The following is a 112348-nucleotide window of genomic DNA, read 5'->3' on the forward strand; positions in this document are numbered from 1 at the left end:
GCTCGAAGGCGAATGACAGCACCCCAGCGCAGAGATCAGTTGATCGGAGTGGGGCGCCAGGCATTCGCTGAGCGCGGGTTCGATGGCATTTCCATGGAGGAGATCGCGGCGCGCGCCGGGGTGTCCAAGCCTGTGGTGTACGAGCATTTCGGCAGCAAGGAAGGCCTGTACCAGGAAGTTGTGCGGCTGGAGATGGCCCGGCTGGAGCGCACGATTACGTCGAACATTCAGGCCGGCCCGTGGCGCGACCGCATTGAGCGCGGCGTGCTGGCGTTACTCACGTACGTGGAGGAGGAGACGGACGGGTTTGTCATCCTCGCGCACGGGCAGCTGCCAGGGGAGGGGCGGACGTATTCGACGATTCTCAACCGCGTCACCGCCGAGGTGAGTTACCTGCTGGGAGAGGCGTTTAAGCACCGCGGGCTCGACGAGTCGATGGCGGGCCTGTACGGTCAGGCGCTTGTCGGCACCGTCTCCAATTCTGCGCTGTGGTGGCTGGACGAGCGCACGCCGGACAAGCACACTGTGGCGGCGCACATTTCCAACTTGTGCTGGAACGGGTTGCGGGGGATGGAAGCGCAGCCGCGCGTGTACGGAAGCGGCCAGGCGAGCGACGAGACAAGCGACGAAACCGCAGAGAAGGATGCGTAAGACACATGACTGAAACCACCCCGCCCGTGTTGGGCGGTTTGCTCACGGCGGCGCTGACGGACCCGAAGTTGAAGGGGTTGGTCACGCACGTGGGCGAGGATTCGTTGCACGTCACTGGCATCGACCAGGTGCGCTCCTGGGCGGCCGGTGCGATTGCGCGCGAGACGCCGGTGCTTTTGGTCACGGCTACCGGCCACGAGGCGGAGGATCTTGCGGCGGAGCTGAAGGCCATTTTGGGCGAGGAGAAGGTCGCGCAGTTCCCGGCGTATGAGACGCTGCCGCACGAGCGTCTTTCGCCGGCGCCGGACATTGTGGGGCGCCGCTCGAAGGTGCTGTGGGAGATGCCGCGCGTGATCGTCGCGGCGGCGCGTGCGGTGTGCCAGCCGGTGCTGCCACCTGCCCAGCCGATCAGCATCGCGGTGGACCAGGAGCACGACTTTGAGGACCTGACCGCGAAGCTGGTGCACTTCGCGTACAACCATGTGGACATGGTGGCGCAGCGCGGCGAGTTCGCCACCCGCGGCGGCATCATCGATGTCTTCCCGACTACCGCGCAAAACCCGGTACGCATCGAGTTCTGGGGCGACGAGGTCACCGACATCCGCTCGTTCGCAGTCGCGGACCAGCGCACCATCGAAGAGGTGCGGTCGGTCGATCTGCACCCTGCGAGGCAATTGCTTATCGACGATACCGTGGCCGCCAAGGCCGACGACCTCGCGCGAAAGTTCCCCTCGAACCCGACGCTGTCGTCGCTGCTGGCCCGCATCTCGGAGAAGCAGCCGGCGGACGGCATGGAAGCGCTCATCCCGGCGCTGACGGACAAGCAGTACTCGGTGCTGCCGGAGCTCATGCCCGCCGGCTCCGTGGTGATGGTGACCAACCCGGAGAAGGTGCGCACCCGCATCGCTGATTTGGAGGCGACGGACCGCGAGTTCCTCAAGGCCGGCTGGGAGGCAGCCGCCATGGGTGCCGAGGGGCCTGTGGTGGTGGAGGGCCTGGACGTGTCCGCCTCGTCGTACCGCTCCTACGAGTCGCTGGAGGTTTCCGCGTCCAAGGCCGGCAACGCCTGGTGGACGTTCGCCCCGCCCGGCATGTTCGCCGCCGACGACGCGGAGACGCTGCCGCTGGAGTTCGAGGCCGCGCCTGCGCCGAAGGGCGACCCGAAGGCGATCGAGCAGCTCTACGCCACGCTGAAGCTCTACATCGGCCAAAACCACGGCAAGGTCGCGTTCGTGGCACCGGCTAAGGGCACGATCGACCGCATGGCGGAGCGCCTGCGCGAGCACGGCATCTCCGCCCGCGTGGCCACGCCCGGCCTGGAGCCCGTCGAGGGCGCGGTGACCCTGTACCAGGCCCTGTCGCACGCGGGCCTGGTCTTCGGCGGGCCGAACCTGGTCGTGGTCACCGAAACTGACGTCACCGGCAACCGCGTGGGTGATATCGCAGGTGCTAAACGACGGGCCCCGCGCCGCCGCAACCGCGTCGACCCGCTTGCCCTGCAGCCTGGCGACTTCGTGGTGCACGACACCCACGGCATCGGCAAGTTCGTGAAGATGGCGGAGCGCACCGTCAAAGCCGGCGACGAGGACTCCCGCCGCGAGTACATCGTGCTGGAGTACCAGCCCGCCAAGCGCGGCCAGCCCGGCGACCAGCTTTGGGTGCCAATGGAGTCTCTGGACCTGCTGAGTAAGTACACCGGGGGCGAGAAGCCGTCGCTAAGCAAAATGGGCGGCTCAGACTGGAAGTCGACGAAGCGCAAGGCGCGCGCCGCGGTCCGCGAGATCGCAGGCGAGCTGGTGGAGCTCTACGCCAAGCGCCAGGCCGCGCCGGGCCATGCGTTCGCGCCGGACACCCCGTGGCAGCACGAGATGGAAGACGCCTTCCCGTTCGTGGAGACCGAAGACCAGCTCACCGCCATCGACGCGGTGAAGTCAGACATGGAAAAGCCCACGCCGATGGACCGCGTCATCGTGGGCGACGTGGGCTTCGGCAAAACCGAGGTCGCCGTGCGCGCCGCGTTCAAGGCGGTTCAGGACGGCAAACAGGTCGCGGTACTCGTGCCCACGACGCTTCTGGCTCAGCAGCACTTCTCCACGTTCAACCAGCGCATGGACAGCTTCGGGGTGACCGTGCGCGAACTGTCGCGTTTTACCACCGCCGCAGAGTCGAAGGAGATTATCTCCGGGCTTGCGGATGGCTCGGTGGACATCGTCATCGGCACCCACCGCCTGCTGCAGACGGGCGTGCAGTGGAAGAACCTCGGCCTGATCATCGTGGACGAGGAGCAGCGCTTCGGCGTCGAGCACAAGGAGCACATCAAGGCGTTGAAATCGCATGTGGACGTGCTGACCATGACCGCGACGCCGATCCCGCGCACCCTGGAGATGTCGCTGACCGGCATCCGCGAGATGACCTCCATCACCACCGCGCCGGAGGACCGCCACCCCGTGCTGACCTATGTCGGCCCGCAGGAAGACAAGCAGGTCGCCGCCGCGATCCGCCGCGAGCTGCTCCGCGACGGCCAGGTCTTCTACATCCACAACAAAGTCTCCGACATTGAAAAGACCGCCCGCCAGCTTCGCGAGCTGGTCCCGGAGGCGCGCATCGTCGTCGCCCACGGCCAGATGAGCGAGCAAGTGCTCGAGCAGACCGTGCAGGGGTTTTGGAACCGTGAGTACGACATCATGGTCTGCACCACCATCGTGGAAACCGGCCTGGACATCGCCAACGCCAACACCCTGATCGTGGAAAACGCCCAGAACATGGGCTTAAGCCAGCTACACCAGTTGCGCGGGCGCGTGGGGCGCTCCCGCGAGCGCGCCTACGCGTATTTTTTGTACCCGAAGGACAAAACGCTCACGGAGACCTCCTACGACCGACTGGCCACCATCGCCCAGAACAACGACTTAGGCTCCGGTATCGCCGTGGCGCAAAAGGACCTGGAGATCCGCGGCGCCGGCAACGTGTTGGGCGCCGAGCAGTCCGGCCACATCGCCGGGGTGGGCTTCGACATGTATGTGCGCCTGGTTAGCGAGGCCGTGGAGACCTTCAAGGGGCTCATGAGCGGCGAGCCTGTCGACGCCACCGACAAGGGCCCCAAGGAAATCCGCGTGGATCTGCCCGTGGACGCGCACATCCCGGAGACTTACATTAACTCCGAGCGGCTGCGCCTGGAGGTCTACCGCAAGCTCGCCGAGGCGCGCGACGACGACGCCCTGACCGCCGCCGCCGACGACATGATCGACCGTTTCGGTGCCCTGCCGAGCGAGGTCGAGCACCTCATGGCGGTGGCGCGGCTGCGCAACCAAGCCCGCGAGGTGGGTGTTTCCGACATCCTCACCCAGGGCAGCCGCATCAAGCTGCACCCGGTGGAGCTGCCGGACTCCAAGCAGGTGCGCCTGAAGCGCCTTTACCCGGGCGCGAACTTCCGCGCCGCGGCGAAGGCGCTGCAGGTGCCGATGCCGCGCGAAGGTGGCGCGAAGCGCGCCCTGAACGCGCCGAACCTGCGCGATACGGAGCTGTTGCAGTGGGTGGCCGACTTCATGACGGAGATGCTCGACGCGCCGCAGATTTCCGTCGCGGGGGCCACCAAAGCTGAGGAGAAGCCGAAAAAGAAGGTGTTCTCCGTCAGCGAGTAGGCGGTTCGGGCTCCTGGGTGGTCTGTGGGGAGCGCGACTCCTGGGCGGTGCTCGGTTCCGCGGCCCCACGCCTCCCGCGCGCAGGATCCAGCTAGTAGGACCCAGCTAATTGCGATTTTTTGGCGAATAGCTGGGTCCTACTAGCTGGATTCGCGAAAGGGGAGAGGAGGCCGACGCTGCCCCCGCGTCCTAGAAGAACTGGGGCAGGATGAGCAGCATCCCGATGCTCCAGGTCAGGTGCACGGCGACCGGGGAGTAGAGCCGGCCAGTTTTCGCCGCTTCGAAGTAGGCCACCGCCCCAAGCACGCCGGCGGCGAACACCAGCAGCGGCACGCCCATCACGCACGTGACCAGGCAGTAGACCAGCGTGGACCACACGCCGGCCTGCACCACCGACTGGCCCATGCCCCGCAGCTGATGCGGTACAACGTCGCGGAACACCAGCTCCTCGCCGAGGCCGTTGACCACCAGCACCAGCAGCGTCAGGGCGTATCCGCCCTTGTCGGGCGTGTCCAGCAGCTCCGCCGCGGGGCCAGCGAGGAAGGGGATGTGCTGTACCACCAGGGCGCCGAGGACGAACACGAGCGCCAGAGCGGCACCGATGAGGGCGCCCCGGAGGACGTCGATAAGCTTTTTGGGCCCCATAAACGCCTGGCGGTTGCCCCAGAGCCACCACGCGGCCGCGTACACCACGGCGGTAAAGGCGGTGGCCCAGTAGAAGCCCGCGGTGCCGTCGCCGGCGCGGCGCGCGAGAAAGAGTCCGAGTGCGCCGAGGGCGCACGGAGCTAAGAAGAGCCATTGCCTGGTCAAGCGGGATCTCCGTCCAAATACATTCGCCGGTCCGGGAGTAAGATTACGGCATGGTTGCACAACGAACTGGTCTGGTCACCGGGGCGACGGGCTACGTCGGCGGGCCGGACCCGGTCGGCAGTTACTTCACGGAGAAGGTGATCATCTCGGTGTCGAGAGCCGATTGAACCCGGGGCATCGGTATCGCGGTTGTCGTCTTTGATGTCACGACCAACATAGTGGGCCCGAGGCGGTTTATTCCGAAGCTGGAGTTTTAGATTCGGCGGGGCTAGCACCTGCTGTTTCTGTTCTGAAGGTTGTTCTGGGCAAAGGCCACCCGACCAGCTCCGCTCGGTGAAAATGAGCTGGCCGATTGCGGTTTGCGCACGCCGGGGAAGTACGATGTTTCCCCGTCGCCCCTATAGCCCAATTGGCAGAGGCAGCGGACTTAAAATCCGCCCAGTGTCGGTTCGAGCCCGACTGGGGGCACCACGATTATTTCGCTGCGCCGAGCGCCGCCTTGATCAGCGGGATCTGCAGCGGCAGGCGTCCGATGGAAATGATCTGCTTCTGCCACGGCTCGTTGCGCCACTGCCACGCCATGTTGAAGTTGGCGGGCCACACCGCGGCGAGCAGCGCAGCGGCGAACTTCCCGCCGGCAGCCCGCGTTTTCGGGTTTGACAGCAGGGCAGCGGCGGCGAGCTCGGCCACGCCGGAGACGTAGGTGTAGGTGCGTGCGGAGCCGGGAAGGGCGTCGGGCACGATGCCGTCGAAAGGCTCAGTCTTTGCAAAGTGGAGCACGCCCGCGCCAGCGAATAGGGGAATGAGGAACTTCTGAAACTTGGTCACCTTGCCGAGAGTACGTCTCACACCGCCTGAGCCACCTGGTCGGCGACGAAGGCGGACCCGGCGCGGGAGGGGTGCAGGGCCATGTTGTAGCCGGCCGTGGTGGTGTCGATGAGCCCGGCCACCCAGCGGTCGGCGTCGCGGGCGCACGTGCTGTGGTCAGTGGAAAGCGTGTGGATGTCGATGAACGTCGCACCCACCTGGGCGGCGAGCGCGCGCTGGTAGGACTGGGTGCGTTGCTCCCATTGCCGCACCCGGGGTGCGGGGACGCCGAGTGGGGCGTTCGGCACCACGTTGATCAGGCAGATCCGCCCGGTTCCACCGGTGACCGAGAGCATCCCCGGGATGAGGATCTTGGCCCGGGGTGCGGCAGCGCGCACCTTGGCCACGGCCTCGTGCATGCTGCGGAAGTAGTTGTCGCGCACCGCGTCAGCGTTGTACGGCGCGCCGGGAGATTCGACCAGCGGGCGCCAATGATCGTTGAACCCGACCGCCAGCGTCACCGCCCGAGTGTTGGCGTTGAGGTCGCCCGCGCGAACCGCCAGGTCGACGTGGCCGGGCAGGCTGGCCGATTGGTGGCCGGTGCACGACCAGTCCGCCACGGTAAGACCGGTGCGGGCTTGTAGCTGGCGCGGCCAGTTGTCCGGTCCTTGCAGGCAGCCTGCCTGGCTGGGGTAGGAGGAGACCAGCCTTTCCGACGACCCGGAGGACAGCTGCGAGCTTCCCGCGAGGTTGAGCGCGGAGTTGCGGTACTGGTCCGGGTTCGAGGTAAATGAATCGCCGAAAACGACCACGTTGCCGGTGGGCTGAGCCGTGACAGGCGCGGCTGTGCTGGCGACAATGGCCGCGCATGCGGCAATGCCAGCGGCGACTTTGCGGAACAGAACTTTCATTCAGACGACCCTACCGGTTGCCTTTGATGTCGCTGTACGCCGCGAGCGCGGTCTTTCGGGATTCCTTGACGTCGACCATCAGCTCCGGATAGCCAGGCAGCAGCGCCTCCGGCGCCCACCGCGAAACGTACGCGCCGGCGGGGTCGAACTTCTCCTGCTGCGTTAGCGGGTTGAAGACGCGGAAGTACGGCGCGGCATCGTCGCCGGAGCCGGACACCCACTGCCAGTTGAACGGGTTGGAGGCGGCGTCGGCGTCGACGAGCGTGTCCCAGAACCACTCCTCCCCGTGGCGCCAGTGAATGCCCAGATTCTTGGTCAGCCAGGAGCCCGCGACCATGCGTACGCGATTATGCATGGTGCCGGTTTCCCACAGCTCGCGCATGCCGGCATCCACCAGCGGCACGCCTGTTTCACCCCGCTGCCACCGCGCTAGCTGGTCCAGGTGCTGCGCGGCGTCAAGATCCGGTTCCATGGCAGGATCCGCAAACGCCTGCGCGTGCTCCCACGGTGCGACGTTGCCGCTCCACGCCCACTCGAAGCCGTCGAACTGGCTGCGTACATTGCGCACCGCCAGATCCGGCAGGTGGTACAAGCGGTGCCAGGCAAACTCGCGCCACACCAGCTGGCGCGAAAACGCCCACGCGTGACTCGCGGCGGCCGGGTGCGCCTCCGCAAACGCTGCCGTTTCCGCCCAGACGTAACCGGGGGAGAGCTCTCCGAAGCGCAGGTGTGCGCTCAGCCCCGAGGTCGCGCCGGCGGCCAGGTCGTTGTTGTCGTAGCCGCGCCCATCTACCAGCCCGTCCAAAAATTCGTGGAAGCGAGAAAGAGCCGCGTCCTCGCCAGGGGTGTTGTGCGCGGCCAAGCCAGCGGCCCATGCCGGCGCCTCCGGAACCTCCAGCCGCGTGCCGCCGGGTAGTACCGGCACCGCCACCGGCTGCGGCGGGTGCGCGACCAGGTGCTGCTGCACGGCCTTATAAAACGGCGTGAACACCCGGTACGGGGTGCCGGCGCCGGTATTGATCTCCCACGGCTCCGCGAGCACAAACCCCGGGAACGTGCGCGCGTCCACCGCGCGCTTGACCTCCGCGTCCAAGTCAATCGCATCGTAGCGGCGGTTCCACACCACTTTCGCGCCGAGCTCTTCGGCCAGGCGCGGGACGATCTCGCGGGGGTCACCCTGCTCGCAGATGATGGGGAGCTTCGTGCTTAACGACGCAACACTGCGCTCGCGCCACCACGCGGCGGCGCGGCCTAAGGGGCGGGTGCCGCCGGAGGTGTCGTCGATAAGCACACCCGCAACCTCCCCGCGCGATACGGCCCACGAAAGCGCGGGGTTGTCCGTGACGTGCAGATCGTCGCGGAACCAAACAAGAGTGGTGGGCACGTGCGCCTCCGTTCAGTAGAGTCAAGGCCATGACTGATCGTATGAATGTGGAATCCTTCAACCTCGACCACACCAAGGTAGCCGCCCCGTTCATCCGGCTCGCGGACCGCAAGGAGCTGCCCGCAGGCGACACGTTGGTGAAGTGGGACATCCGCTTCAAGCAGCCCAACGTCGAGCACCTGGAGATGCCGGCGGTGCACTCGCTGGAGCACATGTTCGCCGAGCACGCCCGCAACCACGCGGACAACGTCATCGACTTCGGCCCGATGGGCTGCCAGACCGGCTTCTACCTCATGCTTTCCGGCGACGTTGCCGAGGCCGAGGTTGCTGAGCTGGTGGAAAAGACGCTGACGGACATCACCAAGGCCGACGAGGTCCCGGCCGCCAACGAGAAGCAATGCGGCTGGGGTGCAAGCCACGACCTGGAGGCGGCCAAGCGCGAGGCCCAGGCGTTTTTGGACAAGCGCGACGAGTGGGGCAGCGTCTTTAAGTAGTCGGGTCCACTACGCGGAATACCAGTGGCGCGGTGCGCAGGCGGTAGATGCCCGGCACCGCGTCGAATATTGCGAGCAGCTCGTGGGCGAACTCCGCGGTGGCGGGGACGACAACATGGTCGCTCGCACACTCGGTTGTCGGCGACTGCGGATTGAGCAGCAGCCACGTTTCGCTGTTGAGCAGCGCGAATGACCTTCCGTGCAGCAGACGGTGGCGCGCGGCGCGGAGCAACGCGCGCGCAGCCGCCGGATCCAGGTCCACGCGCCCCTCGGCATCGACCTCGAGGTAGCGGGCGTGCATCGCGCCTATCGACGCCCCTTCGGACCCCACCGCCTCATCCAACAATGCCCGATCCTGCGGGTCGGCGCTGATTGGGGCGCGGTCCGTAGAAGTAAGGCCAAGCGGCACGCGGTCGCCGACAAAGGCCGCGAATTTCAGCGGGTCCCAGGACAGCATCTGTTCCACGTCGTCGCCGTTTATGCCGACCGCGTACGTGAAGCGGATCAGGCCGGTCGGCCCGTCTACCACACCGAGGACCGGGTCGGTGACAAACACGAAGCCGGACAAGGTGCCGCGCGGGTTGTCCAGCACGAGGTAGTGGCCAGGCTCGATGTCGTCGCGGGCGGCGCGGGCGAGCAGGCGTGCCGGCCACTCGTCGGGAAGCGCAGGCGTGCCGCGCACGCGCAACGTCAGTTCCGTTTGGGTGCCCGCGACAGGCTGGGAAGACTCCACGCGGGACTTGCCATATGTGCAGTACAACACGTGGGGGACCGGCTCGGGCAGCACGTACGCGTGGACCTCTAGGCGGCGGTAGGAAAACACGTACGCGTCCTCGCCACCGGTGGTCTGCGCGATGTGGCCGCGCACCACCTCACCGCCGGTTTTCGGGCCGCGGCGGGCGTTGTCGAGCACTCCCATGCAGCCCACCATATCGCCGCCGGAGACAGGCAGGTGCTCAGCTGGCATCACACTGGCGGGAACCTTTTAGGTACGTGTGGCGTTATACCCGGTGAACTCTTGGACAAACTCATTGGAAAGGAATGTGGGACGTGAGAAGCACTAACCCTGTTCTGCGCAACATTCCGGGGGCGGATGCGGACAACGGCTACCAGGCCGGCCAGACCGCGACGCTTCCGGCGAACGCGCCCGAAATTGATCAGCAACGCCCGATGACGGTCGACGACGTGGTGACCAAGACGGGCATCACGCTCGCCGTGATCATTGCGTTCGCCGCAGTGAACTTCGGCATCTTCCTCACCGGCAACATCCGCCTTGGCATGATCCTGACCTTCGTCGGCGCCATCGGCGGCTTCATCACCACCCTGGTCAACGCGTTCCGCCGCGAATTCGGCTCAAAGACGCTGACGCTGATCTACGCCGCGTTTGAGGGCTTGTTCCTCGGCGGCTTCTCCCTGACCGTCTCCGGCTGGTTCAACGTCGGCGGCGCCGATGCCAGCCAGCTCATCTTCCAGGCCATTTTAGGCACGATCGGCGTGTTTATCGGCATGCTCGTCGTCTACCGTCGCGGCGCTATCCGCGTCACTCCGCGTTTCCACCGCATCGTCACCGGCATGATCTTCGGCGTGGCCATCATGGCGGTGGGCAACCTCCTGCTGGCAATCTTCGCTGGCATCTCCCCGCTTCGCGACGGCGGCACGCTGTCCATCATCTTCGGCGTGGTCTGCGTCGTGCTGGCCGCCCTGTCCTTCCTGCAGGACTTCGACCTGGCCGACAAGCTGGTCCGCACCGGTGCACCGGAGCGCGCCTCCTGGGGCGTTGCGCTTGGTCTGGCTGTGACCCTGGTGTGGCTCTACACCGAGATCCTGCGCCTGCTGTCCTACTTCAACGACCGCTAGGCCGCTAGGCCCACAGAAACGCAAAGCGCCTCGCCTCCGGATCATCTCCGGGGCGAGGCGCTTTGTCGTGCGCGCGGCTTAGTAGTTGTTGTCCGGCACCACGGACTGGCCGTTGACGGACACGGTGGTAAACACTGGCTTGCCGTCAATGATCTCCGGGTTTCCCAACACAACCTTCACGTCTTCTTCGCGGTTGTCCGGGGAGACAACGACGCGGGTGCCGGTACCCTCGGCGAGATCCTCGCCCCACTGCTCCCAGACGATGTTCTCGAGGAAGTCGTCCTGGTTCTCGCAGTCCACGATGAGGCGGTCCGGTTGCACCAGGTCGGTGGCGCCGCAGTTATTGAACACCGGGGCGGCAGCGACGGCGGCCTCTGCAGTCTCCTGCTCCTGCACGGCGTTTGCCTCGGTGACGTTGGTCGCCGTCGCGGTGCTGGTGGCGGTGGTCGCGGTGCCGGCGCCCTTCAGGGAGTTCGGGTCCTGGGTGGTGGCGGTGTCGACCTTCTCGGAGGAGGGGTTCTCGTGCGGCGGGGTGCAGCCTGCCAGAGCGATGGCGGCCAGGGCGGCGACGCCGGCTACAGCTTTGCGGGAAGAGGTGGCAATCACAGGAATGGTCCTTCTGTTTTTGAAAAGAGAAAAGTATTGGCTACTTCGCGCGGGGCGTGGATGCCTTGACTGAATCATACGGCTCGGCGGAGACGATGGTGACGGAAATCTCGCGGCCGTTCGGGGCGGTGTATTTGCGGGTTTCGCCCTCGGAAGCGCCGACGACGGCGGCGCCGAGCGGGGACTGCTCCGAGTAGGTCTCAAGGTCCGCGTTGTCCGTGGAGGCTGCGCGGGTGCCGATGAGGAAGGTCTCGCGGTCGTCCTCGTCGCCGTCGTAGTAGACGTGCACGACGGAACCGACGTGGGCGACACCCTCGACGATGCCGGTGCGCTCGGTGGTGGAGTTGGACAGGATTTCGGAGATCTGCTTGATGCGCGCCTCCTCCTGGTCCTGCTGCTCGCGGGCTGCGTCGTAGCCGGCGTTCTCCTTGAGGTCGCCCTCTTCGCGGCGCTCGTTGATCTCGGCCGCGATGGCGGGGCGGTTGTCAATGAGCTGCTGCAGTTCGGCCTCGAGCTTGGCCTTCATTTCAGGAGTGATGTACTGCTGCTGGGATTCAGCCATAGGGGTCTAAACCTTCCCTGATACGTGAAATCGGCCCGCCGCTCGCGGGCCAATGTGTGCAGATATACAGCCGGAAGATTACCACACGCGGATGTGGCGGTTTCCGCTAGCGTGCTGCGTAGAAGCTGCTCTCCGGGTCCATGTAGAAGGGGAGATTTTCGGAGCATCCGTAGATGCGCCCCGACACCAACGGCTCGCGCACCGGCAGGTCCACGGCGATGCGGGAGTGCTCGTCGCCGCCAGCTGGCAGGACCACCTCGCGGCGGCCCACCTCGGCGTGGGAGTAGTCCACCGCCGTGACGATGCAGTACGCGGGCGTGTCAGGGTTTTTGCGGTCCACGTCGATCCAGAGCCGGCCCGTGTTGTCGTCGATATGCTCCTGCGAAATAAATTCGGCGCGGACCGGTTGGTTGAAGCGCTCCATGATCGTGCGGGCGCCCACGAAAAGCAGTGCGATCATGAGCAGCGCGGAGACAATCGCCACCACTTTGCCGCCGATTGAGCCGCCGGAGCCGCGGTTGCGACCGTAGCGTTCGGCTGGGCGGGGAGAGGTGGCGGTGCTCACGGAAACGGCTCCTTGCAGGTGGTAAGGACTTTAGCGTTGATGGTACTAAGATGACGCGGAGGTACAGAACTGACCCCTACGAAAGTTGGATTGATCGAGTGACCGGGTTTCGTCTCATGGCAATTCACGCCCACCCAGACGACGAGTCCTCAAAGGGTGCGGCCACCATGGCCAAGTACGCCGCGGAAGGCAACCGCGTCAAGGTCGTCACGTGCACTGACGGCAGGCGCGGCGACATCCTCAATCCGGCTATGGACCGCCCCGGCGTGCTAGACAACATCCTCGACGTGCGCCGCGAGGAGATGGCGCGCGCCGCGGCGGCGCTTGGTGTCGAGCACGTCTGGCTGGGCTACGAGGACTCCGGTCTGCCGGAGGGCGACCCGCTGCCGTCGCTGCCGGAAGGCTCGTTCGCGGTGCAGGACCCGGAAGAAGTGGCAGCGGAGATTGTGAAGCAGATCCGCGAATTCCGCCCGCACGTGATCATCACGTACGACGAAAACGGCGGCTACCCGCACCCGGACCACCTGATGGTGCACGCGATTTCCATGATCGCCTGGGAGCGCGCAGGCGACCCGGATTTCGCCCCCGGCGCCGGCGAGCCGTGGACGCCGCTGAAGCTGTACTACTCGCACGGCTTCATCCTGCAGCGCATGAAGCTTCTGCAAGAGCGGCTTATCCAGCGCGGCGAGAAGAGCCCGTACGAGCTGATGATCAAACGCTGGGAGGAAAACGAAGGCGACGTCTTCGACCGCGTGACCACCCAGGTGGAGTGCGCCGACTACTTCCCGCAACGTGCCGAAGCGCTGACGGCCCACGCCACGCAGATCGATCCCGCCGGCGCTTTTTTGGCCAGCCCGGTGAAGGACCAGCAGGACGTCTGGCCCACCGAGGAGTTTGAGCTGGCCGCGACCAGGGTAAAGACCACCCTGCCGGAAACGGATCTGTTTGCCGGCATCGAGGAGGAAAACTAAATGTCTACGTTCACCATCTCTGCCGCCAGCGCCGCGAACTTCGTGCTGGCCCAGAACCCGGGCGAGACCCCGGTCGGCCCGGACTTCGGCAAAGCGTCGCCGATTGGGTTGCTGCTGCTGGTGGTCCTGGCCATTGTCGTGCTGTTCATCGGCTGGTCGTTTCACCGCCGCTTTTCCCGTTTCAAGCGCCGCCAGGCGTTCGCGGAAGCCCGCGGGATTGATCCGTTCGATGAGAAAGCCATCGACGAGGCCATGGAGAAGGCTGGTCTGAAGGACCAGCGGAAGAAAAACGCTTTCTAGCTGTCTAGAATCTATCCTGTGTCTGTCCTTTCGAAGCTGCAATACCCGCTGTACCCGCTGTATGAGGCGCGCCTGAAGCGCGAGCTGCGCGGCAAAAAGCGCCCGAAGCACATTGCCGTGATGGCCGACGGCAACCGGCGTTGGGCGCGCGAGGCGGGCTTCGAGGACATTTCCCACGGCCACCGCGTCGGCGGCGCGAAAATCGGCGAGCTTGTGCGCTGGTCCGCGGAGATGGACGTGGACGTGCTCACCATCTACCTGCTGTCCACGGAGAATCTGCAGCGCACCACCGAAGAGGTGGAGCTGTTGTTCGACATCATTTCCGGTGTCATCGAGGATCTCGCCACGGAGGACTACACCTGCCGCGTGCGGTTGGTTGGGCATTTGGATTTGTTGCCGGAGGACGTCGCTAAGCGGATGCGCGAGGGCGCGGCCGCAACCGATACGAAGCATGGACTCACCGTGAATATCGCGGTCGGCTATGGCGGGCGCCAGGAGATCGTGGACGCGGTGCAATCGCTTATCGACGACAAAGCGCACGCCGGAGTGCCAGCCACGGAGATGGCTGCCGAGATCACCGTGGAATCGATCGGGGAGCACCTCTACACCTCTGGTCAGCCGGACCCGGACCTGGTTATCCGCACCTCCGGTGAGCAGCGCCTGTCCGGGTTTTTGCTGTGGCAGGCCGCGTACTCGGAGATCTGGTTCACCGACATCTATTGGCCGGCGTTCCGCAAAATCGATTTCCTGCGCGCGCTGCGCGATTACTCGCAGCGCTCCCGCCGCTTTGGCAAGTAGCTACATTTTGCGCATGCGCACGCGTTGGACGGTGTGGTCGTAATCCTTGCGCAACACCAGCGAGGCGCGCACGCGGGTGGGCAGGATGTTTTCCACCAGGTTGGGCAGGTTGATGGTCTGCCACAGCTCGCGGGCGGCGTAGGCGGCCTCGGCGTCGTCCATGCCGGCGAAGCCCTCGAAGTGGTTTCCGGGCTGCTGGAACGAGGTATCGCGGAGTTTGAGGAAGCGCTCGATGTACCAACGCTCGATGTCTTCGGTCTTCGCGTCGACGTAAATGGAGAAATCGAACAGGTCCGAAATCATCAGCGTTGGCCCGGTCTGCAGCACGTTTAACCCTTCGAGGATGAGGATGTCGGGCTGTCGGACTTCCACGAACTCGTCGGGGAGGATGTCGTAGGCCTCGTGCGAGTAGACCGGTGCCTTGACCACTGGCTGGCCGGACTTGACCTCGGTGACAAACCGCATGAGGTTTCTGCGGTTGTAGGACTCCGGGAAGCCTTTGCGTTTCATGATCCCGCGCTCTTCCAGCACCGCCTTGGGGTGGAGGAAGCCGTCGGTGGTGACCAGGTCCACCCGCGGGTGCGAGTCCCAGCGCTGCAACAGCACTTGCAGCACACGCGCGGTGGTGGACTTGCCCACGGCCACCGAGCCGGCCAGGCCGATGATGAACGGCACGTGCCCCGGGTCGCCGCCGATGAATGTCTCGGTGGCGTTGGTGAGCTTTTGCCGGGCGCGCACCTGCAGGTGAATCAGGCGCGACAGCGGCAGGTAGATGTCCTCGACCTCCTGCAGGTCGAGGTTTTCGCCGATGCCGGAGAGCTTCTTTAGCTCCTCCTCGGTGAGCACCTGAGGCATTTTGGCGCGGCGCTTGCGCCAGTCCTCGCGGTGGAAGTCGAGGTACGGCGACGAATCGGCTCGAGACATAGCCACCATTGTTGCACCCGCGCAAAAGGGGAATAAATCAGCCTTCTGGGCGTGCCGATTTTCCTATACTTCGAGGAGTCGTAATCAACGCGAAAAGAAAGGACCCGGTCGACGTGTCTGAAGACCTCCGTTACCAGGATCTGGCCACCTACGATCCCGAGGTGCACGCCGCAATTGTGGACGAACTGGCGCGCCAGCGCGACACCTTGGAGATGATCGCCTCCGAGAATTTCGTGCCCCGCTCTGTGCTGCAGGCGCAGGGCTCGGTGCTGACCAACAAGTACGCCGAGGGCTACCCGGGCCGCCGCTACTACGGAGGCTGCGAGCACGTGGACGTGATCGAGGACTTGGCGCGCGACCGCGCCAAGGAGGTCTTCGGCGCCCAGTACGCGAACGTGCAGCCGCACTCGGGTGCGCAGGCCAACGCCGCGGTGCTCATGGCGTTGGCGGAGCCGGGCGACACCATCTTGGGCCTGGACCTGGCGCACGGCGGCCACCTCACCCACGGCATGAAGATCAACTTCTCCGGCCGTCTCTACAACGTGGAGGCGTACCAGGTGGAGGAGGACACCCACCAGATCGACATGGCCAAGCTGCGCGAGCAGGCCCGCGAGGTCAAGCCGAAGGTGATCATCGCTGGCTGGTCCGCGTACCCGCGCCACGAGGACTTCGCGGAGTTCCGTTCCATCGCCGACGAGGTCGGCGCCTACCTGTGGGTGGACATGGCCCACTTCGCCGGCTTAGTCGCCGCCGGCCTGCACCCGAGCCCGGTCCCGCACGCGCACGTGGTGTCCTCAACGGTGCACAAGACCTTGGGCGGCCCGCGCTCCGGTTTCATCCTCACCAACGACCTGGAGCTGCACAAGAAGCTCAACTCCGCGGTTTTCCCGGGCCAGCAGGGCGGCCCGCTGATGCACGTCGTGGCTGCGAAGGCGACGGCGTTCAAGATCGCCGGCACCGAGGAATTCAAGGACCGCCAGCAGCGCACCCTCGACGGCGCGAAGGTGCTGGCGGAGCGTCTGCTTGCCGACGACGCACGCGAGGCCGGCGTCTCCGTCGTCTCCGGCGGCACCGAGGTGCACCTCGTGCTGGTGGATCTGCGCAACTCGCCGATGGACGGGCAGCAGGCTGAGGACCTGCTGCACTCGGTGGGCATCACCGTCAACCGCAACGCGGTGCCGTTCGACCCGCGCCCGCCGAAGGTGACCTCCGGCCTGCGCATCGGCACTTCCGCGCTGGCCACCCGCGGCTTCGGCGAGGAGGATTTCCGCGAGGTCGCCGAGATCATCGCGGAGACGTTGATGAAGGCTGAGAATGCCGACGTTGATGCGCTGCGCGGCCGCGTTGAAGCCCTGGCGCGCAAGTACCCGCTCTACCCGGCCCTCGAGGATTGGAAGATGCTCTAGTCCTCCTCGGCTTCTCCGGCGTCGGCGCTTGCGCCGTCGCCGCCGTCGACTGCGTGCCCGCGCTGCTCCGCAAGAGTGGCGCGGGCTTTTTGCAGCCACTCGGGCTGGTCGCCGAGCAGCGCGCGGATTTCCTCGGTGGTCATCGCCTGGTCCACGCCGGCGTTTTTCAGCGCGGTCACGGAAATGCCCAGCTTGCGGGCCACCTCGGGGCGCGGGTGCGGGCCGGAAAGCCGCAGCTCCTGCAGCCACTGCGGCGGGTTGTCCTGCAGTTCGCGCAGTTCGGCGTGGGTCACGGCGCCGTCCTGAAACTCCTGCGGGGTGGCGGGGAGGTAGATGCCCAGCTTCTTTGCGGCGGTCACCGGCTTCATGGCGGTGCCGGAGGGGGTCTGTTCAGTCATGGCCAAAACGGTAGCATTGGCAGCCATGCTCACCATTGCCTTCGTCACCGGCAGTGAGCCGGGGAAGTGGTTCCGCCGATACGAGGAACTCACAAGAAGTCGCCTTGAGACGGTGCCGTCGGATGATCCGTTCGTGCTCGTCGGCAAGCAAGCAACTGCGGCGCTCGTGCGGCTTCCGGACGAGCGCGTCACCGACGAGCACCACGTGGTGCGCCTCTACGAAGAGGCAGCCGGCGTCGCGGTGCCGAAGGATTCCGTCTACGCGGAGGTGGGGGAGGTCACCCGCGCGGATGTGGCGGAGGAGATCGTGAACTTTGATGGGCAATCGCCTATCGACGACCTCCGGTCCGCCCTCCAAGTCGTCGCCGCGAACGTCGGCGTGGCCTTCGCACCCCTGCCGCTGTTGAAGAACCTCGCGCGCAAACAGATCAAAGCGTTACCGCTTGTGGGGGAGGAGCCGGCGACCCAGATCGCGCTTGTGTGGCGCAAAGTGGACGATTCGGACGCTGTGCAGGACTTTGTCGGCGTGACAAAGGGGAGGACGGTGCGTTCCTCGCGCGGAAAAGCGCACCCCCGATCGGGTGCAAAGAGGGCTCGACGTTAACGCAAAGTTCATAATGGACGATGCACTAATTTCAAGAATGAAAGGTAATGATTATGTTTTCCCGTAAGATTGTCGCTTCCGCAGCTGCACTGACCATTGGCGCAACCGGCCTGGTTGCTTGCTCCAACGATGGCGAGGGCGAGCCGACCTCCACCGAGGTCGTCTCCGAGACCGCTACCGAGACCGAGGTCGCCACTGAGACCGCTGGCGAGGGCGACGCCGACAAGTCCGGCGAGGCTACCGACGGCGCCGCAGCTGGCGATGCTGAGGCTACCGAGGAGATCACCACCGCTGACGGCGCAACCGCAATGGTGCCGGCTGGCGTGAAGTCCGCTATGGATCAGTACGCGCAGCCGGAGTGGGGCGAGCCGATGGCGGTTGAGGAGACCGACGGCGGCTGGATCGTCACCTACGACAACGAGCACTACATCACCTGGAACGAGAACACCGGCGGCGCACCGACCTGGGGCCAGATCGCTAACGAGTGGATCACCGACGTCCGTCTGGACCAGAAGATGGGCTTCCCGGTCGCACCGGAGACCGAGAACGCTGATCAGTCCGGCTGGACCCAGGAGTTCGAGAACGGCACCATCGAGTGGACCCGCGGCGGCACCGAGGATGCGTTCACCGCAATCGTCACCGAGAAGTAAAACGGCGCGTAACCTCGCCTGATTTCGAGCGCCACCTGGCTGCGGCCGGGTGGCGCTTTTGTGTTGTCTCGCCGACGTTTGCGCGCCGTGGTGCGGATCTGGACAATGGGTCGCATGCAAAAATCGGACTTTGCCATCCGGCCCATCCGACCGGAAGACTATCCGCAGGTACGAGCCATCTACGAGATGGGACTACAGACAGGCAACGCTTCTTGGGAAACCAAGGGGCAGAACTGGGAGCAATTTTCCCGCAAGAAGATCATGGAGACCGTCTTCGTGGCGGTCGATGCGGACGACGACAACAAAGTCCTCGGCTGGGTAGGGGCCGCAAAAGCCTCCACCCGCAGCGTGTTCCACGGCGTGGTTGAGGACTCGATCTACACCCACCCGGACGCACGCGGCCGCGGCGTCGCCGGCGCGTTGCTCGACCACCTGATCCAGACGTGCATCAGCTTGCACAAGTGGTCCATCCACTCCTGGATCTTCCCCGAAAATGAAGGATCCGCGGGCCTGCATAAGTCCCGCGGATTTGAAAAGGTGGGCACGTTCCACAACATGGCGCAGATGGCCTACGGCGAGCGCCAAGGCGAGTGGCGCGACTGCGACATCTGGGAGCTGATTCTGCCGATGTCGCGCGACTCCTAGCTCAGGTCTTCCTTGAGCGCCTCCTCGCGCACCGGCAGGAGGAGGACGAAGGCGATAACCGTCAGCGGGACCATGAGTAGGAACACAGGCGTCAGGCCGTCGTTGTAGCTGCTCAGCACCGCTTCCCGGAGGGGATCCGGAAGCTGGGCGACAGTGCCGGGGGTGAGGCTGTTCGCCGCGCCGTCCTGAAACTTCGCGGCGTACGCCTCGCCCTCCGGGCCCAGTTTCGCCAGCGCCTCCGGCAAGCGCTGCTCCAAGTTGTCACGCATGTTGTGGATGAACAGTGAGCCCGAAAGCGACGCGCCAATGGACGAGCCGATCTGGCGGAAGAAGTTGTTCGTCGACGTCGCTGTGCCGACGTGCTTGAGCGGGAACGAGTTCTGCACGATGAGCACCAGCACCTGCATGACCAGGCCCAGGCCAAAGCCGAAGATGAACATGTAGATGCCCAGCCTGGTCAGCGACGTGGTGACATCCAGGCGCGAGAACAGGAACAGCCCCAGCGTGGTGATGAGCATGCCAACCAGCGGGTAGATCTTGTATCGGCCGGTCTTGGAGATGATGAAACCGACCGTCATGCCGGTGACGAGCATGCCGATGACCATCGGCAGCATCATCAGGCCCGCCTCGGTGGGGGTGAGCTGGTGGACCATCTGCAGGTAGGTGGGCAGGTACGCCAGACCGCTGGTCATGGCCAGGCCCAGCACGGTGCCTGCCAGGGTGGTCAGGACCATGTTGCGGTTTTCGAACAGGTCCATCGGGATCAGCGGGTTGGCCGCGCGCAGCTCCACGAACACGAACGCCACGGTAGCAACCAGCGCGATAAGCGAAGTGGCGATGATGGTGGGGGAGGTCCACTCGTATTGGGTGCCGCCCCACGTGGTGGTGAGGATCAGCGAGGCGGTGGCCACCACCATTAGCGTGGTCCCGAGGTAGTCGTAGTGCATGCCCTTAGCAGTGCCGCGGCGCAGGCGCAGCACTGCGGCGCACACGCTCATCGCGAGCAGACCGAGCGGAATGTTCATCCACAGCGCCCAGCGCCAGCCGGGCCCGTCGGTGAACCAGCCGCCCAGCACCGGGCCGAGCACCGAGGACACGCCGAAGACGGCACCCATGACACCCATGTACTTGCCGCGCTCACGGGCAGGGACGACCTCGGCGATGATGGACTGTGAGTTCACCATCATCCCGCCCGCGCCCAGGCCCTGCACGGCGCGGCCGATGATCAAAAGCTCCATGGTGTGGGCGAACCCGCCGATGGTGGAGCCGGCCACGAACAGGCCGATGCCGGTGATGTAGAGCCACTTGCGGCCCAGGATGTCGCCAAGCTTGCCGTTGACCGGCATTGCGATGGTCATGGTGACCAGAAACGCCGAGATGACCCAGCTCATGTGGTCCACGCCGCCGAGCTCGCCCACGATGGTGGGCAGGGCGGTGGCGAAAATCATCTGGCCCAGCGAGCTCATCAGCATGGTCAGCAGCAGGGCCGAGAACACCAGTCCCACGTTCGGCGCGGTGGCCTGGGGCGGTTGTTTGTCCGCGCGGGTTTCTACCATTTCATCTCCTTTGCGTAAACGGCGAGATCGTGTGCGTTTGCCAGCAGTTGTTTGACGGGGTCAGCGCCCTCCGGAGGGTGCCACAGGTAGCGGCTCACCGCGCCCTGGAAGAGGATCACGATGAACTGCGTCTCGTCCTCCAACGTCCCGGGGAACTTGCGGTCCTCGGGGAAGCGCTCGAAGTGGGCGTAGACGGCGCGGCCGACCTCGGTGAGGAAGCCTCGTTTGCGCGCGGCCTCGGCGTGCATCAGCCCCGGGTTGTTTTCCAGTAACTCGTGGCGGCATTTCGCGGCCGGTCCGTCGAAGCGTCCTGGCTCCACCTTGATGGAGCGGATGACAAGTTCGAGCACATTCTCGCTCGGTGTCGTCTGGATTGCGGCGAGCGCATCCTCGCTGAACGTGAAAGGGAACGAACCTAGGATCGCCTCGTCCTTGGAGTCGACGTAGTTGAAAAACGTGCGCCTGGAAATGTCTGCGGCGCGGCAGATGTCGTCGACGGTGACGTTGTCGTAGCCCTGCGCGCGGACAAGCTTCGCGGCCTGGTCGCGGATGCGTTGCAGCGTCTCGCGCCGCTTCTGCTCCCGGATTCCTTCATTTTGCACGGGGTGCAATATTACACCCGGTGCAATTTAAGGCAAACCGGCCGATAATTCGCCTTCTACCAGGGCAATGTCGTCTTCCAGGTACGTCAGTTTCACAACGCCGGGCGTGCGCTTTTCGACGTCCCAACGGCCCTGTCCGTCATTACATCCCTTCGTCAACGGGATGGATTCGCCGCCCCCGCCGATCAGCGCGGTGCAGCCGGTCAGGGGATAGGTCACCGAGGCGGTGCCGCCGCCGAAGGTCGCCACCGCGGGCCAAGCTTTAACCTTCGCGTCGTCCTCCAAACTGTTCAGTGTGCCGGTAAACGTGCCCGATATGGTCTCGGTGGCGGCCGGAGGATCGTCGATAGGCTGCGGCTGCGCAGTCACCGTGACGGTTTCCGGCACCTCATTGACGGGCGCGGGTTTCGGGTTGGCGTACCAGTAGGCCGCCGCGAGCGCGACGCCGATGATGGCGACGATGAGCGCGAGCACCCCGCCGACGACCCACGGCTTGTTTGGCCCGCCCGCGGTGCGCAGCTCGGAGAAAGAATCAGGCATGGAAAAGCCCCCAGCAGGTTGGTTGATGTGCTGGGGGCTGATTCTAGCTAGGTGTGAGTTGTGGCCTAGTTTCGGTCAGTGTTGGCCATGGACAGCACGTCGAGGCGCTTGTCCAGCTCCTCCTCGGTGAGCTTCTCGCCGTCCACGAAGCCGAGGTCGATGGTGGCCTGGCGGATGGTGATGCCCTCCTTGACCGCGTGCTTGGCAATCTTCGCAGCGTTTTCGTAGCCGATCGCGGAGTTCAGCGGGGTCACGATCGACGGGGAAGACTCGGCCAGGGTGCGCATGCGCTCCTCGTTCGGCTCGATGCCGTCGACAAGCTTGGTGGCGAACTGGCGGGCCGTGTTGGCCAGCAGGCGGGAGGACTCGAGCACGTTACGCGCCATCATCGGGATGAACACGTTGAGCTCGAACTGGCCCTGGGTGCCGCCGAACGCGACAGCCGCGTCGTTGCCGATGACCTGCGCGGAGACCTGCGTTGCGGTCTCGCACAGCACCGGGTTGACCTTGCCCGGCATGATGGAGGAGCCCGGCTGCAGGTCCGGCAGGTGGATCTCCGCGAAGCCGGCCAGCGGGCCGGAACCCATCAGGCGGATGTCGTTGGCGATCTTGTACAGGGATACAGCCACGGTGCGCATCGCGCCGGAGAACTCCACCAGGCCGTCGCGGTTCGCCTGCGCCTCGAAGTGGTTCTTCGCCTCGGACAGCTGCTCGATGCCGGTGAGCTTGTTCAGCTCCTCGGTGACCTTGCCGCCGAACTCTGCCGGGGTGTTGATGCCGGTGCCCACGGCGGTGCCGCCGATGGCGAGCTCGCCCAGGCGCTCCAGGGTGGCCTCGACGCGCTGGACGCCCAGCTCGATCTGGCGGGCGTAGCCGGAGAACTCCTGGCCCAGGGTCACCGGGGTGGCATCCATGAGGTGGGTGCGGCCGGACTTGACCACCTCGTGCCACTGATTGGCCTTCTTCTCCAGGGACTCCTGCAGCACCTTCAGCGCCGGGATGAGGTCGCTGGCCGCCGCCTCGGTCGCGGCGACGTGGGTGGCGGTGGGGAAGGTGTCGTTGGAGGACTGGCCCATGTTCACGTGGTCGTTCGGGTGGACCTCAACGCCGTTTGCCTTCGCGATGGAGGCGATGACCTCGTTGGTGTTCATGTTCGACGAGGTGCCGGAGCCGGTCTGGAACACATCGATGGGGAACTGGTCGTCGTGCTTGCCGTCCGCGATCTCCTTCGCCGCGGCGATAATCGCGTCCGCCTTCTCGGCGTCCAGGTTGCCCAAGTCCTTGTTTACCTGCGCACACGCGGCCTTGAGCAGGCCGAGCGCGCGGATCTGCTGGGACTCCAGGCCGCGGCCGGAGATGGGGAAGTTCTCCACGGCGCGCTGGGTCTGGGCGCGCCAGAGCGCGTCCTTCGGCACCTTGACCTCGCCCATCGTGTCATGTTCGATGCGGTATTCCTGATCAGCCATGATTGTCCTTTACTTCTGTCGCGTGCACGCTGCGCACGGTAAAGTGCGCGCGTGCCTTTCCACTGCACGATTATGCACCAACCGGACATAGCGAGGAGATGAAATGCCCGAACCGCAGGCCATGAAGACCCCCACTTTGAGGGACGCGTTGGTGGGGCTCGCGTGCGTGATCGTTGTGGATGCCTTGCTGATAGGCCAAGCCTTTCTCATGCTGCGTTTGGAAGCCGGCAAGTCCACGTTGCTTGCGGCGTTTCCGGTTATGAGCCTTGTGGCGCTCGGTGTGCCTACGGTTGCGCTGCTGCGCTACCTGAAACGACGCAAAATTTCGCTCGGTTTCAACCGGCTCGGCGCGAAAGGATGGCACCTGCTCTGGGAATTCCCGGTCGCGGTGCTGTTCGCCGGGACAGCGGCGTCGTTGATCGGCCCGCTCGTCGGGTTCGAACCGACGGAGAAATCCACGCTGAACGACGGCACGAGCCTTGGCATCATGCTCACGCTGGCCACATACCTGTTAATTGGGCCATTCCTGGAAGAAATCGTTTTCCGGCGCCTGCTGATGGGATATCTCGACACCGTGGCCCCGGCGCTTGTCAGCGTGGTGGTGAGCTCGGTGATTTTCGGCATCGCACACATCGCTCCAGCAGCGATGATCTACACCGGATTTATGGGGATTGCCCTCGCCCTAACGACTCGTTGGCACAAGTCGCTCTGGGCGGGGTTCCTCGTTCACTTTTGCAACAACCTGCTCGTGCAGATCGCGGTGCTCAGCGGGGCCTAGTTCTCCGGCTCGGTGTAGTCCACCACGGAGTAGTCCTGCAGCTTGGCCAGCTGGTGCTGGGACTCCACGAAGCGCACGGTGCCGGACTTCGAGCGCATCACCAGCGAACGGGTGGTCGCACCCGACTTGCGGTAGGTCACGCCCTGCAGCATGTCGCCGTTGGTGACGCCGGTGGCGGCGAAGTAGCAGTTGTCGGAAGTGACCAGGTCGTCGATGCCCAGCACGCGATCCAGGTCGTGGCCGGCGGCGAGGACCTTTTCGCGCTCCTCGTCGTCCTGCGGAGCGAGCATGCCCTGGATCTCGCCGCCCAGGCACTTCAGGGCGCAGGCCGTGACGACGCCCTCCGGCGTGCCGCCGATACCCATCGCGATGTCGATGCCGTTGTCGGGCTGCGCCGCGGCGATGGCACCCGCGACGTCGCCGTCCATGATGAAGCGGACTTTGGCACCGGCGGTGCGGATGTCGTCGACAAGCTGCTTGTGGCGCGGGCGATCAAGCACAACCACCGTGATGTCGGCGGGGCGCACGCCCTTCGCCTCCGCGACAGCCTGGATGTTCTCGGCCGACGACTTCGTGATGTCGACCGCGCCGACCGCCTCCGGGCCCACAGCAATCTTGTTCATGTAGAAGGCGTCTTGAGGGTTGAACATGGAGCCGCGGTCGGCGGCCGCAATGACGGAGATCGCGTTCGGGCGGCCCTCAGCCATCAGGCGGGTGCCATCCACCGGGTCCACGGCGATGTCCACGGCGGCGCCGCGGCCGGTGCCCACCTGTTCGCCGTTGAACAGCATCGGGGCCTCGTCCTTCTCGCCCTCGCCGATGACGATCACGCCGTCCATCTCCACGGAGTTGATCATCTTGCGCATCGCGTTCACGGCCGCGCCGTCGCCCTCGTTCTTCTGGCCGCGGCCCACCCAGCGGCCGGAGGCGAGTGCGGCGGCCTCGGTGACGCGCACCAGCTCCATCGCGAGGTTACGGTCAGGGAAAAGTTCGGACTGTTCGGTCATGGGCAGGCCTTCCTAAGCATGAATCACAAAAAGACCCCTCTATTGTGGCACTACCATCCGCGTTAGTGCCCGTTCTTCCCACCTTTAAGGGGGACGCGGGGGCGCATGCCATACTGATCGGCGTGGCTAGCAACAAAAAACCCCGCATCTTCCAGGACGGACGAGACATCGCAATCAACTCCGTGCTCATTGTCGTGCTGATGGTCGTCGCCGTCGGCGCGACCGGGCTGTGCTCGTTTAACCCCGGCACGCCTGAGCAGGGGCCGGTCCAGGAGGTCGACGCGAAGACCTTCCTCGATTTGGAGGCGCGCGGCGTGGACTTCCCTGTGCGCTACCCGGAGATGCCGGAAGGTTGGGTCACCAACTCCGCGCGCCGCACCATGCTGGGCGGCCAGCCGGCGCCGACGGTCGGCTGGGTCACCCCGGACCGCGGCTTCATCCAGCTCACCCAGACCGGTGCCGACGCGAAGGAAGCGGCTGCGGGCGCGGACGCGAAGCCGCGCACCTTAGACCGCACCGAGGACGTCGACGGCCGCAGCGTGGAGGTCTACACCTCCGACGAGAAGGACGTGCGCGACCTGTGGGTCCTCGACGCCAGCGACGCCCGCCTGGTGCTCACCGGCGCCGGGGAGGCCCGTGAGTTCGAGGAGCTGATCTCGACCGCGCTGGCTACTGCTCCGATTGAGCATCCGGCGAGCTAGCGTTACCGCCCTGGCGGGAGCCGATGGCCTCCTCGACGCGCTGGGAGGCGCCGTCGAGGAGCACCTCGCACCGCTTCGCCAGCGCCTCGCCGCGCTCCCAGTACTTCAGCGACTCGTCCAGGCTCATTTGGCCTAACTCGAGGATCTTCACGGTCTCAATGAGCTCGTCGCGGGCCTGCTCGTAGCTCAAGGTGGCGGGATCCGGCAGCGCGTTGTCGTTGGCCTGGCCGGTGCCGAAAGAGTTCTCAGTCATGCTTTGTGTTCCTAATCTGCTTGCGTGGTGGACATGGAGGCGGCGGTAATGGAGCCGTCGCCGACGCGGATGCGCAGCTGCGATCCGGGCGGGGATTGGTCGATGGAGGTGACAACTTCGGCGTCTGAGCCGTCGCGCGGCAGCACCTGCACCACGGCGTAGCCGCGGGCAAGCGTTGCCGAGGGGCCCAAGGCGGAGACCTGGGCGCGCAGCCCGCGCACGTGCTGCGTTTCGCGCTGCAGCAGGTGGCTCACGTCGCGGCGGATCAGAGCGGTGGCGCGCTCGATCTCCTCGCGGCGGCGGTTGATGGCCATCATCGGGTCAGCGAGCGCGGGGCGCGTGCGCACCGAGGCCAGCCCGTCGCGCTCGCGTTGGACCCATCCGCGCAAGGCGGCGGCCATTCGGGCCCGCGCTTCGTCGATAAGCAATCGCTCCTGCGCCACGTCGGGGACCGCGCGCTTCGCCGCATCGGTCGGGGTGGCTGCGCGCACGTCCGCGACGTTGTCCAGCACCGGGTTGTCCGGCTCGTGGCCGATCGCGGAGATCACAGGAGTGCCAAGCTTAGCGACGGCACGCTGCAGCGCCTCCTCCGAAAAGGGCAGCAGATCCTCTACAGACCCGCCGCCGCGGGCGACGATGATCACGTCCACCTCGGGGTCCGCATCGAGCTTCTCGAGCGCCTCGATCACCGCAGGCACGGTGGTCGGGCCCTGGACCGGGGTGTTGATGGTTTCGAAGCGCACCTGCGGCCACCGGCCCTGCGCCACGGAGTGCACGTCGCGCTCGGCCGCGGAGCCGCGGCCGGTGATCAAACCGACCTTCCTGGGCAGGTAGGGCAGCGGCTTCTTGCGCGCGGGGTCGAACAAGCCCTCGGAAGCGAGCTGCTTGCGCAGCGCCTCGATGCGCGCCAGCAGCTCGCCCGCGCCGACGTGCCTGATCTCCGTGACGCGCATAGAGAAGGAGCCGCGGCCCGTATAAAAGGACGGTTTCCCCAGCACGACGACGCGGTCGCCGTCGTTGAGCGGCACCTGCATGCCCGTGAGCAGCGAAGTCTCCGCGGTGAGCTGGACGCTGGCCTGCTCCTGGGTGTCGCGCAGCGTGAGGTAGGAATACCGCCACGTTGGCTTTGTATTGACCTGGGTGAGCTGGCCCTCGATCCACAGCCAGCCGAGGCGTTCAATCCAACCCCTCACCGACGTGTTGAGCTTGGACACCGACCACGGCGATTCCGGCGAGCTCTTCGAATCTGCCACCGCATGCTCCTTTCCATTAGACGGATGCCACGTTACCCGGCGAGCCGACACCGCCCGCCTATTGTTTTTGACGCTGATTAGTTAGGGTTGGTTCCATGACAGATCAGGGTAAAAAAGTCCTCCTCGCATCCCCCCGCGGCTACTGCGCTGGTGTCGACCGCGCAGTGGAGACCGTAGAAAAGGCCCTGGAGAAGTACGGCGCACCCGTCTACGTGCGCAAAGAGATCGTGCACAACAAATACGTCGTGGAAACGCTGCAGGAGCGCGGCGTGATCTTCGTCGACGAGACCGACGAGGTGCCCGAAGGCGCCCACCTGGTGTTCTCCGCCCACGGCGTCTCGCCCGCGGTGCGCGACTCCGCCAAGAACCGTAACCTGCTCACCCTCGACGCTTCCTGCCCGCTGGTGACCAAGGTGCACAACGAGGCCAAGCGCTTCGCCCGAGACGGCTACCACATCCTGCTTGTCGGCCACGAGGGCCACGAGGAGGTCGAGGGCACCGCCGGTGAGGCCCCGGAGATCACGCATCTTGTCGACGGAGTGGACGGCGTGGACCGGCTGCCCGACTTCCCGGAAGACCAGAAGCTGGTGTGGCTGTCCCAGACCACGCTGTCGGTAGACGAGACCATGCTCATTGTGGACAAGCTGTACGAGCGCTACCCGAACCTGGAAAACCCGCCGAGCGACGACATCTGCTACGCCACCCAGAACCGCCAGGCCGCGGTCAAGGAGATCGCCCCGCGCTGCGAGCTGGTTATCGTGGTCGGCTCCCAGAATTCCTCGAACTCCCGCCGCCTAGTCGAGGTGGCGCTGGAGGCAGGCGCGAAGGAGTCGCACCTGGTGGACTACGCCTCTCAGGTCAAAGACGAGTGGTTCGACGGCGTTTCCACCGTCGGCGTGACCTCGGGCGCGTCCGTGCCGGAGATCCTGGTCAAGGAGCTGGTGGAGGAGCTCGCCCGCCGCGGCTACGCGGACGCGGAGGAAGTGACTACCACCGTGGAGACCATCACGTTCTCCCTGCCGCGCGATCTGCGCCTGCCGCGCCGCGAAACCCCGGCGGTAGCCCAGGGCTAGAGCGTTACCCCTTGTAGAGGTCCTCGCCGAGCCGGTCCGCGATCGAGGTGGAGCCGGACCGCGGGGACCTTTTCTGTGTGCGCTCGGCCCGCTGAGTGCGTTCAGTGCGCTTCACGCTGCGTTCCGTATCCGCGCGGCGCAAAAGCTCGTCCACTGACACGGCCTTGGCGCGCTCGCGCGCGCGGCGGCCTTCAGAATTCGTGCGGCGGTTGCTGCGGTTGATCCGGGTGCGCTCAGCGGTCTCGCGGCGCACCAGCTGTTCGTTGTGGCGCTTGATCAAGCGGATGCGCGCGAACGCAATAATGATGGAGCCCAGCGTGACAGCGAACAGCACCGGGAATAATTCGGTGACCGGGTAGAACACCAGGAGCAGCGCGGCCTTGCCCGAGGAGCCTCCTGCTGCGATCTGGTCGCGCGACATCACCCAGCCGGCGAGGACCACCGCGGTAACGAACAAGATCGGTGCGCTTGCCACGTTGAGGAACAGGCCGCGCGGATTGACCAGGGTGGACACCACAATCACCGCGACGGCGTAGAGGGCCAGAAACGGCCAGCCGATCACGCCGGTGGACAGCGAAAGCAGCGCGCCAGTAAACAGCGCGGCGAAAACGATGCCAATGCCGGACCCCGTGGGCAACCCGTGAAACGTTGCGGACGGGGAGGTTGAGTTCCGGTGAGAGACATGCGACACGCCAGACGAGTCTACTCCCCGGTGTTCTCGGCGGCGTGCCGGGCACGCGAAGAGACCGGTTTCAGTGCCGGGGCCTCGCCGCGCCGCGACGGCACCTGCGCCTCTTCGAGCTTGCGGGCGGTGACCATCACGCGCGAATCCATCGACGCCAGCGTGGCGTTGTACGCCTCCACCGCCTTGTCCAGCGAAGCGCCGACCCGGTTGTAGTGCTCCGCCATGGTGGCGAGGCGCTGGTGCAGCTGGCCGCCCAGGCGCTGGATCTCCTTCGCTGCGTGGTTCAGCGATTCCTGCCGCCACCCCAGCGCCACAGTGCGCAGCAGCGCGAACAGGGTGGTGGGGGTGGCGATGACCACGTCTCGGGCAAAGGCGTAATCCAGAAGCTCGGGGTCGATGGAAAGCGCGGCGTCCAGAAACGGGTCCGCCGGCACGAACAGCACTACAAACTCCGGGGTGGGCTGGAACGCCTCAATGTAGGACTTCGCCGACAAGGTGTCCACGTGCGCGCGCACCAGGTGGGCGTGGCGGCGCATGAACGCCTGGCGCTCCTCCGGGTCCTCGGTGCCGAGCGCATCCAAATACGCCTGGAAGGGCACCTTCGCGTCGACGACGATGTTTCGGCCCTGTGTGAGGCGGATGATCATGTCGGGGCGGACACGTGAGCCGTCGATAAGCATGTGCTCCTGGGTGTCAAAGTCGACGTGCTCGAGCATGCCGCCGAGCTCAACCACCCGCTCGAGCTGGATTTCGCCCCAGCGGCCGCGGGTTTGCGGGGAGCGCAGGGCGGTGATGAGCTGGTCGGTGCGGTCGCCCAAGCGTGCGGACGTGCGCCCGATCGCCTGGACCTGGCCCGCCAGCGAGGACGCGGAGACGGCCTGCTGCTTGTCCATCTCTTCGAGCTGCTCGCGCATGTCTTTCAGCGCGCGGGCGACTGGGCGCAGGTCCTGCGGCGGCTGTTGCGGGGTGGAGCGGCGCATCCAGGCGGCGCCGGTGAACACGCCGGCGATGAAGCCCGCGAGCAGGCCGGTGGCGAGGAGCAAAAGCACGGTGGCGGTCGACATAGCTGGCAGTCAACCACACCCGCCCGACACGCTAACGCTCGGGTTCGCTCATATGTTCGCCTGGGGTGTCCTTGCTGCTGTCGCCGGACTGCCACCCGCGCAACCGTTCAAGGCCACTGTCGCGCAGTTTGCGCAGGCTGGAGGTGCCGAAGCGCTCGGTGCGCTCGTCTGTTTCCTCGTCCGCCACGGGCGCGTTGACCCATTCGCGCTCGCCGCGCCACTCCTGGCGTTTGTGTACGGACTCTTTCTCCACGATCTCCGCGATGACGCGGCCCTCGTCGGTGGCGAACTCGATGTCGTGCGCTCCCAGCTCGCCGGCGTTGATGCGCAGCACCTCCAGCAGGTAGCGGTACGCCACCGCGACCATCGCCGCAGCCGGCACCGCGAAGAAACCGCCGACAAGGCCGAACAGTGCGCCGCCGACGGTCACGGAGACCAGCACGATCACCGGGTGCAGGTTCATCGCGCGCGACTGCAGCATGGGGGAGAGCACGTTGCCCTCCAGCTGCTGGGTGGCCAGCACGATCGCCAGTACGATCAACGCCTTGGTGAACCCGAGTGTGACCAGCGCGATCAGCACCGCCAACGCGCCTGCCACCACGGCGCCGACGATCGGGATGAAGCCGGCCACAAACGTGATCAGCGCGAGCGTGAACGCCATTGGCACGCCCACGATCGCGATGCCGGTGCCGATGATGATCGCGTCCACCAGGGAGCACACCGCCTGCGCGCGGATGAAGCCGGACAGGGTGTTCCAGGCGCGGGTGAGCAGCTCCGTCAGGTACAGGCCGGTGCGGCCGCCGGTGGCGGAGCGCAGCCACGGCAGGAAGCGGTGGCCGTCCTTGAGGAAGAAGAAGGTGAGCACGAACAGCACCATCAGCGTCACCGACAGCCCGGCCGCGGTGTTGATGCCGGAGAACACCCCGCCGGCGATCGCGCCCGCCTGGTTCTGGATCCACCGCTGGATCTCGTTGACGCCCTCGTTGAGGTTTTCCGGGTCCATGTTCAGCGGCGGGCCCTGCGCCCACAGCTGCAGGCGCTGAATGCCCTCGAACGCCTGGATATACAACAGGCGCGATTGCCCCACCAGGTCGGGGGCGATGAGCATGCCGATAAACGCCAGCACCCCGAAGAACAACAGCATCGTCAGCAGGGCTGCGAGGCTGGAGGGGACCCTGTGGCGTCGTAAGGCAGCTGCGATGGGGGCGAGCACGGTGCACACGATGAGCGCGAGCACGACCGGCAAAAAGCCTGCCCAAAACGCGCCGATGAGCTGGCCCACCGCGTACAAAAACACGGCGATGACCAGGATGCGCAGCGTGAACTTCGCCGCGGAAGCGATCCAGTCGTTGAACACAACGTTGCGGTCCACGCGGTCGTCGCGCACGGGGGTCTGGATCGGTTCACTCACGCGCACTATTGTGCACCATTGCATTTTGCTTTGCGACGGCCCACCTCACGGCCCCCTCCGAACCTCGCGCAAGCCTCCGCTAGGATGTTGCGACGTGAGCCTTACTCTTGGAATTGTCGGTCTGCCCAACGTTGGCAAGTCCACCCTGTTTAACGCCCTGACGCGCAACGAGGTGCTTGCCGCGAACTACCCGTTCGCCACCATCGAGCCCAACGTGGGCCTGGTGGAGCTGCCGGATCCGCGCCTGGACCGCCTGGCGGAAATCTTCGACTCGGAGCGCGTGCTGCCCGCCACGGTGTCCTTCGTAGACATCGCCGGCATTGTCAAGGGCGCCTCCGAAGGCGAAGGTATGGGCAACGCGTTTCTGGCCAACATCCGCGAGGCGGACGCGATCTGCCAGGTCGTGCGCGCGTTTTCCAACGACAACGTCATCCACGTCGACGGCAAAGTCGACCCGTCCTCGGACATCGAGGTCATCAACACCGAGCTGATCCTCGCCGACCTGCAGACCATTGAAAAGGCCCTGCCGCGCCTGGAAAAGGACGGCCGCAAGGACAAGGACATCGCCGCCCAGGCCGAGGAGGCCAAGAAGGCCCAGGCCGTGCTCGAAGACGGCCGCACGCTCTTCGCCGCCTCCAAGGGCGGGGAAGTGGACCTTGCGCTGCTGCACCACCTGCACCTGATGACGGCGAAGCCGTTCCTCTACGTGTTCAACTCCGACGAGGACGTCCTCACCGACGACGCGCGCAAGCAGGAGCTACGCGACCTGGTCGCCCCCGCCGAGGCGGTGTTCCTGGATGCCCAGACTGAGACGGAGCTTTTGGAGCTTGACGACGAAGACGCCGCCGAGCTCCTCGCCGCCGTCGGCCAGGACGAACCGGGCCTGCAGACCCTGGCGAAGGCCGGCTTCGACACCCTCGGCCTGCAGACCTACCTCACCGCAGGCCCGAAGGAGGCCCGCGCCTGGACGATCCGCAAGGGCGACACCGCCCCGAAGGCCGCCGGCGTGATCCACTCCGACTTTGAAAAGGGCTTCATCAAGGCCGAGATCGTCGGTTTCGACGACCTGGACGCGGCCGGCTCCATGGCCGAGGCCCGCGCCGCCGGCAAGGTCCGCCAGGAAGGCAAGGACTACGTCATGGTCGATGGCGACGTCGTGGAGTTTCGTTTCAATGTAACCTAAATGCGCTATGAATAGCGTATGACTACACGTGCTGCTATTTACCTCCGTATCTCGCTAGATGCTGCCATGGACGGCCTCGCCATCGACCGGCAGCGTCAGGACTGCGAAGCCCTCGCCGAGCAACGCGGCTGGGACGTCGTGCATACCTACGTCGATCAATCGATCTCTGCATCAAAGAAGGACGTGGACCGTCCCGACTACGACGCGATGGTGGCGTCCTTTGAGCGCGGCGAGATCGACGCGATCATTTGCTGGGACCTCGACCGCCTCACACGACAGCCCGCGCAGCTCGAAGAGTGGATCGACAGGGCGGAAGAGCAGGGGCTGAAACTCGTCACCGCGAACGGTGATGCTGACCTTGCCACCGACGGCGGCAGAATGTACGCGCGTATCAAAGCAGCCGTGGCGCGCGGCGAGATCGAACGCAAAAGCATGCGCCAATCCCGTGCGCAACAGCAGCGCGCCGAGCAGGGCCGCTGGTACTCCGGCGGTGTGCGCCCGATCGGCTACACCTCCACCGGCGAGATCATCCCATCCGAAGCCGCCGCCGTGCTCGGTATGTTCCGCGCTGTCGAGAGGGGCAACTCCATGCGCGACATTGCGCGCGCCTTATCTGGGGTCGATCAACCGGGCTTGCCGGACATTCCGACCACGCCGCGCCATATGCACACCGTGATCACAGAGCGCAACGCACGCCGTCGCGCTGCTGGCCAGGAAGAAAAGTCGGTTCCCGACGCGCAGCCGTGGGCTTACACGTCGTTGCACTCGATCCTGCGCAACCCCGTGTATGCCGGTTACTCCACCTATAAGAAGGCCAAGCGCAAAGGCGTGAAGAACAAATACCGCCGTGTCACGCATATCGTCCGCGACCCCGATACCGGCGAGCCGGTGAAAGGGCAGTGGGAGCCGATCGTCACACCCGATTTGTGGTGGCGTGTGCAAAACGTGCTCGATGATCCCGACCGGCTGACAAACAAGGAGCGCCGGAACACTCGCCGCCATCTCGGTTCGGGTCTGTATGTCTGCGACGAGTGTGGCAACCCCGTGCACACGCATGCCGACCGCTACCGCTGCGCGGCCTGTGGCTTAGTGCGCACTCACAGCGTCGATGATTTTGTGCTCGCCGTGATCCGCGCCCGCCTTGGCCGTGACGACCTAGCAGACCTGTTGCCAACTGCGGATGACGACGAGGTCGACGCCATCGACGACGAACTCGCTGAGCTTCGCGCAAAGCTCGCCCGCGTCCAGGCTGACTACGACGAGGAGCTTATCGAGGCCCGTGACCTCAAGCGCGCGCGAAACCGTTATGAGCCGCAGATCGAGAAACTCGAAACGCGCCGTGCCCGCCTTGCTGGCGCATCGGCGCTGCTCGACACAACCGGCTACGCCTCGCCCGTGGACGCCTTCGACAACGCAGAGCTTGCCGTGCAGCGTCGAGTCATCAACACCCTGTGCCAGGTGCGCCTGCGCCGTGGCGTGCGCGGCACCAAGACCTTCAACCCTGAATCGGTGCAGATCGTGTGGAACTAGGTTGCAGTGTGTGACACGTCAACAATCGCGCGCATGTGCTGCGCCTTAGGGGCGGCCTAAGCAAGCGCACGACACCGTGCGCTTGCGGCGTGCGAAACTAGGCAGGAGTTTCGCGCAGCTGACGTTGGCGAGGATGACGTCAGAAGAGAGCAAGGACGAAAGGGCGTGTTGCGGGCAACCCCACTCCGTACGGGGTGAATCCAAGACATAGCGGACCAAGGACAACCAACGCCCTCCCGAGCCTAAGGCCTGTGAAAAGTACCAATATAATTAGAAAACTGGTTCTATTCCCATTTGTATTCACTTAGGATAGTCTCCCTTTTGAGGCAATCCCGCCTCATTTCCTCTCTCAAAGGAGACTGTTATGACCCCCAAAAAGCGCACTCGGCAGTTTGCAGCGCTGCTGATTGCCGCTGCTCTGAGCGTTTCCGTATCTAACTCAGCCGTTGCTTCCGCAGAAGAATTCCAAGACCACGGCGCCAAGGGAGGCTTTGCTTCCGGTGTGATGGCCGAGCTACTCGGCGAGGCAGCACCAGCCATCACAACCTACTGGGCATCTGTCGGCCGGAAAGTTCGCTACCCTGCAGGTGGCGGTACCTGGGAGTACGGATTCTGGGACGCTAAGGCGCGTTCTTATTTCACCGTGAATCGGTGCCATACTTCGACTGTGACCGTCAACGACAGAACGCAACGAAGCATCAACACCCGCGGCGGCCAGAAGTCGATCGCCGAGCTTTGGGCAACGAATTTGCCGGGCACTAAGGACAGCTACTACTACGACTTCTGCTAGAACTCATGCGCATTCGACCCCTAGTACTTGGGCTTTTGAGCCTACTTCTTGCTGCAGTCATCGCGACTACTGGGTGGCTGCTGACAGCCCTGGTTGACTCCACCAAGCCCTTGTCCTTAGGGGTCGAATCAACCTTTAGTCTTGACTACGTCGAGCCTAAGACTTCACTCGCGGAGGAACTTGAGTCAGACTACGCACCGACGGTAATCCGTAACTCACTGGTTTCATTGGCCGAGCAGAACGGCTACTTCATCTACCGGCTGACTGGCACCGATGACGCAAGCGGGACTTCCCACGAGGTTTTCATCCCGCTGGAGCAAAATTATCCAGCACCGGAACGCATTCCCCGGCTCAACCGGCCGGATGCCTTGAGCCAAGCGGCCAGTGAGCTTGGGTCGCTGGATTACCACGGTGACTACGTCTTGGTTCCCAAAGCAACGGGTGGCAATGCGAACCACTTCTACGAATCGGCCAGGAATGACGGGCTCAGGCTAAGCGAAAAGACGCAGTTCCTTCACCTCATCCAATCGGTCGTATTCCGCCTGCCCGCGTTGGTGGCGATCCTGTTTCTATTTGTCGTTTCCCTTTTTGCCCTGGTATTTGTTCTTCGGGTTTCCGGTCTTAGATTGGCAGCGCTGCGCACAATAAATGGCGGGCACCGCAGTCAAAAAGGCAATTGGCGGCAATGGACCTTTGTCATCCTCCCGCACCTAGTTCTCATTGGCCTTGCGAGTACATTCCTCGCCCGCCAAGGGAGCTATTCTTTTGCCCTCCTGTTCCTCAGGTTCTACGCCGCCGGGATAGGCTTGGCCCTGGCTACCACCGGTTTGGCCGTAGCCGTCACCGCCCCATTGTTGCGCCGCGCAGTAGCGCTGCTGGGGCAGCGTGCCCCCGCAGAGAAGGCGGCGGGAAAAGCGCTGAAAGTAATTTCGGTCTTTACCTGCGTGACCTTTGTAGCAGCGGGTCTTAGCTCGGCGGCTGCGCTCCGCTCCTACCAGCAGGAATCCGAGGCCCAACAGACCTGGAAATCTCTCGCGGAGTTTGGAGCCTTGCATTTTTCAGCCAACTTCGACGGCCCTGCTGGCCGCGTGGAAGAAGGCGAGCTCTTGCCGCCCAGTGTGCAGCAGAACTTCCGCGACTTCGCGCTCAGCTGGGAACGGGAGCACGGGGCTGTCCTCAGCCATACTTTGCCGAAAGAAGCTACCGGTGTGCCGGACTCCTGCCCCGTGGCACTTGCCAACCGCCAATGGCACGATCTGCAGGATTATCAGTTCCGTCCCGGAGACGACAACCACTCGGTCGACTATTCCGCAGCCCAAGAGCATTTCGCAGCTTCCGTGGATCTGTGGGCTCAGGAATCCGGCGACCTGCTCCTTAAATCTGCGCAAATTGGTCCGGTCAGTGCCGATCATGCGGTCGGATTCATTAGTGGAACAATGTCGGGGGAACTGGTTCCCGGCGATTGTTTTTACGTGCTTGAAACGGACGATCTATCCGGCTTCGACGCAGACTTCCTAAGCTCCACAGCTTCGAGTAAAAATTTGCTCTTCGCGGATTTCTCGGAACTGGGTCCAGAACTTACCGCTGCCGGCCTCGAAGGCTACGTCTACCCGGTACGCGCCGCCGATCGCGGTCTGGCCGAACTAGTAGCCAGCACGGCGCTGTTCTGGCTGAGTATCCTGAGCGCCCTCGGAGCTTTGCTCGCCACGCTTGCGGCCTTGATAGTCCAGACGCGCATCCAGCTCCGAGTTCACCGTCGCCTCCTGGTACTCCTCCACAGCGCTGGGCAATCACCGGACAAAACGATGTGGCGACTATTCAAAAGCCAACTGGTCAGCCTGACAGTTGTCGTCATATTGTCCGTCCTGGCTCCGCTACTGCTTCCCAACCCGTTCCTCTACACCTTCACCGCGCTAAGCTGCCTTGTCTTAATCGTCTACCTCGGTTTTGTCCGTCTCAGTATTTCTCAGCACATGTCCGCCTCCCCTAGGAGTCACAATGTCATTGGCTAGCCCCAGTCAGTCCCCCACTCTGCCGCCGGAGATTTCCACCTCTCATCTCTGTCTCGCCGCGGAGTCGACTTTTTCTGTGGGGCGCAGCACGCGGATGGTGAAGAAGTCCCTCGTGGAAAATGCAACGTTTTCCCTACCCGGGCCAGGCTTTGTCGCCATCTGTGGAGCCAGCGGTTCCGGAAAGACTTTGCTGCTCAACACCTTGGCCGGGCTCCTGCCGCCGGCGGACGGCCTCCTCCGGATAGACGGTGAGAATGCCTCCGCGTGGAGGATGAAGCGGAGGCGGAGGTTCTGGCGAGAACGCGCAGCGATAATCCACCAAGACCACGGAATCATTCCCGAACTAAGCTGCGAAGATAACCTCACCCTCGGGCTATCCAGGAAGCAATACTCCAAAGAAGAATTGCTGCACTCCCTCGGCGAAGTCGGTCTTGATGTCCCCTTCGACGGGCCGGCAGCTATTCTCAGCGGAGGCGAGCAGCAGCGGCTGGCGATCGCCCGAGCCCTGCTCCGCGGCGCGGCTTATGTGTTCGCTGACGAGCCGACCGCCTCCCTCGACCCCACTAACCGCGACCAAGTTATCGCGCTCCTGCGGCGAGCTGCGGACGGGGGCGCACTCGTTCTGGCCGCCACGCACGATGCCGCAGTTATTGCTGCTGCTGACAGCACCTTGCGCATCAATGATCGCCAGGTCACAGTCTCCGGCTCTGCGCGGGATTAAATCGCGATGCCCGCGGCCTTGGCCACCTTCCGGTACCCGGCCGCATGGTCCGCGACGCTGGCGTGGGCGTTGAGTCCGCTGGGGTTGTCGAGCACGGGCCTGACCCCCGGAAAGTAGACACGTCGGGGGTTAGCTATGCTGCTTGGGTCAGCGTAGCTGATGTGAGTGCTTCGAAGTCATTGGGGGCTAGAACGTTGCACCAGGAGTGCCGTCTGCGGGTGTTGTAGCGCATGCACCACCGGAAGACTTCTTGGCGACTGATGTCGAAGTGGTCGAATTTCGTGCGCGGTGAACCCGCCCGCCAGGAGGTGCTTGAAGTCGCCCTCGACTGGATCGCTCAGCGTGACGGCGTGAGTATCGACAACTACATGGCTAAGCACCGCGATGACGACGACTGCAATGAACTGCAGACGTACTTCACCACCGTCATCGACTGGGCCGCAAGCGTGTTCAAGATGACGGACAGTTCCATGCGTGGAATCGCATGGAACAAGCTCTATGAGCAGTACGGCGACAAGGGCTACGACGCAACAGAGATGACCGCCGAAGCACGCGAGTTGCTTTCCGACTCGCAGGTTCAGTCGAAGAAGGGTATCTACGAGTACCTTCTCGGCGGCAAGAAAGAGACGCGGCTGCTTAGCGTGCGTGTCTTCACTGAGGCCGTCAAAAAGCGCGTGTACAAGCGCCAGACAGACGCCGCCGAGAAGAACGGTGTCTCGAACTGCTCGTATTGCGCCCTCGGTCACGAGGGGGGCAAGGCGAAGATCTGGCCGCTCAAGGATATGGACGCCGATCACGTCGCCGCCTGGTCGAAGGGCGGCAAGACCGAGGAAAGCAACTGCGAGCTGCTCTGCAAGTCCCACAACCGTGCCAAAGGTAACGCATAGGAGCAGGTGACTAACCATGCTCATCGGTTACGCCCGCGTTTCCACCTCGAAGCAGGGGCAGTCACTCGACACCCAGCGCGACGCCCTGATCGACGCTGGTTGCGACCCTCAGCACATCTACTCAGACACCATCTCCGGCACGAAATGGCAACGGCCTGGCCTCGATGACGCGCTGGCGTACATGCGCCCCGACGACACGCTCGTTGTCACACGCTTGGACAGGCTCGGCCGCAGCCTCGCGGACACCGTGAACACCATCGCTGACCTCGCCGAGCGCGACATCAACGTCAAGGTGTTGGAGCCAGCGCTGGACACGTCGAAGCCCACCGACAAGGTGGTCATCAACGTCATGGCAAGTCTTGCCGAGTGGGAGCGTGACCTGCTTGTCCAGCGCACCCGTGAAGGCGTGGCGCACGCCCGCGCACAGGGCAGGGTCGCCGGCCCGAAGCCGAAGCTCAGCGCTGAGCAGGCCCAGATCGCTAAGGAGCTTATCGAGGGCGGCAAGTCCCTCAGCGCAGTAGGCAGGACATTCAACGTCTCGCGGCCGACGATCTATCGCGCTCTCAAGCGCATCGAAGCCGACGCTTAATCACAGGCTGCGTCGCTAGCGCCCGCACCCGGCAAGCGAAGCATCGGGCTGCGCTAGCGACGCTCGGCGCAGATAGGCACTGCACTGCTGGGATACGCCTGCGACCGGCAGAGCCGGGCCGAATACGGGATTGACCACGTACACCCCGTATTCGTGCAAAGGAGCACTGCAATGTCCACTCATTCCCACACGCTTGCATCCCACGGCGAGATCCTCGCGAACCTCCCCGGCATCCTCGGGTTCTACCCGAACAACTCGCTGATCCTCGCGTTCTTCGTCGACGACGAGGGCGTCGACACCGTTCGCCTCGGCCCGGTCGCACGGTTCGACCTGGACGAGGCCGTGGAGAAGCTCACCGAGAGCCGCGAGCGGTTCGCAGCGTGGGTCCACCACCTCGAACTCGACGCTGTTATCGCGTACATGATCAGCGATGACATTGCGCAACCGATCTTCGACGAAACCGCCACGTATCTCACCAGCGGGGCAGTGCACCTACCGCCGCTGCTCGGGGTGGTGCAGGTGCCCGAGATCGTCACCGGGGCTGCCTGGTGGTCTGTGTACCAGCATCCGCTCATCGACGAGCCGCGCCACGGCGTTGTCGGCGAGGTCGCCGCATCGGCGGCGCTTAAGCAGATGCTAGAGCACACCGGCGAGCTGCCGGAGCCGAGCAAAGACGACATCGAGGCACGGTTGAACAGCACCGATCACGGCATCGACGCTGCCGAGCACGCGGACATCATCGAAGACGCGCTGGCGTATATCCCGCCGATGTTCTCCGACATGCTGCAGCGTGAATACGAGCAGGCGGCGGCAGGGATCACCCAGCCGAGCACTCGCGCTGTTCGATCTGCGCTGAAATGCTTCACCACGCCGCGCTTGCGGGATACGCTGCTTGCCGCGCTGCTCGATGAACCGCAGGCGGGCCTTGCGTTCATAGAGAAGGTTATGCGCGCTGTCCCGACCAGCTGGCCGGGGATGCGTGCGCAGCTCACCGCCACCGTTGCCGTGCTCGCCCACGCCACAGGCCAGCCGGGGCTAGCTGGCGTGGCTGCGCAGCGAGCCACCGAGATCGGGCCAGACGAGAACTTCCCGTCGTTGGTCGCGAAGCTGACCGACATCGGCCAAGGCGAGCGGATGGTCGAGCTTGTCCGCGAAGGCGCCGAGAAGACCCGCACGATCTTGTTTGCGGCCGAGTAGCACCACACACCCCGTTGCAGCGATGCAACGGGGTTTCTTTTTCTCGCGGGGCCGTGGCCTGCAGAGATGCACACCTAGCGGGGCGGGGGAGAACCCCCTAGACAGCAGAGCTGTCTCCAACAGACGGATTGACCATCAATCCGAACAAGGAGGCACGTGATGCGCGACATCACCCACACCGACCTGGAACTGCTCTACCAGCTCGCCGACGGCGTCGACGGCGAGGACGCCGATCCGGGCGCAGCGCAAGAACTGCGCGACCTAGAGGCGGCAGGCACACCGCTGCCTTGGGCAGTGCTGTAACGACAGCGCAACCACCCCGCAGCAGCAAAGCAGCTGCTTCAACACCCAAATTGCACGGCAATTCACACCCACTCACGTAAGGAGAACCATCGTGTCCAACCCCTTCAACAACGGCACCATCGTCGGCAACGCAGCTCGCGCACCGAAGCTGTTCGAGCACGCAAACGGCGGTGCGACGGTGAAGCTCAGCGTCTATGCGCGCAACACCTTCAAGAACAAGACCACCGGCAAGGTGGAAAGCGAGATCGTGGAGCTGACCGGCTACGTCCAGGATGCCGCGAACCCTGGCGTGTTCGGCTGCATCGGCTCCGGCGACCGCGTCGCGGTGAGCTACTCGCTGAAAACCGACGTCTACACCGACAAGGACGGTGTGAAGCACTACCCGCTGGTCGCACGCATCGACACGGTGCAGCTGATCGATTCCAAGAAGGAGTCCGCTGCTCGCGCTGCCCGTCGTGGAGGCGAGGCGGCGACCGCCGCCCTGGCTGGCGCTGAGGGCGAAGAAGTACCGTTCTAACGACGACACCCCGCAGGGAAACCTGCGGGGTTATTTTTTTTCAACTATTTCACGGTGTTGATCCAGCTCTTTCACGGCCTTACCCAACTGAACACAAACATTCATGCTTAGATGAGTACGTCATTGCTTCTCACTATCTTCTCTGAAAGGAAGATGTATCGTGCCTGATGCTCGCGAACTCACTCGGATGCTGAAAGACTTCCAGGAACTCATCCCAGCCGTAGTAGGCGCCATCGTCGCCCTTGCAACCGCGATCGGCCTTCTCGTCCCAAGCCTCGAAGGCGGCTCCAGCAACATCGGCGGTGCCGATAACGGCGGCACGACTAACTCGCAGGGTGGTTACTCGAAGCCGGGTGCTGCAGGGGTGAAGTACCTGACGGACAATCCCACTAGCTTCCACGATAGGAAGATTAAGTCGGGGATGGGGGTGACCGTGAACGGCAAGGAATACGAGAAGTCAATACTCTCCACTGACGGTGAAGGCGGCGGTCGAGTCACTTTCAAGAAGTATCACGTGGCAGACACCGCGAGAACTCTGAATCTCAAGGCGGCTTGGGTTGATACGATCCCGAACTCAGGTGGAACCGGCAAGGTTACGGTCGAGCGAGACGGGCAACTCCTTGGCACGTTTACTGTCCCGGCCGGTCAGGTCGTTGAGCGTACTCTCGATGTCCGAGGCGGAGGCCGCGTTACCGTCTACCTCACGGCTCACGACCCCAAGGACGACCAGAAGCGAGTTCCTTCAAGCGGTCTTGCAGTCCTCACCCCGGTTGTGAAGTAACGACTGACAACAACAGACCAGTTCAGGTCGCACAAGCAAAGCGCTGGGAGCAACACCCAGCGCTTTCTCTATGTCTATGCCAGGTCAAAGTCGTCGTACGGACGTCGCGGGGGGAGTAGCGGTGGTGCAGCTCTAGGTGCGCTGACATTTCACGGTGCATTTCACGCGCCAATGTGCTGCACATCATCCGTGCTGTTTCGTTGTGCGGTTCAGTGGCACATTGACTGCCTCTTCTGCTGCACAATTCACTGCGCTGCGTAATGTCTGCGACATTTCATTAACACGTTGATTGCACTGTGTATTGGGCAGCCATTTCATCGACACGTTTACTGCGCAATCAAATGCCCTGTCACTTTAATGACATGTGAATTGGGCAGTGAAGTGGTTTGTCATCCTATTGACACCTTTACTGCGCAACAGGATGACAACGACATTCTGCAGGTCTGTGTGCTGGCATGTTTGCTGTGCAGCACATGCGCCGTCGTACACACCGACGCGCTGCGCACTATCTCCGCCACTTAACAGGCCAATCCGCTGCACACTGTAGTGACACTTGGCCCTGCTTAGCCGAGATTTCTTGGATTTTCGCTGAATCTCAGCGGTTTTCGTACCGCCGATGACCGACGACGCCGACGGCACCCTGTTAGGCCCGCAGAAGGCCATACAGGGCAGGGGAGAGCAGCGCTACAACTCCATACCGCCATCACGATCACGCTGCTGTTGCTCCCGCTGGTGGCGGCGCTTCTCGATGCGCTCGCGTGCACGCTGCTGCGCCCCGCCCTTCTTGCCTGAGGTCTGCGACTGCCTGAACAGCGTGTAACGCTCAAGCAACTCTGGGCTGCGATGCAGTTCTTGCACCAGGAACTTCTTATCCAAGTGCTCCAACTGTTGTCCTGACTTCACCGCTTCTTCGATGATGATGGCGGCTTCATCTTCGGCGTCCGTGTGCGCGTTGCGGCGGATCTGATCAGCCTCATCGCGGGCATCCTTGCGCGTTACTGCAGCGTCGCGTGTGGCCTCGTCGCGGATGCTCGTGGCCTCATCTCGTGCTTCGCTGCGGATTGTTTCGGCGTCGCGCTCAGCCTGCTTACGGGCCTCGTCGGCTTCACGTGTGATCGACTCCGCTTCGCTGCGAGCTGCGGCTGTAATCTCGCCCGCCTTGGCCCGTGCAGTCTCTTCGGCTCGTTCGAGCAGCTCGTCTGCTTGCGCTTCGGCAAGGCCCATGGTCTGTTCGGCGTCCTGCTCGGCTTTCTCGCGTGATTCACGAAGTGCGCGCTCAGCAACAGCGCGGGCCTGTTCTTCGGCGTGCTGCAGCACACTTTGCGCTTTCTCGTTGGCTTCTTGGGCCTGCTTGAGTTCTTTTGCTGCCTGCTCGCGATCACACTCGATCGCGTTCATGTCGCGCTGTACCGAACGGTGCTTGAGTTCCACTTCGTTCTCTCGGTTCGCGAGATCACGCTCCCGATTTTGCTGCTCGGTGTAGCGGTCGAGGTTCAGCGACTCGTCGTGTCGTTCAGAGACTTCCAGCTCGACCGGATAACCCAACGAGTGCATGTGTTCACGAAGCCCTCGCTGTGCATCGATGAACTTCTGTTGGCCCGATATCTGCTTGCCCTTCTTCGGGCCGTCTTTGTACCGCACGGAGGTGTCAGTGTTGTACGCGATGCCGGGGCGGCAACGTAGCGTACCGGGCTTGTCCGGGTGACGGGAGAGGGTGTCGGCCTGGAACTGGATGTGTGGCGTTGATTCGTCAAAGTTCATGTCCCCGCCGGCGACTGCGTCGATACCGCCGGGAATGAAGTTCTCGGCGAGCCAACGCATTGACTCTTCGGGGTACTTCTTTGCTTCTTCGTAGTCGCGGGCGACATAGCGCGGACGTTTCACTTCGCGCCCGTCCACCTCACTGGTGTAGTAGTCGGGGATCTCCTTGCACATCGACTTCGGCAGATCCACGACGAACAGCGACGTCTCGAAACTGTTCTTCTGCACGCGCACTCCGTCCATCCGAAGCGTGTGAAGCCGCCACAGGGCCGTACAGGCGTGGCCTCAGGGCAGCCTTATCGAGTCGCGGCGCTACACATTTGCATCAACAGCTGCCGCTGGATCTGCTGCGAGCGGGCGCTCGCGAAACACACGTCGCTGGCGGTGCTCATCACATGCGCTGTCGCGCATATGGCCGCCGCGAGCGTGATGCGTCTGCACCGATACTGTGCTTGTGGCACGGGCCGATATGAAGTGTGTTACTCAGCCCGTGTCGTTGGCCCCGCAGCAGCATCAACACCGCCTGGCGGCGGATGGCTCGCTGCGGGATTTGGAACACCCTGCAATGACCGCCTGACGGCGGTATCGCTGTGCAGGGTGTGGCTGTGCGCACCACGTAGGCGATGTCGGTCTTGCCGTGCGGTTAGACACCTTGCGCTCGCAGGCTCGCTGCAGGTGTCTCGATGACGCGGGAACACGCCGCAAGCGGCGTTTCCACCCGTCATCGGCCCTTACTTTAAGACCGACATACAACGGCTGACGCCGCATGTGGTGCGCACAGCGTGGCGACCTGCAGATTTTGCGTAGGCACCATGTGCGCTTCGCGCATCAACGGGCCGTTTCGGGTAAGGGTCGAAGACCACGTTACAACCCGAAACACGCAGGTCGCAGCCCCCTTCTGTGTCAAAACCCCTATATGTTTGTCGTTATAGGGGTAGAAGGGGGAAAAGGGCATAAGGGGGTGCGACGCCTCCGCTGCGCTCCGGCGCTCGGCATAGCCGAGGCACTGCACCGGGTATTACTGCTCGCAGGCGCTCGCATAACCCGGTGCCCGGCGCTGGCGCGCCGCCCCTTATAGCCCCAGACTCAGACCTCGCTCGCTCGGTCTGGCTGGGTCTACCTTTCCCTCCGCTGCGCTCCGGTCAAGGTGCCCAATAGTGCAGCTGGCGCTGCACCTTGTGTGATGACCCATGCTCTGCATTACGACACTGCCGACAATCCGATATATCTCGTTGATATACATTCGGATATACCAGCATCGATGTGTCGTGTTTGGGTCATCACGAAACGCTCCATCACGGCAAGCCTGCCGAGATGGATATTGGCGTATCTCACGGCGCGTCCATGATGCGGCGTCCGCCGCATATTACTTGCCGTCGCGGTTGCATCTTCAGCAGCACAGCTGCTGAAATCTGCTCTGTCCACGCTGCTGTCTTTGCTGCACCCACGGCCCCGTCTTCGGCATATTTCAAGTCCACACAAGACTATGCCGGCCAGAACCGCGCATAACAGCAGCGCGACATACCGCCAGCCATGTGGCGGATGATCCAGGCGACGGGGCAGACGTGTATATGCCCCGTCGCCGATACCGGCGCAAGCATCGTGACAGTGTCACGTGTAGCGGTGCCGCAGCCACCCGCACACACGCGAAAACCCCGCCCTTGCGAGCGGGGTGTGTGGCGACATCAAACGTGACGGCTGTACGTCGTCACGCCGCGTGGCCGTACACACATGAGGTGATTGCGTGTACGGCTAAAGGGTTAGTCGGGTACAACTTCTAGATGCCGCTTCGGCTTACTGCCCTCGGTGCTCTCAGGCGTGTCGCCGTCACCGTTCTCAGGTGTATCGCTGTCCCCTTCGGTGCTGGCGGACTTGTCACCGTCCCCTTCGGTGCTGGCGGACTTGTCACCGTCGAGATTTACCTCGAACTCTTCGGCATACTTGCGCAACTGCGCAAGGCGCTCCTTTGTCGCTTTGTGTGCACGGCGCGCCTCGTTCACGGTATCTTTTGCTTGCTGCTCATCGCGCAGCGCTGCTGCGTAATCGTCTCTGAAAGACATGGTTTGTTCTCCTTGGTTGAATGAACTGTTTATTTGGACTCGGGGCACGACGGTGGAGCGCGCGTGTGTAGTAGCACGGCCATCACCCATCAGCCCTCGCACTCAGTTCAAGACCCAGCCTGACTAGCTGAGCTAAGCGGCGGGATCTCGTCGTAGGCGGGTTTGTCCGCATTAGTGCTTCACACCGCCCAGCACCGTGACGAGCTGCTGGCGCTGCTCATCTGTCAGTTGGGGCGCTGCATTCACGACGGCATCGACGAAGCCGTCGAATAGCTGCGGGGCAGGGCGGCGTGCGGCCGCGAGGTAGGCGTCGAGATCGTCTTGGCGAATCCGATAGGCGGTGCCGAAACGGTGGAATGAAAGACGGCCCTCTTTAATAGCTTTTCGCAACGTGGACTCGGAGCCGACGCCGAGATCGGCGAGTTCCTGCAGCGTGTAAAAGCGTGGCGCGACGGCGGTAGTCGTGTCCTTTTCGGACATAGAAAAACGCTCCTGGGCAGATTGATCTGTCCCGGAGCGGGGTGCTTTACCGGCTTGCTATTCAGGCGGCTTGGAGTGCCGTGCTCAACTCGCTAGAACGGTGGTCTGCCGTCCCATCGCTTTACGGGAGCGCTTACTCCCTACCTGACCGCTTTTGTGGTTGGCAATGCCGTTGCCGACCGGTCTATCTCGTCGGAGGAACCGCGCCTATCACGGTCGAGAGGCTGTCTCTTTATGAATTATCCTCGGGGTTATCCCCCGTATGCGGCTGGCTAAACCAAAAACGAATTAAAACGCCACATACGGTCTGGGGGCCATCGTACGGAACTTATGCGTCGCGCACAATAGCCTGCGACCTAATCTTTACGAATCGAACCGAGCACGTTTCTACACGCCACGTGGCACGGCTGGGGTGTTGTGGTGGGGCAGCTGTTGTGTGGCGGCATGGTGACACGCAAGGGGCGCGCCTTTTTGTGACCTGTGACACGTCTATAGTGTGCTCGTTTCGTAGTTTTGACCTCGTTTCGTAATTTGCCGATCAAAATACGAAAAAATTACGAAACGCTCTACCTGCGGTTTCGTAGAACTACGAAAATCGGAAAACCAAATTACGAAACACGCGATAACGCTGTGACCTGCACAGACACGTCACATTTCGGGGATGTTTCGTAATTTTGCGGCATTTCGACCCAAACCTTTTAAGGGAGAGACACAGACACACATTACGGGCACATGTCTACGACATAGACCGTCCTCATTGAGGGCACGCTGCAGGGGTTGTAGCTATGTGACACGGCCGGGATGCTGCGTCACGGTGACACGCAAGGGGCGCGCCTTTTTGTGACCTGTGACACGTCTGTAGCGCGCTCGTTTCGTAGTTTTGACCTCGTTTCGTAATTTGCCGATCAAAATACGAAAAAATTACGAAACGCTCTACCTGCGGTTTCGTGATTTCCGCAAACGAAAAGAACAAAACTACGAAACACGCGATAACGCTGTGACCTGCATAGACACGTCACATTTCGGCGGTGTTTCGTAATTTTGCGGTATTTCGACCCAAACCTTTTAAGAGAGAGACACAGACACGCATTGCAGGCACATGTCTACGACACAGAGCGTCCTCGTTGAGGGCACGCTGCAGGGGTTGCAGCTATGTGACACGGCCGGGATACTGCCACGCTGCAACACGTCCGTGGCGCGCCGTTGTGTGACACGCAACACAGGTGTTGTGTGTTCGTTTCGTAGTTTTGACCTCGTTTCGTAATTTGCCGATCAAAATACGAAAAAATTACGAAACGCTCTACCTGCGGTTTCGTGATTTCCGCAAACGAAAAGAACAAAACTACGAAACACGCGATAACGCTGTGACCTGCATAGACACGTCACATTTCGGCGGTGTTTCGTAATTTTGCGGTATTTCGACCCAAACCTTTTAAGAGAGAGACACAGACACGCATTGCAGGCACATGTCTACGACACAGAGCGTCCTCGTTGAGGGCACGCTGCAGGGGTTGCAGCTATGTGACACGGGACACAATCGCAATCAAGGTGTCTCTTCTTATTTAGATTTTCTTCAAAAAGTGGAAAAATTACGAAACGAAAACCATTTACGCTGCTCAACGTATGTTTTTGTGTTTCGTAGTTTTGTTCTTTTCGTTTACGAGATTACGAAATGACCCGCAAATACCTACCGTGACCTGCGGTGATGTGTTTCGTATTTTTCTGCGTAATTTCACGTCGCCCGAAGCAGACACCCTGCCGTGTGCTTGCTGCAGGGCTGCGGCCGTCCCTCCATGTGGAGCGTCAGTGTCGATGCTGTAACTTAAACGTACATACATTTGTGGCGCTCTCGTTACGTGTCTGTGCATTGCCGAGCTCTTTACTGTTGTGTGTGGGCGCGCAGCCGTAGTGTCCGTGCCACTCCGAGTAGGGCGCGTCGTACCCCAAACCCATGTTCAATTAAATTCCAATCCAGAGAGGTCTTGCACTGTTGCGGTGCGGTTGTCTTCTTTCTCACCGTATTGGACCCTGCGAAATTAATTGGATACGATAGGCCCATGTCGATTTCAGGTTCCGTTTTCATGCGGCCGCTCACCAGCCGCTAAGGCGGTTTTCTCCCTCCCGCAGGTTAGAAACCGCTCCGGTCCTTTAGCCGGGCGGCCATTTGCCATGCCCGGCTCCGTTTCAACTCCACGGAGCACACCTGATGTCTACATACGGATACGGCCGTCACGAACATGGCCAAAATTTTCTCACAGACCACAAGATCATCAACTCCATCGTCGATCTTGTAAAACAAACCTCCGGCCCCATCATTGAGATCGGGCCAGGAAGCGGTGCCCTCACTCACCCGATATCCCACTTGGGGAGGGCAATAACGGCAGTTGAGGTAGACGCAAAACTAGCTGCCAAACTCACAAAAAAGACCGCCTCGGCGTCGGTCGAAGTGGTCCATGATGATTTCCTCAACTTCCCGTTACCCGCCACTCCCTGCGTCATTGTGGGAAACATTCCCTTTCACCTCACCACTGCCATTCTTCGAAAGTTGTTGCATGCGCCGGCATGGACTGCCGCTGTACTCCTCATGCAGTGGGAAGTCGCTCGCCGCCGGGCCGGGGTAGGTGCAAGCACGATGATGACAGCTCAGTGGTCCCCATGGTTCACGTTTCACCTTGGTTCCCGAGTACCAAGGTCTGCTTTCCGGCCACAGCCAAACGTTGACGGGGGGATCTTAGTGATCCGCCGGGTGGGTGACCCGAAGATCCCGATAGAGCAACGCAAAGCCTTTCAGGCGATGGTGCACACCGTTTTCACCGCCCGGGGACGCGGGATAGGGGAAATTCTCCGAAGGGCAGGGTTGTTTTCATCACGTTCAGAGACACAATCATGGTTGCGCTCGCGAGGAATCGACCCCGCAACCCTACCTCCCAGATTGCACACCAGCGACTGGATCGATCTCTTCCAGGTGACTGGTTCCTCTTCACCGCGCCATCGGCCCATTTCACAATCGGGAAGTAGTCAACGCCCTCCTCAACGGAAAAATCGAGGCCGGCGGCGGTAATCCCCCCACCACCAAAACCGAAATCCACCAGTAGTAGTGAACGACCCATGTTCGTCTACCGTGAGCCGCGTTATGGCAGTGACGTGTTCTCGTCGGGCACAGTCATAGTTCCCGGCGTTGCCAGCGACAGGGTTCTACACCCAGCAGCGGGACCGATCAAAATCACCCGCACGGGGAACGACCCTGCTGGTGGTTTCGATTTTGATGAAAGCGAGGAGACATAGCCCCTCGCCAACTCCCCGTAGCTGGCGAACAGTAGCTCCTGGCGCTGGCGCTCGTTGGTGAGTTTGCGTGCCACATCGAAAGCCTTATCGACTTCCCGGTCCAAGTTGTTGTGAGCCTTGAGCAGAATTGGGTCCATCGATAACGGGTTGTAGTGCTCCGCGAGTGACCGCTGGGGGTGCCGCTCGCGTGCCCGCAGCACCAACTGTCCAGCGTCGATGATTCGCTGCTGCGCCTTCTCATCTAGTTCACACAGAGCTGGTCCGCAGTTGTAGCTCCCGATGTACTCCGAAAAACGGAAAAAATAAATAGTGGGGATACATGGAGTTGTCAGTGGGTGAATGCGCCACCTCGACTTGGAGGTTGTTGTGGCTGGTCGTTGGACTCCGAAAGATGTGAAGGCTACTTCTGTGGCGCGGCTTGTTGCAGGCGATGATGTCGGCGAGATTGCACGTGAGGCCGGTGTGGCAGAGGCCACGGTTTATGAATGGGTCAAGCAAGCAGGCGCACTCCCACCGAAGAAGGCGTTGGCACGTGCACGTGACCAACTCATCGACGAGGCGGTGGCGCTGGTGGCTTCAGGTATGTCGGTACCGGATGCGGCTGCGACGTTAGGCATGTCACCAGGGGCGTTGTACCAGCGGTTGGCGAAAGTCGGTGTGCTGACCGAACTGCAGCAAAAGCCCCGCATCACCCCGCAGCAGAAAGCTGACGCGGTCGCACGGGTGCTGGCTGGTGAGCCGGTTGACAAGGTCGCGGCGGCGTTCGACCGGTCTGCGAATTCGGTGTATCGCTGGGTGCAGCAAGCACGCCAGGAGAAGGCGGGCGGAAACCGTGATGCGTCACAGCGCGCGGACACGCCGGAGGCTTGCACGGTAAAACCACCTGCACACAGCAAAGTTGATTCCGTGCCAGCACCAATGAAAACGCAAGCAGGCCACGCGCCTGTCGACTATGCCGAGGACCGTGTGAAAGTCGGCCGCGGGGTCCGACTGTCGTATGAAGACCGCCTGACGATCCAACATGGGTGCAGCCAGGGAATGTCAGCCAGGCAGATCGCAACGCTGCTGGGGCGCCACCACAGCGTGATCAGCCGGGAAATCGCCCGCAACGGGTGGGAAGTTCCCGGCGAAGACGGTGAGGCCACGGTGTACTACAACGCCCGGCAAGCCGGCCTGGGCGCCAAGGCGCGTGCGCACCGGCCGAAGGTGCGCAAGCTTGACGACAACCCGGCACTTCGTGCTGTGGTGGTGACGTGTCTTGCCCGCCGGTGGTCGCCCGGGCGCATCAGTGTGTGGCTTCAGCATGCTTTCGCCGATGATGAAAGCATGCGTATTTCCCACGAAGCGATCTACAGCGCCTTGTACATCCAGGGCAAAGGCAGCTTGCGCGCCGAGCTTGAAGCGGTGATGAAGACCCAAGATGTGCTCATCCGTGGCGGCAAGCGGCGAAAAGCCCGGCCCCGTAATGCCGGTGTGCTCACCGGTAAGCCGTGGATCAAAGGCGCTGAAATCACCAAGCGCAGCCCAGAGGCTGACGACCGGGCAATCCCCGGGCACTGGGAAGGCGATCTTGTCATCGGCACCGGCGGCAAAAGCGCGCTGATTACCCTGGTGGAGCGCACCAGCCGCTACACCCTGCTTGGTCATCTGCCCACCGAACACACATCGATGACGGTGATTGAAACGATCCAGCAGATGGTCAAAGACCTCAACGCTGAACAGCTCAAGACCATCACCTGGGATCAAGGCGTGGAAATGGCTGAAACCGCACGTGTGCGCATCAAAGACGGCTGCGAGGTGTACTTTTGCGATCCGCACGCGCCATGGCAGCGGCCGACCAACGAGAACACCAACGGTGAGATCCGCCGCCGCTTCTACAAGAAAGGCACCGACTTCGCCGAAGTAACCCCCGAGCACGTCGCCTGGGTACAAGACGAACTCAACGACACACCACGACAAGTCCTCGGCGGAGCAACACCACGTGAGATACTCCAGCAAATATTCAATCGTGGCGCATTAACCGCTTGATCCCGCCCATCAACCTTCCACTTTCCATTCTTCCGGCTCAGAGTATTGAGGGGTCTGGGACCGGGTCCGTAAACCCTTTATGTTTTTCGCGCACAGCGGTTTTTAGCGACGCACCCTATAGGTTTTCCGCAGAACCTATATGTGTTTCTGTGCACCCCCATATGTTGTCTGTTTCTAGCGGTATTTCGTTGTACTTTGCGCATCGAATAGTTATTTATCGACGACACTCCGTCGAATTCAAGTTCAATGTGTAGTTCCTGGACAGGGTTACTTTTAGTTGTAATCGCATTTTGGCCCGTAGTCGTTTGAGCGTACTTAAATAGACGCAAGTGCCTCACACTCGGTGCCCACACTCGGCCGAGCCTGCACTAGTCTGCTATGGGTGTCGCCATACGGCATCCCACGTTGAAAGTGATCTCGGAGGTCTGATGTCGCCTAGACCTGGCGGAGAAACAGACAAGCTTGGAAATAGGTACGAGCTCGCATGGGCTATCCGCCATGCCTTATATTGCATCGTCGACGATAGACGGGCGTTGACTGCGGAAGACATCGACGCCGAGCTAAATCGAGGTTCCGAGTTCACTTACGACGACGGTCTCGTTACCGAAGTGCACCAGTTAAAACGACAGAACGGCACTAGTAACAGTTGGACAGTCAAGGCTCTCGCCGATCAAAAGATCTTCGAGGCGGCTGCGGAGCATGTGGCGGCGGGCCGAAGTTACCATTTTGTCTCCCTGGTGCCGTGCCGGCCCTTACAAGAATTGTCCGATCGTGCTCGCAAGTCAGATGATCTAACGAGTTTCACCGACTGCTGGCTTTCTAAAGAGCTAACACCGGTCTTTAACCAATTGGCGGCGGCCGAAATCCTGGGCAATCCCCAGGTGGCCTGGAACACACTTCGCGGAATGCGGTTCTTAGTTCAAGATGAACTCGACATCGTCCGCACGAACAGTATGCTTGCTGTGTGCAGTCTGAGGGGAGCTAGCGGCGACCTCATATCTCTTGCTATAGGGGATATCCTTCTCGACAACCTCGGTAAGCGGTTGACTCGAACTGAACTTTTTGCTCTTCTCGCTCAAAGGGGCATCAAGCCACTGGAACCTGGGTCGCATCTGACGTCGCACCAGCAGGTGTTTAAGATCACGAAAAGCTGGCGTCAGTCCGTTGAACGTGAACTCTTGCAACCACCGATTAAGCGTGCAGAGGCCGCCCACCTAGTGGAGGCGCTTGATAAATATCGGATCGGGCTCGTCGCAGGTACGGCGGGAGGTGGGAAGAGTTCCGTTCTCGAACAAACTGCTGCCGCTCTTGAATCGGCTGGTGCCGAGGTGCTGGCGCTACGATTGGACCGATGTGGTCCGTTCGCGTCGACTGTCGAGTTGGGGCATCAGTTCGGGTTCGAAGTCTCTCCCGCAGCCGCTTTGGCGAGGGCGGCTGACGATCGCGACGCCTTCCTGATTATCGACCAACTCGACGCGGTGAGTCTTGCCTCCGGACGTATGCCGGAGAGTTTCGATGTCGTTATGGATCTCATCGACGAAGCACTGTCAGTGTGCGGAATCCGTGTTGTTATGGCATGTCGCCAGTTCGACATCGATAATGATCACCGTATCCGCGCATTTGCGTCTCGTACCGACGTAACAACGGTGGAAGTCGACCGATTGTCGAAGGAGGAAGTCGAAGCGGCAGTGACAAGAATGGGACTCGACCCAGCGCGGTTAAATCCATCACAACTAGCCCTTCTGCAGACGCCGCTGCACCTTGTACTCCTGCAAACGATTTCGACTCAGGCTGACGCGCTGGCCTTCCATTCGCGCGGATCGCTCTTTGAAGCGTTTTGGGAGCGCAAGCGACAAGCAGTGCGTTCGCGGCGAGTGAATGTCAGATTCAACGACGTGGTCAGTCGGATCGCCAACGCTGCAAGCGATCTGCAAGCGCTGTCTGTCCCAATCGAGATTCTGGACGATGAGGACCTTATTGAAGACGCCAACGTCCTCGTTTCAGAACACTTGCTTGCGCAAGACGGCGGTCGCATCGCGTTCTTCCATGAAACGTTTTTCGACTACGCCTTCGCACGTCTGTGGGTGTCACGCGGGGAGTCACTCGTTGACTTCCTTCTCCGTGACGAGCAGGCACTTTTTCGACGTGCCCAGGTTCGCCAGGTCCTGCAACATCTCTACGAGCGACCGCCGGATCGTTTCCATACCGAGGTCGAATCAGTACTTACCGCTAACGACATCCGATTTCACATAAAGGAGACAGTCCTTGCCGTCGTAGCTAATCTTCTTGCGCCGACGACTGCCGATGCCGAAGTGATGGTCCGGATCGCCGCGGGACATCCGGGCTTTGAAGACCGGCTCTGGCAGCAGTTGAGTAGACCACAGTGGTTCAGGCGATTCCTTGAGGATGGTCAGATTGCTGCTTGGCTCGATGGCCCGAACGAGGGTATGCGGAATCACGCGTTGAATATGATGGCTAGTGCGGTCAAAGAGCACCCGGTATCGATCGCAAAGCTGTTAGGGGACCGCAAGGCCCAGCCGGAATATCACCGCTGGTTGCGTTGGGTCAGCCGTTTTTCGGATGTCTTTCAGAACCGAGATTTGTTCGATTTGGTGCTCGAAGGAGTTCGCGAAGGCGCCTACGATGGGGCACAGCATGAACTTTGGCTAACGATGCGCAACCTGCCTAAGCACGAACCACTTTGGGCGATCGAGTTGTTGCAGGCTCGGCTGATCGATCACGGGGATGCCCTGACGCTTAACGAGGAAGGCAAGGTGACTGTGCTCGGCATGCGAGAGTACAGCGCCGCCGAACTCGTTAGGTATACTGCACATGCTGAACCGTTGGCATTCGTGCTGGTCACGGTGCCGTATCTCCGACGAGTCATGGCGAGGACCGCGATCGAGCCTGGCGTCGACGGCCTGATTCGCGATCTGCACTTCAGCTTTCGCATCAAGGACGATGACTTCGGCAGCTACCGGCTTGATGGCATCCTGCTGGCGGCGTCGGTCCGAGCGCTGGAGAGTGTGGCAAAGAGCGCCCCTGAGGAGATCCGGTTCCTTCTCGAGGAACTGGCTTCCGATCCCTACGACGGATCGCAATTCTTGCTCTATCGAGCATTGTCAGCGGGCGCAGAGCATTTTGCCGGGTGGGCGGCGAGTCTCTTGCTCGAAGGCGGACGTCGTCTCCGTTGCGGCTATATCTCCGATTCCCTATGGGTTGCACGGGAGCTTGTCCTGGCGATTGCACCACACGTGTCCGACGAAATTCACCAGCGGCTCGAGAAGTTGTTTCGAGATTTGCCCTGCGAGTGGGGGAGTAACTGCGGCTCGGGACGCTCGGCTTTCACGTTTCTATCCGCCCTGGAAGAAGCGCGGCTTACTACGGTCGGTCAACGACTCCTCGGGGAATATCGACGGAAGTTTGGGGAGGACGCCCCCGCAGAGCCACAGGGAATTACCGGTGGTTCCATCGGTTCGCCGATCGGCCTTGGTGCCGCAAAGAAAATGAGCGATTCACAGTGGCTGAGGGCTATGTCAAAGTATGACACTGACAAGACGAATTGGGCGACCTTCACCGGCGGAGCCCATGAATTGTCCAGCGTGCTGGGCAATCAAGTAGCCGCAAACCCCGAGCGCTTCGCTAGGCTGGCGCTGCGGCTGTCCCCAGAGTTCAATGCGGCTTACCCCGGTGCGATGCTTAGGGGCTTTGGCGAGGCCGATGCGAGCGATAGCACCGCGCCGCTGATCTTCGACGCTGTCCGTCACATTGCTTCGCTGGGACAGACAGAAAATGATCGGTGGCTCGGGATGGCGCTACAAAAATACTACCGCGAAGTGCCGCTTGACCTGGTCGAACTGATTAGAGACAGCGCTGTGCACGCGCTGGATCCGGCCGATTGTTCTCCTGTGATCGTTCGGGATGGAACGGACGCACCAAGTGCCGTGGATATGCAATTGAACGGCATCAACACGGCACGAGGGAGTTTGGCCGAAGCTCTCGGCGATCTTTTGGTCACCGACAGTGACGGCAAGAGAACTGCACTGGTCGCGCCATATCTCAACGCGATGGCCGGCGATCCGGTACTCAGTGTCCGTTCGTGCGTTGCCTACACCCTCGCCGCCGCGCTACGGCATGCTCGCCCAGAGGTCATGAGGGCGTTCTCAACCCTGATCAATACTGACGATCGTCTCCTCGCCGCCGGATCTGTTCAGCATTTGATGGTCTACATCGGCAACGTGAATCCCGAGGTTATAGATCCGGTAATTCAGCGCATGTTGGCATCGGATGATGCCGAAGCTCGTGAGGCTGGTGGCGCCGTCGCGGCGTTCGCGGCGATGGAATGGGACCGCCCCGATCTTATGAAACAAGCGCTGTCGGGAGACTTTCACGCCCGAAAGGGCATCGCTGAAACCTGTGTTCAGTGTGTCGATCGCACTTCGAATGTCGAACTGGCCACGGCGACCCTAACCCGGCTTATGAACGACGAGGCGGATGGGGTGCGTAAGGAAGCGGCTACTGTGGCGCTTCACCTCCGCGAGCAACCGCTCCAGCCATTCGTTAAACTACTCGCGGCTTTGATCGACTCGCCGGCTTACGAACACGCCACGCCCCAGTTGCTGGTCACGCTACAGTACGCGCCGGATAGGGTCGATGAACTGGTCTTGAGAGCTGCAAAACGGTTCGTCGATGTCTTCGGGCACGATGCCGCGGACATTCGCACCGGCGCAGCGGGAGATGCGCATTACATCAGTGAACTGGTGGTGCGTGGGCTAGCGCAGTGCCGGGATCGTACCCACCGAGCGGAGTTGCTCGACGTTTTGGACTCTCTCTTAGAGCTTGGCGCGTACGGCATCAGTGAGGCCATAACGGATTCAGAGCGGTTATAACCGATAGCGCTCGAAAGGGCCGCGGGTTTCATTGGAGCCAATGTCTCCTGGCGGGAGAGGTTGATCCGATTCGTAACGTGGTGGAATTTAAGTTCAACGTGTAATGCCATCAACGCTCTCTGTTGCACTTGATTGACTACTCGCTGAGTGCTCACTAGTCTATCCGTGTGGATGAACGCACCAAACGACGTGTAGAACTTGAGTTAACCCAAGAGGAAGCGGCTCGGAAAGCTGGGGTATCTCTCGCCACTTGGCGCCGCTGGGAGTTAGACCCTGGCTCGGTAAGCATGAAAACTCGAGTCGCATGTGAGGATGTCCTCGAAGCTACTTCGGATTTCGAGCGAGCGCTCTCGAAATCATATGAGGCCTTCGCGGATTCATGGAAAGATTCGTCTACGCTTACGCCGAGACAGGCGTACGCAATTAGTCTGCAGCTGGATCTTTGGGCCGACACGGATATCGCGGAGTGGTTGCGGGATCCAAGTGAGCCGCTCCACGAGGTTTCGCCATTCGATCACTTCGATCTTCGTGTCATGATGCACGTGGGGGAAAATCGAGCTTGGGCAGAAGGGGTCCGGCAACGGTGTTACGTCGTTTCCGACGAGATTCAGTCCGGAACACTTCCCTTTGATCGCCCAGGGCCTCTGATCGATGAGATTTTGATCGGAGCGGCTCTCGATGGTGCACAGGGTCTTCTGGAGGATATGCCTGAACTTTTCGCCAAAATCCCGTCGCGAGATGGCATTTTTGATGATGAACATTTCGAAATCGGAGACGATGACTGGGAAGTAGTAGCTGAAGGTTTTAGTGATGCCTGTGGATCGGATGATTGGGAAATTCCACTTTGGAAATGGCACCCGCTTCTTCCGTTGGTTTTGACCCGCCGGCCGCCATTTACTTGGTTCGATTTGGGCGGGACCTCCGGGTCCGGGTAGTCCAACAGCAGGGTTGACTGATCTGTTTGTCCCGAATCGAATGCATGGTCTGAGGAGTCAGGGGGGGGGGGCAGGCTATTGGTGACTTTGGCGACGAAGCGCGATGGGGTTCTTCGCGGCTAATCAAGTAGGCTGCGGTACTGTTTTCGCGCTTTCATCGAGTGGATGATGGCTTCGGTACCGTCGTCCCAGCGAAGCACGACGATCTCGAGCGCGCAGAACTCGTTGCCCTCCGGGTCTTGCATGACCGTCCACACGAGTCCAGGCACCTTGTAGGCGGTGAGTTCGCGTGAGAACAGAAACTCGATGGCGTAGCTATTTTTGGCTTCGGTGACCCAAGCATCAACCTGATCTTCACTGATCGGCTTCCCTTGTATTGTCTTCACGGTAGTCACCGTAATGTGGAAACGCTGTGGTTGCGTAGGGTGGGAGTGTACTTGCAGTCGAGTGAGCTAAAACTTAACGTTGTGCGTTATTGACGCTTCGCGTTATGGGGGATAGGGTGAGGCATGATCCAGTCGTTCGGGAACAGAGAAACCGAGCTGGTATTCCTGCGTGAACCAGTTCCGAAACTGGATCCTCGGATCCATAAGTCGGCGAACAAAAAACTCCACCAGCTCGACGCTGCTGTATCCCTTGACTCCCTTCGCGTACCACCCGGGAATCGCCTAGAGGCTCTCAAGGGAGATAGGAAAGGGACGTTTAGTATCCGAGTGAATGACCAGTGGAGAATCACATTCCGCTGGAAGGGCGCAGGGCCCGAACAAGTGACCATTGAGGATTACCACTAAGGAACGCCATGTCGAACAAGCTGTACCCGCCGATCCATCCTGGAGAGATTCTCTTAGAAGACTTCGTTGAAGGATTCGGAATCACTCAGCACAAGCTTGCCGTGTCTATCGGGGTTCCGCCTCGCCGTATCAACGAGATTGTGCACGGTAAACGTGGAATCACGGCTGACACCGCTCTTAGGCTCGGAAAATATTTTGGGGTGGAGCCGATTTTCTGGATGAATCTGCAGAACCAGTATGAAATTGAGCTGGCGGAAGATAAGGCCCTCGCCGAGATCGAGCGGATTCAGCCGGTCCAGGCTGCCTCGGCGTAGCGCCTAATCCGCGTCCCCGGTGCTGGTCGGGACGTGCCGCGCGAGGAAATCCAGCTGCTGCGACACGTTGCGTTCGAAGGCGTCGCCGACGTAGATGTCGAAGTGCCCGCCGGGCTGCATGCACACCTCTCCCTACGGGGCTTTGCGCACGTGCCGCAGGGTGGGGCCCGGCGGCGCCAGCGAATCGTCTTCGCACACCGCGAAGTGCCCGGGGCACTGGATCTTCCGGGAGTCGCGGCCAGGGAAGTAGCGCACGATGTCGGCGCCGAAGCGGGCGGTGATGCCGGACGGCGTCTGTTCTCCCGGCGGGATCAGCGCTTCGATGCCGGCGACCGAATCCGGCGAGGTCATCAGCGCGGCGATCTTGGCCAACACCTTCCGCGGCAGCGCGAAAGTCGAGGCGAACCCGTCGGTGAACGGGCACTGGGAAATCACCGCCGCAACCCGCGGGTCGCGCGCCGCGGTGCGGATGACGTGCCCGCCGGCGAACGAGGTGCCCCACAGGACGATCCGGTCCGGGTCGACGCCGTCGAGAAGCTTCGCGTATGCGATGGCGTCGCGCCAATCCTCCAGCTGCCGGCGCACCGAAAGCAGCTGGCGCGGTTCGCCGGGGCTCGCGCCGAAGTGCCAGTAGTCGAACACCAATCAGCGGTAGCCGGCGCTGCTAAAGCGTTCGGCGAAGGCGTCGAGACGCATCTGGCGCACCCCGCCAAGGCCGTGAGCCATCACAATCATCGGCCCCGTGGTGGGGGCTGAGTCGGGTACGTACAGCCACGCGGCGCAGGATTCGCCCCCGGAGGGAAAGGTCACGTCGGTTCTTGGCATAACCCGGTCTAGGGCGGGCTCTAAGGAATCTGGGGACGCTTCCTCGTCGACTTCAACTCCGAGCGACGCTTCTTCGCCTCTCGACGGCGCCGCACCGAGCCCCTCGTCGGCTTCGTCTTCCGGCGCGGGGGAGGCGGCGGGGCGAGCGCCTCGCGTAACAGGGCGGCCAAACGGCTGCGTGCCTCGGCGCGGTTGCGGATCTGCGATCGCTGGTTCGACGCGGCCACGGTGAGGACGGTGCCGTCCAGGCGGTGCTCGAGGTTGGTAAGGGCGCGGTGGCGTTGGGCGTCGGTAAGCGATGCGCACGCGGCGATATCGATTGAAAGCTGTACCTTGCTGTCGGTGGTGTTGACGCCCTGGCCGCCCGGCCCCGACGATTTGGCGAACCGCTCCGTCAGGTCGGCGGCGGCGATGACCACGCCGCCGGGGATCCCCGGGCCGGGCGCGATGGTCAGGTCGTTCATGCCGCCCACATTACGTCTGAGCTAAGAATCGCGATAAATCTCGCGGTGGTGGCCTATCGAAAGCGCCGCGATTGTGATCGTGCCTTCATCAATGAGGGCGAGGATCCGGTACGCGCCGACGCGATATCTCCACTCGCCGGAACGATTTGCGGAGAGCCCTTTCCCAAATGCGCGCGGGTTGGTGCAGCCGTCCAAATTCTCTTTGATCCAGGTGGCGATGAGCCGCGCGTCGAAGCGGTCCATCTTCTTCAGCTGCTTGCGTGCACGGGCCGTGAACTCGACTGTGTAGTGACCCGATGGTGCCATCATCCGGGTGCTACGTATCGAGATCGGCGAGAATTTCATCCAGGCTGTACCGCTCGCCGGTGTCGTGCGCGATGGCGTCTCGAAGCTCCTGCAGATCATGCGCATCTTCAATCTTTTCCATGATCGCATTGCGGGCGAAATCGGAAAGAGTTACGCCCTCGAAGCGTGCGTACTTACGTACGAGCTCTGCGTCGTTGTCATCCATCCGAATCGTCATCGTAGCCATGGTTACCCCTTTGATCAGTGTGAATACACTGTATTCGGCAGGTGTTCGATGTGCAACGGGTGAGGCGGAGCCCGTCGCAAAACACCTGCGCCTAGCGCCGCGGCAGCACGACCTCGGGGTACTTGCGCACGTAACCCACCGCGATGACCACGAGCGCCGCGAACGCGCCGATGACGGTCTCCGCGGTGCGGGCGAGCAGCATCGGCCAGACGGGGGAGGGCTCGACAGTCTGCACCATGAGCAGGGCGGTCGGGGTGATGAAGCTGGCGGCGATGGTGTAGTTGCGGGTCACGTACATCTCGGTGAGGTACTGCAAAATCACAATCCACACGACGATCTGCCAGCCCTGCATCGGGTGGGACAGCAAAAAGCCTGCCACCGCGATGCCGGTGAGGGTGCCCAGGACGCGCTCGATGGCGCGGTAGTACTGCATCTTGAACCGGGAGTTCACTAGCGGCGCGACGGCGGCGACCATGGCCCAGTAGGAGTGGGTCAGCGGGTCGAAAATAGTCACGGAGATCAGCCCCAGTACGCCGGCGAGCAGCGGGGAGAAAAAGAAGCGGCTGGCTTCGACCCGGAGGCGCCGCCACGGCATCCGGCCCGCCTCGGGGGACCGGGAGGGACGCTCCGGTTCCTTCGCGTCGCCGCCTGGTCCCTCGCCGATGAGGTGGGAGATTTGGCCGAGCGCCAGGCACAGCAGCGCTGCGGTGCCGGCGATGGCGAAGGCGAGCGCCGGGTGGACCGGATTATTCAAGGACCCGACGGCAGCCACGGAGAAGATCACAAACACCGACCCGGTCGGCTTCATGTCCGCGGCCAGCGCGATGGTCGCCCACACAGCCGACACCAGTGAGGTGACCAGCATCAACACCCACGGGCTAAGATCCAGCCACGCCATGGTGGCCCCCGCGGTCACCGACGTCGTCAGGGCGATGCCCGCAAGGACGTGGTGCTTCAGCCGCACTTGGCGGGTCATGTGCCTGCCGTACACGCCCGTGAACGCGCCGAAGTTCGCGTAGATGGCCAGATCCATGCGGCCGAGCGCGAGCAGGGTGAACATGGGGATGGCAACCCCGAGCGCGGTGCGGAAGGCGGGGATGTGGTCGCGCCGTGCAGGACCCATCTCAAACAGCGGGCTGAAGTGTTGCAACCGGGAACCTCCCATACGCGATCCGTGCTCGATTGTGGTTTTCCGCGGGCAGAGTCTAGCGCGGGCGCGGTGCTGGGGCTGATCGGCCCGTGCGCATATCAACAGCCAGGCATATGATGGCCCGGTTGTTGTAACTGCAAGAAGGAGTTTCGTCACAGTGCTACACGCGGGGGAGTACGCGTTCGCGTCAAGAAGCCAACCCAACTACGCCTGGTGGAGGCCGCTCGCCGAAATCATCGCGGTCGCCGTGCTCACCGTCGCGTTCGTCGCGGTGATTGGTGTTTCTCTTGAAGCCGCGGGAGTGGATACGTCGAGCGGCGCGGCGGACAAGTACTTCGGGTACGGCTCCGTGGTCGTGGAGATCCTGGCGGTGCTTCTCGCGGTCCGGTTCATCGGAGGCAGGCCGGTTGCGTCGGTGCTCACAGGGCGAACAGGAACGAAACCTTGGGTGCCGTTCGCCGCGTACGCGTTGGCGTTTGTGGTCATCGCCGCCGTCATGGGAGTGGTCGGCGTGGTCGGTTACGGCGCGTCCTGAGACCAAGTTATCGGAGATATCCGGAGCGATTTTCCGTTGGAGCTCGTCGTTATTGTGCTCGCGGCGCTCGCGGAAGAGATGGCGTTTCGCGGCGTGTTCTTCCAGGCGTTTACGTCGTGGACCAAGCACCCGGCCGTGGGCGCGGTGCTCGCCGCAATCCCGTTCGTGGCGATGCACCCGCAGGCGTATGGCTCACCGGTCGCATTCGCCCATTATTTCCTTGATGCGCTGCTCTATGCGCTTTTGGTGTGGGCGTTTAACAGCATCTGGGTCGCGGTTGCGGTGCACGCGGCGTGGAACACCTTCGGCTCGGTCCAAGCCCTGGGAATCCCGAACTTGGCTGCGAGCATGGTGGCGGCATTCGTGGCTGTGGCGGCGGCTTCCGCCGTGGTGATCGCAGTGCTACCCCGCGCCGCGTCGAGTCATACACGGACGCCTGCCCAGCGTGGCGTCGTCGGCTAGCATCACGCTTGTGTTTGAAGTACTAGGCATATTCACCCGCCTCGGCCTGACGTCGTTCGGCGGACCGACGGCGCATTTGGGGTACTTCCGGGACGAGTTCGTGGAAAAGCGAAAGTGGCTCAGCGACGACGAGTACGCCGACCTCGTCGCCCTGTGCCAGTTCATGCCGGGCCCCGCGTCGAGCCAGGTCGGCATGGCAATCGGGCTCAAACGCGCGGGATACGGTGGCATGCTCGCGGCGTTTGTGGGCTTCACGCTGCCGAGCGTGGTCCTCATGGTCGCGTTCGCGCTCGGCGTGGCGCGCCTCGGCGACATCTCGGACGCTGGCCGGCTCGCGGGGCTCAAAGCGGCGGCGGTCGCGGTCGTCGCGCAGGCGGTCATGGGGATGGCAAAAAGCATCGTCACGGACCGGTTGCGCGCGGCCGTTGCGCTCGCCGCCTTCCTCATCGTGCTGCTCGTGCCGCACCCCGCGGCCCAGGTCGGCGCGATCGTTGCGGGCATGCTCGTGGCCACCTTTGCACTTTCGCCTATCGACGCCCCTCCGGCCCCCAGCCGCACCTCCACCGCCAGCCGCACCGTTGGGCTGGCTGCGCTGGGAGTGTTCGCGGCCCTGCTCGCGCTGCTGCCGCTGGCAGGGCGCATGGGCACGAGCTGGGGCATCTTCGACAGCTTCTACCGCTCCGGCGCCCTGGTGTTCGGCGGCGGGCACGTGGTGCTGCCGCTGCTAGAGCAGGCCACGGTGCCTACCGGGATGGTGGACCACGACACCTTCCTCGCCGGCTACGGCGCCGCCCAAGCGATGCCGGGACCGCTGTTCACCTTCGCCTCCTTCCTGGGTGCCTCTGCGCGGGGCGTGCATTGGTTGTGGGGCGCGGCCCTGGCCACGGTGGCGATCTTCCTGCCGGCGGCGCTGCTGGTCGTCGGGATCATGCCGTTTTGGGACCGGCTGCGCACCAACCCACACGCCGCTAGTGCCCTGGCCGGCGCGAACGCGGCGGTGGTGGGCATCCTGGCCGCGGCGCTGTACACGCCGGTGTTCACCTCCGGCATCCATGGGCCTGCAACGATGGCGGTCGCGGCCGCGGCGTTCGTGGCGCTGCGCAACTTCAAGGTCCCGGCGTGGGCGGTGGTCATCGGCGCGGCGCTTGCGGGCTGGGCGGTGCTGTAAGCGGCGACAGGACAGGCCCTGGCCCGACACGTCTCGCGCTGATAGGAAATATTCAACGCCATGACGAGTAGGAACCAGGCAGAAGTAACCCAAACCGTGATCCTCCCGCAGTCGCGGGACGCGCTGTTTATCACCCTCGGCTTCAAAACGGGCGGCGAGCAGGCGGCGCTGGAGGTGCTCTCCAGCCTGTCCAGCCTGACTGGCGTTACCCGGAGGCGCACCTGACCGCGGTGGCCGGCGTTGGCGCGAAGATGTGGGACCGCCTCTTCGCGCTGGAGAAGCCGGAGCACCTGCACGAGTTCGTGGAACTGACGGGCGCGAAGCACCACGCGCCGTCCACCGACGTCGCCTTCGAGCTGGCGCGCCACATCAACGCGATCGTTGAGGACGCGATCAACTATTACGACGAGGTCCACGCGTTCCAGTACCAGGACTTCCGCGACCCGCTCGGTTTCGTCGACGGCACGGAAAGCCCCCGCGGCCAGGAGGGCGTCGAGGTGGCGATCATCCGCGACGGCATCTGGAAGGGCGGCAGCTACATCGTCGAGCAGAAGTACGTGCACAACTTGAAGGACTGGAACGCCCTGCCGGTGGAGGAGCAGGAGCGGGTCATCGGCCGCACGAAGCACTCCGACATCGAGCTGGACGAGAAGGCCCCGAACACCCACGTCGCCGTCAACCAGGTTGAGGACGAGGACGGCAACGGCCTGGAGATCGTGCGCAACAAAGCAGGGCACCTTCTTCATGAGCTACGCCCGCGACCCCCGCGTCACCGAAGTTATGCTGCGGCGGATGTTCATCGGCGAGCCGGAGGGCAACTACGACCGCATCCTGGACTTCTCCGAGGCGCTGACCGGCTGCAACTTCTTCGCCCCGCCGCGCGTGTTCTTGGACCACTGCGCCGACTACGCCCACGAGCACCTGCGCTCCGAGGGCGGCGGGGAGCCGAACCAGCCGGCGATCAACCTGCCGCAGGGCAAGGCGGTCTTCCCGGACCGCGCGGACGTGCCCACCTCCCACAACGCCGAGGACGTCGAGGCGGCCAAGGCGCGCTTCGAGGCCGCGCTACGCAGGGAGCATTAGCTTTACGACGAGCCCGCCCCCGGCCCGCGGCGCCAACCCGACCGAGCCGCCGTGGGCCGTTGCTATCGCCTTGACCAGGGCCAGACCCAGCCCGTGGCCGGAACCCGAGGTGCGGTGGGCGCGGGCGAACGGTTCGGTCCAGGTGGCCACCTCCGCCGGGTCGAGCGGCTCACCGGCCGACTCCACGGTGATTTCGGCGAAGGCGCCGGCCTGCCGGAGCGCGATTGACCCGTCGGCGCCGTGGATGGCGGCGTTGCGCGCAAGGTTGTCCACCGCCTGGCGGATCAGGCTGGGGGAGGCATCGACGGTCAGCGGTGTTGCGTCCACGGGCATGCCGTGGGCGGCGCCGACCTCCCGGCACACGGCGGCCAGATTTACGGCCGCGCGGTCGCGGACCTTCACGTTAGCCAGCTGCAGCAGCGAGGACACGGTCGCGGCGTTGCGGGCGTTGACCTTGCGGATCCGGCCCAGGGCCGGGCGCAGGTCGGCGTCGTCGCCGGAAAGCGCCACGTCGGCGACGGTCTGGATGGTCGCGATTGGGGTCTTCAGCTCGTGGGAGGCGTTGGCGGCGAAGCGGCGCTGGCGCTCGACGGCGTCGGCGAGCTCGTCGAGCATCGCATTGAGCGCTTCGGCCAGCTCGCCGACCTCGTCGCGGGGGCCGTCGTAGTCGATGCGGGCGGAAAGGTCGCCGCGGGTGACGGTGCGCGCATCGTCGGCGATCGAGCGCAACGGAGTGATGACGAGCCCCGCCACGAACCAGCCCACCACGCCCGCAAGCCCGGTGAGCAGCGCGAGCGCCCCGAGCGAGGCCAAGAGGATGCGGCGCAGGATCTCGTCGGTGACGGGCACGGCGCCGTCGATGACCACGCCGTCGTCGGTGCCCGGAAACGACGCCATCACCGGCACCGGGGTGAGCTTCAAGTAGGCGTACACCAGACCGATCAGCGCGAGGCCGACGCCGAGGACGGTGGCCACGAACATCACTGTGATGCGGGCGCGCAGGCTCAGCCTCATCGCTCGGCCTCCGCCACGTAGTACCCGGCGCCGGTGACGGTGTGCACGATGCGTGGCTCGCCCATCTTCTTGCGCAGGTGCGACACGGTCACGCGCGGGGAGTTGGTGAACGGGTCGGCGTTTTCGTCCCATGCCTCCGCTAGCAGGTCCTCGGCGGAAATCACCCCGCCGTCGGCCTCCATGAGTACCTTCAGCACCGCGAACTCCTTCGGGCTCAGGCTCACCGGCACCTCGCCGCGGGTCACCTCGCGGCGGAACGTGTCCAAGCGCACGTCCCCGCAGCGGTACACCTCGCCGCGGGCAGGCGCGTTGCGCTTGGCCAGGGCTTTCACCCGCGCGACTAGCTCGGGCAGCTCGAACGGCTTGGCCAAGTAGTCGTCAGCGCCGAGGTCGAAGCCTTCCAGGCGGTCGTCCAGGGTCCCGCTGGCCGTCAGCATGATCACCCGCGTGGCGGGCTGGGACTCCACGATGCGGCGGCACACCACGTCGCCGTGCACCCCGGGCAGGTCCCGGTCCAGCACGACGACGTCGGGCGGCAGCTCGTCGATAAGCTTCAGCGCCTCGAACCCGTCGTAGCTGAGGCGAGTTTGCATCCCGGCGCGCGACAGGCCGGTGGCGATGGCGTCGGCGAGAAATGCCTCGTCGTCCACGATAAGCACCCGAATTGTCATGGTTGCGATCGTATGCGTCGCGATGTTGCGGAGACATAAACATCCGGGTTAACGCGGGCGCAACACCGGGGTTTCTAGCTTGAAACCCCATGCAGACCAGAATCGTTGGAATCGACGCGGCCCGGGCCGTAGCGCTCGTCGCGATGATCGTCGCGCACCTCACCGTGCACGACGGGCTTACAGCGCAGGTCCTCTTCGGCTTCCCCGCGGGGCTCTTCGCGTTTATCGCCGGGGTGTCCATGGGGCTCATGCGCGCCCGGCCGGCGCAGTTCGTGGTGCGCGGGGCGTGCCTCGTGGTGTTGCACTTCGCGCTGGTGCCGTTTTCCGGGACCATCGAGGTGGTCCTGGGCACGATCGGGGTCTGCATGATCGTGCTTGCGTGGGCGCCGAGGCTGGATTCGGCGTGGCTTATGTGGCTCGCCTGTGCTGGAGCTTTGGGATCGGCGGCGCTTGCGCCGTCGGCCTCGCCGTACCCGCCGCTGATGTGGGCAGTGCTCATGGTCGCCGGGATCCTGTTCGCGCGCCACATGCCGCTGCGCGCCGGGGCGGTTGTCGGGTGCTTGCTGTTCGCGGCCGATGTTGCGCTGCGGTGGTGGGTGCCGTTGCCCCCGCTTCTCGACGCCACCGGCCACACCGGCGGACTTATCGACGTGGTGGGGACCGCCGGGGCGTCGATAGGCATGTGCTCCCTGTGCTGCCTGGCGGGCCGCTGGTCGGGGTGGCTCGCGCCGCTGGGGCGGATGACGCTGACCCTGTACTGCCTGCACGTGCTGAGCGCGCAGTGGGTCGGGGTGCGGGTGAGCCTCGTCGGCGCCGCAGTGATCGCGTACGGCTGGCTCGCCGTGTTCCGGCGCGGGCCGATGGAAAGTATTGTTCGCCGCCTCACGGCGGTGGCTGGAAAGGAAAATAATGAAAAAGTTGGCGTTTAGTGTTGCAGTTGGTCTCGCTTTGGCGGCGCAGCCCGCGTGGGCGATGGAATCCGAGCAGTTCGCCGGCGACGCCGAGGAGGCAACTCCCGTGGTCTCGGTGCGCGTGGACGACTCCGACCCCGACGACGGGGTGTGCACCGGCACCGCTATCGACCCGCACTGGGTGATCACCGCCCGCCACTGCGTCGAGGCGGCCGCCAAGCCGGGCGGATCGGTGCGCACCGGGCAGGGCGACAACCAGAAGGTGTTCCAGGTGGATCGCCACGAGCTGGCCCCGCGTGGCGACATCGCACTTTTGCACACCACCGAAGACATGGGGCTTTCTTCCTACGCCTCGGTGGCGGGGGAGGTGCCGAGCGGGGAGGTGAATATCTACGGTTGGTCTTCCGACGGCTCGGGAGGCTCGACCACACTGCCCGCCGCGGAGGCCACGGTGCGTGGGGAATCGCCGCTCGCGCTTTTCGACGCCCCGACCGCCCTCGACGTCGCTTTAAAGAACGGCGCGCGGATCCAGCCGGGCGACTCCGGCGGCGCCATCTTCGCCGACGGCAAGGTCGCCGGCGTGATGTCGGCCGGCCTGTTCGAGGACCCGGAAAACCCCACCGAGGAGGAGATGAACTCCAACGCCGCGGTGGCGGTGGCGCCGGTGGCGGAGCAGGCCGAGTGGATCCGCGGCGTGGTCGGTGGTGATGCTTCGGATTCGGCCTCGATTGAATCCTCTGAGCCCTCCGCCTCCCTGCGCTACGTGGTCCTCGGCCTGGGCGCCCTGGCACTGGTTGCGGGTGGTTTGTTTATGGCCACCCGCCGCAAGGGGGCTAACGCTTAGCGACGGGCCCCAGCACCCTATCCACCGCGAACGGGAACAGCAGCGCAACCAGGTTGGCCAGGCCGAAGGCGCCGGCGATGACCACCGGGATGATCCAGCCGAGGTAGCCGGAGCTCGAGCCGCCGGTGTTGGGTCCTGCGGGCTGCTCGGGCTGGTTCGGCTCGGGCTTGTCCGGCTCCGCAGGCTGGTTCGGCTCGGGCTTGGCCTGGTCCGCGGCGGGCGCAACTTCGACGGGCACGACCGCCTCGGTGCCGGCGTCGGTGGTGATGCGCAGCTCCTGGGTGCCCGACATTCCCGCCGGGACGGTCAGCTTCACGGTGGCGGTGCCGTACTCGTTGGCGGTCTGGTCGGCGTTGTTGGGGGAGATGGTGGCGGAACCGGAGGCGTCGCCAAGCGTTGCGGTGGCGGTGGTGGCGGTCTCGCCCTGGTCGAAGAGCAGGGAGCTTAGCTCGATGGTTGCCTCCTTGCCCGCGGTGAGCGGGGCGGGGAGGTGGACGCCCACGTTGGACTGCGAGGTGCGCTGCTGTTGGCCGCCGCTGAGCGCCTCGACCAGGGCGTTGAGGTCCACGTAACCCAGGTTCGCGGGCGCAGTGCCCTTGGTGAAGGCCTTGAAATTATCGCCGCCGGCGAGCAGGAAGGTCGAGCCTGCCACCACGTAGGTCTTCTCCGGGTCGATCGGGGCGCCGTCGACGGTGACCGAGGTGATCTTGGAACCGACCGGCGCGGCTGGGTCGTAGGAGTAGGAGACGTTGTCGGAGATGCCCAACGGGAACATGGGGCGGTCCGGGTCGTCGCGCCACTGCTCCTCTAGCGCTTGCACCACATCGGAGCCCTTCAGCTCGACGTAGGTGTTTTCGCCGCCGAACGGCTGGACGGAAAAGGCCTGCTCGTAGGTGACGTCGCCGGCTTCGATCTCGGCGCGGACGCCGCCCGCGTTCATCACGCCGATGTCGGCGGTGACCGAGGAGTTGTTGCTCACGCCCTGCCGGGTGGCCTCGGCGATGAAGTTGTTGAGCTGGGACTCCTTGTCGCCCGCCCTGTACAGGTGCTCCTCCGAGCGGCCGATGACCTTCTTGCCCTCGGTGCCGGCCTTCGCCAGCGCGTCCTTGACCACGGCGTCGATTTCGGGCTGCGGGGTGTCGCAGGCGCGGATCGTGTCGGCGTCGAGAAGCTCGGCGTTTTTCACGGTCAACTTCTTGGCGGCGTGGTCGAAGCGCAGGTCCACGTTGGCGAGGTTGGTGCCGTTGGAGCCGGCCTGGATCAAAAGCGGCTTCTCGCCGGAGGGCTCGATGGCCTGGTGGGAGTGGCCGAGGAACGCCACGTCGACGGCGTCCGAGAACTCGTCGGCCTTGATGCCGCCCTCGTGCACGAGCGCGATGACCACGTCGGCCTCGCCGCTATCTTTCAGCTGCTCGGCGAGCTCGTTCGTGGTTGCGACCGGGGCGTTCCACGCGATGCCCTCGATGGACTTCGGGTTGACCAGGTTCGGCATGTCGTCGGTGATGGTGCCCACGAAGGCGACCTTCGCGCCGTCGAGGTCCTTGATCACGTAGTCCTTCGTGTTCTTCACGGTCTCGGCGTTGGCGGCGAGGTAGTCGAAGTCGGAGGCAGCGGTGACGCGGTCGGAGAACTCGGCGGCGCCCTCGTCGAGCTCGTGGTTACCCAGCGCGGAGACCTGCAGGTTCATCAGGTTGAGGATCTCCAGGGTGGGGGCGTCGTCCAGCAGCTTCGATGCGAAGGGGGAGGCGCCGATGTTGTCGCCGGCGGAGGTGAAGATGTGGGTCTTGCCCGCGGCGGCCTCGTCCACGGCGCACTTGAGGTGGGCGGCGCCCGGGACGTACTTCGTCTCTTCCCAGTAGCCGTGGAAATCGGTGACGTTGGAGATGGTGAATTCGGAGGTCTCGGCCGCCATCGCCGCCGGAGCGAAGGGGGCGAAGGTGGTGGCGAGGGCGGCGGCGGTGGTCGCGGAGATCAGCTGGATGCGGAAGCGGGCGGACACGAGGGGCCTTTCTTTTGAAGCGGGTTGCGTGTGAGAGCAACCTTAGAAAGGCCGTTTTGCGGTGAGGTTTCGCTCAGGTGAACTCTGGGTAGCGAACGAGGAGGTCGTCGCCGATGACGGCGCCTTCGTTTAAGGTCGCATTGCTTATCGACGCCCCCTCCGCCGTCGTCCCCATAATGTGGCCCACCTCGTCCCCGTGGGCGATGAGGTGGTCGGCGATGATGCGGCGGTGGCAGCGCCACCACACTGCCTCTGAGCACATCACCGCAGTGGGGGTTCCGGCGGCCTGGTCGCGGAGTTCGGCGAGGGCGCGCGCGAACTCGTCGCCGAGGGCGTGGTCGGCGTAGTTGTGGAAGCTGCGGTTGCGCCAGTTGCCGTTGACCTCGAAGGGGACGGTGCGCGAGACGTTGCGGCGGCCGGTGAGGCCCTCGCTGCGGCTGTAGGCGATGCCGTGGTCAGGCAGGTGCGCAGCGAGGTGGTCGTCGTTGAACCACGGGTACTTGCGTGATCCGGGGAGTTTGCGCACGTCAACGACGGACTCCACCCCGGCGGCAGAAAGCATCGCGGTGAAGTCGTCGAAGTCCAGGTTGGAGTGGCCCACGGTGTAAATGCGCATATGTATAACGCTACGCGCGGGGGAGTCACACCCGCATCGGGGTCCAGGTGTCTTTCATCGGCGGGTGGCCGGGCGGGTAAAAAGCCGGGTCGCGACCAGTATGTTTGGCGCATTCGCACCGGCCCTTCGCCGCATAGATCCTGCTCACCGCCGAATGTTTCGCCGGGACCGATTGGTTGAATTTCATCGGGTCACCGGGTCGCCGTCGGAACCCTGACCTGCCCGTTTGAGGGTCGAAATCCATGTACCCCTTGTTAAAGGAGCCGTCTCTGTGGTCGTTGTTGCACCTGTGGTGCTCGCGGCATAGCCCGGTGAGGTTTTCAATGTCGGTGTTTCCACCTTTGATCCACGCGAGGATGTGGTGGGCCTCGCACTCCGACATGGCCGCGGTGCAGCCGAGCCAGGAGCAGACCCCTTGCACCGCGAACATGGCGATGCGCTGGGCCACCGACGCCAGCCGGCTGGTGCGCCCCATCCACAGTGGCACGGAGCTGACCCCGTCGACCTGCAGCAGGAAGTCGGTTGTGCCGTCCATGCCGAGGCGCACAAGGTCGAAGCAGTCCACCTCGATGCCGGTGTTGGTGTCGAAGAGCATCGCGGCGTCGCCGTCCGCGAGGTCGTCCAACGTCAGCGCAAGCACCACGGACGCGGCGCCGTCATTCGACTTTTGACACTTCTCCTCGTACTGCTCAAAGATGGCGAAGAACTGATCGAATCGGCGCTGCTCCGGTGTGCGCGAATCCGCCTCGCCCTGCAGTTCCTCCGGCAGGTTCGAGTTCGGTGCCAGCCCCTTGTCCATCTGCGCCTTCATCAGCGCCGCGTGGCCGGCGGTGGCGTTGATGTGGATGTCCACCATGCCGTCTGCCTTGCGACGGCCAAAGGTGACACTCCTCTTTTCAAACCCGGCGTTCGGGTTGGAGTGGGGCGCGTGCTTCCGGTTCGCCGCATTCACCGCCTTGCGCACGAACAGGCGCAGGTCCTCGGGGCTGCGGTGCAGTGCCTCCTCCATGGCCTCAGAATGAATGCGGGTTCGCTCGCAGGCCGCGGCCTTGAGCAGCTTGTCCAGCTCGCGGCGGATAATGTCCTGCTTTTCCGCGCTGACCTTCGACGAGTTCTCGCGCGCTTTCTTCTGGCGGGCGCGTTCCTCCTCGGCCGCAGCCTCCGCGGCGGCCTGGGCTTCGGCCTCGGCATCCTCCCCGGTCATGTCGAACAGGTCCTCCACGTCCTCGGGCGGGGGAGAGGTGGGCTCCGGCGGCGCGCCGTACAGTAGCCGGCCGCGCTCGAGGCGGTTGTAGGCCTCACCTTTGGACAGGTCCAGGCACTGCTGCAGGTAGGCGTTCGGGTAGTTGGCTCCGACGACACGACCGGCATCGTCCCGGTCGGCGATGAAGGCGAATGCTGCGTCGATAGTTGCCTTCTTTTTAAACTGCTCCTCCAAGCGCTCCATGTCGTGCCGGACGTCCTCAAATGCGAGGGCGGAGGGGTCCTCGAACAGTGTGCTAAGTGTGCGCAGCGCTGAAGAAATCTCGTCGACGCACCGGGTGATCTCGCTGGTCATGGCCCCTCCTTCCTGCCGGGAGTGCGGTTGTTTGAAAGCGATGAACTCAACCTAACAACGCACCCGACACGGCCATTCGAAATTAGAACAGCAGTTCGAAAGAGGGGTTAATTTAGCACTTCAATGCCCACTTCGGCGTTGTCGTTGAGCATGAGCTGGCTGCCGATGGGCAGGCTCATATCGGACCTGTACGAGAAGTGGTTAGGCGGAACCCGCAGCCGCACCCGTTTTCCTACGTATTCGTCCCAGCCATTGGTGTTGTCCGAGGTTCCGAAATCCCAGTGCTGCACGGATCCGAGGCGGGCGAAGGGGCTTTCTTGGGCGACCTGGCTTCCCGCCTTAATTGCGGTGATGTTGGCAGGGGAGTCGAAGACCAGCACGTAATACACGTTGTCCGGGTCTTCGTTGTTCGGAGCGGGGCGGCCTTTCCGGGCCTGCTCCGTCGACCACGCCTCCACGTTGCCGGTGACGAGCAGGTCACCGTTCGAGTCGACGACTACCGGCGCGTCTTCCGCAGTATCCGCCGGGGCAGCAGCTTCTTCAGCGGGCGCCTCAGCCACAGCCTCCCCACCAGGCTCCTCGCCAGACTCCGCAACCTCCGCAGATTCCACCACCGCCCCCGAATCCGGGTCCACCCACTGCGTGGACGTGACCACCACGGTCTCGGGCTCGCCACCCCCGGCGCAACCCGAAACCACACCGACAGAACCGACTACAACAAGCGCGAGTGCACGACGAAATCGCATGTACCCACTCTAACCGGCAGGCGCGGGAAACTCTCGGCTATTTCCCGAGCTCTTTGCGGCGCTCGGCCGCGAGCTTCAGTCGCTCGGCGCGATCGGTGCGTTCCTTTTTTAACAGTTCCTCGAGGACCTCGTCTTCCTCGACGGAGATATCGAAGATGGCGTACCAAGCGACCGCGAGTATGCCCATCACCGGCCACACCACCCAGGCGTAGTCCAGGTCGAACCCAAGCTGCAGCACGAAAAATACCGCGAACCCGCCTATGAGGGTGGTGTAGATCGCGGCGTCCAGCCTCCGCTTCGCCGCGAGTTTCTCATCCAATTCGACCTCGGACGGCGTCCGCTTCTCCAATCTCGCGGGTTCGGCCGGGAGGTCGTCGAAAAGCACTGAAAGCTCCCCGCGCGTGCGCGCAACCGCGGCTTGACCTGTGCGTTCTTCGAAATCTCCCACATCCAGGTAGCCGTCCGCGAACAGCGTGCCCAGCCGGTCCAGCGCGTCCGAGCGCTCGGCGTCGCCCACGCGGATTTCGTCCATTATCGCTCCCAACTTGCGCTTGCCCCTGCGGCAAGCTGTTCAATCGCAACCATGGCAGATGGTAACGAGTACACGATCGGCGAGGCCGCAGAGGCCCTCGGCACTTCCACAAAGGCGCTGCGCCACTGGGAGGCGCTCGGACTCATCGCCCCCGCGCGCACGTGGGCCGACCACCGCGTGTACAGCGAGGCGGACCTCGAGCGCGGCGCAGCTATCGCTCTCTACCGCGGAGTCGGCGTGCCGCTTGCGCAGATCGCGCAGCTTCTCGACGCCTCCGGAGCCACCCTCACCCGCGCTCTCAAGCACCACCGGGAGGCACTCGCTTCTCGACGGCGCACGCTCGACGCCCAACTCACATCTGTCCAGCACCTCATTGATAACGCAACGAAAGGAACCATCAACATGGACGCAATGAAGAAGTACCTCGGCGAGGATATGCCCGCCTACCAGGAGGAGGCTGAGCAGCGCTGGGGTGATACCCCGGAGTGGGCGCAGTCCCAGGAAAAGCTCGCTCAAATGGGCGAAGGTGACTTCAAGCGCCTGCAGGAAGAACAAGACGCGCTTGTTGCGGACCTGATCGCCGCACGCGACTCCGGCGTGGAACCCGGCTCCGGGGAAGCCGAAGCACTGGTGGAGCGCCACCGCGCAAGCATCGCCCAGTGGTACGAGGCGACCCCGGCCCGCCAACTCATCCTCGCGCGCATGTACGTCGGCGACGCGCGCTTCCACGAAGCCTACGGCGGCGCGCAGGACTACCTGCTTGAGCTGGTCACCGCCCACGCTGCGGCCGAAGGTGTGGACGTGGACAACCCGCAGTGGGGCTAACCACGCCCCACTTGTCTTCCCTACACGGGGCAGACCACGGGCACACCGGCGTCGTCTAGGACGCGGGCGCGGAAGCCGTACACGTCTTCGAGCAGGTCAGGAGTGAGCACCGCATGGGGTGTGTCTTGGCCGACGAGGCGGCCGGACTTGAGCACGAGCAGCTCGTCGCAGTAGCGGGCGGCGAGGTTCAGGTCGTGGATGGCCACCAGCGCAACCCGGTCGGTCCCGCGGACCTCGTCGCAGATGAGCTGCAGTAGTTCGACTTGGTGGCGCAGGTCGAGGGCGGACGTGGGTTCGTCGAGAAGCATGACGCTCGGCTCGCGCACCAGCATCTGCGCGACAGCGACGAGCTGGCGCTGACCACCCGACATGTCCGAGACCAGCCGGTCGGACAGGTGGGTAATGCCCAGCCGGTCCATGACGTCGGCGGTGCGCTCCAGCGGGTCCCACCCGTCGACGCCGCGGCGGCGGGCGGAGACCATGACCGATTCGAACGCGGTCAGCGTGGCGCTGCTCAACAGGTCCTGCGGCACGTAGCCGATCGCCTCCACACGGTCCCTGCCGGTGAGCTCCGCGCCACCCTTACTGATGGTCACCGACCCCGCCGTCGGCTTCTTGATCCCGGCGATGGCTTTGACCAGCGTCGACTTGCCGGCGGCATTGGGGCCGATCAGGCCGACGACCGTCCCGCCCTCGAGCGGGCCGAACGACAACGAGTGCACGATGGTGGACCGTCCGTAGGAAACGGAGAGGTTCTGCGCGCTAACGGTCATGGTCTACGCCCCCTTCCGGCGGGCACGGGTGAAGATGAGGAACACGAAAAACGGCACGCCGACCAGCGAGGTGATGATGCCGATCGGGATGGCCAGGCCGGGGATGATAGACAGCGACACGGCATAGGCCAAGCTCAGCAGCATCGCGCCCGCGGCGGCCGCGGCGGGGAGGAAAAACTTCTGGTCCTCGCCCACGAGCATGCGCGCCACGTGGGGCCCGACGAGCCCGATGAACCCGATGATGCCGGTGAACGCCACAGACGCGGCCGCCAAAAACGATGCGACGAGCAGGGTGGCAAGGCGCAGGCGTTTGACGTCGATGCCGAGGGCGGCGGCGCGGTCGTCGCCAAGCCGCAGCGCGGTCAGGCGCCACGCGTTGGCCACGCAGAACGGGATCGCCGCGGCGAGGACGACCGCGAGGATGATGTTCGCTGTCCAGTTTGCGCGCTGCATCGACCCCATGGTCCAGAAGACGATCTGCTGTAGCGCCTCGACGTTGGCGCCGTACTGCAGCAGCGACAGCAAAGCCTGGAAGAAGAAGGACAGCGCGATGCCGAGCAGAATCATCGACTCGGCTGTGGCGCCGCGCCACACGGAAGCGCCCGCCACAATCGCCACGGCGATCAGCGCCGCCAGCGCAGCGGTGGCGGCGAGGTTGAACTGCGGGTTGGCCACCAGCGACCAGCCCATCACGATGGACAGCGCGGCGCCGAACGCCGCTGCGGCCGAAATACCGAGGGTGAACGGCTCCGCCAGCGGGTTGTCCAAAATCGTCTGCATCTGCCCGCCCGCAAGCCCCAGCGCGGCACCGCACAGCACCGCCATCACCGCGGCTGGCAGGCGCAGCGTGCGAATCACCACCAGGGTCTGCTCGTCCACCCGCTCCGGGTGGAACACCGCGTTAAATACGTCGGCCGCAGCGATGTCGATCGGGCCGACCACAACGGCGAACAGGAAACTCACCACTACCGCGACCAGCAGGCCGGCGATGGCGAAGGACTTCCTCCGCCCGCGCTTGAGGTAGCTGTCAATCGCGGTCCGGCGGGCGTCCTCGGCCACGTCGGGTCTCGCGGGCACGTGCGTGGTCATGCCCTACATCGCCTCCGGGTGCGCGGGGTCGACGAAGAACACGCCGCTGTAATCGAACGGCAGCCACTCCTGGTGGAAGTCCTTGAAGTCCTGCGCCGGGTCCAGGTCCGCGAACTCCTCCGGGTGCAGCCACTTCGCAAACGCTTCGAGGGCGAACACATTGAAGGGGTTGTCGTAGAACTGGTGGTAGATGGCGAAGTAGTTGCCTTCCTTTGGTGCGTCGAGAAGCTCCATGCCCGGCTGCTGCAGCGGGCCCTCGCACGTTTCGAGCACAAGGTCGGGGTTGGACTGGTAGCCCAGCTCGACATGGCGGAAAGTGCCCGGCTTGTTCGGGTCGCGCGCCCACTCGCCGCCGGTGACGATGAGCTTGTCGGGATTAAGCTCGGCCAACTTCTCCGGGGTGAGTGTCTTCGTCTCCGGGCCGAGCACCTCGGGGCCCAAGTTGTGCCCGCCAGCGGCGGTGATCAGCGTGCCCAGGTGCACATCTCCGGCGACGGCGCAGCAGTCGCTGAACCCCGCGGCTGTCCACAGCAGCACATCCGGCTTGTCAGCGATCTTTGCCGCCCGGTCAGTGATCTCCTTGACCTTGGCCTGGTAGAACTCGTTGTACTTCTGCGCACGCTCGCTCTGGCCCAGCAGGTCGCCCAGCAGCTGCATGGACACCGTGGTGTTTTCCAGCGGCTTCTGACGGAAATCGATGAACGCGTAGGTGATGCCGGCCGCGTCCAAATCGGAGATGAAGCCGCTTTCTTCCACGGACTTCTTCTGGTCCAGCGTCATGATCACCACGTCCGGCTTCTGCGCCAGCAGGTTCTCAACGGTGACGTCGCCCTTCTGGATCATGCCGATCTCCGGCATGTCCTTCGCCTCTGGCTGCATCTCGAAGAGCTTCTCGCGGAACGCCCCGGCCGCCTTTTCCAAGTCCTGGCCATAGGCGACAACATTGTCCAGCGGATTGTCCTGCAGCAGGGCAGTGGCGTACGCCGCGCGGCCTTCCGCCAGCACGATGCGCTCCGGCAGTTCGTCGAACTGGAGCGTGCGGCCGGCGGCGTCGGTGACAGTGACCGCGCCCTCAGCGGATCGGGTCTGAGTTGTCGCGGAGGCGCCGTTCGTGCCTGTGCTGACTTCGGTGCCGGCTTCGTTGCCGGCGGTGGGGGCTGTCTCGCCGCCCGAGCAAGCGACCAGTCCGCAGACGGTGGCAAGTGAGACGGCGAGGGTGCCGATCCGGTGTGAACGTTTCACCACGTTTCCCTTCGTTATGTGATGTTAGCCTAAGCTAAGTTGCAGGAACCATGGCGACACTAAGGTAAGCCTAAGCTGACTGTCAACTGTCGCGGGGGGAAGGAGGGGGCGCGGACTTAAGCGCTCTTGCCCTTCTTCGAGGATTTCTTCCCGGACCCAGACTTCTTCCCGGACCCAGACTTCTTCCCGGACCCAGACTTCCCGCCGCCGGAGGACCGCTTGTCCAACGACGCCTTCAGCGCGGCCATCAGATCCACCACGTTGTCATCGTCACCCGAGCCATCCGCACCATCCGAACCATCAGCACCGAACGTGGCCTCGGTGTCCAGGGTCTCGCCCTCCTCGAACTTCGCGTCGATGAGTTTGCGTAGCTCCGCCTGGTAGTCGTCCTCGAACTCTTCGGGCGTGAAGTCGGAGGCGTAGGACTCCACCAGCTGCTTGGACAGCTTCAGCTCCTTCTCGCCGATTTTCGCCCGCGATTTCGTGCCCTTGAACTCGTCGTCGAAGTCGAGCTCGCGTACCTCGTCGGCCCACATCAGGCCCTGCAGCACGATGACCTTGTTCACCACCCGCAGCACGCCCAGCCTGGTCTTTTGCCGCAGGGCGAAGCGCACCACGGCGATCAGCTCCGAATCCAGCAGGGTCTGCCGCAGCAGCAGGTACGACTTCGGCGTTTTGCCCTCGGGCGCCAGGTAGTAGGACTTCTCCAGCATCAACGGGTCGATCTGGTCCGCGGGCACAAACTGCACGACGTCGATCTCGTCGTTGTCGGCTTCGGGCAGGGAGTCGAAGTCCTCGTCGGTGATCACGACGGTGTCGCCGTCTTCTTCAAACGCTTTGTCGATGTGCTTGTACTCCACCTTTTCTCCGCATACCTCGCAGCGCCGTTCGTAGCGGATGCGCCCGCCGTCTTTGTCGTGGACTTGGTGGAAGGACAAATCGTGGTCCTCGGTCGCCCCGTACGCTTTGACGGGGACGTTGACAAGGCCGAATGTGACGGAACCGGTCCAAACTGCGCGCATGCGCCTCACTCTACGCACGCCTCTACAGTGGGGCCATGGGCAATGACCAGAAGGTGCGCGTCGGCGGCCGCGAGCTCACCGTGAGCAACTTGGACAAGGTGCTCTACCCGGCCACCGGCACCACTAAGGCCGATGTCATGCGCTATTACCAGGCTGTTGCCGAAGTGCTCGTCCCTCAAGCCAATAGGAGGCCGGTGACCAGGAAGAGGTGGCCCGAAGGCGTCGATAAGCAAAGCTTCTTCCGCAAAGACCTCGAGGATTCGGCGCCCGAGTGGGTGCCAACCGGCACCATCCAGCACACCACAAGCGTCAACGCGTATCCGCTTATCGACGGCTCCGCCACCCTCGCATGGCTTTCCCAAGTCGCGGCATTAGAGCTGCACACCCCGCAGTGGCGCTTCGGCGCGGACGGCAAACCGCAGAACCCTGACCGGCTGGTGCTGGACCTGGACCCGGGCTCCGGCGTCGAATTACACGACACCGCGGAAATCGCGCTGGAGTGCCGCGAGATTCTTGAAGACATGGGGCTGACCTGCGTGCCGGTGACCTCGGGATCCAAAGGCATCCACCTCTACGCGGGTCTGGACGGCACCAGCGACGCCGACGCCGTGGCCAAAGTGGCCAAAACCCTCGCGCAGCACCTGCAGCGCGCGCACCCGGACCGCGTCACCGCCGCGATGGCGAAGGCCGAGCGCAACGGACGCGTGTTCATCGACTGGAGCCAGAACAACGGGAAGAAAACCACCATCAGCCCGTACTCGCTACGCGGACGCGAGCGCCCCACGGTGGCGGCGCCGCGCACGTGGGAGGAGATCGCGGACCCGGCGCTGCGGCAGCTGGAGCTCGACGAGGTCATCGCCCGCGTTGAGGACGGGCTCGACCCCATTGCGGCCCTCGGCGCGCCGGGGGAGGACCGGCTGGCCACGTACCGCTCCATGCGCGACAAAACCAAAACCGGCGAACCGGTGCCCGACGCCGCCCCGGCCCCGCGCGAAGGCGAGCCGATCTTCGTCATCGGCGAGCACTACGCCTCCCACCTGCACTGGGATTTCCGCCTGGAGCACGATGGGGTGCTCGTCTCCTGGGCCGTGCCGAAGGGCCCGCCGCTGGAAACCGATATCAACCGTCTCGCCGTGCAGACTGAGGACCACCCGATCGAATACGCCGAGTTCGAAGGCACCATCCCGAAGGGCCAGTACGGCGCGGGCACGGTGAAAATCTGGGACATCGGCACCTGCGAGATAGAAAAGTGGCGCGAAGACGAGATCATCGCCATCCTCCACGGCCGCGACGGCGGCGGCTTGGGCGGCATCCCGCGCCGCTTCGCACTCATCCGCACCGATGAGAAAAACTGGCTGCTCAAGCTCACCCGGGACCAGCCCAGCGCCGCGCCCGCCACAACGCCACTCGCCCCGATGCTGCCCACCGCGGCCACCCGCGGCGACATCACCCTCGAACAACACGACGGCACCGAGTTCGCCTACGAGATGAAGTGGGACGGCTACCGCATCCTCGCGGACGTCGGCGACACGGTCCGCCTGCGCAGCCGCAGCGGCAAGGACTACACGCCCCTATTCCCGCATACGGACGAGCTTGCGCACTTGCTTGTCGACGGCGGCTGCCTCGACGGCGAGCTCGTCGCCCTCGACGCCAACGGAAAGCCGGACTTCTCCGCCCTGCACCGCGCCGACCAACACGACATAGGGGCCAACCTGCGCTACATGGTCTTCGACCTGCTGCGCCTGGGCGGGCGCGACCTCACCCACGAGTCCTGGAGCGCCCGCCGCGAGCTGCTCGAGCGTCTCGACGAAACCGAGCACGTGGTCATCCCGCCCGCAACCACCGGCTCCTTCGACACCGCATGGCGCGCCGCCGAGGAACTCGGGCTGGAGGGTGTGGTGGCCAAACGCACCGACGCCGAATACGCGCCGGGGGAGCGCTCCCGCGCGTGGCTAAAAGTCAAGCGCGCCCTGCACCAGGAGGTGGTGGTCGTGGGCGTGCGCACCGGCAATCGCGGCATCGCGTCGCTGCTGGTCGCGGTGCCCGACGAGGGCGGCGAGCTGCGCTACGCGGGCCGTGTGGGCACGGGTTTTTCCAACTCCCAGCTCGCCGACATCGGCCGCAAGCTGCGCCGCGTCGAGCGCACAACCCCGCCGATAGACATTCCCGCCTCCGATGCGAAGGACGCCTGGTGGGTGAGCCCGAAGTACGTCGCTGAGGTGCAGCTCGCTGGCGCTACCGCAGACCGAAAGGTGCGCCAGGCATCATGGAGAGGTTGGCGCGAGGACAAGGACCCCAGCCAGGTCCGCTGGGAAGTATAAGGAGCAATCGGTGTCGCCCGAGAACATACTGCTGCGCCTGCCAAAGGCCGAAGAGCAAGCCGTGCGCGAGATCTACGCCGAGCTCGCCGGGCGCGGCTTCCCGCAGCAGCACCAGCGCCCGCACATCTCCGTCACCTTCGCGCCTGCCATGCACCGCCGCGCCATCGCCGCGGCGACGGACCTTCTACCGCCCGTGTTGCCTGCAGCTTTACGACGTTCCGGTCTCGCCATCTTCGGCACCAAGTCCAAACAGACCGTTGCTTGGCTGCTCGAGGCGCCGGAGGAGCTCGAGCGTGCAGCCCGGGCCGTCAGCAGCGCGAACCCGGAGGGCCGCGGCGAGCGCTGGATCCCGCACCTGACCATGGGGCTGCGCCTGCCCAAACGCATCGTGCCGGACTACATCGCCGCGCTACAGGAGGTCACCTCGCCTCACTTCAAGGAGCTCACCGCGCAGCGGGCCGCGTTCTACCAGCCCAGTCTGGGCACTGAGCTCGAGCTCTAGGGGCTAGTCGTGCAGGGGCGAAGCGCCGTCGATAGGCAATTGAGCGTCAGGGAGCGGCGCATCGGACGCGGCTACGACGACGTTGCCGTAGCCGCGGCCCGTAAACGTCGCGGCGGTATTGGCGAAAACCTCTTGCAGTCCGGCGACAGTGGCGCGGGCGCGGGGCAGGCCAGCCACATCGCCGACGTTGACCACGAATAGCCCGCCCGGGGTCAGGGCGCGGTACGCCGCCCGGTAGAACTCCACCGTGGTCAGCGGGCGGGGAGTGTCGGCACCGGCGAAGACGTCGCGCACGATCACGTCCACCGATCCGGGCGCGAGCGCGTGGGTGAACGCACGCGCTTCTGCGACAGCGATCTCTACCGGCGGATCAAACGCCTCGCGCACCAGGTGGGCCAACCCCCGGTCCAACTCGACGGCGATGTTGCGGCTGTCCCACCGGTGCTGCACATAGCTCGGCAGCGCGCAACCGGCCGCGCCCAGGTGCACTGCAATAAACGGTTCCGGAACGCTCGCGGCCTCGATGAAGTCCGCGATCCACCGCATGTAGTCGTACCCCAGCACCTCCGGCGCGCCGGGCACGACGTACGACGACGGCACCCGGTTGACCTCCAACACGTACGCGCCGTCGCGTTCCGGGTCCGCGAGGATGCTGGCCGTGCCGGTGTCGATGGGGTAGGTGCCCTCGATGCGTTTCTTCCGAGCGCGCGGCTTACGGCGGCGGTGGTTGGACATGGGAGTATGCATACCTGTTGTGTGGCCGGTATCGCACCCGAATCGAGGACCCGGGGGTAGGCGGGGTTGGTACGATCACAGCATGGTTTATCTGTCACGGGACTACATCGGGGAACTGGAAACCTCCCAGGCCCCCATTGTCGCCCCTGACTTCACCTCGCTGCCTCGCGACCCGAATGAGCTGTTCGCGGCCTGGTTCATGGAAGCCGTGGAAGCGGGAATGCTCGATGTTAGCGCGACGGCGGTTGCAACTGTCGACAAGCACGGGCACCCAGACGCGCGCATCATGGACCTGCTCCACCTGGATTCAGACGGCTTCCACTTCGGCACCGGCAAGAACACCGCCAAGGTCCAACAACTGGAAACCACCTGGGCGGCCGCGCTCACCTTTTGGTGGCAGCCGCTGCGGCGCTCCGTGCGCGTGAAAGGGATCGCTCACCGAAAGGTGGACGGGGAGCGGTTCAACCTGTGGTGCGTGAAGCCGCACCACTTCGAGTTCTTCTACCTTTGGGAAGACCGCCTCAAAACCGACAGGGTGGTCTACCAGTGCGACGACACCGATTTCTGGGACCGCATCCGCATCATGGACAACTAGGCGCTGTTAATCGTTCCAGGATTTCGTCCTTGCGAAGAAGCATGCGACCACGGCGCCTGCCGCGATGACGGCGCACGGCAGCCAGATCGAATTGCTCATCGCCAGCGCGAACGGTTCGTGCAGCGCCTCCGGCAGCGGGCCTGTCGCCTGACCCGCGGTGGCCATGTCGCCCGCGCCGGCTCCGTCGCCAAGCTTGGCGGCGAGCTGCGACGACATCATCGCCGCGATCGCCGCCGACCCGATCACCCCGCCGATCTGGCGGGTGGTGTTGTACACGCTCGAGCCGGCGCCGGCCAGGCGCGGGTCCAAGTTGCGGGTGGCGATCATGGAAAGCGGGCCCCACATCAGCGAGTTGGCCACGCCATAGACCACGGCGATGGCGTACATCCAGCGCGGGTCCACCGCCGGGGTGGTGATCAGCGCCGAGATGCCTATCGACGCCGCCGCCAAGGTGAGGCCGGTGATGGCGAAGGGCTTCGGGTCGTGCGTGTTGGTCAGCTTGCCAACCCACGGCGACAGCAGACCGGAGACCACACCCGACGGCAGCACCAGCAGCGCCGCCTGGGTGGGGGTAAAGCCCTGCACCGTCTGCACGTAGATCATCCACGGGATGATGTAGGTGGAAATAGCGAAGCCGACCGTGGAGATAGTGGCGCCGGCGAGAGAGAAGTTGCGGTCCTGGAACAACGCCAACGGCACTAGCGCGCTACCGCCCTGCCTGGACTGCCAGCTGAAAAACAGCACCATCGTCGCCGCACCCGCGAAAAGCAGCGCCCACACGCGCCAGTCCCAGTTGAAGTTCTCCGCTTCCTGGATGCCAAAGACCAGGCAGAACATGCTCACGGTGCTTAACCCCACGCCCACCCAGTCGAAGTGCCTGTTGGTCTTGTCCAGGCGCGGCACGTAGATCCACGCCAGGACCAGGCCGAGCACACCGACGGGGACGTTGACGAAGAAGATCCAGGGCCAACCGGAGGCGTCGACAAGCACACCGCCCAACAGCGGACCCGTGACGGTGGCGAGGCCAGCCGTGGCGCCCCACACACCCATCGCGCCGCCGCGCTCCTTCGGAGAGAACGTGCGGATCATCACCGACATGGTTTGCGGCGTGACCATCGCACCACCAAAGCCCTGGAACGCGCGGGCGGCGATCAGCGCGGCCGAGGTGGAGGCCAACCCGCACGCCAGCGACGACGCCGTGAACAGCGCCAGGCCGGTGAGGTAGATGGTTCGGGGGCCGAAACGGTCGCCGAGGCGGCCAGTGATCAACAGTGGCACCGCGTACGCCAAAAGGTACGCGGAGTTGACCCAGATGACCTCGTTATAGGAGGCATCGAGGCCCTCTGAGATCGCGGGGATCGCCACCGAAACAATGGTGGAATCCACCAGGATCATGAAAACCCGAGCATCATCGACCACAGGGCCGGCCACGGTGAACGAGTTGAGGTTTGACGCACCGGGGAGATGATACCGGGCCTAGAACGGCAGCATCTGCTGGATCGGCTCCGGCAGCATGTCCCTGTACATCGGCAGCGTCACCGCCCCGATGGCGCCGATGGCCGCGAGCACGCCCAGAATGATGCCGACGGTGCGCAGGGTACTCAGCGTGTTGCTGTCCTCCGAGGACAAGAACAGCTCGGGCTTGTCGTTGACCAGGTTGTCCTCAGCCTCCATGTCGGTGGTGGACTCCGACCCCTGCTTGACTACAGTGACCTCGGGCTCCTCGCGCACCTCGTCCGCGTCGATGCCGTTCACCTCGTCCAGCCCCTTCACGTTGAACTGGGTGGCGGTGTAGCGGCTGTTGTCGGTGGTGTTCCACTGAGAGACCACAATGTCCATGTCGTCCAGGTGCGAGCCCGGCACGATGTAGCCGCCGTAGGGCTGCGACCAGTTCAGCGGGGTCTGCTTGCTGTCCCAGGACCCGTGCCGTGCGATTTTGGCTACCCGGACGTCGTCCCAGTCGCGTTCCAAAGTCTCGGAGATGCGCACCTCGACGCTCAGCGAGTCCTCGTTGAACATGACCAGAACCCAGTGGCCGTCGATGTAGCGCAGGCACATCTCGCCGGCCTTCACGTTGTCCTGCAGGATCGGTTCGGCGTGATCGGTCCAATCGTCGATCGAGGCGCTGTAGCCCTCCCAGTTGCCCGGGTTGTGAATGTCTTCCGGCTTGAAGCGGAACAGGTACACCGCCGAATCGCGGCCGAATTTGGTGGTGGTGGCGTAGATGTAGCCGTCCGGGCCCTCGTCCCAGCTAATCAGTTGCGTCACACCGCCCATGTGATTGCCGCGGGTGGAGCTGATTTCTTTCCAGGTTTTACCGCCGTCGTCGGACTTCCACACGTTGGAGGAAACCACGTCGCCAAAAGCGGGGGCATGGAAGGTGCCGTGCAAGTACAGCGTGCCGTCGATGTTGATCACGTCGGACGGAATCAGGGTGCTTTGGTTGATGCGGCGGTACGAGATCATGTCGCTGACCTCGGAGGTGTTGTCGATGGGGCGCAGGATCTTGATAAAGCCGTCCTCGTCCATGGTGGCCACCACCCCGACCGGGCTCATCCACCCTTGGCCGAAATCCCCGCGGAAGGAGTCGCCGAAGATCATGGCGAACTCGCCGTTGCCCATCGGCGCCATCGCCCCCAGGTCGCCGCTGCGGAACCCGGTGTGGGCGGAGTATTTACCCAGCACGTCGTCCATGATTTGGATGGTGGTGCCGTTGGGCAGCCGCAGCGGATTCGACGCGGTCTTCTTCGGCGGCTCCACGGGCACCCACGGCTTCTTCTCGCGCTTCTTCTTCGCGGGGGTGCCGGAGGAAGAAGACAGGCTGGACAGGCTCGATTCCGCATGCGCCTGGGGCGCGGTCACGGCCGTCAGCGCGAGGGCGCTGGCCACACCTGCGCTGAGAAGGATCTTCGGGGTTGTCTGGGTGCGCATGGGGCTCGCCTTTTCTACAGATGTTGGTGAGACATTTCAGAACCAGAGAGCACTTTAGCACCGGATACGCGCCCGAGTTGGCGTTTGAAAAAGCCCGGAAACGAACCTTCGCGTTTCCGGGCTTTCGCCAGTTTTACACAGCGCTGTTTACACAGCGTCGGTTTCCTGCGGGTCGTTATCCGCGTCCGCCTTGGTTTCGTGGCGGGTGCCGGGGGCGTGCTCCGGCGGGGAGTAGATGGAGTACAGCTTCGCCGGCGCGTCGGATTCGTTGACGAAGTTGTGCCACTTGCCGGCCGGCACGAATGCGGCCCAGTCGGCCTTGATCACTTCGTCGATTTCCAGGTCGTCCTCGGACGGGCCGATCTGTGCGCGCAGTTCGCCTTCCTCGAGGCGGAGGAACTGGTCGTGGTCGTCGTGGATCTCGGCGCCGATTTCGCCGCCGACCGGGATGGTCATCACGGTCAGCTGCAGGTTCTTGCCGGTCCACAGCGTGTCGCGGAACGCCTCGTTGTCCAGCGTCGCCTTCTCAATGTCCACCACAAACGGGTTGGGGCCCTTGTCAGCCATCATGCCTCCTCGGTTGTTGGAAGTGTTCCACGTCCGAGCCTAGGGGCTTTCGCTTATCGACGGTGGCGTCCGCCCCGCCGACGCTTCCTATTTTTCCTCCTGAGCTGGACTTTCTCCACCTCGGTGAGGTAGCCGTCCCGGGTGTTTTGCGCCGCAACTGCCGTCGGCTCCGGTCGCTTCGGCGCCTCGGTGTCATCAGGCTCGTCCACGCGGCCGAACATCTCCGTCGGCGCGGCAATGTCCTCGGGGCGCGCGCCACCGCCGAGCGAGACGTAACGGGCGGTGTGCTTCGGCTTGACCGCATCGGCCGGGTCGGTAGCGAAGTCGCGCTCCACGGTGACGGCCCAGCCGCCGCCGGGAAATTCGATCAGCTGCCACGGCTCCGGGCGGCGCTGCGGTGCAGTACTCAAGGCGGGGATGTTCTCAATGCCCTCGTCCGGGGCGCCGGCGTCGAGGGCCGCCATGCCGCCCAGGACAACCGCGCGCGCCCACAGCCCGCCGTTGGGAAAGCCCGCCAACCACTCCAGCACGGCCTCACCGTCGGGCCCGGCAATAGCGCCGAGGACGCGGCCGTCGAGGGTGGCCAGCGGGGTGCCGTCGGTAGGCAAAAGCCCCACGAACCACTGGCCGGGGGAGCGGGCCGCAAGCTCATCGGCTGAGAACTCGCCGACGGAAGTGTCGATGACCAGCATGTCTCCCGGCAGTAGCACCGCAGCTTCCTCGGGTGCGTTGTTGCGCGGCACCGCGAGCTGCGGCTCCGGCAGCACCACGTGCACCTCGAAACGCCCCGTGTCTTCATTCAGGCTGACCGCGGCCACCGTTGCGGGCTGCAGAAACGACGAGTGGACGCGCTCCACCTCATCGAAGTGGGCGCGCCACTCGGGCGCGACCTCGCCGAGCACAGGACCAGGCAGCTCGCCGCCGCTGCGACGGCGCACGCGCCACGAGCGGTTCAGCGGGTTCGCCTCCAACACCACGTCGACGTACGTGGTGCCCCTGCGGCCCGCGAAATCGGAGAAGAGGGCGGCCTGCGAGACGTGGTCCACCGGGACTTCCACGCCGGCACCCCACGTGGACGGGGCGAGAGAGTACTGCTTGGCTGCCATGGGGCGAATTGTAGGCAGGCGTTAGCGCAACTTCTTCACCAGCTGCACCACGCCCAGCACAATGAAACCGACGATTAGGCCCGCCACCAGGGACACGCCGGTGTCCACCAGCCAGCCCAGCGCGCCGCCGCCGACGGCCTCCTGACCCTTGGCGATGACGTCGTGCGGCCAGTGCCAGCCGAAGATTTCGTCGAAGCCGCGGATGAGCAGGTGGCCGCCCACCCACAGCATTGCCACGGTGCCGATGATGCCGATGGCGTTGAGCACGTACGGCATGCCCTTGACCAGCGCGCGGCCGGTGTTTTCGGCGTTGCCGCGCTTGATCATGCCGTGGCCGATGTCGTCGATCTTGACCAGCAGCGCCACAGCGCCGTAGACGGCGATGGTGATGAAGATCGCCACCGCGACCAGCACGGCGGCTTCCATCCACACCGACTGATCCTTGACCTCATCGAGGGAGATGAACATGATCTCCGTGGACAAGATCAGGTCCGTGCGGATAGCGCTGTTGACCAGCGTGTCTTCGTCCTGGTCGGACTTGTTGGCCGCCTTCTCGGCTTCCTCGTCGTCGTTGGAGGACAGCTTGTGGGCGATCTTTTCCGCACCCTCGAACGCGAGGTAGGTGCCGCCGAGCATGAGAATCGGGGTCAGCGCCCACGGCGCGAACGCGTTGAGCAGCAGCGCGACCGGCAAAATGAAGACCAGCTTGTTGCGCAGCGAGCCCTTGGTGATGCGCCAGATCATCGGCAGCTCACGCGCCGGTGTGACCCCGTCGACGTACTGCGGGGTCACCGCGGCGTCGTCGATGACCACGCCGGCGGCCTTGGAAGATGTCTTTGCGGTCATGCCCGCGACGTCATCGACGCTCGCGGCGGCTTGGCGCGCGATCAAGGCGACGTCATCGAGCAGGGCGAGTAGGCCACCGGCCATGTGGGGGTTCTCCTCGGGAAGTCGGGGGCGGGGGACCAGACCAGCATACGGTGCATTTTCCCGATGAGGTAGCATCATCTGACGCAACTGCTTTACACACGGGTGCTACCGCGGAAAATGCGGTGGCTGAGATGCCGAAGCGCTTCGGCGAACCGTTGAACCTGATCCGGGTAATGCCGGCGATAGGAAGGAAGATTCGCACATGACTGCGCCTGCAAACTCTGCCGCACCAAAGAACAACTCCTGGCGCGTGGTGGACATTGTCACCGCCGCCGTCCTCGGCGTGGCCTGCGGCCTGCTGTTCTGGGTGTGGAACAGCATCGGTGATGCGGGGTTTAAGGCGCTCGACGCCCTGACCCCGGGCCTCGGTGGTCTGGTCACCGGCATTTGGTTCACCGGCGGTGTGCTTGGCGGCCTGATCATCCGGAAGCCGGGTGCCGCGGTGTTCGTCGAGGTTGTCGCCGCATCCGTTTCCGCGGTACTTGGCAGCCAGTGGGGCATTGAGACGCTTTACTCGGGTCTGGCCCAGGGCTTCGGCGCCGAGCTGATCTTCCTGATCTTTGCTTACCGCCGCTTTGGCCTGTCCACGGCGGTGCTCTCCGGTATCGGCGCTGGTATCGGCGCGTTCATCCTGGAGCTGTTCCTCACGCCGAACCTGGCGATGAGCCTGCAGTTCAACCTCATCTACCTGGCCTGCCTGATCATTTCCGGTGCGGTCCTCGCGGGCGTGGTGGCCTACTACCTGGTCAAGGCGCTGGTGAAGACTGGGGCGCTGGACCGCTTCGGCGCTGGCCGCGAGCGCTTCAACACAGCCGCGTAAATGTCGCTGGCTATCTCGGCGCGGGGGCTTTTCTACCAGCACGCGACGCGCCCGCAGCCCGCGTTTCGCCACGTCGACCTCGACATCGCGCGAGGGGAGCGGGTGCTCATCACCGGCGATTCGGGCTCGGGTAAGTCAACGTTGCTTGCGGTGATTGCCAAGCTTATCGACGACTCCGAGGACGGCAGCCGCACCGGCACCTTGCACGTGGACGGGACCGTCGGCATGGTGCTGCAGGACCCGGAGGCGCAGACGATCCTGTCGCGGGTGGGCGACGACGTCGCCTTCGGCGCCGAGAACCTCGGCGTACCCCGCGAGGAAATCTGGCCGCGTGTACAGCGCGCCCTCGACGCCGTGGGCCTCGACATCCCCCTGGACCACCACACCGCGCACTTATCCGGCGGGCAGAAGCAGCGTCTGGCTTTGGCGGGCGTGATCGCGATGGGGGCGGACATCCTCATCCTGGACGAGCCCACCGCGAACCTGGACCCGCACGGGCGCGACGAGGTCATCGCCGCGGTGGACCGCGTCTGCAAGCGCACCGGCGCCACCTTGATCGTGGTGGAGCACCGCCCGAAGCACTGGGCGCACGTAGTTCAGACCTACTACCGCCTGGACCAGACGGGCCTTTCCCGCATCAGCGCCGACGAGCTGCCGGACGCCCCGGCCCTGCCGCCGGCGAAGAAGGTGCCACGGGGAGTGCCTGCGGCCGTCGCAACGCAGGAGGTGCTTACGCGTTTCGGTCCGCCGCGCACCATGCACGCGCCGGAGGGGTATTCCACCGTGATTACCGGCGAGAACGGCTCCGGCAAGACCACGCTGGTGCAAGTGTTGGCGGGCTTGACCCCGCCTGAAAAGGGCGAGGTCGAGTACTCGGAGACGATCCGGCAGGGGCTGGCCTCCCCGTCGATTACATGGTCGTCGAAGGATCTGGCCAGCCGCATAGGGTATGTGTTCCAGGAACCGGAGCACCAGTTCGTCACCGCCACCGTGCGCGAGGAGATGGCGCTGTCCGGCGCGCCGCAGGAGCGTATCGACGACCTCCTGCACCGCCTGCGCCTGGGGCACCTGGTGGACGCGAACCCGTTCACCCTCTCCGGCGGCGAGAAGCGGCGCCTGTCGGTGGCCACCGCGCTGGTCAACGCCCCGAGGCTGCTGATCCTGGACGAGCCCACGTTCGGCCAGGACGACCGCACCTTCGTCGAGCTCGTCGGGCTGATCCGCGAGCTGACGGAGCAGGGCGTGACCGTCATGTCCATCACCCACGACGAGGCGTTCATCGCCTCGCTGGGCGACCACGTCGAGCGCGTCCTCGCACGCTCGGACGCTGAAGGAGATGGCCGATGAACCTACTGCGCGGTATCAACCCTGTCACCCGCATCCTCGGCCTAATACTTCTGACCACGCCGCTGATGTTCACCATCGACTGGGTCTCCGCCACCTTCGTGCTCGCGTTCACGCTGCTCATGGTGCCTGTGTGCGGGCTGGGCTACGGCCGCTTCTTCAAACGTGCGCTGCCGATCCTGCTCATCGCGCCGCTGGCGGGCATCCCCATGGCGCTCTACGGCCAGGCAGGCGGGGACACCTACCTCGAGTGGGGGCTTGTGCACGTCACCGAGCTGTCGGTGTCGTTGGCGTGGGCGGTGATCCTGCGCGTGCTCGCGATCGCGCTGCCGGTGGTGCTGCTGTCTGCGGACGTGGACCCCACCGACCTGGGCGACGGGCTCGCGCAAGTGCTGCACCTGCCGGAACGCTTCGTCATCGGCACCGTCGCGGCACTTCGCATGCTCACGCTGCTGCGCGACGACCTCGACGCCATGCGCCGCTCCCGCCGCGCCCGCGGCATTGCCGACCAGGGCAAAATCAAGTACTGGTTCTCGCTGTCGTTCGGCCTGCTGGTGATGTCGCTGCGCCGCGCCGGCAAGCTCGCCACCGCCATGGAAGCGCGCGGCTTCGGCGGGCCGAACAAGCGCTCCTGGGCGCGCGAATCCAAGCTGCACTCCCGCGACTGGGCGGTCATGGCCGCCGGCCTCGCCGTCGCGCTCGCCGCGCTCGCGCTTGCGTGGGCGACCGGCTACCTTCGCCCGGTGTGGGCGGTGCGATGACGTACACCCTGCTTATCGACGGCCCCTCGGGCTCCGGCAAAACCACCCTCGCCAACCAAATCGGGGCCGCCCTCGGCATCCGGGTGGTGCACCTGGACGATTTCTACCCAGGCTGGGGCGGGCTGGCCGAGGGCGCCCGGATGGTCGCCGACGACGTCCTCGACCCGGTGACGCCCGGGTTCTGGCGCTGGGACTGGGAGCAGGATAGACGTGCAGAATGGGTGCCGTTGGTGCCCGGCGCGGACCTCGTGGTGGAGGGGGTGGGGGCGGTGACGGAGGCGTCGATAAGCAAGGCGAAAGCGCGCGGGGACGTGGACACGCTGAGGGTGACCGCGGCCGATGCGACGCGAAAAGCCCGGGCCCTCAAGCGGGACCCGGGCTACGCGCCTTGGTGGGACATGTGGGCCGAGCAGGAAAAACTCCTGCCCGTACTCCCCGTGGACGTGGAGGTTAGGAGGGTGTGACCTCCTCCGGCTTGTACACCGTACGCTCGCGCGCACGCTCCGCGTCCGGATCGGGGATCGGAATCGCAGACAACAACGCCTTGGTGTAGGGGTGCTGCGGGTTGTCGAAGACGTCGTCGGTGTCGCCGAACTCCACAAAGTCGCCCTTGTACATCACCGCCACGCGGTCCGACAGGTAGCGCACCACCGACAGGTCGTGGGCGACAAACAGGTAGGACAGGCCCAGCTTGCGCTTGAGCGAATCCAGCAGGTTGATCACGCCCGCCTGGATGGACACGTCGAGGGCGGAAACCGGCTCATCCAGCACGATCACGGACGGGTTGGTGGCAAGAGCGCGGGCCAGGCCGATGCGCTGGCGCTGGCCACCGGAAAAGTGCCCGGGGAAACGGTCGATCTGCTTCGCGTCTAGACCCACGGTGCGCATCAGCTCGGAGATGCGGGCGTCGTTGTCGCCCTCGTAGCCGAGGGCGACCAGCGGCTCCTGGATGATTTCCTTGACCGTCATGCGCGGGTTGAGCGAGCTCATCGGGTCCTGGAAGACCATCTGGATGTTCTTTCGCGCCTCGCGTCGTTGCGCGGAGTTCATCTGCGCTGCATCCTGGGAGAACGGGTGTGCAGGTTCATGTTCGCGTGGAACATATTCTGCTGCTCGGCGATTTCGGTGATCGCGAGCGTGAGTTCGCCGCCGTCCTGGATCTGGTCGCGCTCGAGCGGGTTGTAGTCGCCCGCGGCGTTGACTTCGAGCTTCTCGCCGTTGTCGCCAGAGTTCTTAGACTTGGTGTTCGCGGTGTCTTGGCCGCCACCTGCGGTTGTGCCCTCGGTGTTTCCGTCCGAGGAGCAGGAGGCGAGGACGAGGGAGATGGAGGAGAGGCCGGCGAGAGCCGCGACGCGGAGGCGTTTGCTCATGGTCAGTTCCTTTCATAGGTCGTCCGTTCGCAGTGTGCTTTGCGACGGTTGCCCAAGGCGGGCAATGGTGCCGGTAGATTCCGGCGGCCCCTGCACACGACACCGTTTTGGTAAACACGACGTGAATCAGGTTGAACACAACCTACCGCACGTGTCACCTAGTTCACATTGCTTTGGCAAAGTATTTTGTGGTTTATGCCCAGTGATTTTTCAGCGAATTTGCATGGAACTGAAAAAAGTGCACGTCAATCGCGGCATTTGGTCGCTCTTGATATAACTGCCCAGCTATAGAAAAAGTGAATGATATTTGCGCAACGCAAAAACCCCACCCGCCGCTGCGGCGGATGGGGTTAACGGAAGGTGAATTAACCGGCCGGGGTTAGCTCCACATTGTCGGCCCACGTCAGTTCGATGCCTTGGGCGCGCAGCCACTCCATGGCGTCGTCGCCGTGGCGGGTGATGCCTTCGACGGCGGCCAGCGTGACGTCGATAGCCTTCTCGGCGTCCTCGGCGGTGATGAAGCCCGCAGAGGTGGCGGCGGCGAGCTCGTCGATGTCGAGAACGTCGATCGGGTTGCCGGTCAGCGACACGAGGTCGACGTACAGGTCGCGGGTGCTCCACACCTCACCGTCGACGTCGATGTCGGCGACGTCGAAGTAGAAGTCCTGCTCCCGCCCGGCGCCCTCGCGGAAGTGGAAGATGTTTGCGCGCAGCCCCAGCTCCGGCAGCAACCAACTCTCCAGGTAGCCGAACTCCGGGTGGTCGGCGCCGCGACCCATGTACAGGCCAAAGTCTGTGATGCGGAACGTGTCCACCTCGCGCAAAAACCCCTTCGGGTCGGTGTTGATGTTCGCTGCGGTGTCGAACGTCTCCTGCTTCACGGGGTGCAGATCGGCGGCCATGGGTTACCTCACGTCAATCGATGCGGCGGTCGGTGCGAAGGGGCAGACCTTGTCGACGGTGCGCACACTCCCGTCAACAACTGCCAGAACCCGCCCAGAGCCCGTGTCCGCGGTCGCGGACACGGTGGCCGGTCCTGTGGGGTTAATCCCGTTGTTGTCCAACGGCGTTACGCCGGTGCGGAAATTGGCCAGGTTGATCCAGTACACCTTCATGCCGCCCTGCTCCTTCGCGGCCGCCGGGGTGCCCAGCGCGGTGAAGACGAAGGTGGTTTGGCCGGCCTTCGCGCCCGGGGCGGGGGACTGGGCGGGCCCGGGTACTGCGATCGCGGAGGCGGTGGAGTGCAGTCCCTCGCCGATGCAGTTGCCGGAGACGGTGGGCCAGTAGAACTGGGTGAACCGTGGGGCGTTCGCAGGCAGTGGCGGGCCGCCGATTTCGTCGCCACCCGCGTAGAACTGCACCGCGGTGCGCAGCGCGTTGCCCACCTTTTGCGGGACGTGAGGCTGATCTGCGAACGCGTTGACGCGCGCGACAGTCTCGGGCGTGGGCCGGCCCAGCGGGTCGAGGAATGAGGACTGCGCAGAGGCAGTTTGCTTAGCGACGCCTCCGGTCACCAACAAACCGGCAGCGCACACCGCCGCAACGACGGTCCTGAAGAGTGAAAGATAGTTGTGCACTTGCGCCACATTAGTCACATCCGTAACAACGTCAAGCGGAACTGGGATATTACTGTGGGAACCGTGCGTGCGCCTCGCCGCGGTTTGCTGGCGGGATAATGCGATTCAGTGCAGGCGGGAGTATCGTTTAGGCGTTATTTCCGCCAACGCAAAGGACCTATCTCTGTGTCGCACCCTGAATTTCGCAACGTAGCCATCGTCGCCCACGTCGACCACGGTAAAACCACCCTGGTCAACGCCATGCTGGAACAGTCCGGCGTGTTCGGCGACCACGGCGAACACGGCGACCGCGTGATGGACTCCGGGGAGCTCGAGTCCGAGCGCGGCATCACCATCCTGGCCAAGAACACCGCCATCCGCCGCGCCGGCAAGGGCAAGGACGGCGCGGACCTAATCATCAACGTCATTGACACCCCGGGCCACGCCGACTTCGGCGGCGAGGTCGAGCGCGGCCTGTCCATGGTCGACGGCGTTGTCTTGCTTATCGACGCATCCGAAGGCCCGCTGCCGCAAACCCGCTTCGTGCTCGGCAAGGCACTCGAAGCCAAGAAGCCGGTTATCATCTGCGTGAACAAGACCGACCGCCCGGACGCCCGCATCGACGAGGTCGTCGAAGAAGCCCAGGACCTGCTCCTCGAGCTCGGCGCTGGCCTGGAGGACCCGGAAGCCGCAGAGGCCGCCGAGAACCTGCTCGAGCTGCCGGTGCTCTACACCTCCGGCCGCGCCGGCCGCGCCTCCCTGGAAAACCCGGGCAACGGCAACCTGCCGGACAACGAGGATCTGCAGCCGCTGTTCGACGTCATCTACGACGTGCTGCCGGAGCCGTCCGCGGAGATCGACGCGCCGTTCCAGGCACAGGTGACCAACCTGGACTCTTCCTCCTTCCTGGGCCGTATCGGCCTGATCCGCGTGTTCAAGGGTTCCGTGAAGAAGGGCCAGACCGTCGCCTGGGTCCACTACGATTCCGAAGGTAACCAGCAGGTCAAGAACGTCAAGATCGCGGAGCTTCTGGTTACCGAGGGCCTGGACCGCGTCCCGGCCACCGGCGACGTGGTCGCAGGCGACATCGCCGCCGTCTCCGGCGTCGAGGACATCATGATCGGCGACACGCTGTGCGATCCGGAAAACGTCGAGCCGCTGCCGCGCATCGCCATCGACGCCCCGGCGATCTCCATGACCATCGGCGTGAACACCTCCCCGATGGCCGGCCGCAACGGCGGTGACAAGCTCACCGCCCGCATGGTCAAGGCCCGGCTGGACCAGGAGCTGATCGGTAACGTCTCCATCAAGGTGCTGCCCACCGAGCGTCCTGACGCATGGGAGGTGCAGGGCCGCGGCGAGATGGCCCTCACCGTGCTCATCGAGACCATGCGCCGCGAAGGCTTCGAGCTGACCGTGGGCAAGCCGCAGGTGGTGACCAAGGAGGTCGACGGCAAGATCTACGAGCCCTACGACCACATGATCATCGACGTGCCCGCCGAGCACCAGGGCGCCGTCACCCAGCTGATGGCCAGCCGCAAGGGCCAGATGACCTCGATGGGCAACGCCGGCTCCGGCGACTGGGTGCGCATGGAGTTCGACGTGCCGTCGCGAGGCCTGATCGGCTTCCGCACCACCTTCCTCACCGAGACCCGCGGCGCCGGCATCGCCAACTCGTACTCCATCGAACACCGCCCGTGGGCCGGCGAGATCAAGGGCCGCCCGACCGGCTCCCTGGTCGCCGACCGCTCCGGCCAGGTCACCGCCTACGCGCTGCAGCAGCTGGCAGACCGCGGCGACTTCTTCGTCGAGCCGGGCGTGGACGCCTACGAAGGCATGGTGGTGGGCGCGAACTCCCGCGACGAGGACATGGACGTCAACATCACCAAGGAAAAGAAGCTGACCAACATGCGCGCCGCCTCCGCGGACGCTACCGTCACGTTGCAGAAGGCCCGCACCCTGTCCCTGGACGAGGCCATCGAGTTCTGCGACGACGACGAGTGCGTCGAGGTTGCACCCGAGGCGATGCGCGTGCGCAAGATCATCCTCAACGCCACCGAGCGCGGCCGCGCCCGCTCCCGCGCAAAGCAGAAGAACAGCTAGCCTGTTCTTCCATGCACCCAAGTAGAACGCGCCGCCCAGCCACCCGCGCTGCGGCGGCGCTTTCCGTGCTCTGCCTAGTGGCGTCGTGCGCGGCCAACCCTGGCCCGCCGCCGTTGGTGGAACCGGAGGACCGCCCGGATGCCGTCTCGGAGCGCGACGCCGATAGCGACGGCTCAGACAGCGCTAGCGGCGCTGACAACGCCGAGGAGCAAGGCACCAACCAGGAACCGGCCAATGGACGTCCGCAGGCGCAGATCGGCGTCGACCCGGTACGCGCGGGGTTCAACCCGCACCTAGTCGGCGACGAGTCCGCCGTGGTGCGCGGCATCGCAGACCTTGTCCTGCCCAGCGCGTTCCAAGCAGACGGCGCAAAGGACCCGAACCTGCTCGTTGGCGCGTCGGTGCTGCCGACGTCCCCGGACGCGTTCACGGTCCGGTACGTCATCGCGCCGAACGCCCAGTGGTCCGACGGCACCCCGATCACCGGCGCGGACTTCGCCTACCTGTGGCGCGGCATGACAAAAACCGCCGGCGTGGTGAGCCCGGCAGCGTACCGCGCGGTGTCGAACGTGCGAGTCAGCGGCCCCGGCGGCAAGGTCGTGGACGTGGATTTCGCGCAGCCGGTGGCGAATTGGAAGGTGCTGTTTCGGCACCTTTTACCGTCGCACTTACTCGCCGCTGACGCCGCCGATTTCGCTTACGCGCTGCGCAACACCGTCCCCGCCTCCGCGGGGCGTTACCTGGTGCGCAGCGTGGACCGCGCGCACGGCACCGTCACGCTGAACCGCAACGACAGGTTCTGGGGGCCGGACCCGGCGCCGATTGACATTCTCACTCTCGCCGCGGCGCGCGACACCACCCAGGTGGCGGACCAGCTGCGCAGCGGCCAGCTGGCGTTCGTGGACATGGTGCCGCAGGACACCACCGAGGATGTTCTCGGGCTCATCCCGGGTGCGGACACCCGCACGTTTGCGGGCACCCGCACCCTCGGTGTGACGCTTTCGGCCACCAGCGGGCTTTCGGCGCAGGCGCGCGCCGAGGTGCGTTCGCTTATCGACGTCCCCCTGCTCGCCCACATCGCCGCCCGCCGCAGCACCAACGTTCACGCCGCGGCACCCACCGAACCTGGCTCGCTGGCGCTGCTGCACGCACTGGCTGCGGACGGCAAGGTGCTGCGCGTGGCAGCCGACACCGCGGACCCAGCGGCCACCGCGGCCGCGCGTTCGCTGGTGGATTTGCTGGACGCCGCCGGCGTGCCCGCACGCATCGTGGCCAACGAGCTGCCCGCCATCGCCGCGCGCAGCTTGCCTGCAGGCGAGGTGGACGTTGTGGTGCACTGGCGCAACGACGGCGACTCCGCAGACACCCTGGCCAGCCGCATCGCCTGCCCTGCGGAGACCGGCCGCGCCGGAAATCTCGCCGGCTTTTGTTCGGTGGCCGGCGACGAGTTTGCCCGCGCAATCCTCGCGGGCGAGATTCCGCCCGCCGTTGCAGCTGAGCGCGCCGCGGCGATCGAGCACCGCGAAGCGCTCTGGGTGCCCCTGCTGCACGAAACGCGCCTTGCCGCCACCGCGGGCGGGGTGCGCGCGGCCGGCACGCAGCCGGGGCAGTGGCCGGGCGGGTTGTCGTCGGCAGGCAAATGGAAGCTAGCCGATACAGTGAAGCGGCGATCAACAACTCAGGAGGTTCCATGACCGTTCGAGACCTTTCCGGCTACCGCGTTGTCGCCGTGCACGCCCACCCCGACGACGAAGCAATCACCACCGCCGGCGCCCTCGCAGACCTTTCCGCCCGCGGCGCGGACGTGCTGGTGGTCACCTGCACCCTCGGCGAGGAAGGCGAAGTCATCGGCGAGCCGTATCAGCACCTCGTGGTCGATGAAGCGGACCAGCTCGGCGGTTTTCGCATCCAGGAGCTGCGGCGCTCCTTAGACGCGATCGGTGCGCGCGGGCAGTTCCTCGGCGGCGCCGGCCGCTTCCGTGACTCCGGTATGGCGGGCTCGCCCGCGAGCCGAAACCCGCGGGCGTTTGTGAATTCGGGCGACGTAGCCGTCGAGAAGCTTGCTGCCATCTTCGAAGCGGAAAAGCCGCACCTTGTGATCACCTACGGCCCCGACGGCGGCTACGGCCACCCGGATCACATCCGCGCCCACGAGATCACCCACGCCGCCGCCGAGCGTGTGGATGTCCCACGAATCATGTGGGCGGTGCGGCTTGCCGAGGAGACCGCGGCGCTCATGCCCGCCGAGGCCCCCGAGGGCTGGCGCCTGCCCGAAGACGGCGAGCTCGACGGCGTGGAATCCTCCGACATCCGCGTCGAGCTCGACGACGCCGCCTACAGCGCCAAGGTGGAAGCGATGCGCGCGCACGCCACACAGCTGTGGATCGCGGACGGGCGCACCACCGACGTCAACCCGCACGCCGCGCTCGCCGCGGGCCCGGTGGTGTACTACGCGCTGTCCAACCTGATCATCCAGCCGATCCAGCGCGTCGAGCACTACCAGCTGGGCGCGGGGCTACCGCTTCACGACGCCACTTCGCTGCTCGCCGGGATCGAGCGATGACCCAACCCGTAGTGCGCGACGACTTCTCTCGGGGCGAAGCCGTGGCCGGTTTAGTGTGGCTCAGCGTCGGCGCACTGGTCTCGCTCGCGCTGGAAGTGGTCTACCTCAACTGGATCTGGGCGGTTGTGGCGCTGCTGTTTAACGCGGTGCTGACGAAGACGGCGCGGCTGTGGTCCGAAACCTGGGCGCTCGCGCCGCTGGGGGTGTGGGGATGCGCGTTTTTCATTTCACTGGCCGTGCTCCCGCCAACCGGCTGGTCGCTGGTGCTATTCGTTGCCGGCATAGTGGGTGGCGTTTGGCCCATGGTTCGACGGAAGTGACATACTGTTTGCCATGACTTACGTGATTGCTCAACCGTGCGTCGATATCTTGGACCGCAGCTGCGTTGAAGAGTGCCCCGTCGACTGCATCTACGAGGGAAAGCGCATGCTCTACATCCACCCCGACGAGTGCGTCGACTGCGGCGCCTGCGAGCCGGCATGCCCGGTCGAGGCCATCTTCTACGAGGACGACACCCCCGACGAGTGGGCCGAATACTATGATGTCAACGTCGGCTTCTTCGACGAACTCGGCTCCCCAGGCGGTGCCGCCAAGACCGGCCCGCAGGACTACGACCACCCGTTTGTGGCCGCCCTGCCGCCGCAGAACCAGGACTAGGCCCTTGGCTCGCACTCCACTCGGATCGCGGCTGCCGGACTTTCCCTGGGACACCATCGCGGACGTGCGCGAGCGCGCCGCCGCCCACCCAGGCGGGCTGATTGACCTGTCCGTCGGCGGCCCCGTCGACCCGGTCGCGCCGTCGATCCAACTCGCGCTGACCGAGGCCGCCGCGGCCCCCGGCTACCCGCAGACCGCTGGCACGCCTGAACTGCGTGCCACGATCGTCTCCTCGCTTGCCCGCCGCTTCGGCATCGCCGCGCTGAACGAGCGCTCCGTGCTGCCCGTCATCGGCCTGAAGGAGGCCGTGGCGTGGCTGCCCATGCTTTTGGGCCTGCGCGGCGCGAAGGTGGTCATCCCGGAGGTCGCGTACCCCACCTACGAGGTCGGCGCCCTGATGGCCGAATGCGAAGTCGTGCGTTGCGACGACCCCGCGGACGCCCCGCGCGACGCCTCGCTAGTCTTCGTCAACTCCCCGTCGAACCCGACCGGGGCAGTAGCGTCCGCAGAGCAGATGCGCGCCTGGGTGGAGTTCTCCCGTGACACGGGCGCGATCATCGCCTCCGACGAGTGCTACCTCTACCTCGGCTGGTCCGCCGAGCCGGTGTCCATCCTGCACCCGTCCGTCACCGGCGGCGACAACACCGGGCTCCTCGCCCTGCATTCGCTGTCGAAGACATCCAACCTGGCGTCCTATCGCGCCGGCACCATCTCCGGCGACGAGAAGCTGGTGCAGGAGCTGCTGCTCGTGCGCAAGCACTCCGGCCTCATCGTGCCGGGCCCCATCCAGGCCGCCATGGTCGCGGCCCTCGGCGACGACTTGCACGAGGAAATGCAGCGCTCCATCTACGCCACGCGCCGCGTCGAACTCATGAAGGCGCTGCCTGAAGCTGGCTTTACTATCGACGACTCTGATGCCGGGTTGTACCTTTGGTGCCGTCGAGAAGCAATGAGCTCCCGCGAAATCCTGGAATGGCTCGCGGACCGCGGCATCCTGGCAGCCCCCGGCCACTTCTACGGGCCCGCCGGCGCGAACCACGTGCGCATCTCGCTGACCGCCACCGACGATCGCATCAACGAAGCCGCCAAGCGCCTGATTTCATAGCGCCGACCTCCCGCGACTACACTCACGTAAGTTTTGCGTACTTTTCCGAGGAGGTTGACCGTGACGCACGAGCACACCGCCGCCCCAGCCGGCGGGAGCACAGCGGTGCAATTCGTCGCCGGACTGCGCCAGTTTCTGCGCTTCGGCATCGTCGGCGGCTCCGGCGTGCTGGTCAACTTCATCGTGTTCTACTTGGCCAACAAGGCCCTGGAAAACGGCCTTGACCTCCACGCCAACGACGTGGTGATGCAACTTGGTTCCACCCGCTGGAACGTGCGCTGGTACCACGTGATGTCCACACTCGCGTTCGTGCTGGCGAACACCTGGAACTACCAGCTCAACCGCTCCTGGACCTTCCGCGGCGTGCACGCGCGCTCCTGGCTACGTGGTTTCTTCCCGTTTTCGGCCACCGGCGCGCTCGCGTTCGCGGTGTCGCTGACCTGCATGACGCTTCTGATGAACCCCACCACGCCAGTTGGCCTGCCGGACCACATCTTCGACGACTCCTCCGGGCTGCGCACCAAGTCCTACTGGGCGCAAGCCATTTCGACGTTCATTGCCATGCCGGTGAACTTCATCATCAACAAATTCTGGACCTTCGGAAAGCCAAAATCTTCCGTCTAACTGGGGATTGTGAAATTCTCAGGAAAAGTTATCCACATTTTGGCCCGGGTCTAGAAACGGGTCTTGCGCGGTCGTAGCTTGTGTGCCATGACACCATTCCAAGAGTTTCTAGACACACAACCGACCATCCGCGTGCTTGAAGGCTTTGACAAGCGCGCCGCCATCGCCGCCGGCGTGATACCAAACCTGGCCAGCAAGTGGGAAGCCATCCACAAGGTCTATTTCGGCGCCACCCGATGGACCAAACACCAACGTTTAGGCCGCAAAGCCGCCGAAGCCTTCCCGCTGAGTCAGCTGGTCTACATCGAAGACCGGTTAAAGAAGATCCCCAACGAAGCCGAGCGGTGGCGCGTGCGCCGCAAGCTGCTGGAAAAGTTCAGCACCCACCACGAGCTGAAAGCCAAGGCCGACCGGCTGATTCTTAAACCGGCACGGACAAAGCCGAAGCTGCAGGTCACTTTTGGACGGTCGGTGCACGGCCGACGAACGATCCGCATTACTGCCGACGAGCACGACGCCGCCGATATCGAGGCCTACCTGCGTGAGGACCTCGACCCGACCAAGCCACCGGGACCGCAGATGCTGCGAAGATTCCTCGATCTGGTCCGCGGCTGCGGAGGGGGCATACCTTTCGCCGCGCGTCGCCCGATCGTGGTTGTTGGGCTGGACCAGCACGTGCAGATCCTCTCCGGCGACGGAGACGACGTGATCCTCGGGCTCACCGACGGCACGACCATCACCGGCGCCGAATACCTGGCATCGGAGCCCGAGCTCGCGGAAGTCGCGCTGTTCCACCCGACCGAAGGTGCGTTGAACCTGTACCAGACGCAGCGCTACGCCAACGACAAGCAGCGCGACCTTGCCCGGATGACGTTGACCGTGTGCCCGTGGCCGGGCTGCCGCCACGGCTCCGATGCCTGCGAGATCCACCACATGCAGTCCTGGGCCGAAGGCGGCGAGACGAACATGCGCAACCTCGTGCCGGTGTGCCGCTACCACAACCAGATCAACCACGACATCGCCTCGCACGCGAACCGCCGCGGCAGCGTCAAACGCGTCAAGGGCAAGCCCATGTGGGTATCGCCCAACGGGATCCCCGCGGCGAACCGGTACCACCCCTACGGGGCGATGGAGGTGCTGTTCGGCTCCGGTTCCTCTGGAGCGCGGAGCACGTAGCGGGCCATCTGGTCCTCGTGGCCGCGCAGGCGCACCGGGTCGGGGAGAAGCCCGTCGTATGTGAAGCCTGCTTTCTCGGCCGTGCGGCGCGAGGCAGCGTTGTCCACGGCGATGTGCAGTTCTAGCCGCCGCAGACCTTGGGTGTACGCGTGGGCGGCGACAAGTCGCAGTGCGCGGGCGGTGAGCCCCTGGCCGCGGGCCCACGGCGCGGTGTTGTAACCCAGCACACCGCCGGGGCGTAGTTCGATGTTGCCGCTGTACCGGACGTCAACCACATACGCCCACCGCTCGACACCCTCCGGCACAACGGCGAGGAATTCGTTGGCGTGCTCGGGCGTGTAGGGGTGCGGCACGGTGGTCCAGCGCACCATTACCGGGTCGTTGCACGACGCGATGATGTCGGCGCGCACCCCTGGCAACGATTCGACATCGCGCCAGGGGAGCAGCGTCAGCTCCGTGTCCCGGAGGAGGGGCACGCTAGTTGGCGTGCAGCGCTTCGTTAAGCTCGATGCCCTTCGCGGGCACGGCTTCGACGGAGCCGGAAACGGAGTTGCGGCGGAACTGCAGGCCGTTTGCGCCGGAGAGCTCCAGCGCCTTGATCTCGGTACCGGGCTCCTTGCCCAGCGCTTCGGCCACTGGGGCAGTGAGGACCACCTTGGTGCCGGCGGTGACGTAGAGGCCGGCTTCGACGATGCAGTCGTCGCCGAGCGAGATGCCCACGCCGGCGTTGGCGCCGAGGAGGCAGCGCTCGCCGAGCGAGATGACTTCCTTACCGCCGCCGGACAGGGTGCCCATGATGGAGGCGCCGCCACCGATGTCGGTGCCGTCGCCGACGACAACGCCCGCGGAGATGCGGCCCTCGACCATGGAGGCGCCGAGCGTGCCGGCGTTGAAGTTCACGAAACCTTCGTGCATGACGGTGGTGCCTTCGGCGAGGTGGGCGCCAAGGCGGATGCGGTCGGCGTCGCCGATGCGCACGCCGGACGGCACCACGTAGTCGACCATGCGGGGGAACTTGTCCACGGAGAACACCACAACCGGGCCCTTTGCGGCAAGGCGGCCGCGGGTCATCTGGAAGTCGGAGACGGCGCAGGGGCCGTAGTTGGTCCACACCACGTTGGACAGCAGGCCGAACACGCCGTCCATGTTGGCGCCGTGGGGGCGGATCAGACGGTGCGACAGCAGGTGGAGGCGCAGGTAGACGTCGTAGGCGTCCACGGCTGGCTCGGCCAGGTCCTTGATTGCCGTTTCCACGGCCACACGCGCCACGCCGCGCGCCTCGTCGGGGCCGACGAGGTCCTCGAAGCGGGCGTCGGGCTCTGCCAACCGACGCGTCCCGGTTTCCTCAACCGGCTCATCTACTAACGGGGCGGGGTACCAGACGTCAAGCACGGTGCCGTCGTGGGTGATGGTGGCGACGCCGCGCGCGATAGCGGAAGTTGGGGAATTCATGCCAGTCACCTTACGGCACCCCGGTCACGGGTGAGGAAGGACATGGCAATCAGGATCAGCGACAGGATGGTGACGCTGATGACCTGGGAGCGCGAAGCGTCGTCGAAAAGCATGAGCACCGTCAGCCCCAGCAGCGCCGCCAGGGTCACCCACGGCACCCACGACGCTCCACGCACACGCACCGCAGAGGAGCTGATCCGCGGGTGGAGCTTGATAAAGCTCAGGGTGATCATGATCCAGGTGACGATGAGGCAGCCGCCGGTGGCGGACATGATGAAGTCGATCATCCCCGGCGGGTTCCACCACTGCAGACCCACGGCCACGAATGCGAAGAACACGGAGATGAGCACGGAGTTGCGCGGCACTCCGGCGGCGTTGGTGCGCGCCATCCACGCTGGCGCGTCGCCCTCGAGCGCCTGCTGGTAGCCCAGGCGCGAGGTGCCGTAGATCTGCGCGTTGAACGCGGACAACAGCGCGAGCACGATCACGACCTCCATGAACCTGGCTGCGCCCGGGATGTTGGCCATTTCCAAAACGGCGGTGAAGCGGGAGTCGGCGGCGGAGTCCGCGCCGTCGATCGCCGTGTACGGCAGCAGCAGGATGATCACGGTCACGGAGCCGATGTAAAACAGCGCGATGCGCCAGATAATGGAATTGACGGCGCGCTTGACGTTGTCGGAGGGGTTTTCGGACTCGGCCGCAGCGATGGTGACCACTTCGATGCCGCCGAACGCGAACGCCACTGCAAGCAGGCCTGCGGCGATGCCGGCGATGCCGTTGGGGGCGAAGCCGGATTCGCGCACGTTGCCGAAGCCGACGAACCCGCTCGCAGGCAGCACGCCGGACCACAGCAGCACGCCGATGACCAAGAATCCCAGGATGACGGCGATTTTGATCATGGCGAACCAGTACTCGAACTCGCCGAAGCCTTTGACGTGCGCGAGGTTCACGGCGGTGAGCACGACCACGACGATGAGGCCGGGCACCCATTGCGGCACGCCGAACCAGCCGGCCATCATGGCGGAGGCGCCGGTGAGTTCGGCGCCGCACGCCATGATCAACAGGAAGTAGTAGATCCAGCCGAGCAGGAACCCGGCCCAGTGGCCGAACGCCATGCGCCCGTAGGTGGCAAAGGAGCCGGAGGAGGGGTGCGCGGCGGCCATTTCGCCGAGCATGCGCATCACGGCGATGACGATCAGCCCGGCGATTGCGTAGGCGATGAGGATCGCGGGCCCGGCGGCGCGGATGCCCACGCCGACGCCGAGGAACAGCCCGGCGCCCACGGCGGTGCCGAGCCCCATGAGGGTGAGGTGCCGCGATTTCAGGCCGGAGCCGAGATCGCTGTTGCTTGTCGACGTCCCTCCGGCCATCACCCGACCGCCTTCTTTTGCACGTTTTGGTGGATCACGCCGGCGACGGCGATGACGCCGACGACGACGGTGACGGCGAGCATCTGGAAGCGCCCGTCCGCGTCGGCCAGCATCAGCGCGATGACGCCTGCGGCGAGCGCGATCATGACCCACGGCATGACAGCCGGCGCCCACATGCGCACCTCGGTGATCTCGCCGGTGGCAACGAGCTTCGGGTGGATGCGCACGAACGACAGGGCAACGACGATCCACAGCACGATCAGGCAGCCGCCGACCGCGTTGAGCAAAAATGCCAGCAGGCCCGGCGGGTTCCAGTACTGCAGGGCCACGGCGGCGAAGCCGAAGGCGACGGAGACCACGACGGCGCGCATGGGCACGCCGCGGGTGTCGGTGCGGCCGAAGGAGGCGGGTGCGTCGCCGCGCACGGCGAGGTTTTGCAGGAAGCGCGAGGAGCCGTAGATCTGGGTGTTGCAGGCGGACAGCAGCGCCACGACGATGACGGCCTCCATGATGCCCACCGCGCCCGGGATGTTGGCCAGCTCGAGCACGGCGGTGAAGGGGGAGTCGGCGGCGGAGTCGGCCCCGCCGATCTGGTCGAACGGCAGAAGCAGCACGATCAGCAGCACGGAGCCGATGTAGAACACGGAGATGCGCCAGATGATCGAGCGGATGGCGGAGTGCACGCCCGCCTGCGGGTCCTCGGATTCGGCGGCGGCGACGGTGACCAGCTCGATACCGCCGAACGCGAACGCCACGGCTAGCAGCGCGGTGGCGACGCCGGACCAGCCGTTGGGCATGAAGCCGACTTCGCTGACGTTTTCCAGCCCGACGAAACCGCCGGCGGGCAGCAGCCCGAGCCAAAGTGCGACGCCGATGATCAAAAACGCGACGATGACTGCGACCTTGATCAGGGCGAACCAGAATTCGAACTCGCCGAAGTTTTTCACGGCGGAGAAGTTGATCACGGTAAACGCCACGATGGCCATGAGCGCGGGGATCCACGGCGAGATGCCGAACCACGCGGCGACGATGGCGGAGGCGCCGGTGATTTCCACGGCCATGATCATGATCATCATGAACCAGTACAGCCAGCCGATGGTGAATCCGGCCCACGGGCCGAACGCCTGGGCGGCGTAGGTGGAAAACGTGCCGGAGGACGGCCTGGCGGCGACCATTTCGGCGAGCATCTGCATGAAGCAGACGGTGATGAATCCGGCGATGACGTACGCGATCAGCACGGCGGGCCCGGCGGCTGCGATGCCCACGCCGGTGCCCAGAAACAGGCCGGCGCCGATGGCGGAGCCGAGGCCCATCATGGTCAGGTGGCGTGTCTTCAGCCCGCGGGCGAGCGCGGTGGATTCCGCGACGGGGGAAACTGGTGTCGACATGTCGAACACCTTAAACGCAAGCTATTGCGTCAAGGGCAATATATTCCGCAAGTTTTCGCTAATCGACGCCTAAAGTGTTCCGCCGCACCACCGGCGAGGTGGAAAACGGTTCGCGTTCGATGCGAAGATCGGCGCGCCCGGCGATGGTCCGCGCGGGCACCTGGGTACCGGTTTCCACGTCGAAGACCATGGTGTCCGGTTCGAGCATGACGTTGACGCCGATTTCGCACCGGTCGCCCAAATCCACCCCGATCACGCCGGCTGACGGGTGCAGCCGGCAGTCCCGCCCGACCCGCATCGGTGCACGCTCAAACTCGCTGACCCGTGACGCCATCAGCGCCGACGACAGCGACAGATCGGTCCCGCCGCCGACCACCACGGAAGACGACAGCCGCCCCTCAATCCGCGCAGGTCCCAGCGAGCCGGCGTTGTAGGAGACGTAGCCTTCGCGCATGACTGAAGTTCCCTCGGCCAGGTATGCGCCGAGTCGCACGCGCTCGGCTTCGGCGATGGTCACCCCGGACGGCACGACGTAGTCGACCATGCGCGGCAGCCGATCGATGCCGTAGACGTGGATCAGCCCGCGCGCCCGCAGGTTGGTGCGCACGGTTTCGAAGTTGTCCGCCAGGCACGGGCCTTTGTTGGTCCACACCACCGGCTGCAGCAGCTCCAGCGCGCCGGCCATGTTGATCGTCAGCGGCTCCACCATGCGGTGCGACAGCAGATGAAGGCGCAGAAACACGTCGTGCGCGTCGATGGGTGGTGCGTCCAGGTCCGCGATGACGGTGCACACCGGCACGAGTTCCACCAGCCGGTCGTGGTCTGCGCCAATAAGTTTCAGGAACTTCGGGCTGAGTTCGTGGGCGGAGACGCGGTGGGTGCCGGAGGTGCCGCCGATAGGCAGTAGCTCCGGCGACGGGAACCAGGTGTCCAGCACGGTGCCGTTAACGGCGATGTTGGCGATTCCGACGGCGCGCGCTCCTTGAGACATGCCTGCGAGTCTAAACGTAGGATCGCCGTGTGACTTCCTTAGATCTCTTCGCCGACCCAATTGCACTTTCCGCGGCGCTCGTGGACATCGAGTCGCCCTCGCATCACGAGGAGGCGATCGCGGACGCCGTCGAGGGCGCGCTTCGCGGCCTGGAGCACGCGGAGGTTGCGCGCTTCGGCAACACGGTGGTGGCGCGCACGAATTTCGGCCTGGGGTCGCGGGTGGTGCTGGCCGGGCACATCGACACCGTCCCGCTCGCGGACAACACGCCGCACAAGCTTGTCGACGGCACCCTGCACGGCTGCGGATCCGTCGACATGAAATCCGGCATGGCCTGCTACCTGGCAGCCTTCGCGCGCCTGGCTGAGCCGGGCAAGTCGGACCACGACCTGACCGTTATCGCCTACGAGGGCGAGGAGGTCGCGCAGGAGTACAACGGCCTGCACCACCTGGAGTGCGACCACCCGGAGTGGCTCGAGGGCGACATCGCGCTGCTCGGCGAGCCGTCCGGCGCCATCATCGAGGCTGGCTGCCAGGGCACCATCCGCGTGTTCGTGGACGCGCACGGCACCCGCGCGCACTCCGCGCGAAGCTGGCTCGGCCACAACGCCGCGCACGATCTGGCCGGTGTGCTCACGCGCATCGCCGCCTACACCCCGCGCGCCGTGGAGATCGACGGCTGCGAGTATCGCGAGGGCCTCAACGTGGTGGGCCTGGAGGGCTTCGTGGCCACCAACACTATCCCGGATCACGCGCGGCTGATCGTGAACTTCCGCTACGCGCCGGACCGCTCCGTCGAGGAGGCGAAGGCCCACTTGGAGGAAGCGCTTTCGCTTGACGACGGGCTCACGCTGACCTACGACGACATCGCGCCGGGCGCGCTGCCAGGCCTGGGCGACCCGGTGGCCGCCGGCCTAGTCAAGGCTGTGGGCGGGAATTTCCGCGCGAAGTTCGGATGGACGGATGTCGCGCGCTTTTCTAGCCTGGGTGTTCCCGCGGTCAATTTCGGCCCCGGCGACCCTGGTTTTGCCCACAAGAAGGACGAGCAGTGCCCGACGGACCAGATCACGCAGGTCTTCGAGCAGCTGATGTCGTACCTGAGCGTTAACGAAAGCGAGTAGTCAATGGCCCCGCTGAACATCCCCCGTCCGGAGCGCGACCGGAAGCTGCGTGGCCCGATCGCGCTGCGCGGTTCGGACCACCAGGCGTCCACGTTCGACCAGCGCCTGCTTGAGGCGTTCGGGCATGCGGACAGCCAGTGGCGCCACGAGGACCCGTGGCGCGTGATGCGCATCCAGAGCGAGTTCGTCGCGGGCTTCGACGCGCTTTCGGAGATGCCGAAGGCCGTCACCGTCTTTGGCTCGGCGCGCCTGGGGGAGGGCACGGACGAGTACCAGCTGTCCTACGACGTTGGCAGGGCGCTGGTGGAGGCCGGCTACGCGGTGGTCACCGGCGGCGGCCCGGGCTTGATGGAGGGCCCGAACCGCGGCGCGCACAACGCCGACGGCCTGTCGGTCGGCCTAGGCATTGAGCTGCCGTTCGAGCAGGGTTTGAACGACTGGGTGGATCTGGGGCTGAACTTCCGCTACTTCTTCGCCCGCAAGACCATGTTTTTGAAGTATTCGCAGGCGTTTATCGCCCTGCCGGGCGGCTTCGGCACGATGGACGAGGTCTTTGAGGTGCTGTGCATGGTGCAAACCGGCAAGGTCACCAACTTCCCGATTGTGCTGATGGGCACCGAGTTTTGGTCTGGGCTGGTGGCTTGGATTGAGCAGCAGCTGCTGGGCCGCGGGCTGATTTCTCCGGGCGACGAGAAGCTGTTTTTGGTCACCGACTCGGTGGACGAGGCGGTGGCGCACATCGTGGACACGCACAAGGTGATGACGGATCAGCGCCTCAAGGATGACTAAGCAGCTCGCCGAGGTGATGGCGATTGTCAACCGCACACCCGACTCGTTCTACGACAAGGGCGCGACGTTCGCTTCCGAGAAAGCACTTTTGCGTATCGACGGCGCCGTGTCCGCCGGCGCCAGCATCATCGACGTCGGCGGGGTCAAAGCAGGTCCCGGCGATGACGTGGACGTTGCCGAGGAGATCGACCGCGTCGTGCCGCTGATCGCCGCCGCACGAGGACGCCACCCGGACGTGACGTTGAGCGTGGACACGTGGCGCGCGCCCGTGGCGGAGGCCGCGATCGCCGCCGGCGCGGACCTGATCAACGACACGTGGGCCGGTTTCGACCCGGAGCTGGTGGAGGTCGCCGGCTACCACCGGGTGGGCTACGTCTGCTCGCACACCGGCGGGATCACCCCGCGCACCCGCCCGCACCGGGTGCATTACGACGACGTGGTCGCCGACGTCATCGCCGAGACCACGGCGCTGGCCGAGCGCGCGGCGTCGCTGGGCGTGCCGGAGGAGCGCATCTTCATCGACCCGACCCACGATTTTGGCAAGAACACCTACCACGGCTTGGAGCTGCTGCGGCGCGTGGACGAGCTCGTGGCCACGGGCTGGCCGGTGCTGATGGCGTTGTCGAACAAGGACTTCGTCGGCGAGACCTTGAACCGTGGCCTCAACGGCGCGGACATCACCGAGCGCGTCCCCGGCACCCTCGCCACCACCGCGTGGGCGGCCGCGCGCGGGGTGGCGGCGTTCCGCGTGCACGAGGTCGAGGCCACGCTGGACGTGATACGCATGACCGCCGCGATCCAGGGCGAGATGGCCCCGCTGCACACCGTGCGGGGGCTCGCGTGAGGGTCAGTGTGGTCATTCCTGCGTTGAATGAGCAGGACACGGTGGGCGGTGTCGTCGAGAAGTGTTTGGCATCGAGCGCCGACGAGGTGCTGGTGATCGACCCGGACTCCACCGACGCCACCGCCGCCCGCGCCGCAGCCGCGGGCGCGAGGGTGGTGCCGTGGCGCGAGGTGGACCCGCGCGAGCCCTGGGAGGGCAAAGGCGAGGCCCTGTGGCGCGGCGTGAAGGCGGCCGCCGGTGACGTCGTAGTCTTCGTGGACGCGGACGTGACCTCACTTAAGCCGTGGTGGGTCGACGCGCTTGCGGAGCCGTTGTGGGATCCGGGCGTCCACCTGGTCAAAGCCTCCTACGAGCGCGCCCGCGCCGGCGGCCGCGTGACCGAACTGACCGCCAAGCCGCTGTTGCGCGCGCTGTTTCCGCAGCTCGCCCACATCCGCCAGCCGCTCGCCGGCGAGTACGCCATCCGCCGCCGCACCGCGCTTGGTCTCCCGTTCGTCGCAGGTTACGGCGTCGAGGCTGGCTTGCTCATCGACGTCGCCTCCGCCCACACCCCCGCCTCCATCGCGCAGGCCGAGCTGAGCCCGCGCACGCACCGCAACCGCCCGCTGACGCAACTGGGGCCCATGGCGGACGTGGTCTCCCGCACGATCTTGGCGCGCGCCGGGGTGGGCGAAATACAGGTCCGCGAGCGCCCCGCCTGGGTGGACGGTTAAACTAACCGGCATGCTTTCCTGGATCGTGTTAATCCTCATCCTCGCACTGCTGAGCATCATCGGCGTGCGCGTGTTCGCCTCCGTCTTCGGACGCGGTGAGGCACAGCCGCCGATGCCGCCGACCGCCGACGTCAAGGAAGCCAACCGCCGCGCCGTGGAGGAGGGCAATTTCGGCGATATCCAGCTCGAGGTTGTGCACCGCGGCTACCGCATGGATCAGGTGGATGCGCTGCTGGAGCAGTTGGCTGGTGGCAACCTTGGGCCCGTCGAGAGGCAGGATGCTCAGGTAGAATCGTCTACGTCAACTATCGCGAAGTAAAAGGAGCGTAGACGAATGGCAGCAATGAAGCCGCGTACCGGCAGTGGCCCGATGGAAGCGGTGGAGGAGTCCCGCAAGATCGTGATGCGTATCCCGTCCGACGGCGGCGGCCGCCTCGTGGTGGAGCTGTCCAAGGAGGAGGCCGGCGAGCTCGGCCGACTGCTCACGGAGGCCGCAGAAGCCTAACGCGCCGAACGCGGTAGTATCGCCACATGCTCAACGACATTGTGGACGTGCTCGCCGACCCGGCAGATCTCACCCCGCTTCGGGGCGAAGACGATTTTTCCCGTCTCGTCTCCGAATCGGGGCATTCTTATGACGTGGCCAAGCAGGGCTACGTCACCCTCGCCGCCGGCAAGGGCATCGGGCACGAGGGTGACTCGCTGGAGATGGTCAACTCCCGCGAGACGTTTTTGTCCAACGGCCACTTCGCCCCGTTCGTGGAGGCTGTCTCCGACGCGCTCGCCGATGTGGTGGAGCGCGCCGCCGGCGACACCGAACACCCGGTGATCATGGAGGCCGGCGCCGGCACCGGCTACTACCTGGCCCACACCCTGGACCTGATCGCAGGCGCGCGCGGCGTTGGCCTGGATGTGTCCGTGCCGGCCGCGAAGCACCTGGCCAAGTCACACCCGCGCGTGGGCGCTGTGGTGGCGGATGTGTGGGAGCAGCTGCCGATCCGCACCGGTTCCGTCCACGCGCTCGCCGTCGTGTTCGCGCCCCGTAACCCGGCCGAGTTCGCGCGCGTGCTCGTCGACGGCGGCGAAGCCGTCATGCTCGTCGCCGACCAAGGCCACCTGGACGAGCTGCGCGAGCCGCTGGGCATCCTCGGCGTCGAGGAGGGCAAGGTCGAGCGCCTCATCGCCCAGTCCGAGGGCCACTTGGTTCCGGCGGCGGATCCTGAGCTCATCGAGTTTCCGATGCTGCTGGAGCGCGATGCTATCGCCGCCCAGGTGGGCATGAGCCCGTCGGCGCGCCACCTGGACTCAGGCACGCTTCAGGCCCGCCTGGCGGAGCTGCCGGAGCAGATGCGGGTCACCGCGCGTGCGCAGTTGATCCGCATGCGCAAGGCATAAGCGTTAGCGCACGTAGCCGCGGCGCCACTCGGAGT

The 112348-nt window shown here is 64.4% G+C and carries 115 protein-coding genes, 1 tRNA gene, 5 pseudogenes and 1 riboswitch (2 of these 122 running past the window's edge); of the genes and pseudogenes, 63 read left to right on the forward strand and 58 right to left on the reverse strand.

Features of this window, described 5'->3' with window-relative positions; all coding sequences use genetic code 11:
- Positions 1-651, forward strand: the 3' portion of a protein-coding gene (locus tag CAFEA_RS03735; protein ID WP_051106450.1) for a TetR/AcrR family transcriptional regulator. Its footprint begins 3 nt before the window's first position; only the last 651 of its 654 coding nucleotides appear in the window; its start codon lies beyond the left edge, outside the window; it ends in the stop codon at positions 649-651.
- Between the two features lie 5 nt (positions 652-656).
- Positions 657-4289, forward strand: a complete 3633-nt coding sequence (gene mfd / locus CAFEA_RS03740; protein ID WP_063938376.1) for a transcription-repair coupling factor — start codon at positions 657-659, stop codon at positions 4287-4289.
- A 189-nt stretch (positions 4290-4478) separates the two neighbouring features.
- Here mfd and CAFEA_RS03745 read toward each other — a convergent pair whose 3' ends face one another.
- Positions 4479-5099 (reverse strand): CPBP family intramembrane glutamic endopeptidase, encoded by a 621-nt coding sequence (locus CAFEA_RS03745; RefSeq protein WP_063938378.1) that lies wholly within the window; start codon positions 5097-5099, stop codon positions 4479-4481.
- A gap of 394 nt (positions 5100-5493) precedes the next feature.
- On the opposite strand from CAFEA_RS03745, the gene CAFEA_RS03750 reads away from it, so the two are divergent.
- A tRNA-Leu gene (locus CAFEA_RS03750) sits at positions 5494-5570 on the forward strand.
- A 3-nt stretch (positions 5571-5573) separates the two neighbouring features.
- On the opposite strand, the gene CAFEA_RS03755 is transcribed toward CAFEA_RS03750, so the two are convergent.
- The 3 genes from CAFEA_RS03755 to CAFEA_RS03765 are packed head-to-tail and all read right to left on the reverse strand — an operon-like array spanning position 5574 to position 8201.
- Positions 5574-5927 (reverse strand): DoxX family protein, encoded by a 354-nt coding sequence (locus CAFEA_RS03755; protein ID WP_063938380.1) that lies wholly within the window; start codon positions 5925-5927, stop codon positions 5574-5576.
- 17 nt (positions 5928-5944) lie between these two features.
- Entirely contained in the window at positions 5945-6817 is an 873-nt protein-coding gene (locus CAFEA_RS03760; protein WP_063938382.1) for a GDSL-type esterase/lipase family protein, read from the reverse strand.
- A 10-nt stretch (positions 6818-6827) separates the two neighbouring features.
- Positions 6828-8201, reverse strand: a complete 1374-nt coding sequence (locus tag CAFEA_RS03765) for a cryptochrome/photolyase family protein (protein ID WP_063938384.1) — start codon at positions 8199-8201, stop codon at positions 6828-6830.
- A gap of 29 nt (positions 8202-8230) precedes the next feature.
- Here CAFEA_RS03765 and CAFEA_RS03770 point away from each other — a divergent pair, with 29 nt between their 5' ends.
- Positions 8231-8695 (forward strand): S-ribosylhomocysteine lyase, encoded by a 465-nt coding sequence (locus CAFEA_RS03770; RefSeq protein ID WP_063938386.1) that lies wholly within the window; start codon positions 8231-8233, stop codon positions 8693-8695.
- On the opposite strand, the gene CAFEA_RS03775 is transcribed toward CAFEA_RS03770, so the two are convergent.
- On the reverse strand, positions 8688-9662 hold the full coding sequence (locus tag CAFEA_RS03775; protein ID WP_082855712.1) for a suppressor of fused domain protein: 975 nt from the start codon (positions 9660-9662) through the stop codon (positions 8688-8690). The genes CAFEA_RS03770 and CAFEA_RS03775 overlap by 8 nt on opposite strands.
- Before the next feature lie 83 nt (positions 9663-9745).
- On the opposite strand from CAFEA_RS03775, the gene CAFEA_RS03780 reads away from it, so the two are divergent.
- Complete coding sequence (locus CAFEA_RS03780) at positions 9746-10552, forward strand: Bax inhibitor-1/YccA family protein (protein ID WP_063938388.1); 807 nt, start codon at positions 9746-9748, stop codon at positions 10550-10552.
- 78 nt (positions 10553-10630) lie between these two features.
- Here the strand turns inward: CAFEA_RS03780 and CAFEA_RS03785 are convergent, their stop codons facing one another.
- From CAFEA_RS03785 to CAFEA_RS03795, 3 genes are all read right to left on the reverse strand, one after another.
- Positions 10631-11158 carry a hypothetical protein gene (locus CAFEA_RS03785; protein WP_063938390.1) on the reverse strand — a complete coding sequence of 176 codons (528 nt, stop codon included), beginning with the start codon at positions 11156-11158 and terminating at the stop codon, positions 10631-10633.
- A 40-nt stretch (positions 11159-11198) separates the two neighbouring features.
- The gene (gene greA / locus CAFEA_RS03790) at positions 11199-11720 is read right to left on the reverse strand and encodes a transcription elongation factor GreA (protein WP_034999593.1); all 522 of its coding nucleotides are present in this window, start codon (positions 11718-11720) and stop codon (positions 11199-11201) included.
- A gap of 106 nt (positions 11721-11826) precedes the next feature.
- Positions 11827-12285, reverse strand: a complete 459-nt coding sequence (locus CAFEA_RS03795) for a DUF4307 domain-containing protein (protein ID WP_034999595.1) — start codon at positions 12283-12285, stop codon at positions 11827-11829.
- Positions 12286-12401: 116 nt separating this feature from the next.
- Between CAFEA_RS03795 and mca the strand changes: the two genes are divergently transcribed.
- The 3 genes from mca to CAFEA_RS03810 are packed head-to-tail and all read left to right on the forward strand — an operon-like array spanning position 12402 to position 14354.
- Positions 12402-13256 carry a mycothiol conjugate amidase Mca gene (gene mca, locus CAFEA_RS03800; protein ID WP_034999597.1) on the forward strand — a complete coding sequence of 285 codons (855 nt, stop codon included), beginning with the start codon at positions 12402-12404 and terminating at the stop codon, positions 13254-13256.
- Positions 13257-13556 (forward strand): hypothetical protein, encoded by a 300-nt coding sequence (locus tag CAFEA_RS03805; protein ID WP_034999599.1) that lies wholly within the window; start codon positions 13257-13259, stop codon positions 13554-13556.
- Between the two features lie 18 nt (positions 13557-13574).
- The gene (locus CAFEA_RS03810; protein ID WP_034999600.1) at positions 13575-14354 is read left to right on the forward strand and encodes an isoprenyl transferase; all 780 of its coding nucleotides are present in this window, start codon (positions 13575-13577) and stop codon (positions 14352-14354) included.
- Here the strand turns inward: CAFEA_RS03810 and coaA are convergent, their stop codons facing one another.
- Positions 14355-15278: a type I pantothenate kinase gene (gene coaA / locus CAFEA_RS03815; RefSeq protein ID WP_034999963.1), complete on the reverse strand. Its 924-nt coding sequence runs from the start codon at positions 15276-15278 to the stop codon at positions 14355-14357. It lies immediately after the preceding gene.
- Positions 15279-15391: 113 nt separating this feature from the next.
- Between coaA and glyA the strand changes: the two genes are divergently transcribed.
- Complete coding sequence (gene glyA / locus CAFEA_RS03820; RefSeq protein ID WP_063938392.1) at positions 15392-16684, forward strand: serine hydroxymethyltransferase; 1293 nt, start codon at positions 15392-15394, stop codon at positions 16682-16684.
- Here glyA and CAFEA_RS03825 read toward each other — a convergent pair.
- The gene (locus tag CAFEA_RS03825) at positions 16681-17109 is read right to left on the reverse strand and encodes a DUF5997 family protein (protein WP_392389866.1); all 429 of its coding nucleotides are present in this window, start codon (positions 17107-17109) and stop codon (positions 16681-16683) included. The genes glyA and CAFEA_RS03825 overlap by 4 nt on opposite strands.
- On the opposite strand from CAFEA_RS03825, the gene CAFEA_RS03830 reads away from it, so the two are divergent.
- From CAFEA_RS03830 to CAFEA_RS03840, 3 genes are all read left to right on the forward strand, one after another.
- On the forward strand, positions 17108-17686 hold the full coding sequence (locus CAFEA_RS03830; protein WP_063938394.1) for a LysR family transcriptional regulator substrate-binding protein: 579 nt from the start codon (positions 17108-17110) through the stop codon (positions 17684-17686). The genes CAFEA_RS03825 and CAFEA_RS03830 overlap by 2 nt on opposite strands.
- A gap of 53 nt (positions 17687-17739) precedes the next feature.
- Positions 17740-18336, forward strand: a complete 597-nt coding sequence (locus tag CAFEA_RS03835) for an LGFP repeat-containing protein (RefSeq protein ID WP_159437628.1) — start codon at positions 17740-17742, stop codon at positions 18334-18336.
- Between the two features lie 114 nt (positions 18337-18450).
- Complete coding sequence (locus tag CAFEA_RS03840) at positions 18451-18981, forward strand: GNAT family N-acetyltransferase (RefSeq protein WP_063938465.1); 531 nt, start codon at positions 18451-18453, stop codon at positions 18979-18981.
- Here CAFEA_RS03840 and CAFEA_RS03845 read toward each other — a convergent pair.
- From CAFEA_RS03845 to CAFEA_RS03860, 4 genes are all read right to left on the reverse strand, one after another.
- Positions 18978-20537, reverse strand: coding sequence for an MDR family MFS transporter (locus tag CAFEA_RS03845; RefSeq protein ID WP_063938400.1), 1560 nt, complete (start codon positions 20535-20537; stop codon positions 18978-18980). The two genes, CAFEA_RS03840 and CAFEA_RS03845, sit on opposite strands and share 4 nt — an antisense overlap.
- Complete coding sequence (locus CAFEA_RS03850) at positions 20531-21139, reverse strand: TetR/AcrR family transcriptional regulator (protein WP_076589953.1); 609 nt, start codon at positions 21137-21139, stop codon at positions 20531-20533. The genes CAFEA_RS03845 and CAFEA_RS03850 overlap by 7 nt, the downstream gene beginning before the upstream one ends.
- A 27-nt stretch (positions 21140-21166) precedes the next feature.
- Positions 21167-21679 carry a hypothetical protein gene (locus tag CAFEA_RS03855; protein WP_063938405.1) on the reverse strand — a complete coding sequence of 171 codons (513 nt, stop codon included), beginning with the start codon at positions 21677-21679 and terminating at the stop codon, positions 21167-21169.
- A gap of 65 nt (positions 21680-21744) precedes the next feature.
- Positions 21745-23145, reverse strand: a complete 1401-nt coding sequence (locus CAFEA_RS03860) for a class II fumarate hydratase (protein WP_063938407.1) — start codon at positions 23143-23145, stop codon at positions 21745-21747.
- 103 nt (positions 23146-23248) lie between these two features.
- Here CAFEA_RS03860 and CAFEA_RS03865 point away from each other — a divergent pair, with 103 nt between their 5' ends.
- Positions 23249-23923, forward strand: a complete 675-nt coding sequence (locus tag CAFEA_RS03865) for a CPBP family intramembrane glutamic endopeptidase (RefSeq protein ID WP_063938409.1) — start codon at positions 23249-23251, stop codon at positions 23921-23923.
- Here the strand turns inward: CAFEA_RS03865 and glpX are convergent.
- Entirely contained in the window at positions 23920-24930 is a 1011-nt protein-coding gene (gene glpX / locus CAFEA_RS03870) for a class II fructose-bisphosphatase (protein ID WP_063938411.1), read from the reverse strand. The two genes, CAFEA_RS03865 and glpX, sit on opposite strands and share 4 nt — an antisense overlap.
- A gap of 122 nt (positions 24931-25052) precedes the next feature.
- Here glpX and CAFEA_RS03875 point away from each other — a divergent pair, with 122 nt between their 5' ends.
- Positions 25053-25631 carry a DUF4245 domain-containing protein gene (locus tag CAFEA_RS03875; RefSeq protein ID WP_063938413.1) on the forward strand — a complete coding sequence of 193 codons (579 nt, stop codon included), beginning with the start codon at positions 25053-25055 and terminating at the stop codon, positions 25629-25631.
- On the opposite strand, the gene CAFEA_RS03880 is transcribed toward CAFEA_RS03875, so the two are convergent.
- A complete protein-coding gene (locus tag CAFEA_RS03880; protein WP_034999625.1) occupies positions 25600-25884 on the reverse strand; it encodes an exodeoxyribonuclease VII small subunit in 285 nt (94 codons plus the stop codon). The genes CAFEA_RS03875 and CAFEA_RS03880 overlap by 32 nt on opposite strands.
- A gap of 11 nt (positions 25885-25895) precedes the next feature.
- On the reverse strand, positions 25896-27137 hold the full coding sequence (gene xseA, locus CAFEA_RS03885) for an exodeoxyribonuclease VII large subunit (protein WP_063938415.1): 1242 nt from the start codon (positions 27135-27137) through the stop codon (positions 25896-25898).
- Positions 27138-27232: 95 nt separating this feature from the next.
- Between xseA and CAFEA_RS03890 the strand changes: the two genes are divergently transcribed.
- Positions 27233-28210 (forward strand): 4-hydroxy-3-methylbut-2-enyl diphosphate reductase, encoded by a 978-nt coding sequence (locus tag CAFEA_RS03890; protein WP_063938417.1) that lies wholly within the window; start codon positions 27233-27235, stop codon positions 28208-28210.
- 4 nt (positions 28211-28214) lie between these two features.
- Here the strand turns inward: CAFEA_RS03890 and CAFEA_RS03895 are convergent, their stop codons facing one another.
- Genes CAFEA_RS03895 through CAFEA_RS03905 form a run of 3 tightly spaced genes read right to left on the reverse strand, consistent with a single transcriptional unit; the run spans position 28215 to position 31370 of the window.
- Positions 28215-28901 (reverse strand): DUF6542 domain-containing protein, encoded by a 687-nt coding sequence (locus CAFEA_RS03895; RefSeq protein ID WP_200803046.1) that lies wholly within the window; start codon positions 28899-28901, stop codon positions 28215-28217.
- Positions 28902-28912: 11 nt separating this feature from the next.
- Positions 28913-29959 carry a DNA recombination protein RmuC gene (locus tag CAFEA_RS03900; protein ID WP_063938419.1) on the reverse strand — a complete coding sequence of 349 codons (1047 nt, stop codon included), beginning with the start codon at positions 29957-29959 and terminating at the stop codon, positions 28913-28915.
- Positions 29960-29990: 31 nt separating this feature from the next.
- The gene (locus CAFEA_RS03905; RefSeq protein WP_253704997.1) at positions 29991-31370 is read right to left on the reverse strand and encodes an AI-2E family transporter; all 1380 of its coding nucleotides are present in this window, start codon (positions 31368-31370) and stop codon (positions 29991-29993) included.
- A 94-nt stretch (positions 31371-31464) separates the two neighbouring features.
- Here CAFEA_RS03905 and ychF point away from each other — a divergent pair, with 94 nt between their 5' ends.
- The 5 genes from ychF to CAFEA_RS03930 all read left to right on the forward strand — a co-directional run bounded on the left by ychF (position 31465) and on the right by CAFEA_RS03930 (position 37606).
- Complete coding sequence (gene ychF / locus CAFEA_RS03910) at positions 31465-32553, forward strand: redox-regulated ATPase YchF (protein ID WP_063938423.1); 1089 nt, start codon at positions 31465-31467, stop codon at positions 32551-32553.
- An 18-nt stretch (positions 32554-32571) separates the two neighbouring features.
- Positions 32572-34083, forward strand: a complete 1512-nt coding sequence (locus CAFEA_RS03915; protein WP_063938425.1) for a recombinase family protein — start codon at positions 32572-32574, stop codon at positions 34081-34083.
- A gap of 364 nt (positions 34084-34447) precedes the next feature.
- The gene (locus tag CAFEA_RS03920) at positions 34448-34873 is read left to right on the forward strand and encodes a lactococcin 972 family bacteriocin (protein ID WP_253704999.1); all 426 of its coding nucleotides are present in this window, start codon (positions 34448-34450) and stop codon (positions 34871-34873) included.
- A 227-nt stretch (positions 34874-35100) separates the two neighbouring features.
- The gene (locus tag CAFEA_RS03925) at positions 35101-36885 is read left to right on the forward strand and encodes a bacteriocin-associated integral membrane family protein (RefSeq protein WP_253705000.1); all 1785 of its coding nucleotides are present in this window, start codon (positions 35101-35103) and stop codon (positions 36883-36885) included.
- Positions 36872-37606 carry an ATP-binding cassette domain-containing protein gene (locus tag CAFEA_RS03930; RefSeq protein WP_051904781.1) on the forward strand — a complete coding sequence of 245 codons (735 nt, stop codon included), beginning with the start codon at positions 36872-36874 and terminating at the stop codon, positions 37604-37606. The genes CAFEA_RS03925 and CAFEA_RS03930 overlap by 14 nt, the downstream gene beginning before the upstream one ends.
- Positions 37607-37739: 133 nt before the next feature.
- Here the strand turns inward: CAFEA_RS03930 and CAFEA_RS03935 are convergent.
- Positions 37740-37862 (reverse strand): annotated as a pseudogene (locus CAFEA_RS03935) (IS3-like element IS1206 family transposase); the annotation flags it as partial.
- A 25-nt stretch (positions 37863-37887) separates the two neighbouring features.
- Here CAFEA_RS03935 and CAFEA_RS03940 point away from each other — a divergent pair.
- The 6 genes from CAFEA_RS03940 to CAFEA_RS03965 all read left to right on the forward strand — a co-directional run bounded on the left by CAFEA_RS03940 (position 37888) and on the right by CAFEA_RS03965 (position 41880).
- Positions 37888-38493, forward strand: a complete 606-nt coding sequence (locus CAFEA_RS03940) for an HNH endonuclease (protein ID WP_253705001.1) — start codon at positions 37888-37890, stop codon at positions 38491-38493.
- A gap of 16 nt (positions 38494-38509) precedes the next feature.
- On the forward strand, positions 38510-39082 hold the full coding sequence (locus CAFEA_RS03945; RefSeq protein ID WP_038589516.1) for a recombinase family protein: 573 nt from the start codon (positions 38510-38512) through the stop codon (positions 39080-39082).
- Between the two features lie 171 nt (positions 39083-39253).
- Positions 39254-40279 (forward strand): DUF4192 domain-containing protein, encoded by a 1026-nt coding sequence (locus CAFEA_RS03950; protein WP_063938427.1) that lies wholly within the window; start codon positions 39254-39256, stop codon positions 40277-40279.
- A 159-nt stretch (positions 40280-40438) separates the two neighbouring features.
- Positions 40439-40582 (forward strand): hypothetical protein, encoded by a 144-nt coding sequence (locus CAFEA_RS03955; protein WP_172796730.1) that lies wholly within the window; start codon positions 40439-40441, stop codon positions 40580-40582.
- Between the two features lie 91 nt (positions 40583-40673).
- A complete protein-coding gene (locus tag CAFEA_RS03960) occupies positions 40674-41099 on the forward strand; it encodes a single-stranded DNA-binding protein (protein WP_063938429.1) in 426 nt (141 codons plus the stop codon).
- 160 nt (positions 41100-41259) lie between these two features.
- Positions 41260-41880 (forward strand): hypothetical protein, encoded by a 621-nt coding sequence (locus tag CAFEA_RS03965; RefSeq protein ID WP_063938431.1) that lies wholly within the window; start codon positions 41260-41262, stop codon positions 41878-41880.
- Positions 41881-42564: 684 nt separating this feature from the next.
- On the opposite strand, the gene CAFEA_RS03970 is transcribed toward CAFEA_RS03965, so the two are convergent.
- The 3 genes from CAFEA_RS03970 to CAFEA_RS03980 form a co-directional block, all read right to left on the reverse strand.
- On the reverse strand, positions 42565-43869 hold the full coding sequence (locus CAFEA_RS03970; RefSeq protein WP_200803047.1) for a coiled-coil domain-containing protein: 1305 nt from the start codon (positions 43867-43869) through the stop codon (positions 42565-42567).
- 1532 nt (positions 43870-45401) lie between these two features.
- Positions 45402-45701 carry a hypothetical protein gene (locus tag CAFEA_RS03975; RefSeq protein WP_024058949.1) on the reverse strand — a complete coding sequence of 100 codons (300 nt, stop codon included), beginning with the start codon at positions 45699-45701 and terminating at the stop codon, positions 45402-45404.
- A gap of 171 nt (positions 45702-45872) precedes the next feature.
- Positions 45873-46181 (reverse strand): helix-turn-helix domain-containing protein, encoded by a 309-nt coding sequence (locus CAFEA_RS03980; RefSeq protein WP_024058948.1) that lies wholly within the window; start codon positions 46179-46181, stop codon positions 45873-45875.
- A gap of 2206 nt (positions 46182-48387) precedes the next feature.
- Between CAFEA_RS03980 and erm the strand changes: the two genes are divergently transcribed.
- Positions 48388-49242, forward strand: coding sequence for a 23S ribosomal RNA methyltransferase Erm (erm, locus tag CAFEA_RS03985; protein WP_016456425.1), 855 nt, complete (start codon positions 48388-48390; stop codon positions 49240-49242).
- 70 nt (positions 49243-49312) lie between these two features.
- Here the strand turns inward: erm and CAFEA_RS11285 are convergent, their stop codons facing one another.
- On the reverse strand, positions 49313-49942 hold the full coding sequence (locus CAFEA_RS11285; protein WP_350308268.1) for a type IIL restriction-modification enzyme MmeI: 630 nt from the start codon (positions 49940-49942) through the stop codon (positions 49313-49315).
- Between the two features lie 139 nt (positions 49943-50081).
- On the opposite strand from CAFEA_RS11285, the pseudogene CAFEA_RS03990 reads away from it, so the two are divergent.
- The 4 genes and pseudogenes from CAFEA_RS03990 to CAFEA_RS04005 all read left to right on the forward strand — a co-directional run.
- A pseudogene (locus tag CAFEA_RS03990) lies at positions 50082-50291 on the forward strand (helix-turn-helix domain-containing protein); the annotation flags it as partial.
- A 93-nt stretch (positions 50292-50384) separates the two neighbouring features.
- Positions 50385-51494 (forward strand): IS30 family transposase, encoded by a 1110-nt coding sequence (locus CAFEA_RS03995; RefSeq protein ID WP_435383987.1) that lies wholly within the window; start codon positions 50385-50387, stop codon positions 51492-51494.
- A 428-nt stretch (positions 51495-51922) separates the two neighbouring features.
- Positions 51923-56383 (forward strand): NACHT domain-containing protein, encoded by a 4461-nt coding sequence (locus tag CAFEA_RS04000; protein WP_063937502.1) that lies wholly within the window; start codon positions 51923-51925, stop codon positions 56381-56383.
- 167 nt (positions 56384-56550) lie between these two features.
- Positions 56551-57318 (forward strand): helix-turn-helix domain-containing protein, encoded by a 768-nt coding sequence (locus CAFEA_RS04005; protein ID WP_143313208.1) that lies wholly within the window; start codon positions 56551-56553, stop codon positions 57316-57318.
- A 119-nt stretch (positions 57319-57437) separates the two neighbouring features.
- On the opposite strand, the gene CAFEA_RS04010 is transcribed toward CAFEA_RS04005, so the two are convergent.
- Positions 57438-57704 (reverse strand): hypothetical protein, encoded by a 267-nt coding sequence (locus CAFEA_RS04010; protein ID WP_063937500.1) that lies wholly within the window; start codon positions 57702-57704, stop codon positions 57438-57440.
- Positions 57705-57827: 123 nt separating this feature from the next.
- Between CAFEA_RS04010 and CAFEA_RS04015 the strand changes: the two genes are divergently transcribed.
- Together CAFEA_RS04015 and CAFEA_RS04020 are read left to right on the forward strand one after the other, a co-directional pair.
- Positions 57828-58109 (forward strand): type II toxin-antitoxin system RelE/ParE family toxin, encoded by a 282-nt coding sequence (locus CAFEA_RS04015; protein ID WP_076589906.1) that lies wholly within the window; start codon positions 57828-57830, stop codon positions 58107-58109.
- An 8-nt stretch (positions 58110-58117) separates the two neighbouring features.
- Positions 58118-58423: a HigA family addiction module antitoxin gene (locus CAFEA_RS04020; protein WP_063937499.1), complete on the forward strand. Its 306-nt coding sequence runs from the start codon at positions 58118-58120 to the stop codon at positions 58421-58423.
- 3 nt (positions 58424-58426) lie between these two features.
- Here the strand turns inward: CAFEA_RS04020 and CAFEA_RS04025 are convergent.
- The 5 genes and pseudogenes from CAFEA_RS04025 to CAFEA_RS04045 form a co-directional block, all read right to left on the reverse strand.
- Positions 58427-59248, reverse strand: a pseudogene (locus CAFEA_RS04025) (alpha/beta hydrolase).
- A 20-nt stretch (positions 59249-59268) separates the two neighbouring features.
- Positions 59269-59712 carry an alternative ribosome rescue aminoacyl-tRNA hydrolase ArfB gene (arfB, locus tag CAFEA_RS04030; protein ID WP_063937498.1) on the reverse strand — a complete coding sequence of 148 codons (444 nt, stop codon included), beginning with the start codon at positions 59710-59712 and terminating at the stop codon, positions 59269-59271.
- Positions 59713-59733: 21 nt separating this feature from the next.
- On the reverse strand, positions 59734-60018 hold the full coding sequence (locus tag CAFEA_RS04035; protein WP_200803037.1) for a type II toxin-antitoxin system RelE family toxin: 285 nt from the start codon (positions 60016-60018) through the stop codon (positions 59734-59736).
- 10 nt (positions 60019-60028) lie between these two features.
- Entirely contained in the window at positions 60029-60244 is a 216-nt protein-coding gene (gene relB / locus CAFEA_RS04040) for a type II toxin-antitoxin system RelB family antitoxin (protein WP_063937497.1), read from the reverse strand.
- 91 nt (positions 60245-60335) lie between these two features.
- Entirely contained in the window at positions 60336-61394 is a 1059-nt protein-coding gene (locus CAFEA_RS04045; RefSeq protein WP_159437623.1) for an FUSC family protein, read from the reverse strand.
- A gap of 157 nt (positions 61395-61551) precedes the next feature.
- Here CAFEA_RS04045 and CAFEA_RS04050 point away from each other — a divergent pair, with 157 nt between their 5' ends.
- From CAFEA_RS04050 to CAFEA_RS04070, 5 genes and pseudogenes are all read left to right on the forward strand, one after another.
- A complete protein-coding gene (locus CAFEA_RS04050) occupies positions 61552-61929 on the forward strand; it encodes a hypothetical protein (RefSeq protein ID WP_063937495.1) in 378 nt (125 codons plus the stop codon).
- Positions 61930-61965: 36 nt separating this feature from the next.
- Positions 61966-62391 (forward strand): CPBP family intramembrane glutamic endopeptidase, encoded by a 426-nt coding sequence (locus tag CAFEA_RS04055; protein ID WP_063937494.1) that lies wholly within the window; start codon positions 61966-61968, stop codon positions 62389-62391.
- Position 62392: 1 nt separating this feature from the next.
- Positions 62393-63559 (forward strand): chromate efflux transporter, encoded by a 1167-nt coding sequence (gene chrA / locus CAFEA_RS04060; RefSeq protein WP_200803039.1) that lies wholly within the window; start codon positions 62393-62395, stop codon positions 63557-63559.
- A 60-nt stretch (positions 63560-63619) separates the two neighbouring features.
- Positions 63620-63784, forward strand: a complete 165-nt coding sequence (locus tag CAFEA_RS04065) for a hypothetical protein (RefSeq protein ID WP_253704958.1) — start codon at positions 63620-63622, stop codon at positions 63782-63784.
- A gap of 26 nt (positions 63785-63810) precedes the next feature.
- Positions 63811-64642, forward strand: a pseudogene (locus CAFEA_RS04070) (Dyp-type peroxidase).
- Here the strand turns inward: CAFEA_RS04070 and CAFEA_RS04075 are convergent.
- Positions 64625-65656: a sensor histidine kinase gene (locus CAFEA_RS04075; protein WP_063937490.1), complete on the reverse strand. Its 1032-nt coding sequence runs from the start codon at positions 65654-65656 to the stop codon at positions 64625-64627. The pseudogene CAFEA_RS04070 and the gene CAFEA_RS04075 overlap by 18 nt on opposite strands.
- Positions 65653-66327, reverse strand: coding sequence for a response regulator transcription factor (locus CAFEA_RS04080; protein WP_063937489.1), 675 nt, complete (start codon positions 66325-66327; stop codon positions 65653-65655). The genes CAFEA_RS04075 and CAFEA_RS04080 overlap by 4 nt, the downstream gene beginning before the upstream one ends.
- 89 nt (positions 66328-66416) lie before the next feature.
- Between CAFEA_RS04080 and CAFEA_RS04085 the strand changes: the two genes are divergently transcribed.
- Positions 66417-67256, forward strand: coding sequence for a DUF418 domain-containing protein (locus CAFEA_RS04085; protein WP_063937488.1), 840 nt, complete (start codon positions 66417-66419; stop codon positions 67254-67256).
- Positions 67237-68082: a trypsin-like serine protease gene (locus CAFEA_RS04090; RefSeq protein ID WP_063937487.1), complete on the forward strand. Its 846-nt coding sequence runs from the start codon at positions 67237-67239 to the stop codon at positions 68080-68082. Before CAFEA_RS04085 ends, CAFEA_RS04090 begins: the two co-directional genes overlap by 20 nt.
- On the opposite strand, the gene CAFEA_RS04095 is transcribed toward CAFEA_RS04090, so the two are convergent.
- The 5 genes from CAFEA_RS04095 to CAFEA_RS04115 all read right to left on the reverse strand — a co-directional run bounded on the left by CAFEA_RS04095 (position 68072) and on the right by CAFEA_RS04115 (position 73533).
- A complete protein-coding gene (locus CAFEA_RS04095; protein ID WP_063937486.1) occupies positions 68072-70081 on the reverse strand; it encodes a bifunctional metallophosphatase/5'-nucleotidase in 2010 nt (669 codons plus the stop codon). The two genes, CAFEA_RS04090 and CAFEA_RS04095, sit on opposite strands and share 11 nt — an antisense overlap.
- Before the next feature lie 73 nt (positions 70082-70154).
- Positions 70155-70697, reverse strand: coding sequence for a DUF488 domain-containing protein (locus CAFEA_RS04100; RefSeq protein WP_063937485.1), 543 nt, complete (start codon positions 70695-70697; stop codon positions 70155-70157).
- A 25-nt stretch (positions 70698-70722) separates the two neighbouring features.
- A complete protein-coding gene (locus tag CAFEA_RS04105) occupies positions 70723-72255 on the reverse strand; it encodes an HNH endonuclease signature motif containing protein (protein WP_063937484.1) in 1533 nt (510 codons plus the stop codon).
- Positions 72256-72362: 107 nt separating this feature from the next.
- Complete coding sequence (locus CAFEA_RS04110; protein ID WP_143313210.1) at positions 72363-73001, reverse strand: hypothetical protein; 639 nt, start codon at positions 72999-73001, stop codon at positions 72363-72365.
- A 37-nt stretch (positions 73002-73038) separates the two neighbouring features.
- On the reverse strand, positions 73039-73533 hold the full coding sequence (locus tag CAFEA_RS04115; protein ID WP_063937482.1) for a DUF1707 SHOCT-like domain-containing protein: 495 nt from the start codon (positions 73531-73533) through the stop codon (positions 73039-73041).
- 51 nt (positions 73534-73584) lie between these two features.
- Here CAFEA_RS04115 and CAFEA_RS04120 point away from each other — a divergent pair, with 51 nt between their 5' ends.
- On the forward strand, positions 73585-74358 hold the full coding sequence (locus CAFEA_RS04120) for a MerR family transcriptional regulator (protein ID WP_063937481.1): 774 nt from the start codon (positions 73585-73587) through the stop codon (positions 74356-74358).
- 20 nt (positions 74359-74378) lie between these two features.
- Here CAFEA_RS04120 and CAFEA_RS04125 read toward each other — a convergent pair whose 3' ends face one another.
- From CAFEA_RS04125 to ku, 4 genes are all read right to left on the reverse strand, one after another.
- Positions 74379-75131, reverse strand: coding sequence for an ABC transporter ATP-binding protein (locus tag CAFEA_RS04125; protein ID WP_063937480.1), 753 nt, complete (start codon positions 75129-75131; stop codon positions 74379-74381).
- A 3-nt stretch (positions 75132-75134) separates the two neighbouring features.
- On the reverse strand, positions 75135-76220 hold the full coding sequence (locus CAFEA_RS04130) for a FecCD family ABC transporter permease (RefSeq protein WP_063937479.1): 1086 nt from the start codon (positions 76218-76220) through the stop codon (positions 75135-75137).
- A gap of 3 nt (positions 76221-76223) precedes the next feature.
- Complete coding sequence (locus CAFEA_RS04135; protein WP_063937529.1) at positions 76224-77462, reverse strand: ABC transporter substrate-binding protein; 1239 nt, start codon at positions 77460-77462, stop codon at positions 76224-76226.
- Between the two features lie 116 nt (positions 77463-77578).
- Entirely contained in the window at positions 77579-78484 is a 906-nt protein-coding gene (gene ku, locus CAFEA_RS04140) for a non-homologous end joining protein Ku (RefSeq protein ID WP_063937478.1), read from the reverse strand.
- 35 nt (positions 78485-78519) lie between these two features.
- Between ku and CAFEA_RS04145 the strand changes: the two genes are divergently transcribed.
- On the forward strand, positions 78520-80805 hold the full coding sequence (locus CAFEA_RS04145) for an ATP-dependent DNA ligase (RefSeq protein ID WP_063937477.1): 2286 nt from the start codon (positions 78520-78522) through the stop codon (positions 80803-80805).
- 10 nt (positions 80806-80815) lie between these two features.
- Positions 80816-81307: a 2'-5' RNA ligase family protein gene (locus CAFEA_RS04150; RefSeq protein ID WP_063937476.1), complete on the forward strand. Its 492-nt coding sequence runs from the start codon at positions 80816-80818 to the stop codon at positions 81305-81307.
- 3 nt (positions 81308-81310) lie between these two features.
- Here CAFEA_RS04150 and CAFEA_RS04155 read toward each other — a convergent pair whose 3' ends face one another.
- A complete protein-coding gene (locus tag CAFEA_RS04155) occupies positions 81311-82042 on the reverse strand; it encodes a spermidine synthase (protein ID WP_063937475.1) in 732 nt (243 codons plus the stop codon).
- Between the two features lie 82 nt (positions 82043-82124).
- Here CAFEA_RS04155 and CAFEA_RS04160 point away from each other — a divergent pair, with 82 nt between their 5' ends.
- The gene (locus CAFEA_RS04160; RefSeq protein ID WP_063937474.1) at positions 82125-82637 is read left to right on the forward strand and encodes a pyridoxamine 5'-phosphate oxidase family protein; all 513 of its coding nucleotides are present in this window, start codon (positions 82125-82127) and stop codon (positions 82635-82637) included.
- A 6-nt stretch (positions 82638-82643) separates the two neighbouring features.
- Here CAFEA_RS04160 and CAFEA_RS04165 read toward each other — a convergent pair whose 3' ends face one another.
- From CAFEA_RS04165 to CAFEA_RS04185, 5 genes are all read right to left on the reverse strand, one after another.
- Positions 82644-84068 (reverse strand): DHA2 family efflux MFS transporter permease subunit, encoded by a 1425-nt coding sequence (locus CAFEA_RS04165; protein WP_253704956.1) that lies wholly within the window; start codon positions 84066-84068, stop codon positions 82644-82646.
- 45 nt (positions 84069-84113) lie between these two features.
- Positions 84114-85568 (reverse strand): DUF4185 domain-containing protein, encoded by a 1455-nt coding sequence (locus tag CAFEA_RS04170; RefSeq protein WP_063937472.1) that lies wholly within the window; start codon positions 85566-85568, stop codon positions 84114-84116.
- 147 nt (positions 85569-85715) lie between these two features.
- A complete protein-coding gene (locus CAFEA_RS04175; RefSeq protein ID WP_082855660.1) occupies positions 85716-86135 on the reverse strand; it encodes a cupin domain-containing protein in 420 nt (139 codons plus the stop codon).
- A 53-nt stretch (positions 86136-86188) separates the two neighbouring features.
- A complete protein-coding gene (locus CAFEA_RS04180; protein ID WP_063937470.1) occupies positions 86189-87241 on the reverse strand; it encodes a hypothetical protein in 1053 nt (350 codons plus the stop codon).
- Between the two features lie 21 nt (positions 87242-87262).
- The gene (locus CAFEA_RS04185) at positions 87263-88171 is read right to left on the reverse strand and encodes a DUF808 domain-containing protein (protein ID WP_063937469.1); all 909 of its coding nucleotides are present in this window, start codon (positions 88169-88171) and stop codon (positions 87263-87265) included.
- Between the two features lie 88 nt (positions 88172-88259).
- A riboswitch (TPP riboswitch) is annotated at positions 88260-88377 on the forward strand.
- On the opposite strand from CAFEA_RS04185, the gene CAFEA_RS04190 reads away from it, so the two are divergent.
- From CAFEA_RS04190 to CAFEA_RS04205, 4 genes are all read left to right on the forward strand, one after another.
- Positions 88374-88991: an ECF transporter S component gene (locus CAFEA_RS04190; protein ID WP_063937468.1), complete on the forward strand. Its 618-nt coding sequence runs from the start codon at positions 88374-88376 to the stop codon at positions 88989-88991. Its footprint overlaps the riboswitch before it by 4 nt.
- A complete protein-coding gene (locus CAFEA_RS04195; RefSeq protein ID WP_063937467.1) occupies positions 88992-90338 on the forward strand; it encodes an ABC transporter ATP-binding protein in 1347 nt (448 codons plus the stop codon). It abuts the gene before it with no gap.
- Positions 90335-91096, forward strand: coding sequence for an energy-coupling factor transporter transmembrane component T family protein (locus CAFEA_RS04200; RefSeq protein WP_063937466.1), 762 nt, complete (start codon positions 90335-90337; stop codon positions 91094-91096). The genes CAFEA_RS04195 and CAFEA_RS04200 overlap by 4 nt, the downstream gene beginning before the upstream one ends.
- Complete coding sequence (locus CAFEA_RS04205) at positions 91093-91560, forward strand: nucleoside/nucleotide kinase family protein (RefSeq protein WP_063937465.1); 468 nt, start codon at positions 91093-91095, stop codon at positions 91558-91560. The genes CAFEA_RS04200 and CAFEA_RS04205 overlap by 4 nt, the downstream gene beginning before the upstream one ends.
- Here CAFEA_RS04205 and CAFEA_RS04210 read toward each other — a convergent pair.
- The 4 genes and pseudogenes from CAFEA_RS04210 to CAFEA_RS04225 all read right to left on the reverse strand — a co-directional run.
- A pseudogene (locus tag CAFEA_RS04210) lies at positions 91547-92158 on the reverse strand (ATP-binding cassette domain-containing protein); the annotation flags it as partial. The gene CAFEA_RS04205 and the pseudogene CAFEA_RS04210 overlap by 14 nt on opposite strands.
- Positions 92143-92466: a hypothetical protein gene (locus CAFEA_RS04215; protein WP_063937463.1), complete on the reverse strand. Its 324-nt coding sequence runs from the start codon at positions 92464-92466 to the stop codon at positions 92143-92145. The pseudogene CAFEA_RS04210 and the gene CAFEA_RS04215, both read right to left, overlap by 16 nt.
- A gap of 365 nt (positions 92467-92831) precedes the next feature.
- Positions 92832-93368 (reverse strand): ribonuclease FAU-1 family protein, encoded by a 537-nt coding sequence (locus tag CAFEA_RS04220; RefSeq protein ID WP_034999685.1) that lies wholly within the window; start codon positions 93366-93368, stop codon positions 92832-92834.
- Between the two features lie 3 nt (positions 93369-93371).
- Entirely contained in the window at positions 93372-93980 is a 609-nt protein-coding gene (locus CAFEA_RS04225; protein ID WP_253704955.1) for an Rv1157c family protein, read from the reverse strand.
- A 228-nt stretch (positions 93981-94208) separates the two neighbouring features.
- Between CAFEA_RS04225 and typA the strand changes: the two genes are divergently transcribed.
- The 8 genes from typA to CAFEA_RS04265 all read left to right on the forward strand — a co-directional run bounded on the left by typA (position 94209) and on the right by CAFEA_RS04265 (position 102250).
- Positions 94209-96125 (forward strand): translational GTPase TypA, encoded by a 1917-nt coding sequence (gene typA / locus CAFEA_RS04230; RefSeq protein ID WP_063937461.1) that lies wholly within the window; start codon positions 94209-94211, stop codon positions 96123-96125.
- An 11-nt stretch (positions 96126-96136) separates the two neighbouring features.
- Positions 96137-97819: an ABC transporter substrate-binding protein gene (locus CAFEA_RS04235; protein ID WP_082855658.1), complete on the forward strand. Its 1683-nt coding sequence runs from the start codon at positions 96137-96139 to the stop codon at positions 97817-97819.
- Positions 97816-98688: an N-acetyl-1-D-myo-inositol-2-amino-2-deoxy-alpha-D-glucopyranoside deacetylase gene (mshB, locus tag CAFEA_RS04240; RefSeq protein WP_063937459.1), complete on the forward strand. Its 873-nt coding sequence runs from the start codon at positions 97816-97818 to the stop codon at positions 98686-98688. The genes CAFEA_RS04235 and mshB overlap by 4 nt, the downstream gene beginning before the upstream one ends.
- A gap of 11 nt (positions 98689-98699) precedes the next feature.
- Positions 98700-99008 (forward strand): hypothetical protein, encoded by a 309-nt coding sequence (locus CAFEA_RS04245; RefSeq protein WP_435383985.1) that lies wholly within the window; start codon positions 98700-98702, stop codon positions 99006-99008.
- 13 nt (positions 99009-99021) lie between these two features.
- Complete coding sequence (gene fdxA / locus CAFEA_RS04250; RefSeq protein WP_063937457.1) at positions 99022-99345, forward strand: ferredoxin; 324 nt, start codon at positions 99022-99024, stop codon at positions 99343-99345.
- A gap of 4 nt (positions 99346-99349) precedes the next feature.
- Positions 99350-100450 carry a succinyldiaminopimelate transaminase gene (gene dapC, locus CAFEA_RS04255; protein ID WP_063937456.1) on the forward strand — a complete coding sequence of 367 codons (1101 nt, stop codon included), beginning with the start codon at positions 99350-99352 and terminating at the stop codon, positions 100448-100450.
- 60 nt (positions 100451-100510) lie between these two features.
- The gene (locus CAFEA_RS04260) at positions 100511-101074 is read left to right on the forward strand and encodes a GtrA family protein (protein ID WP_253704953.1); all 564 of its coding nucleotides are present in this window, start codon (positions 100511-100513) and stop codon (positions 101072-101074) included.
- 87 nt (positions 101075-101161) lie between these two features.
- Positions 101162-102250, forward strand: a complete 1089-nt coding sequence (locus tag CAFEA_RS04265) for an HNH endonuclease signature motif containing protein (protein ID WP_076589911.1) — start codon at positions 101162-101164, stop codon at positions 102248-102250.
- Here the strand turns inward: CAFEA_RS04265 and CAFEA_RS04270 are convergent.
- From CAFEA_RS04270 to CAFEA_RS04290, 5 genes are read right to left on the reverse strand one after another with little or no spacing between them, the layout of a single operon-like run.
- Positions 102193-102726 carry a GNAT family N-acetyltransferase gene (locus tag CAFEA_RS04270; RefSeq protein WP_063937454.1) on the reverse strand — a complete coding sequence of 178 codons (534 nt, stop codon included), beginning with the start codon at positions 102724-102726 and terminating at the stop codon, positions 102193-102195. The two genes, CAFEA_RS04265 and CAFEA_RS04270, sit on opposite strands and share 58 nt — an antisense overlap.
- A 1-nt stretch (position 102727) precedes the next feature.
- Positions 102728-103702: a 2,3,4,5-tetrahydropyridine-2,6-dicarboxylate N-succinyltransferase gene (dapD, locus tag CAFEA_RS04275; protein ID WP_034999698.1), complete on the reverse strand. Its 975-nt coding sequence runs from the start codon at positions 103700-103702 to the stop codon at positions 102728-102730.
- Positions 103703-103707: 5 nt separating this feature from the next.
- Positions 103708-105072: an amino acid permease gene (locus CAFEA_RS04280; RefSeq protein WP_063937453.1), complete on the reverse strand. Its 1365-nt coding sequence runs from the start codon at positions 105070-105072 to the stop codon at positions 103708-103710.
- Complete coding sequence (locus tag CAFEA_RS04285) at positions 105072-106460, reverse strand: amino acid permease (RefSeq protein WP_063937452.1); 1389 nt, start codon at positions 106458-106460, stop codon at positions 105072-105074. Before CAFEA_RS04285 ends, CAFEA_RS04280 begins: the two co-directional genes overlap by 1 nt.
- 58 nt (positions 106461-106518) lie before the next feature.
- Complete coding sequence (locus CAFEA_RS04290) at positions 106519-107451, reverse strand: 2,3,4,5-tetrahydropyridine-2,6-dicarboxylate N-succinyltransferase (RefSeq protein WP_063937451.1); 933 nt, start codon at positions 107449-107451, stop codon at positions 106519-106521.
- A 29-nt stretch (positions 107452-107480) separates the two neighbouring features.
- Between CAFEA_RS04290 and dapE the strand changes: the two genes are divergently transcribed.
- Genes dapE through CAFEA_RS04325 form a run of 7 tightly spaced genes read left to right on the forward strand, consistent with a single transcriptional unit; the run spans position 107481 to position 112313 of the window.
- On the forward strand, positions 107481-108572 hold the full coding sequence (dapE, locus tag CAFEA_RS04295) for a succinyl-diaminopimelate desuccinylase (protein ID WP_063937450.1): 1092 nt from the start codon (positions 107481-107483) through the stop codon (positions 108570-108572).
- Positions 108573-108575: 3 nt separating this feature from the next.
- The gene (locus CAFEA_RS04300; protein ID WP_063937449.1) at positions 108576-109361 is read left to right on the forward strand and encodes an LOG family protein; all 786 of its coding nucleotides are present in this window, start codon (positions 108576-108578) and stop codon (positions 109359-109361) included.
- Positions 109354-110205, forward strand: coding sequence for a dihydropteroate synthase (folP, locus tag CAFEA_RS04305; RefSeq protein WP_063937448.1), 852 nt, complete (start codon positions 109354-109356; stop codon positions 110203-110205). The genes CAFEA_RS04300 and folP overlap by 8 nt, the downstream gene beginning before the upstream one ends.
- The gene (locus tag CAFEA_RS04310; RefSeq protein WP_063937447.1) at positions 110202-110918 is read left to right on the forward strand and encodes a glucosyl-3-phosphoglycerate synthase; all 717 of its coding nucleotides are present in this window, start codon (positions 110202-110204) and stop codon (positions 110916-110918) included. The genes folP and CAFEA_RS04310 overlap by 4 nt, the downstream gene beginning before the upstream one ends.
- A 10-nt stretch (positions 110919-110928) precedes the next feature.
- Positions 110929-111237, forward strand: a complete 309-nt coding sequence (locus CAFEA_RS04315) for a hypothetical protein (protein ID WP_063937446.1) — start codon at positions 110929-110931, stop codon at positions 111235-111237.
- A gap of 15 nt (positions 111238-111252) precedes the next feature.
- The gene (locus CAFEA_RS04320; RefSeq protein WP_070475087.1) at positions 111253-111423 is read left to right on the forward strand and encodes a DUF3117 domain-containing protein; all 171 of its coding nucleotides are present in this window, start codon (positions 111253-111255) and stop codon (positions 111421-111423) included.
- Between the two features lie 26 nt (positions 111424-111449).
- On the forward strand, positions 111450-112313 hold the full coding sequence (locus CAFEA_RS04325) for a class I SAM-dependent methyltransferase (protein WP_063937445.1): 864 nt from the start codon (positions 111450-111452) through the stop codon (positions 112311-112313).
- A gap of 3 nt (positions 112314-112316) precedes the next feature.
- On the opposite strand, the gene CAFEA_RS04330 is transcribed toward CAFEA_RS04325, so the two are convergent.
- A protein-coding gene (locus CAFEA_RS04330; protein WP_063937444.1) for a GH32 C-terminal domain-containing protein crosses the window boundary here: on the reverse strand, positions 112317-112348 show its 3' portion. 1369 nt of this gene lie beyond the right edge of the window; only the last 32 of its 1401 coding nucleotides appear in the window; the start codon falls outside the window, past its right edge; it ends in the stop codon at positions 112317-112319.

The organism is Corynebacterium afermentans subsp. afermentans (assembly GCF_030408355.1).
GTDB lineage: Bacteria > Actinomycetota > Actinomycetes > Mycobacteriales > Mycobacteriaceae > Corynebacterium > Corynebacterium afermentans.

Bases quoted from the DNA above. Each gene is read 5' to 3' on its own strand.
- dapD (WP_034999698.1), bottom strand. From the start codon at position 103,702: ATGAATTCCCCAACTTCCGCTATCGCGCGCGGCGTCGCCACCATCACC.
- CAFEA_RS03770 (WP_063938386.1), top strand. From the start codon at position 8,231: ATGACTGATCGTATGAATGTGGAATCCTTCAACCTCGACCACACCAAG.
- CAFEA_RS04220 (WP_034999685.1), bottom strand. From the start codon at position 93,368: ATGGCCGCCGATCTGCACCCCGTGAAGCAGGAGACGTTCGACACCGCA.
- CAFEA_RS04115 (WP_063937482.1), bottom strand. From the start codon at position 73,533: ATGGACGAAATCCGCGTGGGCGACGCCGAGCGCTCGGACGCGCTGGAC.
- CAFEA_RS04190 (WP_063937468.1), top strand. From the start codon at position 88,374: ATGACTGCGCCTGCAAACTCTGCCGCACCAAAGAACAACTCCTGGCGC.
- CAFEA_RS04120 (WP_063937481.1), top strand. From the start codon at position 73,585: ATGGCAGATGGTAACGAGTACACGATCGGCGAGGCCGCAGAGGCCCTC.
- CAFEA_RS04105 (WP_063937484.1), bottom strand. From the start codon at position 72,255: ATGACCAGCGAGATCACCCGGTGCGTCGACGAGATTTCTTCAGCGCTG.
- CAFEA_RS04080 (WP_063937489.1), bottom strand. From the start codon at position 66,327: ATGACAATTCGGGTGCTTATCGTGGACGACGAGGCATTTCTCGCCGAC.
- ku (WP_063937478.1), bottom strand. From the start codon at position 78,484: ATGCGCGCAGTTTGGACCGGTTCCGTCACATTCGGCCTTGTCAACGTC.
- erm (WP_016456425.1), top strand. From the start codon at position 48,388: ATGTCTACATACGGATACGGCCGTCACGAACATGGCCAAAATTTTCTC.
- CAFEA_RS04315 (WP_063937446.1), top strand. From the start codon at position 110,929: ATGCTTTCCTGGATCGTGTTAATCCTCATCCTCGCACTGCTGAGCATC.
- CAFEA_RS04320 (WP_070475087.1), top strand. From the start codon at position 111,253: ATGGCAGCAATGAAGCCGCGTACCGGCAGTGGCCCGATGGAAGCGGTG.
- arfB (WP_063937498.1), bottom strand. From the start codon at position 59,712: ATGAACGACCTGACCATCGCGCCCGGCCCGGGGATCCCCGGCGGCGTG.
- mca (WP_034999597.1), top strand. From the start codon at position 12,402: ATGGCAATTCACGCCCACCCAGACGACGAGTCCTCAAAGGGTGCGGCC.
- CAFEA_RS04290 (WP_063937451.1), bottom strand. From the start codon at position 107,451: ATGTCTCAAGGAGCGCGCGCCGTCGGAATCGCCAACATCGCCGTTAAC.
- CAFEA_RS03930 (WP_051904781.1), top strand. From the start codon at position 36,872: ATGTCATTGGCTAGCCCCAGTCAGTCCCCCACTCTGCCGCCGGAGATT.
- CAFEA_RS04235 (WP_082855658.1), top strand. From the start codon at position 96,137: ATGCACCCAAGTAGAACGCGCCGCCCAGCCACCCGCGCTGCGGCGGCG.
- CAFEA_RS03855 (WP_063938405.1), bottom strand. From the start codon at position 21,679: ATGCCTGATTCTTTCTCCGAGCTGCGCACCGCGGGCGGGCCAAACAAG.
- CAFEA_RS04020 (WP_063937499.1), top strand. From the start codon at position 58,118: ATGTCGAACAAGCTGTACCCGCCGATCCATCCTGGAGAGATTCTCTTA.
- CAFEA_RS03845 (WP_063938400.1), bottom strand. From the start codon at position 20,537: ATGGTAGAAACCCGCGCGGACAAACAACCGCCCCAGGCCACCGCGCCG.
- CAFEA_RS04075 (WP_063937490.1), bottom strand. From the start codon at position 65,656: ATGAGGCTGAGCCTGCGCGCCCGCATCACAGTGATGTTCGTGGCCACC.
- CAFEA_RS03805 (WP_034999599.1), top strand. From the start codon at position 13,257: ATGTCTACGTTCACCATCTCTGCCGCCAGCGCCGCGAACTTCGTGCTG.
- CAFEA_RS04300 (WP_063937449.1), top strand. From the start codon at position 108,576: ATGGCCCCGCTGAACATCCCCCGTCCGGAGCGCGACCGGAAGCTGCGT.
- CAFEA_RS04200 (WP_063937466.1), top strand. From the start codon at position 90,335: ATGAACCTACTGCGCGGTATCAACCCTGTCACCCGCATCCTCGGCCTA.
- CAFEA_RS03955 (WP_172796730.1), top strand. From the start codon at position 40,439: ATGCGCGACATCACCCACACCGACCTGGAACTGCTCTACCAGCTCGCC.
- CAFEA_RS04160 (WP_063937474.1), top strand. From the start codon at position 82,125: ATGGTTTATCTGTCACGGGACTACATCGGGGAACTGGAAACCTCCCAG.
- CAFEA_RS03945 (WP_038589516.1), top strand. From the start codon at position 38,510: ATGCTCATCGGTTACGCCCGCGTTTCCACCTCGAAGCAGGGGCAGTCA.
- CAFEA_RS04175 (WP_082855660.1), bottom strand. From the start codon at position 86,135: ATGGCTGACAAGGGCCCCAACCCGTTTGTGGTGGACATTGAGAAGGCG.
- CAFEA_RS04065 (WP_253704958.1), top strand. From the start codon at position 63,620: ATGACGAGTAGGAACCAGGCAGAAGTAACCCAAACCGTGATCCTCCCG.
- CAFEA_RS03980 (WP_024058948.1), bottom strand. From the start codon at position 46,181: ATGTCCGAAAAGGACACGACTACCGCCGTCGCGCCACGCTTTTACACG.
- fdxA (WP_063937457.1), top strand. From the start codon at position 99,022: ATGACTTACGTGATTGCTCAACCGTGCGTCGATATCTTGGACCGCAGC.
- CAFEA_RS04180 (WP_063937470.1), bottom strand. From the start codon at position 87,241: ATGGCAGCCAAGCAGTACTCTCTCGCCCCGTCCACGTGGGGTGCCGGC.
- CAFEA_RS03975 (WP_024058949.1), bottom strand. From the start codon at position 45,701: ATGTCTTTCAGAGACGATTACGCAGCAGCGCTGCGCGATGAGCAGCAA.
- CAFEA_RS03830 (WP_063938394.1), top strand. From the start codon at position 17,108: ATGCTCACCATTGCCTTCGTCACCGGCAGTGAGCCGGGGAAGTGGTTC.
- coaA (WP_034999963.1), bottom strand. From the start codon at position 15,278: ATGTCTCGAGCCGATTCGTCGCCGTACCTCGACTTCCACCGCGAGGAC.
- CAFEA_RS04195 (WP_063937467.1), top strand. From the start codon at position 88,992: ATGTCGCTGGCTATCTCGGCGCGGGGGCTTTTCTACCAGCACGCGACG.
- CAFEA_RS04125 (WP_063937480.1), bottom strand. From the start codon at position 75,131: ATGACCGTTAGCGCGCAGAACCTCTCCGTTTCCTACGGACGGTCCACC.
- CAFEA_RS04280 (WP_063937453.1), bottom strand. From the start codon at position 105,072: ATGGCCGGAGGGACGTCGACAAGCAACAGCGATCTCGGCTCCGGCCTG.
- CAFEA_RS03915 (WP_063938425.1), top strand. From the start codon at position 32,572: ATGACTACACGTGCTGCTATTTACCTCCGTATCTCGCTAGATGCTGCC.
- CAFEA_RS03860 (WP_063938407.1), bottom strand. From the start codon at position 23,145: ATGGCTGATCAGGAATACCGCATCGAACATGACACGATGGGCGAGGTC.
- CAFEA_RS03880 (WP_034999625.1), bottom strand. From the start codon at position 25,884: ATGACTGAGAACTCTTTCGGCACCGGCCAGGCCAACGACAACGCGCTG.
- CAFEA_RS04085 (WP_063937488.1), top strand. From the start codon at position 66,417: ATGCAGACCAGAATCGTTGGAATCGACGCGGCCCGGGCCGTAGCGCTC.
- CAFEA_RS04170 (WP_063937472.1), bottom strand. From the start codon at position 85,568: ATGCGCACCCAGACAACCCCGAAGATCCTTCTCAGCGCAGGTGTGGCC.
- CAFEA_RS04285 (WP_063937452.1), bottom strand. From the start codon at position 106,460: ATGTCGACACCAGTTTCCCCCGTCGCGGAATCCACCGCGCTCGCCCGC.
- CAFEA_RS04015 (WP_076589906.1), top strand. From the start codon at position 57,828: ATGATCCAGTCGTTCGGGAACAGAGAAACCGAGCTGGTATTCCTGCGT.
- CAFEA_RS04035 (WP_200803037.1), bottom strand. From the start codon at position 60,018: ATGGCACCATCGGGTCACTACACAGTCGAGTTCACGGCCCGTGCACGC.
- CAFEA_RS04265 (WP_076589911.1), top strand. From the start codon at position 101,162: ATGACACCATTCCAAGAGTTTCTAGACACACAACCGACCATCCGCGTG.
- CAFEA_RS04325 (WP_063937445.1), top strand. From the start codon at position 111,450: ATGCTCAACGACATTGTGGACGTGCTCGCCGACCCGGCAGATCTCACC.
- CAFEA_RS03890 (WP_063938417.1), top strand. From the start codon at position 27,233: ATGACAGATCAGGGTAAAAAAGTCCTCCTCGCATCCCCCCGCGGCTAC.
- CAFEA_RS04130 (WP_063937479.1), bottom strand. From the start codon at position 76,220: ATGACCACGCACGTGCCCGCGAGACCCGACGTGGCCGAGGACGCCCGC.
- relB (WP_063937497.1), bottom strand. From the start codon at position 60,244: ATGGCTACGATGACGATTCGGATGGATGACAACGACGCAGAGCTCGTA.
- CAFEA_RS04185 (WP_063937469.1), bottom strand. From the start codon at position 88,171: ATGGCCGGTGGCCTACTCGCCCTGCTCGATGACGTCGCCTTGATCGCG.
- CAFEA_RS04110 (WP_143313210.1), bottom strand. From the start codon at position 73,001: ATGCGATTTCGTCGTGCACTCGCGCTTGTTGTAGTCGGTTCTGTCGGT.
- CAFEA_RS03950 (WP_063938427.1), top strand. From the start codon at position 39,254: ATGTCCACTCATTCCCACACGCTTGCATCCCACGGCGAGATCCTCGCG.
- CAFEA_RS03825 (WP_392389866.1), bottom strand. From the start codon at position 17,109: ATGGCTGCCAATGCTACCGTTTTGGCCATGACTGAACAGACCCCCTCC.
- CAFEA_RS03865 (WP_063938409.1), top strand. From the start codon at position 23,249: ATGCCCGAACCGCAGGCCATGAAGACCCCCACTTTGAGGGACGCGTTG.
- mshB (WP_063937459.1), top strand. From the start codon at position 97,816: ATGACCGTTCGAGACCTTTCCGGCTACCGCGTTGTCGCCGTGCACGCC.
- CAFEA_RS03900 (WP_063938419.1), bottom strand. From the start codon at position 29,959: ATGTCGACCGCCACCGTGCTTTTGCTCCTCGCCACCGGCCTGCTCGCG.
- CAFEA_RS04145 (WP_063937477.1), top strand. From the start codon at position 78,520: ATGGGCAATGACCAGAAGGTGCGCGTCGGCGGCCGCGAGCTCACCGTG.
- CAFEA_RS03835 (WP_159437628.1), top strand. From the start codon at position 17,740: ATGTTTTCCCGTAAGATTGTCGCTTCCGCAGCTGCACTGACCATTGGC.
- CAFEA_RS03775 (WP_082855712.1), bottom strand. From the start codon at position 9,662: ATGCCAGCTGAGCACCTGCCTGTCTCCGGCGGCGATATGGTGGGCTGC.
- CAFEA_RS04205 (WP_063937465.1), top strand. From the start codon at position 91,093: ATGACGTACACCCTGCTTATCGACGGCCCCTCGGGCTCCGGCAAAACC.
- CAFEA_RS03995 (WP_435383987.1), top strand. From the start codon at position 50,385: ATGAAAACGCAAGCAGGCCACGCGCCTGTCGACTATGCCGAGGACCGT.
- CAFEA_RS04100 (WP_063937485.1), bottom strand. From the start codon at position 70,697: ATGCGCATTTACACCGTGGGCCACTCCAACCTGGACTTCGACGACTTC.
- CAFEA_RS04000 (WP_063937502.1), top strand. From the start codon at position 51,923: ATGTCGCCTAGACCTGGCGGAGAAACAGACAAGCTTGGAAATAGGTAC.
- CAFEA_RS04090 (WP_063937487.1), top strand. From the start codon at position 67,237: ATGAAAAAGTTGGCGTTTAGTGTTGCAGTTGGTCTCGCTTTGGCGGCG.
- CAFEA_RS03920 (WP_253704999.1), top strand. From the start codon at position 34,448: ATGACCCCCAAAAAGCGCACTCGGCAGTTTGCAGCGCTGCTGATTGCC.
- CAFEA_RS04155 (WP_063937475.1), bottom strand. From the start codon at position 82,042: ATGTCCAACCACCGCCGCCGTAAGCCGCGCGCTCGGAAGAAACGCATC.
- mfd (WP_063938376.1), top strand. From the start codon at position 657: ATGACTGAAACCACCCCGCCCGTGTTGGGCGGTTTGCTCACGGCGGCG.
- CAFEA_RS04215 (WP_063937463.1), bottom strand. From the start codon at position 92,466: ATGAGCAAACGCCTCCGCGTCGCGGCTCTCGCCGGCCTCTCCTCCATC.
- folP (WP_063937448.1), top strand. From the start codon at position 109,354: ATGACTAAGCAGCTCGCCGAGGTGATGGCGATTGTCAACCGCACACCC.
- CAFEA_RS03760 (WP_063938382.1), bottom strand. From the start codon at position 6,817: ATGAAAGTTCTGTTCCGCAAAGTCGCCGCTGGCATTGCCGCATGCGCG.
- CAFEA_RS03840 (WP_063938465.1), top strand. From the start codon at position 18,451: ATGCAAAAATCGGACTTTGCCATCCGGCCCATCCGACCGGAAGACTAT.
- glpX (WP_063938411.1), bottom strand. From the start codon at position 24,930: ATGACCGAACAGTCCGAACTTTTCCCTGACCGTAACCTCGCGATGGAG.
- greA (WP_034999593.1), bottom strand. From the start codon at position 11,720: ATGGCTGAATCCCAGCAGCAGTACATCACTCCTGAAATGAAGGCCAAG.